Genomic DNA, 115,343 nt, shown 5'->3' with positions numbered 1-115,343 from the left:
CGGAAGTGTCGTATCCCAGTTCGTGAGCCGCTTTACAAACACCTTCAGCGCCCTGTTGAAAATCTGAGTTTGGTCGCCAGTAAAGTTGGTTAGCGGTAGCATAGGCGATGAACGCTTTTTTGATGTCCCAGTTTGAGCTGGTCGCGAGATGGTAAAACGCCTTGTTGAACACACCGGAGCTGTGGTGGACGTCGATACCATTGTAATACTGGTTGATATGGTCAATGGAAACGCCGTCTTTGCTTGGCTGAATGAAGTAACGCATGGCATCAGAGTACTTCATGACATGTTCGCCCATTTTCCAGTTGAAGCTACCGTGAACGTACTGGCTGAGTGCCGCCGCAGCGACATCAGAGAAGGACTCATTCATCCCACCTGACATACCACGGTATTCCAGACCAGAGTTCTGCTCTGTAAAGCCGTGGCTGACTTCATGCGCAATCACATCCCACGTGGCCAGTGGATACATTGACTGGTTACCATCACCAAAGGTCATCTGGCGACCATCCCAGAATGCATTGCCATAGTTAGAGCCATAATGAACCCGCATGGTCAGTTTTTGCTGAATAGGCCGGGTGTTTAACCAATCCATGTACATATCGAAAACGCGTTGACCAAAATAGTGTGCGTCATTCATTGGAGCATAGGCCCCATTCACGCTGCGGTAGTTATTTACGTTACAGTCAAACTGATGAACTTGCCCGCCGTATTGCTGGTTGTTCATATTGAGTGTGATGACATTTGGGCTGTCCATTTGGCAATACTGGTTAACTTCAAAGCCGCCGTATTGCGTTTTAGGACCGAAGTAGTAGCGACCACTTTTGCGGTTACCACCTGGTCCTTCAGCTTCAATGAAAGCAATCCCTTCCCACCGGTCAAGCACGTCACCGGACTTAGCATCGACTAGAGTAATCGGCCTTGAAGGTCCCATACCATTCATCTGAATAAAGTCGACTTTGTAGACCAAACGAGCGATCTGTTGCTCATCTTGCCAGATCATTAGTTCAGCATTAGGGTCGCGAATCGCTTGAGAAGCAAAGCCTTGGCTATTGCCTTTTGCCAGCTCTATCGCTTGCTTTGCGTTGAGCATAGGTAAGGTAGAGCCAATATCGGCATCAATGCCTGTTAAGACTTTTCCGTCGACAGGCGTCACTTTACCTTGAGTGGAAACTTGGGCGACTAATGATTGACCGTAAACCGGTACGCCATAGTGTAACTGTTGCTTGCGAAGCAGTGTCTGCGGGCCAGCTTTCACACGACTTGCATCCTGATAAGCCAGCGGCTGATTGGGTGCTGAAAACGCCCGTGTTGCCGGCGGATTAAGGACTTGGGAAAGGTCAACTTGAGAGTAGTCAACAACGTTGGCAGCTTGAGAAGCGAAAGCCATTGGAAACAGCATAAGTAAATTAACGTTACGCATACTTCACCTTTGTAGTTATTTTTCAATTGATTGGGGGAAAATTGCGTGTGTAGAGTAGAGATATGATGTGGAAACCATAAGTGCGAATGGTTTTATATGATGCTTGGGTGCAAAACATTTCAACACCTCTCTAATAAATGAGAGGCTGAGTCGAAAAGTGGCTTTTTCTATTTCATGTTTGGTGCTTTATGGTCGCGCCTGACCAGACATGATGGTGTGGATGCCTAAAGTTAGCCAACGCCTAAACCGGCAGCAAAGCGGCATTCATAACTTGTTAGAATAAATTTAGATTAATTTACTGTCCGGTGGGCCAGCTTAGGTGTATTAGTTAAGTCTTTTGCATTGTCTAAACAGGCCTACAAACTCATACAATCTGTGACTGTATTCATTACACAAGTGTGCTGTATGATTTTCGGAACTTAATAATCTTAGGGTAGTCAGATGGCTACATATCAATCTCATTGGAAGTAAAGCATGGCGAAACGTTGGCTCTTGTCTGCTGCGAGCATCGCATTGCTCGGTGGCAGCGCGTATTTTTATCTGCAATCCTCGTCTCAACCTGAAAGCTTGCCCACCTTGGTGGTGGAGAAAGGAACGATTGAGAAAGAAGCCGTAGCGGTAGGTAAAATTGTTCCAGCGCATTCAGTCTCCATTAAATCTCAAATCGACGGTATTGTTGGGGAGATTTATGCGCAAGTGGGAGAAAAGGTTAAACAAGGGCAGGCGCTGATAAAAGTTCGTCCCAACCCTACGCCACAAGCATTGACCGATGCCTCTACAGAGCTGATGAGCAGTGAAGCCACCCTTGAATCGGCTAAGCAAAAACTAGCGAACTTAGAGAGCTTAGTTAAGCAAGACATTATTCCAAGCAACTACGACGATTACGTTAGCGCGCGATCGGAAGTTAAATCAGCACAAGCTGCAGTGCTGCAAAAACGTCAAAACCTTGAGTTGATTCAAAGCGGTGAGGCATCCATTGGTGATGCGCGTCTGACTTCGACCATTTATGCGCCGATTGATGGCACAGTGTTGAACCGAAAAGTGGAAGTGGGCGAACCGATCATTTCGACTGAATCGAGTCAGGCTGCGACAGAAATGATGTCTCTCGCAGACATGAACAGCCTGATTTTCAAAGGCAGCGTGAGTGAGCACGACGCAGCGCAATTAACACCGGGTATGCCAGTTCTGCTGACGGTCGCGCCATACCCTGATGTACAGATAGAAGGGGTTTTAACCAAGGTAGCGATTCAATCGGAGAACCTCAATTCACCTGAAGATACATCGACAATAAAGAGCTTCGATAATGGCTTTGAGGTGGAAGTTGGTGAACTAAAAATTCCACAAGACGTTACATTACGTTCGGGGTTTTCTTCCACGGCACAAATCACGCTCAAGAAATCGGAAAACGTGCTGACTTTGCCAGAGCGTGCACTGCAATTTGAAGGGGATACGCCAAATGTGTTGATCCCTGATAGTTCAGAGCAGGGTTTCCATAAGCAAAAGGTCAAGCTTGGTCTGTCGGACGGAATCAATGTTGAAGTATTAGAAGGTGTTGAGCTCGGTGAAGACATTATCGATAACAGTATGATGGGAGCTGCTCATGGCTAAACATCATCTCACATATTTTGGATGCGTATTGCTGGCTGCAACCTTGAGTTTCCCCAGCTACGCCATTTCTATCGAACAAGCTTGGAAGCAAGCAAAACAAAGTGATCCCGATTACGAAAAAGCCAAGATTGGCGTCCAGATTGGTGAAACAGGTGTTGCCTCTAGTCGTAGCTCGTTGTTGCCATCTTTAAGTGCGACCGCATCAGCGAATTGGAATGAAGACAGTGACAATACTAATACTTACGGTGCAACATTATCCCAAACAATATGGGACAGCAGCCTTTGGTCAGATTTAGATGAAGCACAAGCAAACTATCTTAGAACGGAGCTGGAGCTATCTCAGGCTCACAATGAATTAGCCCAGAAGCTATTGGCGACTTATCTTGATGTCGCCAGTGCTCAAGGCGATCTTCAACTGGCGAGAAGCAAGCTGGAGGAAGGTAGTAAGCTGCTGAAGATTATCGAAAAACGTTACAAGGCCGGTAAGGTCAAATCGATTGACGTTGAAGAAATTCGAGCCACTCTGGTGACCGATAAAGCGGGGATCCTCAGCGCGCAGGCTCAGCTAGAAGAGAAACGAGCCGAGCTTGGGGCACTCATCAACCAGATGCCTGAGCGTGTTGACCAAATTCGCACCGACAACCTGATTCAGCCTCCGATGTTAGTTGAGTCCCAAGAACAATGGCTTAAGTTGGCCAAAGACAGTAGCCCAGAGCTGTTAGTAGCCGCGCAAAAGGTCAAAGCCAGCGAGTTTGCACGCCAATCAGCCAAAGGCGGCTATTACCCAACGGTAAAGGGTAATCTCGGCTACAGCGACGATGACAAATATTCTAACGGAGAGTTTAATGCCGGGCTCACCTTGAGTGTGCCGATTGATCTAAACGGTGCGACGCGCGCTAAGGTAGACGAAGCGTCTCTGAATATATTGAGTGCTAAGCAGGACTTGCGCAGGGTTGAAATTGATATTCAGAAACGCATTGTCCAGCAGTTTACTCAGGTCGACATCAATTGGAATCAGGTTCTAATGGCCAATGAGGTGGTCGAGTCTCGTGTTAAGGTTTTGAGCAGTAAGGAGAAGCTCTACGATGCTGGACTTCTCGAAGCATCGGAAGTGATTGATGCTCATAACAACCTGTTTGATGCGAAGAACAGTTTGCAAAACAACCTTTATAACTACTGGCGTCAACGAGTTGGTTTGCTGCAAACGGCTGGCAAGCTTGACGACAATACCATGACCTTAATTTCTCAGGCTTTCCATTCATGAGCAATCTGCTTCAGCAAACTTGGCAGACGCTAATAGCACACAGAATGAAGAGTATGCTGGCGATCATAGCCATCGCTTGGGGTGTTATCTCTGTGGTGGTGCTGATTGCACTTGGGGAAGGATTCTACCGTCATCAAAGTCAGTCATTCTCATTTATGGTGAATAACGTGCAGGTGGTTTTCCCATCTCGAACTAGCACACCTTGGCAAGGGTTACCATCACGTCGTGAAATCGAGATCCCACAAGACAAAGTCGAGATGATTAAGCAGTCGGGCTTTGTTAAGGAAGTTGCGTCCGTGTATGCCAAGTGGGATGTCAGTGTCACGAATATCAAAGGACAAAATTTAGCTCGCGCCGTGAGTGGGATTGACCCAGCTTACTTTGCTCTTGCAGAGCGGAAACTTCAGACGGGCTCCCGCAATATTTCACCGAGTGACATTGCGAGCCACACTCGCGTTGCTGTGCTGGGCGATCAGATTGCCAAAATGGGTGGTATCGGGATTGGTGAGGAGGTCAAAGTTAATGGCATTCCTTTCTTGGTTATTGGTGTACTCAGCGACGAAGACACCGGTATTTCTTTTGGTGATAGCCGCAGAGTTTTCATCCCGCAAACCACCTATCGCGATCTATGGAACGATAAACCTTGGATGCTGTTGATGAAACCGATAGATGGTATGGACTCTGCCTCGTTCCGAGAGAGTATTGTTCGCTTTTACGCTAAGCAGCTCCACTTTGACCCTAGCGATAAGGATGCGGTGCGTTTGCCTGACTTTAGTGAGGGAGCGGCTGTGATCAGCGGCATTCTTCGCGGGATTCAAATATTTCTGGGAGCCAGCGGTGCAATGACCATGGCGGTGGGGGCACTTGGTGTGGCGAACATTATGTTCCTTTCGGTCACCGAACGAACCCGAGAAATCGGTGTGCGATTGGCGATAGGGGCAACACAGGCGTCAATACTCGGCCAGTTTATTGTTGAAGGGTTGATACTGGTCGCGGTTGGAACGGCCATTGGGTTAATGATCTCGTTTGCGCTGGTGGCACTACTGAGCACTGTTGCGTTACCAGAGTGGATTGGTTCGCCAGTGATTACACCTGATTTGATTGCACTTTCATTACTGGTCACTGTGGTATTAGCGTTAATGGCGTCTTACTTCCCTGCAAGACGAGCTTCACGACTGACTCCAGTGTTAGCTTTGAGTGCGAGGGCCTAGAGCATGCTGCTTCCGATGAGACAAATTTTTCAGGAAATGGCGGCAGAGAAACTGAGGTTAGGGCTGACTATTCTGGCAGTTGCTTGGGCGACCTTATGTATTGCGGCCATGTTAGCTGTGGGAGAGGGCATTCGCCAGGGAGTGTTGAAAACCGCGCAAAATGGTAACGGTAATTTAATTTATCTGACAGGTGGGATGGCAACCGTAGACTATGGTGTGTTCCATCAGGGTAAACCACTGATGCTCAAAGTCGATGATACGGATGTCGTCAGCACGTTGCCGGACGTTAAAGCCGTCGCACCAACAGCAATGTGGGATGAAGACATCACGGTCGGTGATCGTGGTACATGGCGACAGCCCTTGGCTGTCACCACTGGTTTTCAAACCATGACCAATCTCGCTCCGCTTTCAGGTGGACGTTGGTTCAATCCGCTTGATCAAAAAGAGCAACGTAAAGTCGTTGTGCTCGGCTATCTATTGGCTGCTGACTTGTTTAACCCCGAAGATGATTTTAACTGGTTCGCGGCCGTTACTTTGAAAGTCAATCCGGTTGGGGAAAAAGTCAAAATTGGCAGTGAAGAATTTACAGTAGTGGGTGTACTGAAAAAGAACAGTGCCGATATAGAGCAAGGAGACCCTATTAATTATTCCAGCTTTGTTCCGCTTTCCACGTGGCAGCGTTTTCATCCCAACGGTGACATTGGTGGTATTAATGTTCAACCCAGAAGTGGTGTCGATAGAGTTAAGTTAGCGGATACGATTCGTCAAGTAATTGCACGCAAGCACGGTGCCAGCGTTGCCGATCAGCAGATTGTTCAAATAGAGGACATGTTCTTAAAGCAGAAAAGCATGCAGCAGTTTCTGGTTGGTTTGCAGGGCTTTCTTGGCATCATTGGTTTTGTCACACTCGCGGTAGCGGGAGTCGGTATTGCCAATGTCATGTACGCTACCGTGAAACGTTCAACGCGAGATATTGGTGTGCGAATGGCTGTTGGAGCGACACCGACGGCGATTCGGCTCCACTATTTAGTTCAGTCGCTCATGACGATGGTGATGGGAGGAGCTCTCGGGCTTACAGTCACTTATGCATTGGTATCGGCGATTGGCTCTGTCAGTCTAGAAGGCAATGTTTTTTATGAACGTTTGGGCAAACCTGTCCCAGAGCTTTCCTGGCTTGTGGTGGCAATTGTGATCGCTACTCTAGTTGTCATAGGCGTGGCATCAGCCTGGTTACCGGCAAATCGCGCTGCGAAAGTAACGCCTATGGAGGCGCTGCAAAGTGAATGATGAGTTCAAGAAATCAGGAGTCAGTATGTCAGATAATGCATTGGTTCAACTGACGAATCTTTGTAAGTATTACTCAAGTGGTGAAGTGGTAGTTCGGGCATTAGATGGCGTAGAACTGACGATTGAGCAGGGCGAGTTTCTCTCCATCTTGGGCCCTTCAGGTTCAGGTAAATCCACTCTGATGAATATGCTCGGTTGCCTAGATAAACCAACCGATGGTGACTATTTGCTTGATGGACAAAACGTGGCAGCACTGAGTGCCAATCAATTAGCGGGAATACGTAACCAGAAAATCGGGTTTGTTTTTCAAAGCTTTAACCTGCTTGAGTACGCAACGGCACTTGATAATGTAGCACTGCCTTTGGTGTATTCGGGTATTAAAGCCAAAGAGCGTCGTCAGCGCGCGGCCAAACTGCTGGAACAGGTTGGGTTGGGCGATCGTCTCGATCATAAGCCGAATCAGTTATCCGGTGGCCAAAAACAGCGTGTTGCGATTGCTCGAGCACTGGTTAACGATCCGCAGATTATTTTGGCAGATGAGCCGACCGGTGCTCTGGATTCCAAGTCAGGTGCTGAAATCGAAGCTTTGTTTAACCAGTTACATGCGGAAGGACGAACCTTGATTATTGTTACGCATGATAATGCGCTGGCCGAACGAACCAAGCGCATTATCACCATCAAGGACGGTAAGGTGATATCAGACAGGCTACCTTTTCATAAGGCAGTGTAGTTATGGTGAGGTGACACAAAGAGCAAGTGCTCTTTCGCTGGACCCATCAATGGCCGTTGCCCCTGCAACGTCTGCGGTCGCACCGCCTGACGAATCCAGTGTCACTTCGACCCAAGTACTGCCATTGAGTAATGTGAAATATACCGCAGAGACAGGCCAAGCATAGGAACCCGAGGTATCACCGAATTCCGCCACACTATTGGCATTGATGAATGAGGTATAGTCTGTTAACGGCGGAACGCCGCTGTATACCCCATTACAAAAGTTTAAAATTTCAGTGGCGTTCATTAAGGCGTAGGTAACGGTGCCTTCTGTGATTGATGAGCTGTATGTGTAACCAGCAGTTGTTACCTCATCCGTAGTGGGAGGGCAATAATATGTTTTAGTTACGGATGCACTTGTGCTATCTAAGTGTGTCCCTTGATAGGTGGCGACATTACAGCCCATATGTGTGATGGTACCAGTACCAGTACCAGTACCAGTACCAGTATCTGTGTCTGAATTAGAATTATCTAAGTTGAGTTCACCGTCATGATGACACGCCGATATGGCAAGCGCTGTGGCTAACATGAATAGTTTCCTTACCATATTTACACCTTATGTGAGCGATACCTATTAGGGAGTATAGATGAAAAATACAGCTTATTTAATTTTCATGTGGAGGAGATAAGTTGTGATTGATGGCATGAGCCTGATGAGCACTGTGCCACTCCTCAAGCTTTTTACGGGTTTCTTTTGAGGATGGCTGATTGAGGCAGTGTTTAGTGACGCACTGGTACTGCTGAATCAGCTTGTCACTGGCTTCAACTGATTGTTCAGAAATGTCAGTTGTCACTTGCTTCAGGCGTTTGGTCTTTGCTTTGTCGAATACTGATGTCATGACGTTCTCCTTAGCTGATTTTATATACGTTGACGCGATTCAAAGCGCAGTCAGGTAGGTAAAGGGTTTGATTGTGCGCATGGAGAAGGTAGGGCATCCATAGTTCGCCTTTGCTTGGATCTGCGCCAAATCCACTAAAGCTATCGATAAACTCGCCTTGTTGATCGAAGATTTTAATCGCGCGGTTGACTAAATCCGATACAAACAGCTTACCCTCATCAAAATCGATACTGGTCGGCAACAAGAAGTTGTCGTTGTCTGTGCCGTAACCTTGTTGGCCAAAGCTACCTATGTATTTGTCATGACGGTCATAAATGACAACTCGGTTGTTGTTCTGATCGGTAATGTATTTGTGCCCGTCTGGCGTGATGGTGATGTCTGTTGGAGTAAAGAAATCTTGGTCACCGTGACCTTTTTGGCCGAATGTACTAACTAAGCCAGCTATCCCTTGAGCATTCAGTCGCCAGCGACAGATACGGTTATTACCAGAATCGGCAACGTATATATCTCGGCTGATTGGATCCACCGCGATTCCTTGAGGTTTAAACAATTGCCAGTCAGCGTGGCCTAAACCGCCAAAATAGCTAAAAGGCACCAATTCACCGATGAACTCGTCATATTGATAAATAGTGACAATACCGCTGATGTAGTTACTCACAACCAATAACGGGAGTTCGGGGTTAAGCTGACCAATGAATGGCATGGCAGGCGTAAGAGAGCAGATACCCAAAGACCCAGGAAGCAGCGGTAAGCTGTTTGGCCTGGCTGTGTCTGGACGATTGTATTCAGTCGCTTGAAGCTGATAGTTACCTGCATCAACTAACCATAGCAGTTGACTAGAATCGTTAAACTGATCGCCAAGGAAGATGCGGACCCAAGTTTGCTGCCATCTTTGCGTCCATTCGAGCTGTGTGCTCAAAGCCATCGATACCCAAGACGGTGCATCAAGTTGGTGTATCGAGTTTAGCCACTTATCTTGTTGCTGGAAGTGCTGATCCCACCATGCATTGAGCAAAGGGTATTGGCAGGTGTATCCACTTTGAGCGGCGGGTGAAGTATTACCTGCCACTGAAGTGACGAAGTGAAGCTGGCCTTTTTGATTTCGCTCATCACTTAACTGGTCAACAACTATGGTTGTTGTCGGCAACTCAGGAGATAAATCAGCCCAATCAACTTTGTGAATTTGAACGGAAGCTAAGATAGGCTCAGTGATCAGTAATGTATCCTGATGCATTTTGGTGATCTGAATGGGGGAGAAGAATCCATTCAAGCTGCCTGAGAAATGCCCATCGATGTCATAGACCGATATGAAATATGGTTTCGCGCCGGGTATAAGAATACGGTTATCAATAATTGATACATCACGAGCGAGGTCAATGCCTTCTAGATAGGTTTTTCCGCTGGCAAAGGGGACTGGCTTGCCATCCCAGTCGCAGCGAACTATCGTGGCGAATCCGGTATTCGCAACATATAAGTGGCCATTATTATCGCAGCTTAGGCCTTGTGGCCAAAGAAAGTGCACCGGCTCCTGTGCATTAATAACATTAATGTCCTTTAGCCAGTTTCCATTTTCATCAAACACGACTAAACGACTCTCGTTGTCAGGCCCTTCGTAAAACTCATCAGCGACACATAGTTTCCCTTTATAAAACGCGAGCCCATTAGGCCCTTCGAGGTTAACGGGTTCACCCGCACCGAAGCGGTGAATGGATCGAATGTTTAGCGCTTGATTGTATTCAAGGATATGGATGCGTTTGTTGGCAATGTCGCTGACATAAATCCATGGTTTTTCTGGGTGAGGAAGAAGGCGAAAAGGCATATTAAACTGTTGGCTGCCACTTCCCACTGAACCAAAACTGGCGAGTAACTTTTTCATTTTTCTATCAAACACCAACAAACGATTGTGTGCGGTGTCTGCCAGCCAGATACGGCCGAAGTGATCGATGCAATTGCCTACTGGCGTATTAAGAGAAACATTCCCTGCCGCGCGACAGGGGAGGCTCGGCAATTGGGTGACCTGCTTGCCGATATAAGTATGATATGCAATTCCCATGGTTCTAGCCTTTTGACATAAGTTATATGTAACTCAATACATAACTTTAGCAGTCAAAAATGACAGTACCACGTCGCCACTAATATGAACGAACGCTGTTTATTTGGCCGCGTTTCAGTGTCACTTCTAGTTTTTCGTTTGAGATAGCGGGATATGCTGACTTTTATGAGCCTGATTTATCAAAATCCAAACCCCCAAGGAATCATGGGGGGTTGGATTAGCGTGAGCAGATGTTGAGTTTAGACTAGCGCCACACTCCCCAGTCTCCGGTAGTGCCCGGTTCTTCGCCCCGTGTCCACCATTGTGCTGTCCATAAACGGCCGTTATGAGTGACCACATCACCTTGCTCATAAGTGCTGTCGGCAGACCAAGCATTATCCGGTTGTGTTGGCGGTGGCGTGTCACCTTTCACCAAGGACAACTGATAGCTGAAGTTTGCGGCTGGAGCGTGAACTTGATTGGCATGGATATTCGAAGAGTCATACATATAGTGGTTCATTTCAGCATGCCAGATGCCAATAAACCAAGCGCCCGCTGTCAGGCTGTTAAATTGCCCAGCCAACTCTGCAGACCAAATTTCTTCGCTGGTATTGTTAGCGGCGATAGCCAATGAAATATCGTGCTGCTCGCTGCCGTTTTGGTCAAAGGTACGGAATCGAACGGTATCTCCAGATTCCACTGGCCCAAACCCTTGCGGGACATAGTAACCAAGTACAGAGAGGTTATTGCCCGGATCGGTTGGATCCGTCGGGTCGGTAGGTGTGCTGCCATCCCCATTGAAGGTAATGTCACTACAGTTATAAAAGCCTTCACCGGCTGGATCTTCACGTTGCCAGCGGGTATATAGGATGGCATCACCTGTTCTGTTAGCAGGCAGTGTAACTGCCATTCTGTATTTTTTGTCCGAACCGACGGCAAGGTTACCTGCAGTATCAACCAGATCCAGATCAGACCATGTTAGTGGTTGGCTAGCGTCGTATTCTGGCTTACTAAGGTAAAATTGCCAGTAAGATGGGTTGTGTGGAGCGGTGGCGTTAAACACCAATTCAAACTGATTGTTAGAATCCAGTGATAATGCTGTTTTTTGCCAATGTGGTGAAGCAACATCTAGCCCTGCTTTTGCACTGTCACCAGCACTACACAGTGTGCCATCCCCGACGATAGCCTGTACATGCGCCATGTCTCGATAGTTTGCTACATTGGCTGCCACTTCGTTACGCTGTACAAAAGGGTAGGCACCGGACTCATCAAACGCCGCCTGACAGGCGGCGTTGGGAATTTGGTCGTCCCAAAATCCACCATCGAGGTAGCAGGTATTCTGGCGTGCACTTGGGAATTCAACCCAACCGTGGGCGTTAACATTAATGGAAGCTAGAGCTGTCAGGCAGCCCATGGTCGCTAAACTGACATTCAAACAAGATTTCATAATCGTTCCTTGTAATGGTTATTGATCATCTGGAAGCACTAGCGATGTGCTATCAGAGATCTCAACCTAGCAAGGATTTTATAAATTGATGTGTTAGGTGACTAATAACTCGTCGCATTGATGTCAATTTGCCACATTGTTTCCATCGATAAGTAATGTATTGCTGGCTGTTAATTTTCCCTTCGAGTCACTTCAAAAATTTTATTTACTCTTATTGGTATAGATTCATAAGTCATCATTAAGTTGATATTTACCAATAAAAATAGTTCGTATGACTGTTTTATTTTAAAGTGTGAAATAAATCCGTGATAACCATACAAAGAATGACTCTTTAAATGGGAGGCTCAAAGCGGGTACGTTATCTTTGCAATTGTGTAGGTGAGCAACTAAAGCTTAGTACTGCATGATGATAAAAATAATCAAACAAGGTTGTCCTATGTTTAAAAACTTGTCTTTAAAGAACAAACTGGCATTGTCAGCCAGTATTGCCATTATTGTTGGTGGTTTATTGGTAGAGCTATTGTCTTTTCGGGCTTCTTTACAGCGTTTAGATATTGAAGTGACTCAGCGACTAGAAAGTTCTACAGCTTCCTATAACCAATATGTGTCAGATTGGATCGAATCTAAAGAGCGAGCGCTGACTTCAATCGTGCCTGATGCCAATATGGATTCGATAGTCAGTAACCTCAAGCAAGTTAAGAACTCTGCAGGTTTAGATAATGTATTCCTTGCTTATCCCGACGGCTCTCAGGATAACGCTAATGGTGTCGTTTTACCGCCGGGCAATGACGATCCGCGTAAATGGGGGTGGTACATCAATGCGATGAAGAACCCATCCAGGGTTTTCATGGACAACCCAACGGTAGCGGCGGCGACAGGTGCAAATGTGGTCTCTTTAGGTAGCGTGGTCAGTCTAGGTGGCGAAAACGTTGTGTTGGGGGCGGATGTTGAAATTACCGACATTATCTCAGGGCTAGATAAAGTAATCCTTCCCGGTGAAGGTTACATGTTTATCGCCAACCAACAAGGTAACGTTTTCACACACCGAGATACAAAACTGCTTAATCAGCCTGTACAACAACTTGGACTAGACTTCGGTGTGATTCAGCAGGCGATGAGTTCAGGCAGTGTTGTTTATACGGATGTTAATGGCGAGCTAAGTGTCGTGTATGCAGCACCGATTCAAGGGACTCCGCTAATCACTGTTACTGTGTTGAATCGTGAATCCTTAGTGGCTCCTCTCTACAGTGCAGTGTGGGGGCAAATCGCTGTAACTGTTCTTGTGGTGATTGTCTGTACCTTCTTGTTCAATATGTTGTGTGGCATTTTGTTCCGCCCATTGACCAATGTCTCCAATGCGCTAGAACAAATCGCACATGGTAGTGGTGATCTTACTCAGAGACTAGAAGTTGATAGTAATGATGAAGTGGGTCAGCTTGCTAATAACTTCAACACCTTTGTCGGTAGTATGCATCAGTTGATTGCTCATATACGAGAGCAGTCCCAGCAATTATCTCAGCAATCGGAAGTTAGTAACCAACGTGCAAACCGTAATGTGGATGAGATAAACCATCAGCAGCAGGAAATTACTATGGTGGCAACAGCGGTAACAGAGATGGCCTCTGCAACTGCTGAAATTGCTTCTCATGCTGAGCAAACCGCGCACTCTGCGCAAGGTTCGGCGAAAAACACCGAAAATGGCCGTGCTGTTGTTCTGGAAAACAAAAACTCCATTAACCGTCTCGCCAACGAGCTGCAAGAAGCAAGCAATGTAGTTGGAGAATTAAACCGCCACTCTCAGGATATTTCAACCGTTCTGGCGACGATTCAAGGTATTGCTGAGCAAACCAACTTGCTGGCACTGAATGCAGCGATTGAGGCTGCGCGTGCAGGTGAACAAGGACGAGGCTTCGCGGTTGTTGCTGATGAAGTTCGAGTGCTTTCTCAGCGTACTCATGATTCAACTGAAGAAATAAAAGCGACGATCGATACGCTGCAAGTTACTACCGGTAATGCCGTTAAGTTGATGGAAAACAGTTCCGCTCTGGCGACGCATTCTGTGGAAGATGCGGACAAGGCGAGTGTGGCATTGGAAGAGATTAATACTGCCGTTCAAACCATTAGTGACATGGCGACACAAATCGCGACAGCGGCTGAAGAGCAAACCCATGTAACTAATGAAATCACACAAAATATCACCTCGATCAAAGATGTCGCTGATCAGTTAGTTCATAGTGCTCAGGAAAGCTCGCAGGAAGCGGGCACAGTGAAGGGGCTTTCTGGCGAATTAATGGCCAAAGTTTCGACATTTAAACTCTGATATTTCAATAAATTATATCTTGATTAAGGCACTCAATGAGTGCCTTTTTATTCACCTTAATAAAGCGACCTGTTCAATTTTCTTTACTCAAAAGCAATTATGCAATTGATTGCTTATTTGTTTTTTCCGCATATGTTTGTTTTTGGGACAACACAAATAAACCAAAAAGGAAAAAACAATGAAGACAAGTTTATGCAACGTTGGGTTGGCTATTGCATGTTTTATCACTCCAGTCGCGATGGCAGATACAGTGTTGCCTGTCATTGCTGATGAAGTGAAATTCACACTATCAGATGCAGAACTGACCGGTATTTCGGGTCAACATCTGAGTCAGGTAGTGAAACATCAAGGGGCTGCGTTCATCAAGTTGCACTTCAAACAACTTTCACTGCCAAAAGGGGCTATTTTACGTGTTAAATCCGCCACGACGGATGAGGTGGTTGAGTACACCGACAGTCAGCTAGATTGGTTCGCACAATCTATCTCAGGCGATGCACTTGTTATCGAACTTATTGCGAATGCCAAAGGCCAGCAAGGACAGTTTGAGCTCGATTATTACATGGCAGGTAAAGATACGGCGGTTCAGGAGATGTCGACGCTTTCCACCTGTGGGGTAAATGAGCGAAAAGATGTGGCGTGTTGGGAAGATTCACATCCAGAGAAAGTCGCATGGACAACGCCAGTAGCGCGATTGCTGATCAATGGTCGCAGTCTATGTACCGCATGGCGCGTAGGCCCGGACAACCGCATGTTTACCAACAACCACTGTGTTGAGAGCGAAACCGAGCTGAAAAACACCGAAGTCTGGTTTAACTACCAACGCTCAACGTGTAACGGGTCAATGTCGACGACCGTCAAAGTGATGGGTGACCAAATGCTCAGCACAGATTATGAGCTGGACTACACGCTTTTTACTGTTGATGACTTCGCCAAAATCGCCTCGTTTGGTTATCTAGGTCTTGATGCGTCTGAGCCGACCTATGGCGATGGTATCTATATCCCACAACATGGATCGGGTAACCCGAAAGAGCTCGCGATTGAAAGCGATCAAAATGGCTCCGGACTGTGTCAAATTGATGTTGCCTCAGCCAATGGCCGTGGAGTGAACACCGATACAGGTTACTTCTGTGACACTATTGGCGGCTCTTCAGGTTCGCCAGTACTCAAAACCAGCAGCAACAAAGCCATTGCGCTGCATCATTTTGGTGGTTGTGAAAACCAAGGGGTGAAAATCAGTAAAATCTGGCCAAAAGTGGCGAGCCATTTTAACAACACTCTGCCGGACGGCATGGTGGAACAACCAGGAAGTGATATCACCGAGCTGAGTCTAGATACACCGTTGTCTGGTATTACGCTGACGAAAGGTGAACAGAAAATGTATGTCCTTCGCTCAGACAAACGCACCTCTGACGTCACGGTGTCTATTGCATCGGGATCGGGTGATGCTGATCTGTATGTTCGTTCAGGACTTCAACCAACCAGAAGTGCCTACGACTGCAGACCATATCGCTCTGGTAATACGGAGTCGTGTGATGCAGTGGATGCGAGTGAAGATCTTTACATCATGATCAATGCGTACAGCAATTTTTCAGGTGTTACCTTGTCTGTAACGGCAAAATAGTCTGAGTCAAGCTTAGGGCACTTCGGTGCCCTTATTAACCGTTCTCGGTATTGATATAAAGGTGACAACTTATTGTTACGGATTGATGTAAAACGAATAATTCTCAAAATGTAAATAAATATCCTAAGTTTTGGTGATTTTATAAAACTCCATGGAGGAGATAATGAACTACACTAAAATGCTTTTGGCTATGGCGCTTTCCACGGCTTTCATAAATGCACACGCAGAAGACAAAGTATGGATATCAATCGGTGCTGATGCATCCAAAACAGTAGCGAAATCAGGGGCACAAGCTGTGCTGCCGAATTCACTGGCTAGTAGTGGGAGTGTTTGGATCGGGCAGGTTGATGAAACGGAACTGGCAGAATTGTCTCACAATATGCATGAAGAGCATCATCGCTGTGGTGGCTATATGGTTCACTCTTCCGCTCAGAGTGCAATGGCGGCGAGCGCTATGCCATTGTCCCTTAATAGTTTCTCAATCCCTGACATTTCCCAGCAAACAACAGTCAATGCTTGGTTACCGCAAGTTGATCCTGCGCAGATTACTGGCACAATCACTTCGCTGACGAGCTTCAACAACCGTTTTTACACCACCACTTCTGGTGCTCAAGCGTCTGATTGGATAGCCAGCGAGTGGCGTTCCTTGGTTTCTGGCCTGTCTAATGCCAGTGTTGAGCAGTTTTCTCACTCAGGTTACAACCAGAAATCTGTGATCTTGACGATTCAGGGTTCAGAAAGCCCTGATGAATGGGTTGTGATTGGTGGTCATCTAGATTCCACTATTGGCTCACGAACGGATGAACACACAATTGCCCCCGGTGCTGACGATGATGCGTCGGGCATCGCAAGTGTGACTGAGATAATTCGTGTTCTGGCTGAGAACAACTTCAAGCCTAAACGCTCGATGGCCTTTATGGCTTATGCCGCCGAAGAAGTAGGGCTGCGTGGCTCTCAGGATATTGCCAACTCCTACAAATCTCAGGGCAAAAATGTGGTGTCAGCCCTCCAGTTGGATATGACCAACTATCAAGGCTCTACACAAGATATCGTCTTCATCACCGATTACACCGACAGCAGCCTGACTCAGTTTTTAGCTAACCTGCTTGACGAATACCTACCAGCGTTGAGTTATGGTTATGATCGTTGTGGTTATGCGTGTTCTGACCACGCTTCTTGGCACAATGCTGGATATTCTGCTGCGATGCCTTTTGAGTCAAAGTTTAATGACTATAACCCTAAGATTCACACCTCTCAGGATACCTTAGAGAATTCGGACCCCACTGGTGCTCATGCAACCAAATTTACTAAGCTTGGTCTTGCTTACGCAGTGGAGATGGGGAATGCCTCTGGGGATACACCACCTATTGATAATGTACTACAAGATAGTGTGCCAGTGACGGGAGTCTCTGGATCGGCAGGTAGTGAGCTTGCCTACCGTTTTGAACTAACCTCTTCAAAAACACTTGAGATTAAAACATCGGGTGGCTCAGGTGATGTGGATCTTTACGTTAAGTTCGGTTCGGAAGCCAGTAAGCAGAATTGGGACTGCCGACCATACCGTTATGGAAATAGCGAGACTTGTACATTCAGTAATGCCACACCGGGTACTTACCATGTTTTGCTAAACGGATACTCTTCGTTTAACGGTGTCACGCTTGAAGCTTCCACACGCTAAGAGCGAATTATTGATGGCTCTTTATAGGGCCATCTTACCTAGCTTTCATATTGTTTAAGCCGCTGAATTAAAGCATAAAGAATATAGACTTCCCCGATTTTCTCATCGCTTTTCCCTTTCTAAGGATAATAAATTTATATAATAATTGTTGCATATATTTGTGATATCAAGCTAAGGTAATTGTGTTGGCTGGGTGTATAGACGGTTTGATGTGGGCACAAGCTCACGATTTGCTGATAATTGTTCAGCAACCAATATACAAATTAAAATGCAGACCGGAATTCATCCTTACGTTCTTTTTATCGCTCGTTCATGAAGTGAGGAGGCGTAATGAATATAGGTTTTAAAACGCGTATCTATCTCGGTGTCGGTTTGCTGGTGACCATCTCTTTGATTGTTCTTGGCACGCTGAACATCCTATCTATGAAAGAAAAAATGGTCACGTCGTTGATAAATGAGACTCAAAACAAGCTGAGTTTTCATGTGACTGAACTTGAGCAGTTGATGCAGTTCCGTATCAATGCTGTTGCCACCGGTGCAGAGCAATTCGACCCTAGCTTATCTGATGCTGATAATCAGAAAATGGTTAATCTACTTGCCAAAAGCGCAGGGATTTCTAATGTCATCATGACCTATGAAGATGGACGTAACTATATGTCCGTCGAGAGTAGCAATCAATTCGATTTCAGAACTCGTGATTGGTACAAAGCGGCAAAAGTAGCTTCCTCAGTGGCACTGACAGATATTTACCAAGACAAAGTCACTGGTGAAAAGGTGGTGAGTGCGACCATGCCTGTTAAACAAGGTGGCAGAGTTGTGGGGGTGTTACTGGGTGATATTCAGCTCGGCGAGATCATCCGAACAGTTAGTGATATGCGTTTTGCTGGTGGTGCCGCGACACTCACTGATCAAAATGCCGTGTTTTTTGCTAGTGATGACCCTAATGATATTGGTCGTACACCATCGCAGGTGAGCCCGAACTTTATTGAAATGGAGCGGATGTTTAGCTCAAGACAAGCGGGGCACTTGACCTTTCCATACCTTGGTATTCAATTTGATGGCTATTTTCAGCGGGTGAATCTCACTGACAATATGTACTGGACATTAATGGTGTTTGTTGATCAAGCCACCGCCTTGGCCCATGTTGACCAAGCGGAACAAGAAGCGATCATTACAGGCTTTTTGCTTTTCCTTGTCAGCTTTGGCGCCATCTTTGTCATTCTTCATTACGCTTATAAGCCGTTGCTAGGTTTAAAATCTGCAGTTCTAGACTTGTCACAAGGCAACGGGGATTTAACTCAACGCCTTGAAGTCAGCAGTAATGATGACTTAGGAGAAATCAGTCAAGGCTTTAATCAGTTTGTCGAAAACCTGCAGCAGATGATGTTGCAAATTTCACAAGCGAGTCAAAGCATTTCTTCCAGCCTTGTCCAACTCGGTCAAACCGCAAAAGAGAATGAATCGAAACTTTTGAACCATTCGAGCGAAACTGAGCAAGTGGTCACCGCGATCACTGAAATGAGTGAGAGCGCACGGACAGTGGCTGAAAATGTTCATCAATCCAATAGAATTACTGAAGCGGCGAGTGGTGAGGCGCAATCGTCACTAGGTATTGTTAATACCGCAGTATCGACCGTCAGTGCGTTGGTTACTGAAGTTGATGATATGTCCGGCCGAATTGTCAGTATGAAGCAAGACGCTAATCGCATCAGTGAGGTTCTGACCGTCATTGGTGAAATATCCGAGCAAACGAATTTGCTGGCGCTGAATGCTGCTATTGAGGCGGCACGTGCAGGTGAGCAAGGCCGGGGCTTTGCTGTCGTTGCAGATGAAGTCAGAGCGCTTGCTGCCAGAACACAAAACAGCACGACCGAAATCTCTGACATGTTGAGCCAACTTCTTGATGGCACTGAAAGTGTGGTTCGTGCGATGGAAGCGACGAAAGAGCAGTGCCAATCTACGGCAGAGAAAACGTCAGAAGTGTCAGAAAGTCTTGGCATGATGAGTGTTTCGGTGAAAGAAATTGACGATGTCAGCACTCAGATATCGGCGGCGACGGAAGAGCAAAGTACGGTTGCTGAAGAGTTGAGTCGCAACATGTTATCCATCAGAGAGATTGTTGAATCGTTAGTGAGCAGTGGTCAGCAAACCGTTGCTGCGACAGAATCTCTCAGTGAGTCCAACCATGAGTTAGAAAGGTTAGTCGCCAACTTCAAATTAAAATGACTCTTTTAAGCCACTAGGAGATGAGGTATGAACCATACTGCAACACTCGAAAAAGATGGCTTAAAAGCGAATGCGTTATCCCCTCATTATGTGAAGAAATATAATGAGGTGATTCGCCGTTTTTTTAGTCGTGATAAGCGGTTATGGCCCCTATTTGCTTCCCCTGAGGTAAGTATGCTTGCCAGTAGAAAATCACCTTTTTCCACCCAAGATTATCGCCAATTGGAAAAGGCTCTGCGTGAGCGTGACGATATTCCAGAGCGGATGCATGCGCCTGCAGAGGCATTTGATCCATTAGCTTTGTTTGCTGCCCATCACAGCAAAGATTGGCAAGATCCAACGTCGGTTGAGAATGTTATCTCGACACCTTGTGACCCTGCAATTCATGGGGCGATGTTGGCGACATTGAAAAACCCCAACTTAGTCTACAGCGAGTATGCGGGTATGGCTGTAGAGCTAGAGAAAATGGTCGTACGTCAGATTGCCCGATTAGCTGGGTACGATCCGCAAATTGCTGGAGGCCTATTTACTCAGGGTGGCACCTTTTGCAATCTTTATGGGTACCTGTTTGGGTTACGTAAATCATTCCCAAAGTCGAAATCACAAGGAGTGGCGGGGCGGCGATTTTGTATGGTCAACTCTGAATCGGGGCACTACTCAAATATGACCAACTTGTCCCTTTTAGGACTTGACCTTGAAAGACAGGTTATTCGGGTACGTATTAATCGAAATAATCAGATTTGTCTTGATGATTTGGAGTATCAATTAGAGACTTGTTTCAAGCAAGGGGTCGTCGTTCCAACCATAATGCTGACTTGCGGCACTACTGATACATTCGCGATTGATGATGTAAAACGAGTACGTGACTTGTCTGAGCGCTTGTCTCGCAAATACGAAATGACTCGTAAACCTCACATTCACGTCGATGCCGCGGTAGGCTGGAGCTTATTGTTTTTTCTGGATTACGACACTCAAGACAATCCACTCTCCATTAATAACGCCACTTTAACCAGCGTACGATACCTAAAGAAGATGATGGCTGGTCTGAAAGAGGCCGATTCATTTACCGTTGATTTTCAAAAGTGGGGCTACGCGCCTTATACCTCGAGCTTGTTAATGGTACGAGACAAGAAGGATTTTGAAGACTTAAGACAAGAGCCAAGCTACTTTTCTTATTTCGAATCTCAGCTTAAACAAAAGACGCATTTGCAATCAACTATCGAGTGTTCGCGCGGTGCGGTCGGTGTGTTTTCTGCCTACTCTGCGTTGCAGTTCCTTGGTAAAGAAGGTTATCAGGTTGTGCTCGCACATGGGCTACAAAACGCTAATTATTTTCGCCTGAGACTGAGCAAAATACCCGGATGTAAGGCGGTGTGTGAAGGTAACCATGGTCCATCTGTCGCGTTTCGACTTTATCCTAAAGACACGGTTTCAGTGTTGCACCTTCATGAGAAAGAACTGTCCATCAAGCAAGGTGATGCTACGGTCGATGATCTGGTTAAGAACACGTTTTATCATCGAAATCACTTTCTTAAGCGGCAAAGGCAGGGGCTTAATACTAATTGGGTAGAGTCCATCACTCATACCGACTACGACTTACTAGGGAATTGTTTGCCACTGCCGGGAGAAAAAGCCGTGTTTTTGAACCCGTACACCAAGCGCTGTCATATTGATGAGTTTGCAGATTATTTGATTAGCTAGGGCGGTGCTGACTTTTAGTTCAGAAAAGCCAGCAGAGATGCTGGCTTTGATTGTTCACAACTCGCAATCTAGAACGAGTAGTTTAGTTGTGCGCCAAATAACCAAGCGCTGGCATTCACCGTTGCCTCGATGTTGTATTCGTCAACAATGGTTTGCGATTCATTGATTGCTGCTTGTTCGCCTGTCAGATAACCAATGGATAAGTCTAAGGTGAGTTGATCCGTTGCTGCGTATGAGCCACCAAAGGTAAACCAATGTCTGTCAGTATCAGGAATTGATAGCGAACTGATTTGGTCAACAGGTGAAAGGTCATACATATAACCTGCTCGTAGCTCAATATCTTTGTTGAGATAGTGTGTTACACCAACAGAAACGTGACCTGCATTCTTCCATTCATAATCTTTAATCGATGCACTGTAGTTTTCCGAAGTCAGCTTATCAAACTCAGACCAAGCAACATACTGTAGGCTGTAGTGTGCGGCCCACTTAGCATTGAGTTTGTGATAGCCGGAGAACTCAACGATATCTGGAAGAGGAATATCAACACTATCAGTCTTACCTTGTTCCCAAGCGTAGACATCGCCTTCGGCTGTTAGCTCAGGGCTGTATCGGTACGACAGTCCAAATCGGTTGTTTTCATCGACAACATAGGCAACACCTAGGTTAAAACCAAGTCCTACGCCGTCTGCATCAATCCGAAGTGGGTTAGCACTATTAGGTGTCCGAGATATCTCGCCCTCACCGTAAATAATATCGATGCCACCACCAAGAGACCAAGCTTCATTTAACTGGTAGGCCGCAGAAAAGCCAGCATTGATGCTGCTAAGGTAAGTTTTTCCACCAAAGATCGGAGCTTCAAAGCTATCTTCAAATTCAACGTCGGTACCAAAGTTTGAGTGAACCGTCGCGCCTAGCGTCCACTTTGTTCCCTCAAGTGGGTATACAAGGTGAGCGTTAGGCACCAAGGTGCTGTTATCGAGTCCTGTATCGTCAATAACTTGGGTTGTTGAGCTTGGTGGCGTGTAGCGAATATTGCTGAAATCTACTTGGCTGGCGATATTCACTGCACCGACTGAAAACATTGGCTTGTCGATCAAGCTCATGGCTGCTGCGTTTTTTGATACAACAGAAGCGTTGTCGGCAATAATGGCATCGCCGGCATAGGCACGCCCTAAGCCAGTCGCTGACTGGGCGTTAAGCTGAAAGCCTGCTGCGTGGCTTTGCAGAGCAACGAGAGGTAATGTGTAGATTACGATCTTTTTCATGGATTAATTTACCTCTTCACTGTGGGCTATATCATCAAAGTCATTAGTATCAATAATGTTCTCATTATCAGTTGCGTCTAGAGTGATATCTTCACCTTTTGTCTGGATCATTTCCAAAACCGCATCTTGTTGGGTTTGACGAGAGGCTTCCACTGCACCCAGTTCAGAGATTGAAGGCAGTCCAGTTTCATCCATTGGCCCCTCATAAGGGAAGAGGTATGTACCGTGCCCACCAACAGTTGCTCTGATTACTCCTCTAAGTCCATTTGGATCGTTTGCCGTCTCCAAAATAGGCTCCAATCCAAGAGCACGAATCAAAGGTTCTGTGCCGGTCATCGTATTATTGTCTGCTGAATTAGGTACCACAGTATCAGGCATGTAGTCCCCTATCTCACAAGTACCTCGACAGGTGCCTTTTGCTTCAATCAGCAATGTTGGTTGTTTAGCGATGCGTTGGCGAGTGACCTTACCCGCGGGATCCGAACTGTCAATGGTCTGTTGAACACCCTGTCGGAGGATTGGAATGACGGCAGCATAAATCTCGTCTTCTAACATAGTGATACTATCTGCTAGTGCATCAGAGTTTGCTTCAAGCGCTTCAATACATTCTTGGTTGCTGTTTTCAGGCTGACATAAATTAGGCAGCAAGGTTTCTGCAATGCCACGTTGAACATCCGGGGACTTCTTGACGGATTGTTCCATCTCTGGCCCTAGTGTTAATGAAGATAAAGTGACGTTAACTAAACCTTGACCAGGTACGGCGAAAGTGGACGTTTTTAATCCTAGGCCTTCGATGACCTCTGAAGGGGCAGTTGTCCCATCTGGACTAAAGGTGGCTTCAGTCGTCATCACTGACATAATACCGCCCAATGAGTGGCCGACGAGATGTACTTCTCGGTCTTGGTCTGGGTGACCAAAATTTAGGGCCCATCTCAGCCCAATAAAGTCACTGACGGCTTGATGTAAGTTCGCTCTTAACGCTAACGGTGAAGAAATATTAATAAAGTAAGACTTGTCTATTGCGGCGCTAATCGGGAGACCGTTTGAGTCATTTACAATTCGACTGCCATGGTAAGGCATATCGATAGCAGCAACGATATACCCGTTATCCGTGTACTTCTTCGCCATCAACTCTGCCGATGTTCTATCCGCGGTAATACCATGATTAAAGATAACTACAGGGTTAGTGAGATCTTCAATAAATGACGCAGCTTTGTCTGGGGTACTGGTATCGTCATTCTTCGGTAAGTAAAAGTCGACGTCAATTAAAGTTGAAGAGTCGTTGTAAACTTGGATTTTCGTACCGTTTTCTTCAACCCCTTTCTTGGTTAGTGCTTCCCCATTCTCACCGGTCATCCAGCGATACATAGAAGGGCAGCTTGCAATAGGGTCGAAGCGGTCTAAAGTACAGCCTTCACTATCTGCAATTTCTTGTGTGAAGGGTAAATAATTATTAGTGGTGAGTTTAGTGGAGACTATCACCCATCCCTTTTTTCTGTCGATCTTGTGATCTTCGGTACTCAAACTCATATCAACCCTTGGAGCTGGGACACTTGTACGAGTTTGTTCCACTATGGTGTCAATAATGGTGTAACTATTTTGGGTCGTAAACTTAGCGGCATAAACGAGGCTGTGTGGGTTACCTGTTGTGTGGTAAACATCGACAGCCTCTTGAGTGGTGCTTTGTAGCCATTGTTCGTGCTCATCTAATTCATTTGGAGATGTATTAAGTAGTTGAGTGAATCCGCTTGAAGGCTGTAATGGCGTGCCTTGAGTGGTTTTTACGCCATTTGTGACAGCAAGGTAGTAGGAAGTACCAGGTTGCAGGGCGGCACTACACTGGATAGTTAACTGGCGACCATCACTTGTCAGCTTGGTACCGTCAATTTCATTTCCTGAACTATCCAGTAGCAGTACGTTACCTACTAGCGACGATGGGTCTATAGCAGGTACTTGACCCGAATTTACGCTATCCAGTGGGATCTCGATAGGTTCCACACAGAGTCCCCAACCGTCAACTGCAGCAAAGCTGGTTTCAAAACTTTGGTAGTAGGCCTCGTACTCTTCGCGCGTTGAGTAATTTTGAATAGAGGAAGGTTCATTGGGTAGGGAGATAGTACCATCCTCATCGTAACCATAGCCATCGTTCGGCATTGGGATGTTGTTAGAGGAAAATGGAACTTCTACCGCAATGTTTTCTGTCGTGCTTTCTTCACCATCGCAGCCAGCGAGCATAAATGCGGCAGATAGTGAGATAGCTAGTATATTGAGCTTTCTCATAATAGAGGTGCCTATACAGTTGTGGGGGTAGCGGTATATGAATGCTCATACGGCTCTCTCACAAATGATTAAGCTTAAAAAAAGCTAATAAAAACCTAAAAATACTTATTTTTTATAAACTTAACCATTGTTATTGAGATGTTAAAAAAATGTATGGGTCGAGAAGAGTGTCTAAGTGTGGAGCGGAGCATATATCTTGTGCAACAGAGTGATTAACTTCACAGAATGCTATTTTGGTAAGACGAAAGTAGTTAAATGTTAGCTTGCTTACATAACTTTTGTTAAAACTTTTGCAGAATATTTAGAATAAGATGCTAAAAACAGGTGTCTTATTAGATTAATTGGCATTTCAATCTAAGTCTGAATAATTTCTTATTCTAATAAACTGGGAATCCTTTTTTCAGTAGTGTTTTTTACCAAAATGTTGCACTGGTCGGAGAATTAAACGATTTTTCGCTACATTTTTATGGCAAATTACACCGATGATTGATAATGTGTGCTGCAATCTTTATAGGGCTTTAGATTTTTGTGCTTAATTTTTGCACTAAACAGATCTAAATCACTGTCCGTTCTAGTGGCCTTATGAAGACGTCATGGATGCAAATGAAAAACTTGGAGTTTTACTCATGTATAAGAACAAAATCACTCAAGCCCTTCTTCTAGGTGCAGGTCTGGCTGTCGCCGCTACTTCTACCGCAACACTCGCTGCAGATGTTCCTGCAGGAACTCAGTTAGCTGAAAAACAAGAACTAGTTCGTGGTAACGGTACTGAGGTGGCGACGATCGATCCTCATAAATCTCAAGGTGTACCTGAATCTCACGTTATTCGTGATTTGTTAGAAGGCTTAGTGAATCAAGACGCAGATGGTAATACTGTTCCGGGTGTTGCAGAGTCTTGGGAAACTACGGACAACAAAACATTTACTTTCCACCTACGTAAAGATGCGAAATGGTCTAACGGTGACCCGGTAACGGCTGGTGACTTCGTATACAGTTTCCAGCGTGCGGTTGATCCTGCAACAGCTTCACCATACTCTTGGTACATGGAATACACCAAGATGGTAAATGCAAAAGATATCGTTGCTGGTAAGAAAGACAAGAGCGAACTTGGCGTCAAAGCAGTGGATGATCATACTCTGGTTGTTGAACTAGAAACTGCAGTGCCTTACTTTGTAATGATGATGGGCCATACAACGGTTAAACCTGTTCACCAAGCAACGGTTGAGAAGTATGGTGATCAGTGGACTAAGCCAGAGCACTTTGTTGGTAACGGTGCATTTGTTGTAGATAAGTGGGTTGTCAATGAGCGTTTGGTACTTAAACGCAACGAAAACTATTGGGACAATGAGAAAACAGTTCTTAATAAAGTGACATTCCTACCAATCGAAAACCAAGTAGCGGAAATGAACCGCTTCCTAGCTGGTGAAATCGATATCTCTTACGAGCTACCTATCGAGCACTTTAAACGTCTTAAAAAAGAGCATCCAGAAGAAGTATCAGTAACAGGCAACTTGTGTACATATTACTACCTCTTCAATACTAAGAAAAAACCGTTTGATGATGTCCGTGTTCGTAAAGCGATTTCTTATGCGATTGATCGCAGCATTGTGACAGATGCGATTCTTGCTCAAGGCCAGAAGCCTGCTTATTTCTTAACACCAGAGATCACTGCTGGCTTTAATCCAGAAATGCCTGCCTATGGTCAAATGTCTCAGAAAGAGCGTAACGCAGAAGCTGCTCGCCTTCTTGAAGAAGCGGGCTATGGAAAAGATAATCCGCTGAAATTCAACCTTCTGTACAACACATCGGAAAACCACAAGAAAATTGCTGTAGCGCTAGGTTCTATGTGGAAGAAAACATTAGGGCTTGATGTTACTCTTGAAAACCAAGAGTGGAAAACTTACTTATCTACTAAAGATTCTGGTGATTTCGAGGTAGCGCGAGCTGGATGGTGTGGTGACTATAACGAAGCGACGTCATTCCTAACGCTAATGAAGAGTAATAACACCACTGGTGGTGTTCATTACGACAGCAAAGCCTACGATGAAATCATCGATAAAGCGCTGAAGTCGACTTCAGAATCTGAGCGTGAAGCTCTTTACCTAGATGCAGAGAAACTTTTAGCTAAAGACATGCCTATCGCACCTATCTACCAGTACGTGAAACCACGTCTGCTTTCTCCAAAGGTTGGAGGCTTCCCAGCAAACAACCCTGAAGAGAAAATCTATTCTAAAGATCTATACATCATCAAGTAACCCTTACTTGATAGAACGATAAAATATTGGCCTGCATGTTATTGATGACATGCAGTGCCTTTATTCAATCTAAATTCGTAGAAATTTGATTGATTCCTTCATTAACTTTTAACCGTCACAGACTGAAAGAGTGAGTTTATGCTTAAATTCATCGCGAAAAGGATATTTGAGGCGATCCCAACCATGCTGGTTTTGATCACTGTATCTTTCTTTCTTATGCGTTTCGCTCCTGGTAACCCATTCTCTAGCGAACGTCCATTACCGCCAGAAGTTATGGCGAATATCGAAGCTAAATATGGGCTAGACAAGCCAGTATTTGAGCAATACACCACGTACTTAACTAACGTTATCCGAGGTGATTTTGGCCCTTCATTCAAATACTTAGACTATTCAGTAAATGAATTGATTTCAGTGGCATTGCCTGTATCAGCGAAAGTTGGTTTCATCGCATTTATATTTACAGTAATCATGGGTGTAAGTATAGGTACGATTGCAGCTTTGAAGCAGAATACTTGGGTTGACTACACCATAATGTCCACTGCCATGTTAGGTGTAGTAATGCCTTCATTTGTATTGGCTCCTGCACTTATCTATCTCTTCTCGCTACATTGGAACCTATTTCCCGCTGGTGGTTGGCAAGATGGAAGCTTGAAGTATTTAGTGCTACCGGTTATTGGTATGTCACTGCTTTATGTTGCTACGTTTGCACGTATCACTCGTGGTTCAATGATTGAAACCTTAAACAGTAACTTTATCCGTACCGCTCGCGCGAAAGGTCTAAGTTACCGTTACATCATCATCAAGCATGCACTTAAGCCAGCGCTTCTTCCTGTTGTTTCATACATGGGCCCTGCATTTGTAGGTATCATCACAGGTTCAGTTGTTATCGAAACCATCTTTGGTCTACCTGGTATAGGTAAGCTATTTGTTAACGCTGCATTTAACCGTGACTACTCGCTAGTAATGGGGGTAACCATTCTGATTGGTTTCTTATTCATTCTATTTAATGCGATTGTAGACATCCTACTTGCAATGATTGACCCGAAAATTCGCTACTAACAGGGACGTTTGGTTATGTTAACGAAAAAAGAAAACCTAGAAGCGATTGAAAAGTTCTCAGAAAATTTAGAGATCGAAGGTCGCAGCTTATGGCAAGACGCTCGCATCCGCTTTATGCGTAATAAGGCAGCGATGGTGAGTTTGTTCATCCTATTCTTAATGACGCTAGCGGTTATCGTTTTACCGACTATTGCGCCATACACTTATGATGATACTGACTGGTACGCTATGCATGTTGGACCAAATGCAGAGCACTGGTTTGGTACAGACAGTTTAGGTCGTGACCTTTATGTTCGTACCTTGGTGGGTGGCCGGATTTCACTGATGGTCGGTGTAATGGGGGCGTTTGTAGCGGTGTTGATCGGTACACTTTACGGTGCAGCTTCAGGCTTTATTGGCGGCAAAGTAGACCGTGTCATGATGCGTATTCTTGAAATATTATACGCAGTACCGTTTATGTTCCTAGTTATCGTACTAGTGACCTTCTTCGGTCGTAACATCATTCTGATCTTCGTCGCGATTGGTGCGATTGCGTGGCTAGATATGGCACGTATTGTACGTGGTCAGACACTTAGCTTACGCAGTAAAGAGTTCATCGAAGCAGCGCACGTTTGTGGTGTGAGCAAGTGGAAAATTATCACTCGTCACATTGTGCCAAATGTACTTGGTATTGTAGCGGTTTACTCAACGCTTCTAATCCCGAGCATGATTTTGACTGAATCATTCCTATCATTCCTTGGTCTTGGTGTTCAGGAGCCAATGACAAGTTGGGGCGCCCTTCTTCAAGAAGGTGCTCAGACAATGGAAGTAGCAATCTGGCAGCTTGCATTCCCTGCAGCATTCATGGTTGTGACTCTGTTCTGCTTCAACTACGTTGGTGACGGTCTGCGCGATGCGCTGGATCCTAAGGACAGATAAAACTGAATAGCAAATAAAAACAAAAGCTATAAAAGATTAAGGAAGCAATGATGAGCTTATTAGATGTCAAAGATCTGCGTGTCGAATTTACCACTCAAGATGGTATCGTCACCGCAGTAAACGATTTAAATTTTTCTCTGAATCAAGGCGAGACTCTAGGTATTGTAGGGGAGTCTGGTTCAGGTAAATCACAGACTGTATTCGCTATTATGGGTTTACTTGCTAAAAACGGCATTATCTCAGGTAGCGCGAAATTTGAAGGTAAAGAGATTCTTAACCTTCCAGAAAAAGCACTCAACAAAGTACGTGCCGAACAGATCGCGATGATCTTCCAAGACCCGATGACGTCTTTGAACCCATACATGAAAGTCAGCGATCAGTTGATGGAAGTACTGATGCTTCATAAAGGTATGGGCAAAGCTGAAGCATTCGAAGAATCAGTACGCATGCTTGAAGCCGTGAAGATTCCGGAAGCACGTAAGCGTATCACTATGTACCCGCATGAGTTTTCAGGCGGTATGCGTCAGCGTGTGATGATCGCGATGGCGCTATTGTGTCGTCCTAAACTGCTGATTGCCGACGAACCAACAACGGCACTGGATGTGACGGTTCAAGCGCAGATTATGGAGCTAGTTAATGAACTCAAGCATGAGTTCAATACCGCTATCATCATGATCACTCATGATCTGGGTGTTGTTGCGGGTTCTTGTGACAAAGTATTGGTTATGTATGCGGGCCGTACAATGGAGTACGGTACTGTCGATGAAATTTTCTATAATCCTAGCCACCCTTATGCTGAAGGTCTGCTAAAAGCGATTCCTCGTCTGGATACAGAAGGTGAAATTCTACCTACAATTCCGGGTAACCCGCCTAACTTACTTCGTTTACCACAAGGCTGCCCTTACCAAGAGCGTTGCCACCGTGTAATGGATCGTTGTAAGAAAGAAGCGCCAATCTTAACGCCATTTGGTGATGGCCGTCAGCGCGCATGTTTTTCAGAATGGGAGGCTTGGAGCAAATGAATATAGATAAGAACCTAATCCTAGATGTTAAAGATCTTAAAGTCCACTTTAGCATCGCGTCTAAGTCGGCATGGCCATGGTCTAAGCCTTCGAATCTGAAAGCCGTCGACGGTGTTAACGTACGCCTTTACGAAGGTGAGACACTAGGTGTCGTCGGTGAGTCAGGCTGCGGTAAGTCGACATTTGCTCGAGCAATCATTGGTCTTGTTGAAGCGACTGACGGTGACGTGATGTGGCTTGGTCAAGACCTGACGAAGATGCAAGAAATCCAGCGCCGTGAAACGCGCAAAGAAATTCAAATGATTTTCCAAGATCCTTTGGCATCGCTAAATCCGCGTATGACAGTGGGCGACATTATTGCTGAACCTCTTGAAACTTTTTACCCTGAGCTATCAAAGCAGGAAGTAAAAGATCGCGTTAAAGAGATGATGGCGAAAGTAGGCCTCCTGCCAAACGTGATCAACCGTTATCCGCATGAATTCTCTGGGGGGCAGTGTCAGCGTATTGGTATCGCTCGAGCGCTTATCTTGAGACCTAAGATGATTATTTGCGATGAACCGGTATCGGCACTTGATGTATCTATTCAAGCTCAGGTTGTAAACTTACTTAAAGAGTTACAGAAAGAACTTGGATTGTCATTGGTATTTATCGCGCATGATTTATCGGTAGTTAAACATATTTCGGACCGAGTGTTAGTGATGTACCTAGGTAATGCGGTTGAGCTTGGTGAAGCAGAAGCACTGTTTGCCGATCCAAAGCACCCGTACACTCGCGCGCTGATGTCTGCAGTACCAATTCCTGATCCAAAGCTTGAGCGCAACAAACATATTGAGATGTTAGAGGGCGATCTTCCATCACCAATCAGTCCTCCCTCGGGGTGTGTATTCCGTACTCGTTGCCCGCAAGCAACGGAAGCGTGCGCTAACACCAAACCGTCGATTCAGGGTAATGATGTACATGCCGTATCTTGCCTACATGTTAGTGTCTAATCGATTCAGCCTGTGACGGGCTTAAGCGCGGCATCCTTCGGGGGTCGCGCTTTTTTTACTTCAAATAATTCGAACAACAAAGCCAACTTATTCTGCTTTAGAGTACGTTGGCTTTTTCTATACTTAGCTCATAAATATGAACCAGTTGAGAGTGAGATATGGGTAAGTTAGTTGAAGGTAAATGGCATGATGTTTGGTACGATACGAAAACCAGCGGAGGTAAGTTTATTCGCGAAGATGCGGGTTTCCGAGATTGGGTAGAAAACAAAGCTAATGCGAAGTTTCAGCCTGAATCTGGCCGCTATCATTTGTATGTTTCTCTAGCTTGTCCATGGGCTCATCGCACCCTGATATTCAGAAAGTTGAAACAGCTAGAAGCACATATTGATGTGACTGTGGTATGTCCAGATATGATGGGAGAGGGGTGGCAGATGGGTTTGCCTGAACCTTTATTCGGTCATACGCGCATGCACCAAATTTACACACAAGCAAAACCAAACTACACAGGCAGAGTGACGGTGCCTGTGCTGTGGGATAAGAAACATAATACTATCGTGAGTAATGAATCCTCAGAAATCATTCGCATGTTTAACTCTGAGTTTAACGAGCTTACTGGTAATTATGATGACTATTATCCAAGTGATTTGAGCGCTTTAATCGATGAGTGGAATAACTATATTTATCCTAATGTGAATAATGGCGTATATCGCTGTGGTTTTGCGACGACTCAAGATGCATATGAAGAAGCTTACGATAGCTTATTTGATGCGCTTGACCGTATTGATGCTCATCTTGCAACGCACCGATATCTTGCGGGTAGCCAGATAACGGAAGCCGATTGGCGATTGTTTACGACACTGATTCGGTTTGATGCCGTATATGTTGGCCATTTTAAATGTAACAAACAGCGCATTTCGGACTACTCAAATCTGCATGGTTATATGAAAGAGCTGTATCAAGTTGAAGGCATCGCCGATACGACAGATTTCTATCATATTAAGCGCCATTATTACTTTAGCCACACAGGCATTAACCCAACACAGGTAGTCCCGAAAGGTCCTGAACTTGATCTAGAATCTGCTCATGGGCGTGAAAGCCTCTAGAGTCGGATTGAGGTATAAGTAAGCAGAGTGTGTTTAAGAGAAATAATGAATATAAAAAAGCCCTCTAAAAATTAGAGGGCTTGATTCGTTCAAAGGGATTATCAGTTAACCACTTTTTCTTCTGCTTGTGCGGCTTGATCGGCCTGAATCGCTGTGAGTGCGATGGTGTAAACAATATCGTCAACGAGTGCGCCACGAGACAAATCGTTTACAGGCTTACGCATGCCTTGCAGCATTGGACCGATAGAGACAAGGTCGGCTGAGCGCTGTACCGCTTTGTATGTCGTGTTACCCGTGTTTAGGTCTGGGAATACGAATACCGTTGCCTTACCGGCTACTGGAGAGTTAGGTGCTTTAGAAGCAGCAACGTTTTCCATGATAGCCGCGTCATACTGTAGAGGACCGTCGATAACTAAGTCAGGACGCTTCTCTTGAGCAATTTTAGTCGCTTCACGTACTTTATCTACGTCTGCACCTTTACCTGATTCGCCAGTCGAGTATGAGATCATTGCCACGCGTGGGTCGATACCGAATGCCGCCGCAGAGTCCGCAGATTGGATAGCGATTTCAGCTAGTTGTTCTGCTGTTGGATCTGGGTTGATCGCACAGTCACCGTAAACCAATACCTGATCAGGTAGTAGCATAAAGAATACAGAAGACACGATAGACGCATCTGGTGCTGTCTTAATGATTTGGAACGGAGGAACAATCGTGTTTGCTGTGGTGTGAACTGCACCAGAAACAAGACCGTCTACTTCGTCGTTCTCAAGCATCATGGTACCAAGGAATACGGAGTCTTGTAGCTTCTCACGGGCAACAACTTCCGTCATACCTTTGTGACCACGTAGCTCAACCAGACGTGCTACGTAGTTCTCACGTACTTCATCAGAGTTGATAATGGTAACGCCAGTACCGAGTTCAACGCCTTGCTGCGCAGCAACGCGCTTGATTTCTTCTGGGTTGCCAAGAAGTACACACTCTGCAATGCCACGTTCAGCACAGATGGCTGCCGCTTTAACTGTACGTGGTTCATCACCTTCGGGAAGAACAATACGCTTACCTGCACGGCGTGCAAATTCAGTAAGCTGGTAGCGGAATGCTGGTGGGCTCAGACGGCGAGACTTTTGAGTGCCCTCCGTCATAGACTCAATCCAGTTGCCATCGATGTGGCCCGCAACGTGTTCGTTAATAAACTCGATACGCTCTTTATCGTCTGCAGGAACCTCAATAGAGAAGCTCTGTAGGTTTAGAGATGTCTGCCATGTGTTTCCTTGGGCCTTAAAGATAGGCAAGCCTGAATCGAACGCTGGCTGACATAGGCCAACGATCTCTTTTGGAATGTCATAACCGCCAGTGAGAAGAACTGCACCGATTTCAACACCGTTCATTGCTGATAGCGCTGCAGCTACAATAACGTCTGGACGATCTGCGGAAGTGACAAGTAGTGAGCCCGGTCTAAAGTGCTCGATCATGTTTGGCAAAGAACGTGCACAGAAAGTGATGCTCTTGATACGGCGAGTATTGATGTCGCCTTCATTGATGATTTCCGCATTCAGGTGCTTCGCCATGTCGATTGCACGAGTTGCAATCAAGTCGATGCTCCACGGCACACAGCCAAGAACACGAATTGGAGATGTGTTAAAGATCTCCATTACTTTCATTTCGTTCTGCTTCGCGCTATCTGCATCGTCAAAAATTTCAGATAGGTCAGGGCGAGTACGGCCTGCTTCATCAACAGGCGCATTAAGCTTGTTGATGATAACACCGGAGATATTTTTATTCTTAGTACCGCCGAAGTTAGAACAAGCGACTTCGATACGCTCTTTCAGCTGTGCTGGGTTATCTGTACCAGGTGTTGCGACAAGAACGATTTCTGCCCCAAGTGTTGCAGCAATTTCTGCATTCACTTGGTTAGCAAATGGGTGCTTGCGAGTTGGAACTAGACCTTCGATCAGCGTAACGTCTGCGTCTTTGTTGATCTGGTGATAACGTTCTACAACCGTTTCTAGCAGCTCATCCATGTTGTCGTTACCGATAAGGCTCTCAGCAACAGACATCGCCATTGGCTCACCGATCTTCACATCGCTGTTATGGCCAACGATAGTGGAAGTGAGATCCGGTTGATCACCACCAGAGCGTGGTTGACAAATCGGCTTGTAGAAAGAAACTTTAACGCCTTTGCGCTCCATAGCGCGAAGAACACCCATGCTTACGCTAGTAAGACCAACACCAGCGCTGGCAGGGATAAGCATAATAGTACGAGACATTCGTAGAGTACCTTTAGCTATTTTAGATAAAGCCCAACTTCGTATTCCTAGAGTGGAATACGAAGTTACGCCCCTTAGTAAGAAAACCGGCTGACTTTACAGTCAGCCGGTGAAGTCAATTAAAGACCTGCTAGACGCGCAGTGTCTTCAGCGATAACGAGCTCTTCGTTAGTTGAGATAACCATCGCTGGGATGCGGCTGTCGGCTGTAGTGATAGTACCTTCGCCACCGAAACGTGCTTTCAGGTTAGCTTCACCATCTACTTCAATACCGAATACGCCTAGGCGATTTAGAACCATCTCGCGAATTGGGCCAGAGTTTTCACCGATACCACCAGTGAATACGATCGCATCTAAACGACCTTCTAGTGTTGCAGTGTAGCCAGCAACGTATTTCGCTAGGCGGTGGCAGAATACGTCCATCGCGCGAGTTGCTTCTTCTTTCTCACCGTAGTTGTCTTCAACGAAACGACAATCAGAAGTCACTTCGGTCAGACCTTGCAGGCCAGACTCTTTAGTTAGCATAGTGTTGATTTGCTCTACAGAGTAACCAAGTGCGTCGTGCAGGTGGAAGATGATCGCAGGGTCGATGTCACCACAACGAGTGCCCATTACTAGGCCTTCAAGCGGAGTTAGACCCATTGAAGTATCAACTGATTTACCGTTTTTGATTGCACAAACAGATGCACCGTTACCTAGGTGACAGTTGATGATGTTTAGTTCATCTGCAGGCTTACCTAGACGCTCAGCTGCTTCGCGAGCGATGAATAGGTGAGAAGTACCGTGCATACCGTAGCGACGGATACCGTGCTCTTTGTACAGGTTGTATGGAAGTGCGTATAGGTACGCTTCTTCTGGCATAGACTGGTGGAAAGCCGTATCGAATACCGCTGACATTGGCAGGCTAGGGAATGCTTTTTGAGCGGCTTTGATACCGATGATAGCCGCTGGGTTATGCAGAGGTGCTAGTGTTGCACAGTCTTCGATACCTTTAAGGACGTCATCTGTGATAAGAGCAGATTGAGTGAATTTCTCACCGCCGTGTACAACACGGTGGCCCACTGCTTTAAGTTGCTCGGCAAGTTCTGGCTTAGAAGCAAGAATAGTTTCAACGATGAAAGAAAGCGCTTCATCGTGTGCTGCGCCTTCACCTAATTGTGCTTCGTGCTTACCGTCCAGTTTCCATTTGATACGTGCTTCAGGAAGGTGAAGACATTCAGCCAGACCTGTTAGGTGCTCGTTGCCGTTTTCTGCATCGACAATCGCGAATTTAAGAGAAGAACTACCGCAGTTTAAAACTAAAACTAGCTTTGACATGAGTGACTACCTGTAATAATCAGTTAGGATAAAAATTAATCACAAGAATAGACGAAGCGAGAAAGGCTGCGTACTAATCTTGGTCAAAAAAACGTCGAATTCCGTATAAAAGACAGCAGTGATTCCCGAACACTGCTCTTGCATCCGCTGCAGAAAGGTCCCGAGAGTTGCTTAAATTGTAAATAACGGCAACAATGAGATTGTGGGCCTGCAAAGGATAACGATAATAGCCAATAATAACAAAAAAATTTGAAAGAATATTAACTTTCATCAATTTTTTACGCTGAAAGTTGAATCTTTCAACTGAATTTTAGTTTGGGCCCAATACTGAAGTGAGAGAGTCCTATGAGTAATAAAGCCGGTTTAGTTAATAACCTACGTGACGGGCAGAAGTACATGGATACTTGGCCTATGCGTAAGGAACTCAATTTACTGTTTCCAGAACAGCGCATCATCAAAGCCACCAAGTTTGGGGTGAAAGTGATGCCCGCAATCGCAGCGATCAGTGTTCTCACTCAAATGGCCTTCAATAATTACTCGGCAATGCCACAGGCTGTCATTATGGCATTGTTTGCTCTTAGTTTACCGGTTCAGGGGATGTGGTGGCTTGGTAGTCGTGCAAATACTCAGCTTCCTCCTGCGCTGGCAGGTTGGTATCGGGAAATTCATCAGAAGATAGTAGAGAGTGGTTTTGCGCTTGAACCAATGAAAAGCCGACCTCGTTATAAAGAGCTCGCTCACATCTTAAATCGCGCCTTTCGACAGCTAGATAAAAATGCTTTGGAGCGTTGGTTCTAAATCAAAGCAGTACCACTACGTGACTTAAGTGATACACGGCCTAGCTTAATTTCTTATTTCAAACAAAAAAACGCTCACCGAGGTGAGCGTTTTTTTAGTTATTGCTATCCCATATTAGTTGAACATAGCGATAGCGTTAGCTGGTTCAACGTATTCTAGATCGAAGCTTTCTGCTACTTCTTTACACGTTACTTTACCGTGAATAACGTTTAGACCTTCTAGGAAGCCTTTGTCTTCAAGAAGTGCTTCACGGTAGCCTTTGTTCGCTAGCTTAACAATGTAAGGCAGAGTTGCGTTGTTTAGAGCGAAAGTTGAAGTGCGAGCAACGGCACCTGGCATGTTCGCTACACAGTAGTGAACTACGTCATCAACAATGTAAGTCGGGTCTGCGTGTGTTGTTGCGTGTGAAGTTTCGAAACAACCGCCTTGGTCGATTGCAACGTCAACAACTGCTGCGCCTGGCTTCATCTTAGCGATGTGTTCTTTAGTCACTAGTTTAGGAGCCGCAGCGCCTGGAATTAGAACAGCGCCGATGACTAGGTCTGCTTCTAGAACATGCTTCTCAATAGCATCTTCTGTAGAGTAAACCACTTTTGCGCGACCTTGGAACTCTTCGTCAAGACGACGTAGGGTGTCTACGTTGCGGTCTAAGATTGTTACGTCTGCACGTAGGCCAACAGCCATACGAGCGGCGTTAGCACCAACGACACCGCCACCTACAACCACTACTTTCGCTGGCTCAACACCTGGAACACCACCTAGAAGAAGGCCGCGCCCACCGTGAGATTTCTCTAAAGTTTGTGCGCCTGCTTGAATAGACATGCGACCTGCTACCTCAGACATTGGAGCAAGTAGTGGCAAGCGACCCATATTATCTGTTACAGTCTCATAGGCTATACAGACAGCTTTGCTCTTGATTAGCTCTTCAGTTTGTGGAAAATCTGGTGCTAGGTGCAAATAAGTAAATAATATTTGCCCTTCACGAAGCATAGCTCGCTCAACAGCTTGAGGTTCTTTAACCTTTACAATCATTTCTGCTTTCGCGAAAACGTCAGCAGCGGTAGGAAGAATGGATGCGCCTACAGCGATGTAATCATCGTCTGAAAAACCGATGCCAGAACCGGCTTTGGTTTCTACAAAAACTTGGTGACCTTGAGAGACTAGCTCGCGAACGCTCGCTGGGATCATACCAACACGGTACTCGTGGTTTTTGATTTCCTTAGGTACGCCAATAATCATCCTGAATCCTCATTTTATTTTGGTTGTATAAACTATATTAGTTGCATTAACTGCATGTAGGGTAATTCTATCGAATTAACAACTAGTATAGTTGGGTTACAATAAAATTTGATACTGAATATTAAAAAGTTGTAGTATATTTTTTTGCAAGGAAGTAATAAGGTGGAATAAAAAATGGCAGACAACAATAAGAAGCCGTCTAAGGATCTAGACCGTATCGATCGCAACATTCTAAACGAACTGCAGAAAGACGGTCGTATTTCAAACGTTGAACTGTCTAAACGAGTTGGCCTTTCGCCAACGCCATGTTTAGAGCGTGTTCGTCGTCTGGAGCGTCAAGGGTACATTACGGGCTATACAGCTTTGTTAAACCCGCAGTTCCTTGATGCATCACTTTTGGTTTTCGTCGAAATCACGCTAAACCGTGGTGCACCAGATGTGTTTGAACAATTTAATGCAGCGGTGCAGAAGCTCGACGATATTCAGGAGTGTCACCTTGTATCCGGTGACTTTGACTACCTGTTGAAAACGCGAGTGTCGGACATGAGTGCATATCGCAAGCTCCTTGGCGATACGCTTTTACGTCTTCCTGGTGTTAACGACACACGTACGTATGTTGTGATGGAAGAAGTGAAGCAGACAAACCAGTTAGTTATCAAAACGCGCTAATCTTCATTAGAGCAGCGAATACCTTTCGATATTCTGACTTAAGGTAATTGGGTTTTAAGTCCCAATATGGTTAAATCGATAGTCCGAGTGGCATAGCTGCTCGGACTATTTTTTTCCTTACTGATTAGCCGGATGGATGTTCCATCGTATGAACGTCTTGCTTGGAGTCAGTATCACGCAGTTGATTAAGTTGGTTATGTTCAAAGAGAACAAAAATAAAGTTGAAACAATAATCAAAACTGGAGAAGAGCCTCAGTCCTCTCGTCTTGATGGGCCTCAACGCCTTAAAGAGTGCAGTCTTATTGTGATTGTACTGTCTTCTATATTATTGTCTGTCGCATTATTCACCTTCAGCCCTGCTGATCCTTCTTGGTCGCAAACGGCTTGGGGAGGAGACATTAACAATGCAGGCGGCCTTGTCGGTGCATGGATTGCCGATACTCTGTTTTTCACGTTTGGCTCTCTTGCCTATCCCATCCCTGTGGTTATTACCGTTACAGCTTGGGTGATGCTCAGAAAGCGTGATGAAAATGAATCTATTGATTTGATGCTATGGGGCACACGTCTTCTAGGTTTAACGATACTTATCCTGACGAGCTGTGGTCTTGCAGATATTAACTTCGATGATATTTGGTATTTCTCGTCTGGCGGTGTTGTTGGTGATGTTTTAACTAGCCTTGCGCTGCCAACTCTCAATATTTTAGGTACAACACTAGTGTTCCTATTTTTATGGGGCGCGGGTTTTACTTTGTTAACTGGGATCTCTTGGCTCACTATTGTGGATCGAATTGGGGAAGTGGCAATCCAAGCGCTCACGAGTCTGGTTAATAGAGTTCGGGGTGAAAAGGAAGAAATTCTTGAGCCCCAGCTTGTGATGCCTCGAGAAGAAGCTCCTCAGGTGAATGATGCTGTAGAGCAAGAAGACGTCTTGTTCACAAGGGAACCTGATAAAGCACCACGTCGATTCAATATCCACATGCCTGAAGTTCATAAAGAATCAGTAGTCAATGTTCCCATTGCCGATTGCGCAGTGGTTGAACCTCAAGCCTCAGAGCAAATTACTGAGCCGGAGCCTGAAGTTGCTCATCCAGAGCGAGCTGACTTTTATGATGAAGTGTCTCAAGAGGAACGTACTAAGCAATTGGGTTCTACAATCGAAGAGCTAGAAGCGGTTGCTCAAAGTGAGGATGACTTTGCCATTCAAGAGCAAGCCACTACCTCAGAAGCTACCCATGTCGTGGAAACTGAGGAAGTACCCGATATGGCTGAAAAGCCAAAAACTATTGATGGCTCCGTTAACGAGATGCCGTGGAATAGTGAAGAGGGTCATGAAGAGCATGAGATTGTTGAACCAGTTATTGATCCTACCGAGCTTGAGCGCATTTCAAGTCATGTTGAGCCCGGAAGCACCCAACAGGAACCAGTGATTTCGACATTTGATGTGGCAGATAATGATACTTCGGATCCTGCATTAGCTGAAGAAGGCGAAGATGAAGATGTAGAGGCGTTCCAAAATATTGTCGCTGATGCTCAAGCGAAAGTCACCGCACAGCAGAATCCATTCCTCGTCCAGAAAGAAGCGAACCTACCAAAACCGAAAGAACCAATGCCGACATTGGAATTGCTTTATCACCCTGAGAAGCGCGAAAACTTCATCGATCGCGAAGCATTGGAAGAAATTGCTCGCTTAGTTGAATCTAAGCTTGCTGATTATAAGATCAAAGCCGAAGTCGTTGATATTTTCCCTGGACCGGTGATTACTCGATTCGAGCTAGATTTAGCGCCAGGAGTGAAGGTGAGCCGTATTTCCGGCCTTTCGATGGACTTGGCTCGTTCATTGTCAGCGATGGCTGTCCGAGTAGTGGAAGTGATACCTGGTAAACCCTATGTCGGCCTTGAGTTACCGAATATGAGCCGTCAGACAGTCTATTTCTCAGATGTTGTTGGCAGTCAGCACTTTATTGAAGCTAAATCTCCGACAACCGTAGTACTAGGTCAGGATATTGCTGGCGAAGCAGTCGTCGCTGACTTGTCGAAGATGCCGCACGTTTTGGTCGCAGGTACTACGGGGTCAGGTAAATCGGTTGGTGTGAATGTCATGATTTTAAGTATGCTTTACAAAGCGACGCCTGAAGATGTTCGCTTTATCATGATTGATCCGAAAATGCTTGAGCTGTCGGTATACGAAGGTATTCCTCATTTACTTTCTGAAGTGGTGACGGATATGAAAGATGCATCGAACGCGCTGCGTTGGTGTGTCGGTGAAATGGAGCGTCGATACAAACTGATGTCCGCGTTGGGTGTTCGTAATATCAAAGGCTTTAATGACAAGCTTAAGATGGCAGCAGAAGCAGGGCATCCGATTCACGACCCACTGTGGCAACCGGGTGACAGTATGGATGAAACTCCGCCATTGCTGGAGAAATTGCCATACATAGTCGTCATTGTCGATGAGTTTGCCGATCTGATGATGGTGGTGGGTAAGAAAGTAGAGGAGCTGATTGCTCGACTTGCTCAAAAAGCACGAGCAGCAGGGATTCATTTGATACTGGCGACGCAACGACCTTCTGTCGATGTTATCACCGGTTTGATTAAAGCTAATATCCCAACTCGAGTGGCGTTTACGGTATCGACGAAAACTGACTCAAGAACCATTCTTGACCAAGGTGGCGCTGAATCACTATTAGGTATGGGTGACATGCTTTATCTACCTCCGGGTTCTAGTCATACGGTGCGTGTACACGGTGCGTTTGCATCGGATGATGACGTACATGCTGTGGTAAATAACTGGAAAGCGCGCGGTAAGCCAAACTATATTGATGAGATCACCAATGGTGATCAAGGGCCAGAGGCATTGTTGCCGGGAGAAAAACCTGAAGGTGAGGAAGAAATGGATCCGTTGTTCGATCAAGTCGTAGAGCATGTCGTTCAGTCTCGTCGAGGGTCTGTATCAGGAGTTCAGCGACGATTTAAGATCGGTTACAACCGTGCTGCACGGATTGTCGAACAACTGGAAGCTCAAGGCATTGTGAGCGCGCCGGGGCACAATGGTAACAGAGAAGTGTTAGCTCCAGCACCTGGTCGTGAGATGAACTAATGCCATCTGAATAATGGATGACAAATCAAAATGAAAGGGTTGACCATATGAGCCAACCCTTTTTTAATTTCTAGCTTCTAGCTTCTAGCTTCTAGCTTCTAGCTTCTAGCTTCTAGCTTCTAGCTTCTAGCTTCTAGCTTCTAGCTTCTAGCTTCTAGCTTCTAGCTTCTAGCTTCTAGCTTCTAGCTTCTAGCTTTTGTAAACTGCGCAATAACGATAACAGCCAGTGCCGCTAAATTTGCTGCAAAGATGACAACTAGCCATTGTGGCATGGATAGTGACAGGAATTGCCAAACGACTTTGCTACAGTCTCCAAAGGCTTCAAACATCCAAGGTGCCCATTGGTTAAGAGGTGCCCAATCTGGGAAAGTGACGAATAAATCGCAGGTGGCAAAGGGAGACGGATTGAACTGATAGTTAACGTGCTCTAATGCCAACATTAAACCTTTATAAGCGCTGGCACCCCATGCCGCTAAACCAAACCAACGTATCGCTGTATTGTTCGGAGCGGCTAAACCAATCAGAGCCGCTACACCAACGCCCAGCATGGCAACTCGCTCATAGATACACATCACACAAGGTGCGAGTAACATAACATGTTGAAAATATAAGGCAGCTGCTTCAAAGAAAACGACAAAAGCAAGTAATAGCAGCCAAGATAGGCGTATTTGGGAAAAATGCTTGATGTTAGAAAGAATGTTCACAGAGTGGTCCTGTTATAAAAAAAAGCTCTGACTAATCAGAGCTTTTTATCTTGGAAAAGTTTCGACTTCAACTAAAAGTTTTGATTTTTAGTGATTAATGTCCACCGGATACTGCTTGGATAACTTCACCTGTATGCTGTGCAATCCAACCTGCGTCATAGAACCATGCCGTCATTGGCTCTACAAGATAGATGATACCGGCTAAACCGACCAACGCTAAGACGACGGTATAAGGCAGAGCCATGATCACCATTCGCCCGTACGACAAGCGAATTAGAGGCGCTAATGCTGATGTTAGTAGGAATAGGAAAGCAGCTTGTCCGTTTGGTGTTGCCACTGAAGGTAGGTTAGTGCCTGTGTTGATAGCGACTGCAAGTAAGTCGAACTGGTCACGACTGATGATACCTTCGACTAAAGCCGTTTTGACTTCATTGATGTATACCGTACCAACGAAAACATTATCAGACACCATAGACAGTAAACCATTAGCAATGTAGAACAAAGCTAGCTGAGCACCTTTATCTTCGACATGAAGAACCGTATCGATAACAGGCTTGAACAGTTCTTGGTCGATAATAACAGCAACAACAGAGAAGAAAACAGCCAGTAGTGCGGTAAATGGCAGGGCTTCTTCAAATGCCTTACCCAAAGAGTGCTCTTCAATCACGCCCGTGAATGCGGTTGCTAAGATAATCACTGAAAGACCAATCAAACCAACGGCGGCCAGGTGAAGTGCCAGACCTACAATCAACCAGACTGCGATCGCACCTTGGATCCATAGCTTGGCGACATCTTGCTTGGTACGTGTCTTACGCTCTGCATTATCGAAGTCAACCAGAATCTGACGAACATTATCAGGAAGTTGAGCTCCGTAACCACAAATTTTCAGTTTTTCGACAAGAACACAGGTGATGAGGCCACAAACAAAAACCGGAGCTGTCACTGGCAACATGCGGATAATGAATTCGCCAAACTGCCAACCTGCTTGATCGGCAATAATTAGGTTTTGTGGTTCACCCACCATGGTCATTACACCACCGAGTGCAGTACCGACACCTGCATGCATCAATAATGAGCGTAGAAATGCACGATAGTTTTCCAAGTCATCACGCGTGAGCTCCGAAAGATGATCGTCTTGAGTGTGGTCGTGTGAGGCGGTTGAGCCTTTTCCTGATGCAACTTTGTGATAAATAGCGTAGAAGCCCACTGCCACGCTGATAACAACTGCGATGACTGTCAGCGCATCTAAGAAGGCAGACAGGAAAGCCGCTGCGAAACAAAATGCTACTGAAAGTAGGCTCTTAGAGCGAATGCCGAGAAGAATTTTGGTAAAGATAAACAGCAAGAGCTGCTTCATGAAGTAGATACCGGCAACCATGAAGACCAGCAGTAAAAGAACCTCAATATTGGCGACTAATTCGTGCTTTACTTGCTCGGGGCTAGTCATACCAATTGCTATCGCTTCAATAGCGAGAAGACCACCAGGCTGTAGAGGATAGCATTTTAGGGCCATCGCAAGCGTAAAAATAAACTCTGCAACCAGTAGCCAACCAGCAACAAATGGGTCAACTAAGAAAAAGACAATGGGGTTGATAATGAGAAATGAAATGATGGCAACTTTATACCAATCTGGAGCTTTGCCTAAGAAGTTCTTAATGAAAGCATTCCCGAGTGACATCGGCATGATACTAATACTCTTAAATGTTGTAATGAATAGACACTGCGTGTGCTTGTATCTATATCTGCACAAAATTTGGTTTGAGCCACCGCAATTAAGTGAACACGTAGCGGACAAAACAAATGTTGAAACAGACCTGATTCAACAGTGACTTAGAAAAACAACATAGAGAAATATGTCATGTGGCCTTGCCAAGTCACTCCCTGAGAAAGACAAGCACTCCTTACTTCGGTCGCAACTGTACTCCTCAAGTTAATTTAGTCAATAATAATGTTTATCTTGATAAAATACTCAGTGGACTTTTGTTTAAAAACGCGATCCGAGTGGCGTTAAAGTGGGATGAGAGTTGTGAAAAAAAACAATTCATGGCAGCTCAGGGATGAAAAGGCTGAATAAGACAGATTATGTCATTATATTGAATGGAAATGAGCCAGTTACTTTGCAAATATAAAAAATTATTTTTTGCATTAGAAGTCAATACCTATAAGGGCTAATAAGTATTAACTTTTTATTAAATCTAAAATAAATCAGCTTTGACTCAAAGACATAATAACGCAATCTATCAGCTTAAATTAGAGCTTTAACTCCATTGTTGGTTTGAGGCATGTTTACTGTAGGTTTGTTTCCGATACGTGAGAACTAGTGGTATGATGAGTTCTATTCGACCCTATAAATAAAAATATTGGATAGTTAAGTTAATGGTCATTAAGGCAAAGAGCCCTGCAGGTTTTGCAGAAAAATACATCATTGAGAGTATTTGGAAAGGGCGCTTCCCTCCAGGCTCTATTCTTCCCGCTGAACGCGAGCTCTCTGAATTAATTGGGGTAACCAGAACGACACTGCGTGAAGTGCTTCAGCGCTTAGCTCGTGACGGTTGGTTAACCATTCAACATGGTAAACCGACTAAGGTGAACCAGTTTATGGAAACATCGGGGTTGCATATCCTCGATACTCTGATGACTCTTGATGCAGATAACGCAACATCTATTGTTGAAGATTTGCTTGCAGCACGTACTAACATCAGCCCTATCTTTATGCGTTACGCGTTCAAAGCGAATAAAGAAAGTGCAGAGCGCACTATTAGCGGTGTCATTGAGTCTTGTGAAAGCCTGTTAGCTGCGGATTCTTGGGATACCTTTATGGCGTCTTCTCCGTACGCTGAAAAAATTCAGCAGCACATTAAAGATGATGGTGAGAAAGACGAAACGAAGCGTCAGGCTACTTTGATCGCTAAGACCTTTAACTATTACGACTATATGTTGTTCCAGCGTTTGGCTTTTCACTCAGGTAACCAAATCTACGGTCTGATCTTTAATGGTCTTAAGAAGCTCTATGATCGCGTAGGGAGTTACTATTTCTCTAACCCAGAAGCACGCAATTTGGCTCTACAGTTTTACCGCGACTTGCTAGAAGTTTGTGAGACAGGTAACCGAGACAAAATCATCGTGGTGGTTCGCCACTATGGTATGGAAAGTGCGCAGATTTGGAATGAGATGAAAACGTCTTTACCGACGAATTTCACTGAAGACGATTGCTAATCGTTTAGTTTAAATGAAGAAAACCCGCTATCATGGCGGGTTTTTTGTATTCTTAGAGTTATGGTTGAAGGCAACGTTAGCAGACATCACAGTCGTCGTAGCCACCGGCTTCTTTAAACCAGTTGGTAAGGTGTGTTTTGAGATCTTTGAGCTCATCAGGACCGATCAAAGCCAAGCCCAAATCTTCAGCCCGAGTGATATCGTTGTAGCGCAATGGTCGGAAGCTAACCAGCATAGCACGAGCCTGTAAACCGCCAAGCAAATCCCTTAGTGATTCCAGTTTGTACAAGGTGTCGTCACCATCGTCCCGCATTCCCTTCGTTTTACATTCAATGATATGAAGTTTGTTATTTGCCACAGAAGCCACGTCCAATTCATTGCGTACTTCGCGGTCTCCAAGCTGACGGTAGACTTGGACGTTGAGTGAATGATCTTGAATAGTAGGCATGTCTTTTTGGATTTGACGTACTGTGCTATGAACCAGAGTTTCTAACCATTCACCGTTAGAAAAACGTCGAGCATCTTCATCTGCGAAGGTCAAGATCCCATTCTCATAAGTGGCGATTTCAGCTTCTACTAGGTCACTGAGCAGCATGTTAAGCTCACGATAGCCTTGCTGCTTTTCAGACAGCGCCACATCGAGTTTTTGCTCTTTACGGCAGGTTGTGGCGAGGTAGTTAAGTGTAGCTAAACCAGGCCCTAGTTCAAGAGCGTTACTGGCCCAGCGTTCACCGAGTTCATAGAGTTTCTGATCAAGCTGCGGAGGGAGTTGTTGCTGATTGAATTCACCACGGGCACCAAATACAGTGAGGTAGTCGTCAATAGTAATACGATCTTCTACCTGAGTGTCTTCCTTTCCATCAGGGTATAGCCAACAAAGGCGATCACTGTTTGGCTCGACGACAAAAATAGGCCAATGGAAAGTACGAAATACTTCGTATACCGAGAGTAGGCGGTGACGTAGGCCACAACTTGCATTAAGTTTGACATCCTCCCCACGCACACTCAGGTCATCGGCAAGTATGCCGACGGCACGCTTTATTCGCGATGTATTGGCCACATTTGGAATCTCAAAAAACTCTGATGTGATGTTTCTTTTGGCCAGAACACTATGTAGACGATGGTACATATCTTTCTGGCTTTTAACGCCTATAAAAACAATGTGATCACTGACGGTTCGGTTATCCAATAATGGTGTGACTAAACGAATTGGGTCCTGATCAATGATGCCAACATGAACTGCCATAAACCTTCCTCATGATTGGCTTGCAAAAAATGTGAAGTGAGAAGTGGGCAAGCCTTAGTAACCATATAACGACAGCGCATATAAAAAACAAGGGCGATTAATAAAATTAACCGCCCGAGATGAATTATTTGCATTGTCTTTACAAAACTAGAGTTTAAAGCGATGTACTAATTCACCTTGCTGGTTAGCTAGCTGGGTTAAGTCGGTGCTGGTTTGCGCAATTTTCGCCATTGCTTGATAACTAGAATCAGCAATTTGATTTATCTCATCAATGTTGCGAGCAATTTCTCCAGTTGTTTCGCTTTGCTCTGCCGCAGCCTGAGAGATATGGCCACTCATTTGGCTAATTTCTATGATCAGTGCTTGAATTTCTTCCATGGCACTATTGGCATTGGAAGCCTGAGCCACCGATTGATCCATATCCTCCATACAACTTTGAATGACCTTGTTGGCAGAGGTGGAGCTATTTTGTAGGTTGCTGATCATGTTTTCGATTTCTGATGTGGACTCTGTCGTACGTTGCGCTAGTACTCGAACTTCGTCCGCGACGACCGCAAAGCCACGACCTTGCTCACCAGCTCGCGCAGCTTCGATGGCTGCATTTAATGCCAGCAAATTGGTTTGCTCGGCGATATTGCGAATCACATCTAAAATTGAGCCTATCTGACTGCTCATCGATTGGAGATCTTTGACGGCATCAACGGATTGAGTTAAGCGTGTTTCAAGTTGGTTAATCGTTGTAATGTTGTCGTTCATTATCTGGCGACCAGATTCTGAAGCGCTTTCAACTTGCTCGACCATCTGTTGAGAGCTTTGCGCACTTTGAGCAACCTCTTGAACAGAGTGAGCCATCTCAGTCATTGCCGTTGCAACATTCGCGGTTTGCTCGCGCTGTTGACTAAGTTGCGATTGTGCCTGAGAGGAGGTTTCTTGGTTAATACTGGCAGTATTGGTTAGGTTGTCTGACGCACTGTTTAATTTTTGCAAAATATCGTGGAGGTTATCCGCCAGAGAATTGATGTGTCCACTGACTCGGCTAAATTCGTTGTTGTAGCGTATCTCTATTCGTTGAGTCATATCACCTTGTGTCAAACTCTCTAGAGTTGAGAGGATACGAGTCAGAGGTGACCGTACGCTATGGGCAATGTGATAGCCAATACCTATAGCAAGGGCTATGACGAGAGCACCCAGTGCGACAGAATTGATAACACCTTGATCATATACCTCACTGGCTTCTGCAAGAGAAGCGTGAAGGCTGTCCTGAGCTGCTTGACCAAAGGAAGTTAAGACTGCCATTGTATTATCGACTTCTAAGGTCAGGTTAGCAATGTTAGCGTAAAGGGCTGCTTTCGCTTGAAGGTAGGACGCATGCTGGTCGAGTACGCCGCCTTTTTTTCCGATATCAGTGGTGAACTGCTGAACAGACGCATCGAAAACTTGCTTGATCTCTGGCATCTGAGCGGTCAAACCGCGGTAGGCATAATTAAGGTGGGTGACCGCCTTTTTGTTTTTGGCTACGGCCTTGTTGACGAATTCTAGATCATTGCTTGCCAGAGCATCAGAAGTAATGACCTCAGCATCTTTTAGTTTGATAAAGTAACTTTTAGCCATCACTTTAACCGAAATACTACTTTGGTCATCGACATATTCTTTCATACCCACACTGAGCTCAGAATGTAGGCGTTGGAAGCGGCGAGATGATTTCTGTACTTCGGCTTGAGCAACAAACATGTCGCGATAGTTACTCATAGCGTCGTCGGCTTCGGTGAAGTATCGCTGCTCCATCTCTTTAAGCTGTTCGATACTGGTCAGTAGTTCGGTATTTCCATCACTCGCTTTGGCTAAATCCAGAAGCGCTTGACCGTAGCGTTGTTTTGCTTGGTCAAATTGTCCGCGAATCTCCTCCATGCGACTTGAGCTCTGCGTTGTCAAAAAGTCCTTAAAAAGCTTGTCGGCAGAGAGTAGGTAAACGCTGGTCTGGTTAGATTGTGACACTAAAGGTAAAGCGGTGTTTGAAACACTGCCAAAGTTGGTGTGAATTTGTTGCATCCCTCGCATTGTCATAATAGTTGAAATAACAAACATTATGATGATCAATGCAAACCCAGCGTACATACGCTTGATCACTGAGCCTCTCATAGATCTCTCCCTAAAACTTACTTGTCTTAAAAAATTAACAAAAAGAGAGGTATTGTATTGAGGGTGAGACGCGCATTTTATGACGCATCATACAAATTTAGCCATCTACTACTATCAGTACGGTGTATATGTTAAGTGAACACTGTTTTTTATTGTGATCTGGACAAGCTTAGCGCATACTCCATGGAAACGATCAACGATAACAACGCTTAATGGAGTGCTTCATGGCTGAAGAAACCATTTTCAGTAAAATTATTCGCAAAGAAATCCCTGCCGACGTGGTTTACCAAGATGACCTCGTTACCGCATTTCGTGACATCAACCCTCGTGCGCCAAGTCACATTTTGATCATCCCTAATAAATTAATCCCAACAACGAATGATATTGAAGAGGCGGATGAAGCCGCGATGGGGCGCATGTTCACTGTCGCGCGTAAGCTTGCTAAAGAAGAGGGCATTGATGAGGACGGTTACCGTTTAATCGTGAACTGTAATTCTCATGGTGGGCAAGAGGTTTATCATATCCATATGCATTTGGTTGGCGGCCGTCCACTTGGGCCAATGTTAATGAGTTAAAGATATATTTCTTATAAGGATGGCGGTATTCATACAAACTTTTTATTAATGCCGTTGTCCAATCGCGACGATGATGAAAATCTAATAACTAATTTCGGAGTACGAAGTGCGTAAACACATTCGACTCGCATTCGTGATATTCAGCTCTGCTGCACTTTCTGCCTGTGCCAATTTTTCTGCTGGGAACTTATTTAGTCATTACAGCGCACAAAATGATGAGGTCTATCAGTCAGTCAAAGCAGGTCAATATCAAAAGGCTGAAGAAGCCTTACCTGAAAATGTTGCTGGCGATATTCTGGATAACTTTGAGAGAGGCAGAGTTTACTTGCTTAATCAGCAGTACGCTGACAGTAAGTCCGCGTTTGAAGCGAGTGACCAAGCGGTTCGAGTTCAGCAGGATAAAGCAACAATATCTGTCACAGGGACGGCGACAAGTATTGGTGCTTTGGCTGTCAATGATAATCTGGACATATATACACCGGCTGATTACGAGCTAGGCTTTTTACACCTTTATTTGGGCTTGAGTTACCTCAAGAACAACAGCCTTGAAGGTGCGTTGATTGAAATGCGCCGTGCAAATCAGGTTCAGGAGCAAGCTCGTAAGGACAGAGAAAGAGAGCTAGAGTCTGCCCAGCAGGACTTACAGGCTCAGGGATTAACATCGAACCTTGGTAGTATTTTATCGAGCTACCCAGATGCGGGTGAAACCCTACAGGCGGTACAAAATGGCTATCTGTTGTATTTATCGGCTTTGCTTTATGAAGCGGATAACTCCTTAAACGATGCCTATGTGGATTATCGGCGTGCATTAGCCGTGATGCCAGATAATGCTGAGATCATTGATGGCGCTAAGCGAGTTGCAAAGCGACTAGGCATGAATGAAGACCTCGTTCAGCTAGAGAAGTATTACGGCGAGGCCCGTTACTTAAGTGACGACGAAGCAAGAGTTATCGTCTTAGAAGAGCAAGGTATCGTCGAGGCGATGCGTGGCTGGAAGCAGTCTTTACCTCTTTACGATGGTCGTGGTAATGGGGCGTTGTACTCTATCGCATTACCTTATTACCCTCAGCCAGTTAGTCAGTCGTTTACTCCAGTACAGCTCAATAATAATAAGCTGCGTAGTGACTTGCTGACAGACGTTAACTTGATGGCGCAGAGAGACTTATCTGAGCGAATGCCAATGATCATTATCCGTCAGGCATTACGGGTTTGGGCCAAGGATGAGCTGCGTAAGAGTGCAGCCCAAGATGATGAACTTGGTAATGCCTTGCTCAATATTTGGAATACATTGACAGAGCAACCGGATACACGCAGTTGGATTACGTTACCTGGAGAAATTCGTAGTAGCAGTGCCGTCGTGAAGCCAGGGAAACAGGTGATTCATGTTGCGGGTCAGGAGTACCAGTTTGATGTTGAAGCAGGTCGTACTGCTTTAGTTTGGGTCTCTCGTCAGGGAGGCAGTGCTACAATTTGGCATAAACAGTTAGGAAAAATTCGATGAAAAAATGGCTTATTGCAGTAATGGCTGCTTTGGTGATGGTTGGCTGTTCTAGTAACACAGCAGGGCTGCGGATTGATGGTCAGTCGCAAACCGTTTTATTTGGTGACAACGTCCTCGCAGGGCGCCTGCAAATCGAAGATATCTCAACAACGCAAGTTGATGGCCGTGCTCGGGGGATTGTCCGCTTAGCGAGTCAATACCAGGGTGATCAACATATTCAGTATCGCTTTTACTGGTATGACGATGAGGGTCTAGAAGTGAATAGCAAGTTAGGTCCTTGGCGTCAGGCTATCGTCCGTGGCATGGAAACCATTGCTATTTCTGAAGTTTCAGTGAATCCGAATGGTACTCAGTTCCGTGTTCAGATTCGCGAAAATGAACACTAAACCGAACTAAAGTTCATTAACTTTAGTCATACACTCATAACATAAGATTCTATAAAAGTTTGAGGAACCAAGAATGAAAAAAAGTGTTATTGCATTACTTGGCTTAGCTGTCATTTTAGGCGGCTGTTCTAATAAAGTGAGCTACGGTGATGCACAAGCGGTGGAAACCACGACAATCGATTTTGGCTCAACCGATTTGCAAAAGATTGCAGGTGAAATGGTCGATAGCATGATGGTGTCTGGCTCTGTTTCTGCGATCACTCGTGATTCTCGTCCTATTGTTTTTGTCGAACGCATCAAGAATAAAACAAGTGAACACATTGATACTGAATCTATTACCGATACTATCAGTACTAAGTTGTTGAACTCAGGTAAATTCCGCTTTGTTGATATGGACCGAGTTGAGTCAGTTCGTGATCAGCTTAATTTCCAGAACAACGACGAATTAGTTAACCAGAGTACAGCTATCCAATTTGGTAAGATGGTAGGGGCTCAATACATGCTATACGGAAACCTGTCGAGCATTGCTAAAGCAGGTGGCAGCGATAAAGATGTCTATTACAAAATGACCATGCGTCTCATGGATCTTGAAACAGGTCTTATTGAGTGGGCCGATGAGACTGAAATTCGTAAGCAAGAGTCTAAGAGCTTCTTAGGGCTTTAATTGATAGAGGAGTGATTTATGGCCAGGATGTCATGGCATGAAGCATGTCAGTTAGACGATTCATTAAAGTCATTGGATCACTTCTTTTCTATTGCTCCGGATCATGCTCAAACGTTAACCGGAGGATTGACCAATCGCTGCTGGAAGGTGGTTACCCAAAGCGGCGATTGTTTTGTTTGGCGACCTAACACACCAATCACTAAAGCCTTCTCCATTTCCCGCTTTCAAGAATATCAAATTCTATCTGCTGTCGAAGAGTTTCTACTTGGGCCTAAAGCTATTCAGATTAATGAGCATGGGCTACTAGTCGAATGGATTGAAGGGGAGTCGTTGGCTGATGGCTTACCTTTTGATTCGTTACTCAAAACGATGATTAAGATCCACAGTTTGGACACCACAAGGATTCCGGTTGCTCCGTTTAATTTTACCGCTCGTGTTGACCACTACTGGATGCAACTACGAGAAGAGTTAAGATCTAACGACTATCTGGATATTTACCAGCAATGGCGCAGTTCACCAAGTCTGGCTGATGTTGGCTTAGCTCTTTGTCACTTAGATTTAGCGGGCTATAACATGGTTAAACACTCAGAGGGTATCATGGTGATTGATTGGGAATATGCAGCGATTGCAGATCCTCGCTTGGATTTGACTCTCAGTATTGGTGTGGTGGGGGAAAAGCCACTAGAGTCAGTATATCGGTATTGCCAGCTAAGAAACATTGATGGAGTCGATGATTGGGTCGAGGGTGTCCTTGCTTGGCAACCCAGAGCAACCATGATGGCAATGCTTTGGTATTTATTGGCCTATCAGCTTTGGGGAGATGAGCAGTATTTAACCCAAGCACAAGCTTTACGCGACACATTTTGTAGCTAAGATCACTGTTTGAACGTCTGACATACTTAATTGTTTACGCTGACTTTAAAACCTTTCTTTTCGTGGTAGATTTAATGGATAAGAATCGAGGGTGATAGAATGATTATTTACTTACATGGTTTTGATTCCACAAGTCCAGGAAACCACGAAAAAGTGCTTCAGTTGCAGTTCATTGATGAAGACGTCCGCTTTATTAACTACAGCACTTTGCATCCTAAGCATGATATGCAACACCTACTCAAAGAAGTTCATAAAGCGATTGAGCAGTCTGGGGATCGCGATGCAATTATTTGTGGTGTTGGATTAGGTGGCTACTGGTCTGAGCGAATAGGCTTTTTATGTGGTATCAAGCAGGTGATTTTCAATCCTAACCTGCACCCAGAAAAAACAATGCAGGGCCGCATTGACCGCCCTGAGGAGTACGAAGATATCGCCACCAAATGTGTTGAAGAATTTCGTACCAAGAATAAAGACCGTTGCCTCGTTATCCTATCCAAAGAGGATGAAGTACACGATAATCGAAAAACGGCTGATGAATTAGGTCTTTACTATCAAGTGATATGGGATGAAACGCAAAGCCACAAATTTAAGAAGATCTCCCAACACCTACAAACGATGAAAGCTTTTAAGTCTGCAAGTTAATCGTTTTCTTCAACTCAGATGACTAATAAGCGAAGTGTGTCTAGCACTTCGCTTTCTTACTTCCCATTCATTTCAACATCGCGACAAATTTAAGGGTAATTGATGTAATCTTTTGTTGCGTGGCATATTTTGCTCTATATAATGAATCTATTATAAATTTTTTGATAAATATCAAAAAAAATTGAGAGCGAGTGTAGAGCTTGCCCACAGAATGTTAATTATCTGAGCAGATTGGCTTTGATCTCAGAAACATATTTTCCAATTAACGTGTCCAACATTACAAACGAAACCTCTAATTGCCTTGACGTCGTAAGACTGAAACCTTTTTCAGCAGACCGGCATGAAATCACACAATTTTATCGAGACGAATCATCGGCTCGAAACCTATTTTTTATTTCTAGAGGATTGTTGCTGTGACTCGAATTATCGTAGTAGGTGGTGGTGCAGGCGGACTTGAGCTTGTTACTAAACTTGGCCGTACATTGGGTCGAAAAGGACGAGCGAAAGTGACCCTTGTCGACCGGAAAGCAAGCCATTTGTGGAAACCTCTTTTGCATGAGGTGGCTACAGGTTCATTAGACGAAGGGGTCGATGCTCTAAGCTATCGCGCACATGCAAAAAATCATCATTTTGATTTCCAAATGGGTAGCCTTGAGGATATCGATAGAGAGCGCAAAGTCATCAGGCTGGGCGAACTTAGAGATGAACATGATGAGCTTTTAATGCCAGAACGTGAACTTGAATATGACATTCTCGTCATGGCTCTTGGCTCTACTTCCAATGACTTTAATACTCCGGGTGTCCGTGAACATTGCATTTTCTTAGATAGCACTGAACAGGCACACAAGTTTAGAACTGAGATGAACAATGAGTTCCTCAAATTACACGCCAAGCATGGCCATGGCACTGTTGATATTGCAATTGTAGGTGCGGGTGCAACAGGCGTTGAATTGTCGGCAGAACTTCACAATGCCGTAAAAGAGCTTCGCACCTATGGCTTTGGTGATCTTGACTCCAGTAAGCTCAATGTCAACTTAATCGAAGCTGGTGAACGCATTCTTCCTGCTCTCCCACCACGAATTTCCAGTGCAGCGCATCATGAGCTGACCAAACTAGGTGTGAAGGTTCGTACTACGACCATGGTCACAGAAGTTGGTGATGATGGACTACTCACCAAAGATGGAGAAAAGATTCCTGCTCAAATTATGGTTTGGGCTGCTGGCATCAAAGCTCCGGACTTTGTCAAAGACATTGGTGGTCTTGAGACTAACCCTATTAATCAATTGGTGGTAAAAGATACGCTACAGACGACTCGTGATGACGATATTTTTGTTATCGGTGATTTGGCTCAGTGTACACAAGCAGATGGTTCTTTTGTTCCCCCACGAGCCCAAGCTGCGCATCAAATGGCAAGCTGCGCATTTTCTAACATCGTTGCGAAGTTGAATGGTCGAGATCTGAAAGCCTATGTCTATAAAGATAAAGGTTCTTTGGTGTCTTTGAGTCAGTTTTCGACCGTAGGGAGCTTGATGGGTAATCTAACCAAAGGTTCTATGATGGTGGAAGGTCGCATTGCACGAGTCGTTTATATATCGCTTTATCGCTTACATCAAATGGCGTTACATGGCGTGTTCAAGACGGCTCTAATTATTTTGATGGGGCGGATCAACCGAGTCCTTCGTCCAAACCTCAAGCTACATTAATGCTGGAAACGACAAACAAAGAGCACCAATGAGTGCTCTTTTCGTATCCATTATCACAATATCCCACCGCTAAGTGGTCTCGGGTTCAAGAGGAAGCTATCAGCGATTGTCTGGGAGGATGGAATAGACAAAACCTTGTCGAGGCTGACCGTCAAAGAGATAGCGGTTTGGAGCGCTGACTTCGTATTGAGCACCACACGATTCCGCTAACTTTTGACTCGGCTTATTCTCCGGATCGCACACCACCTCGATGCGAGTCACTTTTAGTTGAGAAAAGCAAAACTCAACTAATGAATCGAAGGCTTCTTTGGCATAGCCTTGTTTCTGATAAGCATCGCTTAGCCAGTAGCCGAGGCTTGCCATGTTGAAGGTATGGTAGAGTTCGTTAATGGCGACCATGCCAATCAGCGCATTGTCACATCGGCGATATACGCCAAATCCATAGGCTTCTGATTTCACCCAATTGAGGCGCGTAGCTAGAATGAATCTCTCTGCTTCTTTGGTTGAAAATTGGGCATGGCACCAGTCTATCCAGCGGTGTAGGCTCGGAGAGCTTGTGACGCAATCAGCCAACTTGGTAGCATCTTCTTGTGGAATGAGCTTTAAGACAAGCCGAGGGGTAATGATGTGGTAGTCTGGGCTCATATCACTCCTTGATAGTAAAACAGCCCTATCTAAGGGCTGCTTGTTATTTGGTTTTATTCTGCTTACTGAGCGACTCGACGTACTTGAATGATCATACCGAGTAGTGGGTGATCTAGGAAATGGGTTTCAGTACTTCGCATGCGTCGTTTTTGATCCATCCGGTAACTCTTTAAGAATTCCTCGGTATGAAGAGTTGGAGTAACGTCTTCCATTAAGCCAGCCTGAACTGGCTCATCAGTGAGTGTGTTTTCGGTCGTTGTTAAATCTATAGGCTTGGACTCGAAAGAGACTTCACGAACGCTTGGAGACTTCAAATCTAGTTTTAAGTCTGCATAAAGGTAGTGCTCGACGTAAACCTGAAGCTTACCATCTAACTCATAGAGTGGTTTAGCGATAGTTTCTTCTGTTACGCCATCAATAACTTCCGTACCTGCAGAGTATCTTTGTGAACCGTCAGCGTTAAACTGGCCGGAAAAATCGCGTCCAGCTTGAATGTGAAATGTAGGGGCAACGTGACGGTTACCGTCTCCTTGACGCCAAGCGGTATGTAGTAAGACTTTGAAACCCGCATGATTTTTCAACTTCTGAACCTGAGAGTTCAGCTTATAAGACGAAGCTGGTAGAAGCTCTACTCCTTTTCGCGTGCGATAGTTGGCATCATTTAAGTTACCCACCTTGTTCATGGAAATCTCAGGGAGCGAGTTCGGCCAAGATTCAGCGGTTTGCTCAGGGTTAACCGCACGCTTAAAAATGATCACTTCTATATCAAATTGGCGCTGTGCCCATGATGGCATAGCAACAACAAGAAGTAGTAGCGGGATCAGCTTTTTCATTACAACTCCATAATCAGGTGAATACACCTTGGAAAATTAGTCAACCTGATTAAATCAGGCTTGTGGCAGTAAGTTCAGCTTGAACTCAGACAACATGTCACCGACAAATTGAATTCTCTTACGTCTGTCGACCAATGGTACCGTAAACTTGAACTTAGTTGGGCCTTCCATTGCGAATTTTTGTGGCTGAGATTGCAATAGTTTAACTAAATACGCTGGATTTATGTCAGCGTCAGGATAGAACTCGATGAATCCGCCTTTGTCATGCGCTTCGATTTTCTTGACTTTAATAGACGCCGCTTCAAGTTTCATTTCTGATACTGAAAGTAAATTTTTAGTGGCATCCGGTAATAGCCCAAAGCGGTCTATTAACTCGATTTTGAGATCATCGAGTTCAGCTTTATCAGACACGCTGGCTATTTGCTTATACATCGAAAGGCGGGTGTTGATATCCGGTATGTAGTCATCGGGAAGCAGGGCAGGTAAACGCATTTCAACTTCCGTTTGCTCTCTGAGTAACTCATCCAGAGACGGTTCTTTGCCTTCTTTTAATGCTTCGACTGCTTGCTCAAGCATTTCCATGTACAAAGTAAAACCGACCGACTGTATCTGTCCGCTTTGCTCATCACCAAGGAGTTCTCCGGCACCACGAATTTCAAGGTCGTGAGTGGCAAGGGTAAAGCCCGCACCGAGATCCTCGAGCGAAGTGATGGCATCAAGGCGTTTGATGGCGTCTTTCGTCATTGCTTTAGGGTGAGGCGTAAGTAGGTAAGCGTAAGCTTGATGGTGTGAACGCCCTACACGACCGCGAAGCTGGTGCAGTTGCGCAAGGCCTAGGTTGTCAGCTCTGTCCATAATAATAGTGTTAGCGGTTGGGACATCGATGCCTGTTTCAATGATAGTTGTACACACCAGCAGATTAAATCGCTGGTGGTAGAAGTCATTCATAATTCGCTCAAGTTCGCGCTCTCGCATTTGGCCGTGGGCGACGGTGACTCGGGCTTCTGGGACCAGTTTCTCCAAGTCAGCGGCCACTTTTTCGATGGTTTCTACCTGATTATGTAGGAAATACACCTGACCACCGCGCATGATTTCACGTAGCACGGCTTCTCTGACTACGGCATCGTCATTTTGGCGAACAAAGGTTTTTATTGCTAAGCGTCGAGCTGGAGGCGTGGCTATGATGGATAGATCACGCATGCCGCTCATTGCCATGTTCAAAGTCCGTGGAATTGGTGTTGCAGTGAGAGTCAGAATATCTACATCCGCGCGCATAGCCTTCATTTTTTCTTTCTGGCGTACGCCAAACCGGTGTTCTTCGTCGACAATTAACAGGCCGAGGTCTTTGAATTTGATGTCATTAGACAGCAGTTTGTGAGTGCCGACCACTAAGTCGACTTTGCCGTCTTCAATATCTTGTAAAACTTGCTTCTGTTCTTTGGCAGTTTTAAAACGTGACAGGACTTCGACGCGGATGGGTAAGTTGGCAAAACGATCTCTGAAGTTTTCGAAGTGTTGCTGGGCGAGTAACGTCGTTGGGACTAATACCGCTACTTGTTTGCCGTTATCTGTTGCAACGAAAGCAGCGCGCATAGCAACTTCTGTTTTACCGAAGCCGACATCACCACATACCAATCGATCCATGGCTTTAGCTTGACACATGTCAGACATCACAGCGTTGATCGCCATGGATTGGTCGTCCGTTTCTTCAAATGGGAAGCCTGCTTTGAACGTGGCGTATTGATCTCTGTCTAGGGCAAACTTGTATCCTGGCTTGAGCTCGCGCTTAGCGTATACATCCAAAAGCTCAGCTGCTACATCGCGTACTTTTTCCGCTGCTTTACGTCGCGCTTTTGCCCATGCCTCACCGCCTAACTTGTGTAGAGGAGCGGATTCTTCCGCGCCCCCCGAATAGCGGCTGATTAAGTTCAGTGCAGATACAGGCACGTAAAGCTTGGCGTCATTTTGGTATTCAAGCGTAACGTATTCGGTTGTCATACCGCCGGCTTCAAGTGTTTGCAGGCCTATATAACGTCCAATACCGTGGTCAATATGAACTACGGGCTGACCTGGTTTGAGCTCGGCGAGGTTACGAATAACCGCATCACTATTGGTTGCCTTTCGGTCTTTACGACGACGTTGAATGACTCGGTCGCCAAGTAAGTCGCTTTCGCATATCAAGGCAAGCTGATGCTCGCCAAATAAAAAACCATGTTCCGAAGCGCCGAGCACTAAGGTGAACTTATCTTTGCTCTCCATGGCAGCTGAAAAGCTATGATGCTCAACGGGACGAAGTTTTATTCGTTGTAAAAGCTCAAGAAGGGCCTCTCGACGGCCTTCTGACTCGACAGAAAAAATGATCTTACCAGTGAAACTTTCGCTGAACTGACGAAGTGCCGACATGGGTTCTTTGTTTTGGTGTTGCACCGCTAAGTCCGGTAGAGCCTGAATCGCTGGGTTAGTTCGACCTTGCTTTTCTACAACGGCATCACTTGAAAGCTGCACTTGTGGCAGAGATTTGAACTGGCTAAATAGCTCGTCTTTTTTCAGCCACAGCTCTTCAGGTGGCAATAAAGGTCGCAGAGGATCGATTTTGCGTTGATCGTAGCGATAGTCTACATCCGCAAGAAAATGATCCACAGCATCTTCTAAGTTGCCGACCGTAATCAGTTGGCTATCATCTGCGATGTAATCAAACAGTGTTTCAGTTTGTTCAAAAAAGAGCGGCTGCCAGTATTCTATGCCTGCAGGCCAAGTCCCTTTCGAGACTTGTATATAGACGGATTCGGGTTCGCGCCTAGCTTCAAACCTTTGGCGCCAGCGAATACGGAAGTCCTCAATTGCGCTTTCAGTGGTTGGAAATTCATGGGCTGGCAATAGACGAATTTCCTGAACGTCTTCAATAGAGCGCTGATTTTCTGGATCGAAAGTGCGGATTGTATCGATCTCATCATCGAAAAAGTCGATTCTAAATGGGTCATTAGCTCCCATAGGGAAGAGGTCGAGAATAGAACCACGACTGGCATATTCTCCAGGCCCAAAGACCTGATCAACATGTCGGTAGCCAGATTTTTCTAACTGAATACGCAGCTTTTCAAGAGAGTAAAGGTCACCAACTTTGACCATCAGTGTGTGTTGCAACAAAAAGTCCCGAGGAGACTGCCTTTGCAACAAGGTACTCACCGGAACGATGGTAATACCACTGGTTTGAGTCGGTAATTGGTATAGACGCGCAATACGATCGGAAATGATTTCCTGATGTGGTGAAAAGTTATCGTATGGCAAGGTTTCCCAATCAGGGAACAGTGCGATCTCTTGGTCAGTAAACTGCTCAACTTCTTGCAACAGTTTCAATGCTGTTTGCGGATCGGCAACAGCCAATAATGTATGGCTGGAGTGTTGATTAGCAAGTTCAGCAATCGCAAGCGCCAGGCTGGCGCCCTGCAGGTTACCGACCTGTTTTTTATCTCCGGCGCCTGTCGGGCTAGCCAGATTGAAAAGCGATGTAATAGGCATAATAGAATTATTGTTTGTCGCGGTTTAGTGAACGTTGACGAAGTAATTTTTGTTGCTGATAGAGAGCGGCTTTGATCAGAAGGTCTTCATCCTGATCACGCAATAGGTCGTATTTTACCGTAATAATATACTGGTCGTCTTGTGCTTGACAGTTTTCAACGTGGCCGTAGCAATAGATGGCTGCGGATGGGTGTTCCATGAACATTTTGACGCGAGCTTTGGTATTTAATTCAAGCCTGTGATTTGTGGTGTAGCTGAATTTACTGGCGCCAAAAGACAAGGTCTGATGCCTGTATTGCTCATCATCTTGCTGAGAAAGCATAAAGGTTAACAGTAAATTTAGCTTTGCATTTTGAGTATCCAATAACTCAATCACATGCCTGAAATCATTATTCTTTAGTTCGGCACGAGCGTTGTCGTTTAGAAGGTCAAGGTGGCTGAACTCACTGGCGACTAAAAACGGTGCAGGAATTTCACTTTCAAACTGATCATAACTCGGAAATGCTCCGTCTTGAGCCAATGGCTCCACATTAACGGTCATTTTGTGGTGAACAGTGAAGTATTCTTGATCAGACATGTGAAAATTCCTTTAGGTTATCCTTTGATTATCGCTATAAGAAGCAACTAATCAAGGTATGTCATTGTTTATCACACATTTTGACGTCTAATTGGCATTTAGGGGCTACAACCTCTAGCTATAAATCGTTACAGTATCGCTTATCAAACGTTATTGGTTTTATATATGTTCCATCCGGTTTCCACCTTTATTGGCTTACGCTACTTACGCGGCCGCTCAGGTGATAGGTTCAGCCGTTTTGTTTCCTACATGTCTACCGCAGGTATCACGATTGGTGTGATGGCTCTCGTGACGGTGCTTTCAGTGATGAACGGCTTTGAAGCGCAGCTTAAAGGGCGCATTTTAGGTGTCTTGCCTCAGGCGATTGTGTCTGAAGTGGATGGCAAAACGCCTTATACTGAACAAGCTCCTGATTTCGCCAAGCAGTTATCAACAGCTGCGCATCCTGAGCCCATTGTACAAAGCGAAGCTGTGGTTCAAAGCTCTGACAATCTTTCCGCAGGCCTACTGATTGGCATTAAACCTAGTGATCATGACCCTATTGAGTCGCATTTGGTTGCTGGTCGGTTGTCATCTTTGCAAGCAGGCAAATATCAGGTGTTCATTGGGCATACTTTAGCGAGAGCAATAGATGTTTCGCTTGGTGACAAGGTTCGTTTAATGGTCACAAGTGCCAGCCAGTTTACGCCACTTGGTCGAATTCCAAGTCAACGCATATTTACCGTTGCGGGGATTTATAACACGGGGTCAGATGTCGATGGCCAGTTAATGTTGACCCATATTGATGATGCGGCACGATTGCTACGTTTCAAAAAAGACACGATTACGGGCTGGCGATTGTTTTTTGATGATCCTTTTGTGGTTGGCGAGCTCAGTAAGATGCCTCTTCCTGACAGTTGGCAATGGCAGGATTGGAGAGATCAACGAGGTGAACTGTTTCAGGCGGTCCGAATGGAAAAGAATATGATGGGCTTAATGCTAGGTTTAATCATTGGCGTCGCTGCCTTCAACATTATTTCAGCTCTGATTATGGTTGTAATGGAAAAGCAGTCAGAAGTGGCGATTTTGAAAACTCAAGGAATGACAGATAGACAAATTCTGGCGATTTTCATGGTCCAGGGTGCGAGCAGTGGTGTCATTGGCTCGCTCATGGGCGGGACTTTGGGTGTTCTACTCGCCAACAACCTTAATACGTTACTTGATGGTGCAGGGGTTGCTTTGTTCGCAGTAGGCGGCCAGTTGCCGATCGTTATCAACCCTATTCAAATAGCTATCGTGGTTGTTCTTGCTATTGCACTCAGTCTGCTGGCAACACTTTTTCCGTCTTTTCGTGCATCTTCCGTTAAACCAGCTGAGGCTTTGAGATATGAGTAACCTGCTTCAATGTCATAATATTTGTAAAACCTATCGCGAGGGTTCTCTAGATACTCAAGTACTTAAAGGGGTCAGTTTCGAACTGAAGAAAGGTGAGTTAGTCTCCATTATTGGCTCTTCAGGCTCAGGAAAAAGTACTTTGTTGCATATTTTAGGAGCGTTGGATGATACCACTCAGGGAGAAGTCACTTTTTTAGGGCAGAGCTTGTCTCAGTTGAGTTCGAATAAACAAGCTAAGCTTCGCAACCAACATCTTGGCTTTGTTTATCAGTTTCATCACCTGTTGGCGGACTTTAGTGCGCTGGAAAATGTTGCGATGCCACTGCTTATCGGTGGAACTAAAACAGCCAAGGCGAAAGAGGCGGCAAAAGCGCTGCTGGACAAAGTCGGTTTGAGTCATCGTATTGATCATCGTCCTTCAGAGCTTTCTGGTGGTGAACGGCAGCGTGTCGCTATTGCTCGAGCACTAGTCAATAATCCGGCCCTTGTTTTAGCAGATGAACCCACGGGTAACTTAGATCACAAAACAGCGCTCGCTATTTATGATCTGATGCGCGAATTGAATGAGCAATCCGGTACCGCTTTCTTGGTCGTGACTCATGATGGGGAGTTGGCTAGCAAGATGGATCGTCAATTACACATGCAAGATGGTTTGCTACTCAATGTGCAGGAGGCGTAATTTGTTCTCATCTCTTTCCCTGTTTATTGGTGGTCGCTTTAGCCGAGCAAAACAACGCAACAAAATGGTGTCGTTTATTTCCTTGTCTTCCACGATTGGTATTGCGGTTGGTGTGGCAGTGATCATCATTGGTTTGTCGGCAATGAATGGGTTTGAGCGCGAGTTAAAAAATCGCGTGTTATCGGTGATCGCTCATGGTGAGTTTGAAGGAGTTCGCGGGCCGATAGAGGGATGGCTGTCTGTGGTTGAGCAAGCGGAGAAACACCCTAAAGTGGAAGCAGCAGCGCCCTACGTAAAGATCACAGCTTTGGCGGAAAAAGGTCAACAGCTTAAAGCGCTTGAAGTCAGAGGTATCGATCCCGAACAAGAGTCAGCGGTTTCTAATATGAGCCAATACATTGATGCTCAAGTGTGGAAGCAGTTTAGAGCTGGAGATAAGCAAGTCATTTTGGGTCAAGGGGTAGCAAAGCTATTAGGTGTTTCTCAAGGCGATTATATTACGCTTATGATCCCGACATCGGGTTCGACTACCAAGGTTCAGGCTCCTAAACGCGTTCGTGTCAGAGTGGTGGGATTACTTAAACTTAATGGGCAGATTGATCATAATTTAGCATTGGTTCCTCTGAAAGATGCTCAGCAGTACGCTAAGTTGGGTGAGGCCGTTACGGGGGTCTCTTTAAGAGTCTCTGATGTCTTGAATGCAACGCAAATTGTCCGAGAGGCAGGGAATACACTGAACGTCTATGTTTATTTGCGTAGCTGGCAACAGACGTACGGTTTTCTGTATCGTGACATCCAGCTTGTACGAACAATTATGTATGTAGTTATGGTACTCGTCATTGGCGTCGCAAGTTTTAATATTGTCTCTACACTAATGATGGCGGTGAAAGATCGCGCTTCAGAGATTGCAATATTACGAACCATGGGGGGAAGTGATGGTCTCATCAAGCGTATTTTTGTCTGGCAAGGAGTCTTCTCTGGAGTGCTCGGTAGTCTAGTTGGAAGTGTCTGTGGCGTTTTAGTGGCAGCGAATTTAACTGAACTGATCAAAGGTCTCGAGGGGTTAGTTGGACACCAGTTCTTATCTGGTGATATCTATTTTGTTGATTTTCTTCCTTCTCAAATCAACTTATCAGATGTGGGGTTGGTTTCAGGAACGGCAATCGTTTTAAGTCTACTCGCGACTTGGTACCCAGCATCGCGTGCCAGCAAACTCAACCCCGCTGCTGTATTAAGCGCAAAATAGAAGTGCTAACGAAAAAAGGACCTAAGTGGTCCTTTTTCATTTTTAGTCGACATAACCGTTTCATGTTCTACTAAGTTTGGTCGAATTCTGATCAGATTAACTTCTACTTCTTAAGCAACCCGCCTAATCTAATCTTTCGTTGTTGCCAGCTACGCACAACAGAGTATCGCCACAGAGCTGTAATACCAAAGTAGCCAGCAATTGCAGAGGCGATACCGCAAATAATGCAGCCAAGTAGGAAAGGGGGGCCGATAGTGCTCATCTGATGCAAGATAAACTCCCAGGATAACTCAAAGTGAAAAGCCTGTGGAGGAGTGTGCATCACCCAAGCGCCCACTTTGTACGCAAAATAAAACAGCACTGGCATGGTAATGGGGTTACTTACCCAAACTAAAGCCACGGATAAAGGAAGATTAACGCCACAAAGAATGGCCAAGCCAGCGGACATGATCATCTGGCTAGGGAGAGGAACGAAAGCCATAAATAGGCCAACAGCAAATGCCCCAGACGCAGAGCGTCGGTTTAGACACCATAGGTTTGGGTTGTACAGCACGTTGCCAAAAATTTTGAGTGCTTTCTGACGCTTTATTACTTCGTGGTCAGGCATAAAGCGTTTGATGAATTTTCTTGGCATAGGGAAATATGACTCTCTACTTTAATTACTGGACGCTTATTTCGTTCTCTTTCCTTATATCAACCGCTCAATTTTGGTGGTACATGCCATCATGGGAGTGGTTGTTTCCCTGTCTCTTGACCCTGATGCTCAGCATAAGCTCAAAATCGCTGAGGTGGTGTGCTGGTTTTGTATTCGCATGCTTGATACTCGTGGTACACAGTAACCTTTTACGTCACCAGCAAGCAATCCTTTTCCAAGCTGGTCAGGATATTACCATAAATGCGAAGGTTGACAGCTTTTTTAAGCAAATAAGTCACGGTTTTCAAGGGGAAGCTGTGGTGAGATCAATTAACGGTAAAGACTTACACATTTTATTGAGGCCTAGAATATGGCTTGCCTCACCTGACATGCTTACCCCAGGAGATGAGATCACCGCGAGAGTTAAGCTTAAGCCGATTGTCGGTTTACTCAATGAGGTTGGTTTCGATCGCGAAACGTATGCGCTACAAAAGCGTATTGTGGGTAAAGCCACCGTCAAAGTGAAAGCGCATTATTGGGTTCGTCAGTTAAGTACTATTCGCTATAGCTTGTATCAGCAAGTTGCGGACTCTATAGATCTCCTGCCAAGCCGTGGGATAATTTTGGCCCTGACGTTTGGTGTTCGTGATGCTCTGACCGCTGAGTTAAAAGAACACTTAAAAGCCAGTGGGCTCAGTCATCTCATCGCGATTTCGGGGTTACATATTGGCATTGTTTTTTATGTCGGTTGGTTGTTAGGAAAGTGGGTTTTAAGAGCTTTGCCTAAAGCAGTACATGCTCCCTTTGTCATTGCGATTGTATTAGCAAGTACATACGCATGGTTAGCCGGATTTTCCATTCCCACTCAAAGAGCACTTTGGGCATCTTGCTTAATGGTACTCTTGCAAGTCTCCTTTAAGCGTCTTCCAGCTAGCTACAAGTGGCTGATGATTCTATCTTGGTTGCTGATGCTTGACCCATTTTCATCGACGTCTTCTAGCCTCTGGTTATCCATGTGGGCCGTCGCGATTATTCTTATTTTTGTTTCATTACATCCACGCGCAAGTTGGATAAATGCACTACGGCTACAACTGGTATTCGTGGTCGGAATGACTCCGCTTGTTGCGGCTTCTTTTTATGGTCTTAGTTTAAGTAGCTTTTTATACAATTTAGTCTTTGTTCCTTGGTTCAGTTTCATTGTGGTCCCACTGACATTATTGGCGTTGATGATGGAGTGCCTGTTGAACGCATCTTTTATGTGGGGATGGGTCGATGTTGTTTTAAAGCCAGTATTGTTTGTAATTCCCCTTGCTGAAAATGGTTGGGTGACTCTTAGCCAACACCAAATAGCTTTATTATTTCTGGGATTTTTCTTCTTGGTGTTGACTCACTGGCTAAGCCGTCTAGGCATGGCAGCTATAGCGATTTGCTTGTTTATCCATACTATCAACTGGAGAACTCCCCCAGTATGGCAAGTCTTTGTTTTAGATGTTGGTCACGGCTTAGCCATTGTAGTGCAGCAAGGTTCTCACGCCATTGTTTATGACACAGGCATGGCTTGGAGCGGAAGCAGTATCGCAGAGCAAGTGATCACTCCTTTTCTCCACTACCATGGAGTCGATGAGATTGATATGTTGATTGTATCTCATTCGGATATGGACCATTCAGGAGGAATGGAACATCTCATTCAATATTGGCAACCAAAAAAACTGATTGCAAGTCAGCAAATAACGGGTGCTCAAGCCTGCCTTAGAGGGAGTCATTTACAGTGGGGAAACCTAGAATTAGAGTTTTTGTGGCCATCCAATGTGGTCAAGCGAGCATACAACCCGCATTCATGCGTTGTACGACTTTTTCATCCTGAGTTCCAGCAATCCGTTTTGTTATCTGGCGATGTGGATGCCATTGTTGAGTGGCTGCTGGTAAGAGAGGCTGAGTTACTTGACAGTGACATTCTCATTGCTCCTCATCATGGCAGTCGGACATCATCAACTCCCCGTTTTATAGAATCAGTTAATCCAGAATTAGCCATAGGTTCAACGGCAAAAGCAGGGAAGTGGTTATTGCCTCATCCAAGTGTTGTAAAAAGATACCAAAACTTAGGAGCTAAATGGCTCGACACTGGCAGTGCTGGACAAATTAGCATCAGCTTTTATCCACTAGAGTGGAAAGTGGAGGCAATCAGAGCAAGGAAAGGTCGGGCTTGGTATAGGCAGACGCTACGTAAGGGGGTAGAATAGCGCGAATATTGTAAGAAAAATAAGCAGTTCTATGTCTCTTAATCAAGATGAAACGACCCTGCAGACTTTTAAGCGTCTCTGGACCTATATTCGCCTGTACAAAGCGGGTCTCGCTGTCGCGGTCGTTGCTCTCATTATCAATGCGGTTGCGGATACTTACATGGTATCGCTACTAAAACCTCTACTGGATGAAGGTTTTGGGGATACCGAATCTAATTTTCTTCGCACGCTGCCTTTCATTGTTTTTGGCATGATGGTTCTCCGAGGACTGAGTGGATTTGTTTCTGCCTACTGTTTGAGTTGGGTTTCAGGCAACGTCGTTATGTTAATGCGTCGGCGGATCTTTAGTCAGTTTATGCATATGCCGGTGTCTTATTTTGATAAAGAATCCACAGGTGGGTTGCTGTCTCGCATTACTTATGACTCAGAGCAGGTAGCAGGTGCCACCAGTCGAGCTCTAGTCAGTATTGTTCGTGAAGGTGCAAGTATTATCGGTTTACTGGTACTGATGTTTTGGAATAGCTGGCAACTGTCACTGGTACTTTTCATTGTCGCACCACTTGTTGCTTGGGCCATTGGTATTGTTTCAAAGCGGTTCCGTAAGATATCTAAGAGTATGCAAGACACTATGGGGCATGTGACTGCATCTGCGGAACAGATGTTAAAAGGGCATAAGGTCGTACTAAGTTATGGAGGCCAGGGGGTTGAACGAGAGCGCTTTGATACTGTGAGCAACCAAATGCGCCAGCAGTCGATGAAGCTGGTTGCTGCACAAGCCATTGCCAACCCTGTGATTCAGATCATTGCTTCTATCGCCTTGGTTGTGGTGCTTTTCTTAGCGAGTGTGGATTCGATTAAAGAACAGCTGACACCCGGTACCTTCACGGTCGTCTTTTCCGCTATGTTTGGACTATTACGTCCACTGAAAGCTCTCACCAATGTGACTTCAGAGTTTCAGCGAGGTATGGCGGCGAGCCAAACCTTGTTTGCCTTAATGGACTTGGAAACAGAGCAAGACAACGGTCAGTATGAGACTGACAAAGCTCGTGGCGAAGTGACTGTAAAAAATGTGACGTTTACTTATGAAGGGAAAGAAGCTCCAGCACTGCGAAATGTGAGCTTTAGTATACCTAAAGGCAAAACGGTCGCACTTGTTGGTCGTTCTGGTTCGGGTAAGAGTACCATTGCTAACCTCTTTACCCGTTTTTATGACGTTGATTCAGGCAGCATCGAATTAGACGGTCATGATATTCGTGATTACAAGCTGACCAACCTCCGTAGTCATTTTGCGCTGGTTTCGCAAAATGTGCATTTATTTAACGACACCATTGCCAATAACATCGCTTATGCTGCCACTGAGGATTACAGCCGTGAGCAGATTGAAGAAGCTGCTCGCTTAGCTTATGCGATGGACTTTATCGATAATATGGATGATGGGCTGGATACCATTATTGGTGAAAACGGGACAAGCCTTTCCGGCGGTCAGCGTCAGCGTATCGCCATTGCCCGTGCTTTATTGCGTGACGCACCAGTTTTGATTCTCGATGAAGCTACCTCTGCACTTGATACCGAGTCGGAAAAGGCTATTCAGTCAGCATTAGATGAGCTTCAGAAGAACAAAACGGTGCTTGTGATTGCGCATAGATTATCTACGATTGAAAAGGCCGATGAGATTCTGGTCGTTGACGAAGGTGAGATCGTTGAGCGTGGTGATCATGCCACCTTGATAGAGAAAGACGGCGCGTATGCGCAACTGCATCGAATTCAGTTTGGTGCTTAAACGGTGATTGAAAAAATCTGGTTTGAAAACCATCCTATTCGTTATGTTCTGTGGCCCTTGTTGTGGCCACTTAGCCGAGTTTTTGGGATGATCAGCCGATCTCGGCGTCAAGCATTTCAATCGGGTAAAAAAGACAGCTATAAGGCGCCGATACCTGTTGTAGTCGTGGGTAATATTACCGCTGGTGGTAATGGTAAAACACCTGTTGTGATTTGGCTGGTGGAGAAACTCCAAGCAATGGGATATTCACCAGGGGTCGTTTCTCGCGGTTATGGCGCGAAAGCGCCGTGCTATCCTCTGCTAGTGGAAGAGCAAACATCGACCAAGCATTGTGGTGATGAGCCTAAACTTATTTTCAAGCGCACCGGTGTGCCTGTTGCAGTATCTCCTGTGCGCAGTGATGCCGTGAAAGCTTTGCTTCCTCTTGACGTAGATATTGTCATTACTGATGATGGTTTACAGCACTACGCACTACAAAGAGATGTTGAGATTGTGGTGGTAGATGGCCATCGTCGATTTGGCTGTGAACAGCTCATACCTCTTGGCCCTCTACGTGAACCAACAGAGCGGTTAGCCTCGGTTGACTTCATTATCACCAATGGTGGTCAGGCAAGAGAGAATGAAGCTGCCATGACATTGACACCTAAGCTTGCTGTTAACCTGAAAACGGGAGAAACAGTGCCTGTAAGCCATTTAGACCAGCTCGTTGCGATAGCTGGCATTGGGCATCCTCCTAGGTTTTTTAACACGTTGGAGGCTCTTGGCGCGTCTCCTGTTGTAACCCAAGGTTTTGCCGACCACAAAGATTTTGAACCGTCAGAGTTGAGAGCCTTGGCAAGTCAAGGCCAACATTTGATTATGACAGAGAAAGATGCAGTAAAATGCGCGAGCTATGCAGAGCTAAACTGGTGGTATCTTCCGGTCACTGCTAGTTTTAGTGCTCTAGATGAGACGCGTATTTTGAGTAAGATTAAAGAGGTTAAGGAAAAGTATGGATCACCGTCTGCTTGAGATTGTTGCTTGCCCAGTGTGTAAAGGCAAACTAACGTTTGATAAAGATAAACAAGAACTGATCTGCAAGTTAGATCGCCTTGCTTACCCTATCAAAGAAGGTATTCCTGTTTTGTTGGAACCAGAAGCGCGCGAGATGAGCATGGAAGAGGGGCGATAATGTCGTTTACCGTTGTTATACCAGCGCGATACGAGTCCACTCGTTTGCCCGGTAAACCATTAGCTGATATCGGTGGGAAGCCAATGGTTCAGTGGGTTTATGAGCAGTCTTTACAAGCCGGTGCAGAAAAAGTCATTGTGGCAACTGATGATGTGCGGGTTGAGAATGCTGTTAAAGCATTTGGTGGTGAAGTTTGTATGACGTCTGCAGAACATGAATCAGGAACTGAGCGTTTAGCTGAAGTCGTTAAGGTAATGAAGATTCCAGATGATCATGTGATCGTGAATGTTCAGGGGGATGAACCGCTGATCCCGCCTACTATTATTACGCAGGTGGCTAATAACCTTGCTGCAAGCCAAGCTCCAATGGCGACCCTAGCGGTAGAAATCTCACATGAAGACGAAGTTTTTAACCCGAATGCTGTGAAAGTTCTAACGGATAAAGATGGTTATGCGATGTATTTTAGTCGCGCAACTATACCTTGGGATCGAGATAATTTTGCCAATGGTGGAAAAACGGTTGCTCAACCTCTGATGCGTCACATAGGAATATATGCCTATCGTGCTGGTTTTATTAATACCTATATCAACTGGGAACCAACCACTTTAGAGAAAATTGAAAGTTTAGAGCAACTTCGTGTACTTTGGTATGGTGAGAAAATTCATGTTGAAGTGGCGAAAGAAGCGCCTCCAGCAGGAGTGGACACACCAGAAGACTTAGAGGTAGTGAGAAAACTCATTGCTAACTAATAAAAAAGGCCCCAGCGGGGCCTTTTTTTGTGGCTAGATTTTACCATCGTAGTCATTGCGTTTAGGGCAAGTACCAAGAATCTCTCTCCTACCTGATTCTTTGACCTCTTCAAGAATGACATCAAACCCCCAAAGGCGATATAAATGCTTCAAGACTTCATCATAGCTATCGTCAAGTGGAATACGGTCATGTGGCACATACTGTAGTGTGAGTGAACGATCGCCTCTAACATCGACATTGAAGACCTGAATATTCGGCTCAAGGCTGCTTAAGTTGTATTGGCCTGCCAATTTTTCACGAATGTCCCGATAACCAAGGTCATTGTGGATAGCCGTGACTTCGACGTAGTTCTTCCTATCATCATCGGTAATGGCAAAAAGCTTAAAATCACGCATTAGTTTAGGAGAGAGGTATTGACTGATGAAGCTTTCGTCTTTGAAGTTTTTCATTGCAAAGTGGACGGCCTCGAGCCAATCCGTTCCCGCGAGCTCTGGGAACCATTCTTTATCTTCGTCAGTAGGTTCTTCACAGATTCTGCGAATATCACGGAACATAGCGAAGCCTAAAGCGTAAGGGTTAATGCCGCTGAAGTAAGGGCTGTTATAGGCAGGTTGAGCCACCACACTGGTATGACTGTGAAGGAACTCTAAAATGAAACGTTCGGTCACTAGCCCTTCGTCATACATGTGATTGAGTATGGTGTAATGCCAGAAGGTTGCCCACCCTTCGTTCATCACTTGAGTTTGTTTCTGAGGGTAGAAGTATTGGCTGATTTTTCGCACTATACGAACGATTTCTCGTTGCCAAGGTTCAAGTAGTGGTGCGTGTTTTTCAATAAAGTAGAGAATATTCTCTTGTGGCTCGGATGGGAATCGGACTTTCGATTCTTCTTGCTCTACTTTCCCTTTGGGCACGGTACGCCATAAGTCATTGACCTGAGATTGTAGGTAAGCTTCTCGCTCTTCCTGACGCATTTTTTCTTCTGCAATAGAGATTTTTTCGGGGCGTTTATAACGGTCAACACCAAAGTTCATCAGAGCGTGGCATGAATCCAATAAGTCTTCTACCTCTTGTACACCATATTTTTGTTCACATTCCGCAATGTAGTTTTTTGCAAACAGTAAGTAATCGATAATGGAGCTTGCATCTGTCCATGTTTGAAACAGGTAATTACCTTTAAAGAAGGAGTTGTGACCATAACACGCGTGTGCCATAACTAGTGCTTGCATAGTCACTGTGTTTTCTTCCATTAAGTAGGCGATACAAGGATCTGAATTAATAACAATTTCATACGCAAGTCCCATTTGACCATGTTTATAGCCTTGCTCCGTCTGGATGAATTTTTTGCCAAATGACCAGTGATTGTAGTTGATGGGCATACCGATACTTGAGTAAGCGTCCATCATCTGCTCTGACGTGATGACTTCGATCTGGTTAGGGTAGGTATCCAGACGATAGTGATCGGCGACACGTTTTATTTCTATGTGGTAGCGTTCAAGAAGGTCAAATGTCCAATCTGGGCCATCTGGCAGCGTCTTTTTCTTCGTTGCCCTTTTCGTTTTCGTTGTCATAGCGGCCTCCCTAAGCGGTTTCTTTTTTGAATAGCTCTCGGAATACTGGGAATATGTCTTCGACACTGCGAATGTTTTTCATTGCAAAATTATCAAAGGCACCTTCCAGTTTCTCGTACTCATGCCATAGGGTCTGATGAGAGCGGCGCGTGATTTCGATGTAAGAGTAATATTGACAGGTAGGTAGTAGATTCTTTGTTAATAGCTCACGGCAACGTGGTGAATCATCTGCCCAGTTATCGCCATCAGAAGCTTGTGCAGCGTAAATGTTCCAATCTCCCACTGGGTATCGTTCTGCGACAATTTCTTTCATTAACTTCAGAGCACTTGATACGATGGTGCCGCCTGTTTCCTGAGAATAAAAGAATTCATGTTCGTCCACTTCTTTTGCTTGCGTGTGATGGCGGATAAAAACGACATCCACGTTTTCGTAAGTCCGGGTTAAGAACAAGTACAATAAAACGTAAAAACGCTTGGCAATATCTTTGGTTGCTTGATCCATGGATCCTGAAACATCCATTAAGCAGAACATTACCGCTTGGCTTGATGGGATAGGGCGTCTTTCATAGTTTTTGAATCTAAGGTCAAAGGTATCGATGAAAGGAACTGTGTCGATTTTCCTTCTTAGGTCTTTAATTTCTTTTTTAAGTCTTTTTTCTTCAAGTAGCTGAGCAGGTTCACTCATTTTTACCTGATCAAGCTCCTGCTCAAGTTCTCTTAACATCCGCTTTTTACCTGCTGTCATTGCTGTTCGACGTGCAAGAGACTGCTGAAGAGATTTAACAATAGCAATGTTGGCAGGAACACCGGCAGTTTGGTAACCCGCTCGGTGTGTTTTCCATTCGGTGATTTTATGGATCTGATTTTTTTCCAGATTGGGAAGCTCTAGATCTTCAAACAGAATGTCTAGGTATTCATCTTTTGAAATTTGGAATACGAATTCGTCTTGCCCTTCACCGTCGGGGCTGGCATCACCCTCACCAGAACCTCCGCCTTGACCACCCCCTTTAGGGCGCTCAATTTTATCACCAGTAATAAACTGGTCATTACCCGGGTGGACCCGTTCTTTTACACCGCCTTTGCCTTGGTGAAAAATAGGCTCTTTTATATCTTTATGAGGTATCGCGACATCTTCGCCTGTTTCGGTATTCGTGATTGAACGGCGATTGACTGCGTCTGCGACAGATTCTTTGATTTGTTCTTTATGACGACGTAAAAAGCGTTGGCGGTTTACCGCGCTCTTATTTTTTCCGTTCAGTCGTCGGTCAATAAATTGCGCCATGAGTCACCCCTCTTTTGGTACATGCCTTTGTGACAGGGCATGCATCTTGTTCGCGTCCAATAACCTGCCAGAGCATGAATCTGGCAGGTACTTCATTGGCTTTCCTCTTCTAGCTTCTAGCTCCGAGGAAGGTTATCTCAGCTATTAAGATGATTTACGCACGCGTAAATACCATTCCGATAGCAAGCGAACTTGCTTCTCTGTATAGCCTTTCTCCATCATACGAGCGACGAAGTCGTCATGTTTCTTCTGATCTTCAGAAGAGGTTTTCGCATTGAAGGAGATAACGGGTAATAGTTCTTCCGTATTTGAGAACATTTTCTTCTCAATAACAGTGCGGAGTTTCTCGTAGCTTGTCCAAACAGGGTTTTGTCCGTTGTTATTTGCACGTGCACGAAGAACAAAATTCACTATTTCGTTACGGAAATCTTTAGGGTTACTAATACCTGCCGTTTTCTCTATTTTCTCTAGCTCATTGTTCAGTGCAGAACGGTCGAAGAGCTGGCCTGTTTCTGGGTCACGATACTCTTGGTCCTGAATCCAGAAGTCCGCGTAGGTGACATAGCGGTCAAAGATGTTTTGACCGTATTCAGAATAAGATTCTAGATAGGCGGTCTGAATTTCTTTACCAATAAACTCAACGTAGCGAGGCACAAGATACCCTTTGAGAAACTCAAGATATTTCTCTGCGGTTTCCTGAGGGAACTGTTCACGTTCAATTTGTTGCTCAATTACGTAGAAAAGGTGTACTGGGTTTGCAGCGACTTCAGTCTGGTCGAAATTAAACACTCTTGACAAGATCTTGAATGCGAAACGCGTTGATAAACCTGACATGCCTTCGTCAACGCCTGCAAAATCACGGTACTCCTGATAGCTCTTCGCTTTTGGATCGGTATCTTTTAATGTTTCACCGTCGTAGACGCGCATCTTAGAGAAAATTGATGAGTTCTCGGGATCTTTTAGTCGAGAGAGAATGCTAAATTGAGACAGCAACTCCAGTGTACTTGGTGAGCAGGGTGCTTTGGCAAGCTCTGAGTGATCAAGCAGTTTCTGATAGATTTTGACTTCTTCGGAAACACGTAAACAGTACGGAACCTTGACGATGTATACACGATCGAGGAACGCTTCGTTGTTTTTGTTGTTACGGAAAGTTTGCCACTCGGATTCGTTTGAGTGGGCAAGTATCATGCCATCAAATGGAAGGGCAGACAGACCTTCGGTACCGTTGTAGTTGCCTTCCTGGGTGGCTGTTAGTAAAGGGTGAAGCACTTTGATTGGTGCTTTGAACATCTCGACGAACTCCATCAAGCCTTGGTTAGCTCGGCACAAAGCGCCTGAGTAACTGTAAGCATCTGGGTCGTCCTGAGAGTAATGTTCTAACTGGCGAATATCCACCTTACCGACAAGTGAAGAAATGTCTTGGTTGTTTTCATCACCAGGCTCAGTTTTGGCAATTGCAACTTGATCCAAGATGGAAGGTCGTACTTTTACCACTTTGAACTTAGTAATATCACCACCAAATTCGTGTAGGCGTTTTGCTGCCCATGGGGACATGATCGATCGCAGATAGCGTTTTTCGATGCCATATTCGCGTTTTAGTAGCTCCCCATCTTCGCCTACATCGAATAAACAGAATGGATGGTCGTTGACTGGGCTGCGCTCTCCATCAGCGGATAATACGTAAATTGGTACTTGCTGCATGAGCGCTTTCAGTTTCTCTGCCAAGGAGGATTTACCGCCGCCAACAGGGCCGAGCAAGTAAAGAATCTGCTTACGTTCTTCCAAGCCTTGAGCTGCATGTTTCAAGTAAGAAACGATTTGTTCAATCGCTTCCTCCATCCCATAAAAATCTTTGAAGGTTTCGTAACGGGAAATGACCCGATTCGAAAAAATTCGGCTTAAGCATGGATCTTGCGCTGTATCGATTAGCTCTGGTTCGCCGATTGCCATTAGTAGACGCTCTGCGGCATTGGCGTAAGCACTTTTGTCATCTTTACATAGCGTCAAGAATTCCTGTAAAGATAATTCTTCATCCTTGGCAGCTTCGTAGCGCGCTTGGTAATGGTCGAAAATACTCATAATGAATTCCCCTCTGAACCTGTCTTTGTAGACAATCAACCCGCATAGAAAAAACAAATCCTTTCCTATTAAAGACTAGTCGGTTTTTAGAATTTTGCTTAAAAAATATGTGTTTATTTGCAAATTGTGACATTTGACCACTTGTTAAATATCAACAAAAAATTAGAGGAATCGAATGCAAAGTGGTTGATATTTACTGTGTGAATAAATATGGCCAATGGATATCATTTTTGCCAACTAAAACAGAGGATTGCTTATTGATAATGAGTTCTTTTATGAAGTCTTGTTCTGTATTGAGTGCTTAGATGGCCATTTCTATTAGGAAGTCGGCACCTTATTGTGGAAAATAGCAGCATTAAATTGGCTGTTTGACTTGCTTTTCGTAACACCTCAAATTCAAGACAGCTGGTTGTCACCAGTTTTTGGTTTGGCGTACGTTTTTTAGAGATTGTTTCTGAAAACAAAAAGGGCTGCCAATTGACAGCCCTTTTCATTGAAACGATAGGTCAAGCATTAAAAATTTGTTTAAGTTCATTGCTGCACAGATGATATTGGCGAGGGCAGTTGCGCCAAGTTATCAGCATTCGTCGGTATTTTTCCAGCATTGGCATTTGTGCATTGAAATGATGATCGCCTTTATCAAACTGAGAATATAAGCCTTCAGAATCGACAAGAAATCTCACGTAGTGAACTTGCTGTGCCTCAGTCGCAATGTCGAAACCGAGGAAAGCCAAACGGCGTTGATCGATATCTCGCTGCTCTGTTTCAGACAGCATTTTGGCAGACTCTTGCATAGCATGAAACATTTCCATGATATCAATGATTTCTCGGCATTCCGCTTCTTTCAAGCAACCGAATTCTTTGTCCAGTTCTCGCATCTGAAGTTCGTAACCGCGTTCAACGATCGTTTGTAAACGGCTGTATTTCGCGGCGTTCTCTGGATTCAACTGAGACATGAGGTAATACTGGTTAGATAGGATCAATCGTTGAGCGTTAGTCATTTCCATGGTGGCCTCACTAAATAATCTAATACATCTTTAATGTGCTTAGGTTATCGTTTCATTCCACCATGAAACATGATCTCAAACCATGTTTATTATGAAAAATGTAAAGAAATTTCAGTTTTGATGGTTACTTTTTATGGTAGTGGTTATAGATGTAATCGCGGTCGGAGAAAACCCGTAGCCATTCAGGCTTGAACACTGCAAACATCGCCATCGTCATGCCGTTCAACAGCCCTTCAGGAAAAGCAAGTAATGGGACAAATACCATGTAGTTGTCGACTACGGTTTCCCAGTCGTATGATCCCTGTATCACATGGTAAGCAGAGTTGATGAGCAGATGTGCGCTTCCTGTTAACGCGCCATTGAAAAAACCGGCTACGAATATAAAGACAAATATGTTTCTAGGTAAGTACCGGTAGCTTGTGAGAAAGATAAAATAGCTAATGGCGATTGGGAGTAGGCAGGAAAGAAGAAGATACTCTGGCAGTTCAGTGAAACTGCGTTGGCCAAATAAGGCTAATAACAAAGAAATGATGATGGATAAGCCATAGGCACTGCGCCAACCATACATTAGAGTCAAAGAGGTCAGCGCTAGAAAATGAATCGACAGCCCTTCTTTGACACCTGCTTGTGCAGACCAAAGAGCAAATAAGGCCAAGATGACAGCGAAAGTTAGGTGTTGAAAGCCTCGCTCTTCGCTGAGCTTAGGCCAGAAAGTGTAGTAGACATCTTTCCAGATAAAATTAATTGAAAGCAGGACGATAACGAGCGCGAATAGTTCGGATAGCAACAAAGTGACCTCAAAAAAATACCAGCCTGATAGGGCTGGTATTTTTTACGAAATAGTCACTAGATGGTATCAATATTTTACGTTTGAGTGATACTGCTCAAGGATTGAAACAATATTATCCATGGTTTCTTTTGAAGGTGGATTGGTCCCTTCTAATGGGTATTCAATGCCTAGCGCTTCCCATTTATGTGCGCCCAATTTGTGATATGGAAGCAACTCCACTTTTTCAATGTTATCCATGTCTTTAATGAAGTCTCCCAGCATGTGTGCGGATTCCTCATCATCAGTATAGCCAGGGACCACGACATAACGGATCCACGTTTTTTGACCAATGTTATGCAGATAACGTGCAAAGTCTAGGGTTCGCTTATTAGATACCCCGATAAAGTCATGATGAATTTCGTCTTTCATATGTTTAAGATCGAGCATGACAAGGTCTGTCGCTTCCAATACTTGATCAATCACTTCAGTATGTTTGCGAATATACCCATTCGTGTCCAAGCAAGTATGAATACCCTCTGCTTTTGCTGCTTGGAAGAAATCTCGTACGAACTCAGGCTGAAGCATAGCTTCGCCACCTGAACAAGTTACGCCACCACCTGAAGCATTCATGAAGTGACGATAACTTTTCGCTTCACTGATGATCTCATCAACCGTGACTTCCTTGCCTCCATGTGTGTCCCACGTGTCTCGATTATGGCAGTACATACATCGCATTAAACACCCTTGCATAAAGACAATAAAGCGAATACCTGGTCCATCAACTGTTCCACAGGACTCGAAAGAATGGATACGGCCGGTTGTTGACATGTGTACATCTCTAATTAGTGATTTGTTCGTTATTTTATTACAAAAAGTAGGGTTTAAATAGCACTTCAGGATTTTATCGCTAAGTTTTTGCTGACTAATAAAAAAAGCGCACATAGACTAAAATGTATGTTATAAAAATGTTGCCATTAATGATTTTTATAATAATTGGTATACATATAGGCTAGGCAAGTTATTGGCTGCATCCGTCTGATGTTAAAGGATTTTCTATGAATATGCTTGCGCTTTCACAGAAACAAAAAGTGACTCTGTTTTTAGTTGTACTGACAATAGGGTTTGTCACTCTCGCTGTTTTTACTTCTTCAAGGCTGACTCATATGAGTGAGCAGTATCACCACAGCGGTGATATTTCATCTGGTTCGATTTCAATCTATCAAACTCAAAGTAAGATACTAACGCTGAGTAGCGAATTAGATAATTTGGCAGGCTCACAAGTCGCACAAGCGAAGCAGGATATAGCTGATATAGTTGCGGCTGTTAATAACGATGTTTCCTTTTTAAATACGCTTAATCTTAAGCGTTATGGAGGCGAACTAGAGCAGAGTATTAACAATTTTCAAACCACAGCAATACCATGGTTAGAGCTAAAACAGGAACTCGGTTTTAATATTGATGAAGGAAAGTTGGGCGAGCTGAAGAAGCTAGCCAGTATTATTGAACAGAAAATTGCTGAAACGGGCATGGTGACGCTTAACTCTGACTTCCAAGCTATGGTTAAGTCCCAACAAAACTACTTACTCCAGCCGAATGAACAAAACCTCAAGCTATTCAACAGGGCGATGGGGGCGTTTGAAAGTATGTCTAACGTCTACGCTATGTTGGAATTGTATGAGAAAGAGATAGAGCAATACAAAGCGACATTTGTTCGTGTCAGTGAACTTTCTCAGCAACTTGGCAGCGTTGAGCAGCAACTTATTTCAAATAAAATTCAACTGACGCAATTGATTGCTTCTATTACCAGTGAATTAAGCGGCATCAGTTCTGAGTATCAAATGTCAGCTGAGAAATCATCAGAGCAGACTCTTTGGTCTATTCTCGTTGCCTGTATTATTTTGGCTGTTTTCACTATCGCTATTTTCATCATGCAAAGCACTTCATTGTCGCGCTCTTTAACTAAGACCAGAGAAATACTTCATAACGTTTCAGCAGGCGATCTTTCTAAGCGTATGGCGTTAACAAAGAACCCTAATGATGAGTTTAATCAGCTGGCAATTAGCATTAATGAAAGTTGTGAGAACCTTGGCGAGTTGGTTTCTGGGGTACAAGAGAGTGGTCAAGCGCTATCGGGCAACGCGGCTGAGCTTAATCAGGGGTTGGATAAGCTGGCGCATCACCAATCAGAAGTGCTTGGGCAGACCCAATTGCTAGCCTCAGCAACCGAAGAAGTCAGTGTGACAACACAAGAAGTGTCGAATTCATTGGAATTTGTCTCTGAAATCAGTCGTTCTTCAACTGAGTCGGCGGAAAAAGGTGCGCAAATCATCGGAGCTGCAATTGGCTCTCTGGAAGAAGTGGGCTCGATTTTGACATCTGCCGCAGGACACATTCAGCAGTTGGAAGAAGCGTCTTCCAAAGTTGACTCAGTGATGGAAATCATTAACGGTATTGCCGAACAAACTAACCTTCTTGCTCTAAATGCGGCCATTGAAGCTGCGAGAGCTGGCGAGCAAGGCCGAGGCTTCGCTGTCGTTGCTGATGAAGTTCGTAGCCTTGCTGTAAGAACGGTTGATGCAGTGGCGGAAATTTCGGAAACGATCGATACCATGAAGAAAGAGAGCGCTGAAGTGATTCAATACATTGGTCAATCCGAAACATCGATGCGAACAGGTCAGGAAAAAGGCCATGAGGCAATGCAGGCACTGCGAACCATTACGGAAAAGGCGGATGAAGCCTCTCATCAAACGGATGTGATTTTTGCATCAATTAAAGAGCTAGCAACAACCAGCCAGTCAATGGCCGATAATATGACTCAGATTTCCAGCGCAATGAAAGAGCTAGAAGAGAATAATGAACAGTTGCGTTCCGTCAGCCAAGTTGTTGAGCAAAGAGCTGGCAGCCTCAATAGTGACTGCCAGAGGTTCACGATTTAAAAGAAGGCGTACAACGCGAGGCCACCTGTTCCGTACATTGAGTCTTTCGCTTCTTTGTAGTCAGGTGTTTTGGCTGTCGCTGTCACCGCAGCGCCAAAGTGTTCATTATACCAAGCAAAGCCAGCCACTGCGCTGGCTTGTTTTTCTTCTAGTGTTACATCATAGATACTTGGGTTTTCACCGTTGCGATTAGCGTAGTCGACCACACCTGAGCGGTCACCTTCGATGGTAATATCGTTAAAGCGGTAGCGAGCTTCAATGCCACCGAATACAAACCAACCGCCTTTAGAAGCACCTAGCATGCCTGCACGGAATGGGTTTTCGTTATCAATGTTGGCAGCGCCCATGCTACCGGCTAAATCTGTTCCCCAGCGGAACATAAAGCCTGTTGATACATCACTGCGGAAATTACCAGCGTTCACTTCTGAAACGTTCGAAATTTCCCAGTCTGTATTTGCCATTGCACGATCACGCCAAAGGTTAAAATGACTGAGGTACCCAAGGCCACCTACAAATTCATCATCGACTTGATAGGCCCAGCCACGAGGTTCATCAGAGCCGGTAATACCGTGGACGATATCTTGTGCCTGGTCAGCCAATGAGCTTTCACCTGTTGTACCCAAAGTTAAATTGAAACGCTGGGCTTGCTGAGGATGAAGACTGATGTAATTAAATTCAGCATGAAGGTAGCCTGCGTAAGGGCGTTCATTGGGCATAGGAGTTGTCGCTTCAATATCTGAAGGGGTATACATTTTATGGCCAAGTGTGAATTCATATTTATCTAAAGACGTACCACCCCAAAATGATAAGCTCATTGGGTTGGTTAACCAATTGGGAGTGACAGCGTCAGAGGTATAGGTGAGAAACAGTCCGTTGGTATAATCCTGATCGACACCGAATACGCCATCATTATCAATAGAAAACGATACAGTTGAACGTTCTGAAGCGACGGCGCTTGAAGCCAACAATATCAAGGGAAGAGTGCGTAATAGGTTCATTTCAATACATCATTTCTGAATGGAGCCTAGATATTACTCCATATCGTATTCATCAGAGAGGAAAGAAAGAAAATTGAAATATAAATGTGGCTTGAGTCTAACTTTTGATTTGCTTCGCAATAAAAAAGCCCCGCTTAATTATGAAGCGGGGCTTTAAAGTCAATCAACCAAACTTATAGTGATTCGGTGAAAGTACGTGCGATAACATCTTGCTGCTGTTCTGCAGTCAGAGAGTTAAAACGTACTGCGTAACCAGAAACACGAATAGTTAGCTGTGGGTATTTTTCAGGGTGCTTAACAGCGTCTTCTAGAGTATCGCGGTTAAGTACGTTCACGTTTAGGTGCTGACCACCTTCGATACCTGCTTCGTGGTGGAAGTAACCATCCATCAGACCAGCAAGGTTAGCACGCTGTGAAGTCTCTTCTTTACCCAGTGCGTTTGGCACGATAGAGAAGGTGTAAGAGATACCATCTTTCGCGTGAGCAAACGGCAGTTTACCAACAGACGTTAGAGAGGCTACCGCGCCTTTTTCATCACGGCCGTGCATTGGGTTTGCACCTGGAGCAAACGGAGCACCTGCACGACGACCGTCTGGCGTGTTACCAGTTTTCTTACCGTATACAACGTTAGATGTAATAGTAAGGATAGACTGAGTAGGAACAGCATCGCGGTAAGTCTTAAGCTTACGGATCTTGTTCATGAACACTTCTACTAGTTCACAAGCGATGTCATCTACGCGAGCATCGTTGTTACCAAATTTAGGGTAATCGCCCTCGATTTCGAAGTCGATTGCAATACCATCTTCGTCACGGATTGGTTTCACTTTCGCATGTTTAATTGCAGATAGTGAGTCAGCTGCGATAGATAGACCTGCAATGCCACAAGCCATAGTACGGTAAACGTCACGATCATGTAGCGCCATCAGTGCAGACTCGTAAGAGTACTTGTCGTGCATGAAGTGGATGCTGTTTAGTGCAGCAACGTACTGCTTAGCTAACCAATCCATGAAGTGGTCTAGGTTATTCCACACTTCGTCGAAGTCTAGTACTTCGGAAGTGATCTTAGGCATTTCTGGACCAACTTGCATCTTCAGCTTCTCATCAACACCACCGTTGATTGCGTAAAGCATAGTTTTCGCAAGGTTAGCACGAGCACCGAAGAACTGCATTTGCTTACCAACAACCATTGGAGATACACAACAAGCGATTGCGTAGTCGTCTGACTCCATGTCTGGGCGCATTAGGTCATCATTTTCGTACTGGATAGAAGACGTATCGATAGATACTTTCGCACAGAACTTCTTGAAGCCGTCAGGTAGCTGCTCAGACCAAAGTACAGTAATGTTTGGCTCTGGAGAAGGCCCCATTGTGTATAGAGAGTTTAGGAAGCGGAAGTTAGTACGTGTAACTAGTGTACGGCCGTCAAGACCCATACCACCCATAGATTCTGTTGCCCAGATTGGGTCGCCAGAGAATAGATCATCGTACTCAGGAGTACGTAGGAAACGAACCATACGTAGTTTCATCACGAAGTGGTCAATCATTTCCTGAGCTTGTACTTCAGTGATCTTACCAGCAGCGATATCGCGCTCGATGTAGATATCTAGGAACGTCGAAGTACGGCCTAGAGACATAGCCGCGCCGTTTTGAGATTTAACCGCTGCTAGGTAACCGAAGTAAGTCCACTGGATTGCTTCTTGTGCAGTTTCAGCAGGACGAGAGATGTCACAACCGTATTTCTCAGCCATAACTTTCATTTGGCCAAGTGCACGGTGCTGCTCAGCGATCTCTTCGCGCAGTTGCATAGTCATTTGAAGATCTTCGCCATTCTCAAATTTCTCTTGTAGAGAAGCGAATTGAGCTAGCTTGTCTTTAATTAGGAAGTCGATACCGTAGAGCGCAACGCGACGGTAGTCACCGATGATACGACCACGGCCGTATGCGTCTGGAAGACCAGTTAGAACACCAGATTTACGACATTTTAGGATATCAGGAGTGTAGATATCGAAAACACCCGCGTTGTGTGTTTTACGGTAATCTGTGTAGATTTCTTTGATTTTAGGATCCAGTTCACGACCGTAAACTTTACAAGAACCTTCAACCATGCGGATACCACCGTTAGGGATGATAGCGCGCTTAAGAGGAGCATCAGTTTGAAGACCAACGATAGTCTCTAGATCTTTTTCGATGTAGCCTGCATCGTGAGCAGTGATGGTAGAGATAACGTCAGTATCGAAGTCAACAGGTGCGTGAGTTGAGTTCTCAATTTTGATACCTTCCATTACCTTAGCCCAAAGCTTGTTAGTAGCTTCAGTACCTTCAGAAACTAGGAAAGATTCGTCGCCTTCATACGGTGCGTAGTTCTTCTGAATGAAATCACGAACGTTTACTTCGTTTTGCCAATCACCTTCAGCAAAACCTTCCCAAGCTTTAGCAAATTGCTCTGCCATGACATACCTACCTTTTTAGTAGAAAAAACACGTACCTGTCTGATCCGTTGAGCGAGTCAGGTTCCCATCGCTGGGGCGGTACACTCTTTATGAATAACAATATGTATAGTTTCTAATTGTGATTACTGAAAGCACTACAAACTATAAATATTGTTACTTTCTGATACGGTTTCTTATTAACTTGGTTTCAAGGTTAAACTAAAAAAAAGTTGCAAACCTTAAACTAAATCAATAAACCCTCAAAAAACTCGATAAAAATAGGGTGGCAAAGCTTGCCACCCACAAAATAATTGAATTGTTATAACCAAGCTTGGATGCCGTACTGGCCTTCAAGCATGCCAACCGCCAGCATAGCTACGAGACAGATAACGAGTACGCCAACTGGGATCACTATCTTGTCGACAAATGACAGGCGAGCAGCACGTTCTTTATCACCAATCAGGCCATTATTATCGAGTAGCATAGTCAGAGCCCAAGCAAGTACAGGGTTGACGACAGCAGAACCAAAGATACAGATACCTGCTGCTTGCGAATCTTTCGAGTCTTTCACCATCTGCATACCCGCTTCGAGTAGAGGAAGTGAGACACCAACAAGAAGAGCTACACGCATGACTGGAGGCCATACTGCGATATCCATTGGGAAACCAAGGATTGCAATAATCATTACTAGAAGACCTAGAAGGATAGCTCCGCCAGGGATAGGGCGTTTTGCGATCGCTGCTGGGATCATGTAAGTACCCCAAGATGAAGTGATGTTACCACCACCCACAGCTGTACCCACCATCTGACGAACAGAACACATTGTCATGGTGTCATCAACGTCCATCAGTACTTTTTCAGTCTTTTTAGGGTAGTTCAGTTCTTGGAAGATACGGTGACCTAGGAAGTCAGGAGACCACATAGCGACTGCTAGGATTGCAAACGGTAGTGATGCAATGAAGTGTTCCATATTAGGAAGACCTAGCATCCAACCTTCTTCGGTGCTGCCCCACCAGTACACTGGGTTTAGGTTAGGAAGACCTGTTTCCGTGACGAATTTAATGTCGAAACCTGCGCCAAGTACGAGTGCAATCGCTAAGCCTGTAAATGCACAGACGGGAATCGCAAGCCAACGTTTGTTTACTTTTGCCAAGAACGCATATAGAGCAATGGTTACGGCTAGGACAATCAGGCCAACGTAGCCCATGCTGCCAGCGGCTACTGTGTCCGATTGAAGACCTACAGCCCAAGCTTGGATTGAGTTTATTTGGCTCATGGTTCCAGTTAGGCCGAGGAAGATCAACAAGCCGCCAGCAGTACCTTGTGAGGTCAAATTAACGAGCTTAGACCCGCCTTTGAGGAAACTCAGTAGCAGGCCGAAGATACCGATAAGAATCGCCAATGCAAGAGGGTGCGCGCCAGCTAAAGCGATGGTACCGATTAGAGGGATCATTGGACCGTGGTTACCAGCTAGGTTTGCTTTCGGGTTAATAAAGCCGGAAGCCAGTACACAGAAGAGCAATGCAGGAATTAACATTTCTACACGAGCAACTTCGATAGCAAAGTCTTTACCTAGGTTGATGTGATCCCATGCTGCGGTCAGACCTTCAGCCCATGACATCATTACGGCGGAATACATTGCAATAATGCCTATGGTCCCTGCTAATGCGGGGACTAAATCTTCGAGCTCAAAGCGGAAGTCACGACCAGGTAAGTTTAAACCGAAGCGACGAGGCTTCATGATTTGTAGTTCATGATCTAGATAATCTGAACGGCTTTCAAACTCGGAAGCTGGGCGGTGCAGCTCACGATAGCTCTTCTCTTCGATATCCGAATCAGAGTGCGGTTTATTGACTGCGTCTGACATAGATTCCTCATATTCTAAAAAGTTAATAATTCTTCAAAGAGTCGCCCGTAATTATTGTAGGTAGACGATCTTATTAAAAACCTGACTCAGCTTCCTGCATTTGGGTCCTTGAACTATTGTCTGTGCGGTGTGTTTAGCGTGCTTAAGCATAGACGATAGAAAAGACAAAAATTGGCTTATTGAGGCTTTTATCTTTGTGGCGAGTGTAACGTGCTAACCCTAAAGAGTGATTGATTTAGATCACTTTATGAAAGAATGTGAAAGAAAACTACAGGGTGATTGAGATGATAATGAGTTATTGAAATTCAAAGTGAAAATAATTTTCACAATGTGATTTTTTCGACTTTTGAAACAACATCAATATTACACTCTTTATCACTATTGAGAGAATTGTTGAGATAGATCTGGTTTTTATAAAAATGTTAATTCATCGGTTCGGTAGATAATGTGTTTATAAAAATGATTTATGCGCATTATGGAGATAATTGCACTATAAATTGAATGTTTAATCGTATAAAGTGGTTATATATCTCAAAAATGAAGGTTAATAATTTGTTGCATGTTGCTCAGGGGAGTGCTAGTTTGTAGCGAAATATGGGTGGAACCCAGCAGTTAACCAACCACAAGAGCCGTATAAAGGGTTGGTAAAATAATAAAAGACAGGGAGTATTAGCGCATGAATGATGTACCAGCGCTGGACATAAAGGAACTGCACAAAACATTCGGGCAAAATGAAGTCCTTAAAGGTATCTCGCTTGAGGCACACAAAGGGGATGTTATCTCCATTATTGGTTCATCAGGTTCAGGTAAAAGTACCTTTCTAAGATGTATCAACCTTCTTGAAACGCCTACCGAAGGTGAAATTTGGGTAAACGGTGAGTTGATCCAAATGAAAAATAATCGCCAAGGTGAGGCTATTCCAGCCAACGAAAAGCAAGTACAGCGCATCCGTTCTAGGCTTGCCATGGTATTTCAAGGGTTCAATCTTTGGTCGCACATGACCGTTCTTGAAAATGTTATTGAAGCGCCAGTACACGTGTTAGGCGTACCTAAAGCTCAGGCGTTGGAGAATGCCGAGCTGCTACTCAAAAAAGTTGGCCTGTACGAGCGTAAAGATTATTACCCTGGTCACCTCTCTGGTGGACAACAGCAACGTGCGGCTATTGCACGAGCATTGGCTGTTGATCCTGAAGTGATGCTATTTGACGAGCCTACCTCTGCACTTGACCCAGAGTTGGTAGGTGAAGTTTTGGGTGTAATGCGAGATTTGGCTGAAGAAGGCCGAACCATGTTGGTTGTAACGCATGAAATGGCATTTGCACGCGATGTTTCTAACCATGTCATGTTCTTACACCAAGGTTTAGTGGAAGAGCAGGGAGACCCTGCTAAGCTCTTCACTAACCCAGACTCAGAACGTCTACAGCAGTTCATCTCATCAATTTACTAAGCTTGCATTTACAGCAGGCTAATGACAGACACAATATAAGATAAAAATCACAATCACAGGAGTATGGAAATGAAAAAGTGGTTAGTAGTTGCAGCTTTGGCTGCTACGGCAGCAACAGGTGTGGCTCAAGCGAAAGATTGGAAGACAGTTCGCTTTGGTATTGAAGGTGCGTATCCTCCATTTAGCTGGACAGAAGCGGATGGCTCTCTTAAAGGCTTCGACGTAGACATGGCAAATGCTCTATGTAAGGAAATGCAGGTCCAATGTAAGATCGTTGCGCAAGACTGGGATGGTATTATTCCTTCTCTACTAGCGCGTAAATACGATGCAATCATTGCTGCGATGTCCATCACTGAAGAGCGTAAGAAGAAAGTCGATTTCACAGGTAAATATGCTCAGATTCCTAACAAGTTCATTGCGAAGAAGGGCGCAGGTCTTGATTTTGACAACCTAGATGGTCAAAAAATCGCGGTTCAACGTGCTACAACTCACGATAAGTATCTAACTGATAACTACGGTGACAAAGTAGAGATCGTACGTTACGGCTCTTTTGACGAAGCGTATCTTGATCTAGCGAACGGTCGTGTGGCTGCGGTTCTTGGTGATGCATCAGCTCTAGAAGAAGGTGTTCTAAACAAAGAAGGTGGTGAAAACTACGAGTTTGTTGGCCCAGCACTGACTGATGCTAAATGGTTTGGTGAAGGTATGGGTATTGCTGTTCGCAAACAAGACAAAGACCTTACTAAGAAGCTAGATGCTGCAATCTTATCTCTACGTGAGAAAGGTGTTTACCAAGAAATTGCTGCTAAGTACTTCAAATACGACGTTTACGGTCAGTAATCATCGAAAAGCGACCGCTGGTTCTAGTTCCTAGAAGTAGCCAGCGGTCGAATTATATCTATAGCTTGTTGATGGTTATATAAGTCAATAAGCTTTGAGTCTAGGGATCAGGAACTCACCTATGCTGGATTTACAAGGATATGAAGCCTCTATATTTAAAGGGGCCATTGTGACCATAGAAGTAGCACTGCTTTCGCTGCTGCTTGCGATGGTTTTAGGCATGCTGGGCGCATTGGCAAAAATGGCGCCATACCGCTGGGCACGCGCAATTGCAACACTTTACACCACAGTTATCCGTGGTATTCCCGATTTAGTTTTAATGATGCTGATTTTCTTCGGCGGACAGATTCTGCTTAACAATAGCTTGTATGCCATTAATGAATCATTGAATGAGTGGTTTGCTTCTAGTGACCCAAATCATGAATGGACGTCATACCTGCCGGATTACATTGATGTCAGTCCATTTATCGCCGGTGTGCTTACGATTGGCTTTATTTTTGGTGCTTACATGGCGGAAACTTTCCGTGGTGCAATCATGGCTGTGGATAAGGGCGAATTAGAAGCGGCAAAAGCTTACGGGATGAGTCCAGTCTTGGCCTTTCGACGCATCCTTTTACCTCAAATGATCCGTCACGCGTTGCCTGGATTTGGCAATAACTGGTTAGTATTACTAAAGACAACAGCGTTGGTTTCCATTATCGGTTTGGAAGATATGGTCCGTATGAGCTCACTCGCTGCGGGTTCTACTAAAATGCCGTTTACCTTTTACATGGCTGTTGCGATCATTTTCCTTTTCTTCACCAGTGTATCGACGGGCTTGCTCAAGCTTGTAGAGCGCAAATTCAGTATTCATGCGAGGTAAGAAATGGATTTCTCACTGATTATCGAAAGTTTACCTATCTATCTCGAAGGCTTGTGGACGACTGTGTGGCTGGTGGGCTTAGCTCTGATTATTGGCCTTTGCGTCGCGATTCCTCTTGGTGTGGCGCGTAATAGCACAAATTATTTAATTAATGGACCGAGCTGGGCATTTATCTACTTTTTCCGTGGTACACCATTGCTGGTTCAGCTCTACCTGATCTACTACGGTATGGATCAGTTCTTCCCAGTCAAAGATACCTTGTGGGAGAACGCATGGTTTTGTGCTCTTGTTGCTTTTGTGCTCAACACATCAGCATACACGGCTGAAATTATCCGCGGTGCTATTAATGGTTTACCTAAAGGTGAAGTTGAAGCGGCTAAAGCTTACGGAATGGGGACGTTTATGACATACCGTAGGATCATTTTGCCAAGCGCTTTGCGTCGAGCATTACCTGCTTATAGCAACGAAGTGATCTTTATGCTTCACGGCAGTGCGGTGGCAGGTATCGTCACGATTGTGGACCTCACAGGTGCGGCACGATTGGTTAACTCTCGCTACTATGCGCCATTCGAATCTTTCTTAACGGCTGGTCTATTCTATATGATGTTGACGTTTATTATTCTTTGGTGTTTCAAATACGCAGAGAAACGTTTCTTGGCATATTTGAGACCGTTAAGCTGATTGGTTTAGAATTAGAAAAGGCTTCCATCTGGAAGCCTTTTTTAGGTTTATGTAATCAGCTAAGAATGATCAAAATTGTACCGGCTAAGGTCATTAAAATGTTGGCAATGGCATAGGTGCCAGCGTATCCAAGTGCTGGAATGGTCGATTTAGCATAATCGTTAACGATATCCATTGCCGGAGCGCAGGTTCTAGCACCAATAATGGCACCAAAAAGCAGTGCTCGGTTCATTTTGAGGATATAAGCTCCAACCAAATAGGCAAGAGCGACTGGAACGACACTAACTAAGAAGGATAAACCAATCACCTGTGGGCCAACTTGCGCTAAATGCTCAAACATTTTACCACCGGCACTTAAGCCAATGCCAACCATGAAGAACATTAAACCTAGATCCTTAACCATGTTTAGTGCGCCTTGCGGTACATAGCCAAACGTGGGGTGATTGGCTCGTAAGAACCCCAAGGTAATACCTGATAGCAACAGGCCGACGGCATTACCTAAGCCAAACGAAACTTGACCAAAAGTCATGGTAATGAGGCCGAACAAAATGCCGAGTATGAAAAAACTACAAAAAGCGAGCAAATCTGCCATTTGGCTGTGAATTGAGATGAAACCGATTTTTTCCGCTAAGCCACGAACACGGCTCTTTTCGCCACTGACCTGCAGCACATCCCCTTTCGCCAGAACAATGTCCAAATCCATAGGCATTTCGATTTGTGCTCTTACTACGCGGTTCAAAAAACAGCCGTATTCGGATAGATTCAAGTCTGACAGACGCTTACCGGCGATAGAGTCACTTTTTACGACGATTTCTTCTTCAACGATGCGTAGATCTAAAAGATTTCGATCGAAGACTTCTTTCCCGTTTCTAAAGCTAGGATCCAATCGAGCATGGCTGTCTGGAAAACCAACCAGTGCGATTTCGTCGCCTTGTTGCAAAATAGCGTCACCATCAGGATGGGCGAGTATGCCATTTCGACGAATACGCTCAATATAGCAGCCAGTTTGTCGATAGATACCGAGTTCCCTCAGGTTTCTACCATCAATCCAGTCGATCAGCTCCTGACCGACACGATAAGCACGAATAATGGGCAAGTAGACCTTACGTTGTCCTGTGTTTCCTAACCCACGCTCTTGAGCGATTTGCTGAGCAGAATCTGATAGGTTCTGCTTTTGCAACTTGGGTAGCAATTTAGCGAACATAATCATGCTGATCAAACCAATCAGATAGGCCATGGCATAACCAACAGACAGGTTTTCAATCACTTGTGAAAAGTCCATCCCGCGAGGGGTTGTGGCTAGTCCAGAGTTCAGTGCATCTTGAGCCCCTACAAGTACTGGTGTCGCGGTTAAAGCTCCCGCCATCATGCCAGCAGAAAGACCGAAATCAAGCCCTAAGCCGTGGCTGGAAAAATAGGTAATACATACAGCGGTTGAAAGCACGACCATACTGAGAATGAAGTAGTGTTTGCCATCCCTAAAGAAAATACCAAAGAAGTTTGGACCTGCCTCAATACCTACGCAGTAAATAAAGAGCATAAAGCCAATCGTCAGCGCATCAGCATTAAACGTAAAGCCTAAATGCCCCATAATCAGCGAAGTCAGGAGTACTCCTATGGAGTTACCAAGTTGAAGATTTCCAAAGCGAATTTTTCCGATTGCCAGTCCGATGGCAAGGACCACAAAAATGAGAAGGATAGGATTTTGCTCAAGCAAATTTACAACATCAATGTTCACTGGGCAGCTCTTGTTTCAGTGCCATAGGGTAAGTGTGCGAATTGTATCTGAATATTGCAAAATGATAAGTGAAAAATTTGATAATTTACTATTAGCTGACTTGAGTAACGAATTCACAATATTGATTTAATTCAAAATGAAAAGAAGCCGCTTAATAAGCGGCTTCTTTAATTCGTGATAATTACTCGTCAAAAAGACCTAGATGCTCTTTTGCATACGCTTCAAAGTCATCACAACCACCAATGTGCTCTTGATCGACAAAGATTTGTGGAACCGTTTCAACTGGTTTACCTACTGTTTTTTCTAGATCAGCTTTTGAGATACCTTCTGCATGGATATCAACGTAACGGTAGTTGAAGTCGTCGCGCTTAGCTTTAAGCGTTTCAGCATGTTCTTTTGCACGAACACAGTAAGGGCATGCTGGGCGACCAAAGATAACTACGAACATAATGTCTTTCTCCTTTATTTTATTACGTGCAACTATGCCCGAATAAAAGTAGGAAATAAAGATGCAATTACCTGTTGATTTGATAGGTAAAAGCTATTGACGTCTTTTTGTACGTTATCCGTACAAGTTTACCAAATGCATGTGATAGTTAACTTGAGGGCTTGCTCGTGAAAGTCTTATTTTTTATAGGGTTAATGGATACAAGTTGAACTGAATCAATTTAATTTCTATCGCTTCAAGGCACTCTATTCGTTGTATGTATCAAGCAGGGAGTGTTCGGGTATGTTCCAATTCATGACTTCCACCCGAATTATTTTTGGTGAAGGTTCGCTGCAGTCATCGCTTTCTATTCTCAACCAATACGGTTATAGCGTGTTACTTGTTTCGGGTCAGAGCCTAGATAGGGCAAAAGTTGTAGTCGATTATCTAGAATCTCAATCAATGCGTTATCAACATGTGTCGGTGTCTGGTGAGCCAAATATTACAATGGTGGAAGAAACAGCGTTAATTGGGAGAAGGTTTAAACCTAATATGGTCGTTGCGATTGGTGGGGGCAGTGCTCTGGATATGGGCAAAGCGTTGGCAGCGATCATTCCCAATCAGGGCGATGTGTATGATTATGTTGAAGTGGTTGGGCGTAGTGTTCCCTTAAAAGCCAAGCCTATTCCTTTCATTGCCATTCCTACAACGGCAAGTACGGGTTCTGAAGTCACACGTAATGCAGTTTTACGCTCCGGACAAGATCAAGTCAAAGTCAGCCTACGTAGCCCTGATATGTTAGCGGATGTAGCCATCGTTGACCCAACGTTGACCTATGGTACAGACCTTTATACATCGGGCAGAGGAGCGATGGACGCTTTCACACATTTGATGGAAGCTTATGTTTGCGGAAATCCGAACCCATTGACCGATATGATTTGTGAAGAAGGGCTTCGGCGATTGAGTACTTCAATTCTCTCTGGATGCCTTGACGATAACCCAAAAGCACGTTCTGACCTATCCTTCGCCGCTATGCTGGGAGGGATGGCGAGCACTAATGCTAAGTTGGGTGCTGCTCATGGTTTGGCGTCTGCTTTAGGCGGTAAGTTAGAAGCTCCGCACAGTGTAATTAGTGCTCGTTTAGCACCATATGTGATGTCGGAAAACATTAAAGCGGCTAAAATAGTGGGTCGGCATGACGTCCTTAAGCGTTATAAAAATATTGCAAGGATTTTGACAAAACGAACAAATGCTAGACGAGAGGATGCAATACTTTGGGTAAACATGATGCTAGATAAATTATATCTCCCAAAGCTGGATCAATTCGGTATCTGTAGCACTTCGTTTGATTTGGTTGCTGCTGACGCACTCAAATCTGTCGCTATTAAAGGTAATCCTCTTCCACTCACCCAAGAGCGGTTAGTTTATATTCTTAGACAAGTATGCAATTGCCATGGCGAAAATGGTAGGCAAAAAAATATGGCCGAGTCACAAGCAACTGCTCGTGTCTTAGGTGGTGAGCTTAAAAGTAGAGAAGTTAAGACACAAAACTCTTAGCCAAGATTTAGATGGTGGGTAGAGAAAAGGAGCGACAAGCGCTCCTTTTTTAAAACTGTGACAGTTTATCGTATCGAGAATCTTTAAGTGCATCTTTTACACGTTTTAAGTTCTCTCTGAAACCGGAACCACGACGCAGCGTAAAGCCTGTTGCCAGCACATCGATGACCGTCATTTGTACGACACGACTTGCCATTGGCATGTAGACATCGGTGTCTTCAGGAACATCCAATGAAATAGATAGAGAGCTTGCTTTATCCAGCGGAGAGTCTTTAGCGGTAATAGCGATAACCGTTGCGCCATTTTCGCGTGCTAGGTTGGCAATTTCTACCTGGCTTTTAGTACGGCCTGTATGGGAAATTAAAACAATGACATCGTTATCAGTACAATTGATGCAGCTCATACGTTGCATCACAATGTCTTCAAAGCAGGTAATTGGGATGTTAAAGCGAATAAACTTATTCTGAGCGTCTCGAGCCACAGCCGAAGAAGCACCAAGGCCAAAAAATGATATGCGCTTTGCCTGAGTAAGCAAATCCACAGCCCGGTTAATTTGCATTGAGTCTAGGCTGTTCTTCGCAACATCTAAACAAGCCATTGTAGATTCAAAAATCTTATGGGTGTAAGCATCCGGTCCATCGTCTTCCTCTACGTTACGGTTCACATAAGGTGTTCCGTTTGCGAGGCTTTGCGCTAGATGAAGTTTAAAGTCGGGGAAGCCTTTGGTGTCCAAGCGGCGGCAAAAGCGGTTAACAGTTGGCTCACTTACGTCTGCCATTTTGGCCAGTGTCGCAATACTAGAGTGAATTGCTGTCTGCGGAGAAGCCATAATAACTTCAGCCACTTTACGTTCAGACTTGCTAAAATTCTCTAGATTTTTCTGAATTTTTTCTAATGTATTCATAGTGTTCACGAGGGTATAGAGAACAACTCACTGGATATACCTGTTCATTAAAAGGTTACAAGTCGTCACCTAAAGGCAATAACTATCCAGCGCCATGGGTCCAGTATAAACCTAAGCAACAGATTTACAGTAATTTTTATACAGTTCAATTAGTGAGAATATGACAAGCCTCAAACTAAACTTTGCCAAAACTACACAAATTATCGTTATATGCAAAAGTTTTCGCGATTTGAGGCCATCGATGTTTGGCAAGTTACAGCTTTTTAGAAAGAAATTTTCAGTTTTCTTTGATTTTTTGAGCAGCTGATTGGATTCTTGCCATTAGTTTTGGCGCTTGTTGAGCAATTTCTCTTTGCTCATCCAACACCATACCCAAAATATCTCTTCCTGTCAGTGGGTTAGCTAACACAACTCGAAAAACTATCGTATTTAGCCTATCCCACTGCTCAGGATTTAAGCGAGTACGCGAAACAAACGATTTGCCCGTTTCTCGCTGTCGTTTCTGGATAAATTGAGTTAGTTCATTCAGTAGCTCATTGAGCTCAGACTTTTGCTGGTTGTTTGCTTTCTCAAGAGCGCGACGAATGTCGGAAGGAAGATAGCGATAGGTGAGTAGGCAAAGTTCTGGTTCCGATACCAATTCGAAGTCGTCTTGTTGTTTGATCAATTCGGCAAAGTACTTGGCTTTCTCAATACTTTGGTCGATCAAGAGCTCATAGCCAGGCCGACTAATAATATGCATCGCAGCATAGACTAACATGGCCATCCCAGAGCGAGAGCCTTCAAGTGTATGGCTGCCAAGATCTTTAGAACCTTTCCGCAAGATATATTGTGCGTGGTGCTCGATGGACTTCATCGCTTCCGGATCTTTGAATAGCACCATACCGGCGCCCATTGGAATATATAGTTGTTTATGGGCATCAATGGTAATTGAGTCTGCAAGCTCTACACCATTGAGAAGATGACGATAATTGTTCGACATCAAGGTTGCGCCACCCCAAGCTGCATCAATGTGGAAATGGCAGTTTTCATTGCGACAAATTTCTGCAATATCAGCAATGGGATCGATTGAACCTGTTTCCGTTGTTCCCGCGACACCGACCACAGCAAAGGGCTTGATGTTTTGTTGCTTAAGCTGAGAGATGCTGTCTCGTAGTGCTTCAGGGCAGATACGATTGTTAGCATCGGTTTTTACCGCGACTAGGCCTTCCTGGCCAATCCCAAGTACATCTGCAGCCTTCTTTAGTGAGTAATGCCCACGCTCTGATACGAGTACCGCTAATCCTTCGTAGCCGTAATGTTTCATCGCTTTGAAAAGGCCTTCTTTTTCTACGCCTTTAAAGTGACCTTGAGCTTTTAAAGCGTTGTTGCGCGCAACCCAAAGGGCGGTAATGTTGGCAATGGTACCACCAGAGCAGAACGCACCTAGTGAGTGATTCGCACTGTGCATCCATTGGGCGTAAAACTCATCGTTTTGATTGTAAATAAGGCGGTGCAGCATGCCGAGCACTTGGCGCTCTAAGGGAGTAAATGCTTTAGAAGTCTCGATTTTTACTAAATTTTGGTTTAGCGCAATCATGATCTTTGACAGTGGCATCAAGAAATAGGGTAGTGCCGAGGTCATATGACCAATAAAACTTGGTGCAGAGGTGTGCACAGAGTGGGAAACCAAGGTATCAAGCAAGTGCTGGGTATGTTCGGAAACAAACTCGGGCTGTTCTGGAAGCGTAGCGTTAGAGAAATCTTTCTCAATTTCCTTAAGTGGCTTTTCTTCCGCGACAATATGTTCACGCAAAAACTGGTTTAGATTTTGCGATAGCTTCTCTTCAATTTTAGTTAGTGTTGAGTCTGGCCCTTCAGGGACTGTGAAGATTCGGAGTAAACTCTCGAAACTCACGTCAGCCGTTTTGTGTTCCGATACCATACAGCTCATTGCTCTTATCTTTTTTGTTGCAGCGCGACAATCTAAACGAAAACGGGCGCAAAGTCCCGTCTTAATTATTTGAAATTCTTTTCTGCAATAAGAAGTTTGCCACCAGCAAACTGGCTTGGTGGCAAAGCGTATTACGTGTCACAGGCAATGGTTTCTAACTCTTTAATTGCCTGATTGTAGCGCTTAAGTGCGTCGTCTATTTTAGTGGGGTGACTTAAGAGATCGGCAAACGCAGAGCGAAGGTCGTAGTTCTTCTCATGTGGCTTAGACTGACGGTCGCTAAAGGTTACCTGAGCTAACCTGCCCAATTCGTCGCTGCGTGAAGACAAGGTTTTGATGTCTTTTTGCTCTAGTTGAAGCCATGCTTCGACCGGTTGACTGGTTGCTATTTTGGATGGGTCGTTTTCAAGGTAGTAGTGAACCGCTGCACGGTTTAACTCAAAATGGTTTTTTCGACCTTCCAGAAACCACTCACTGACCTCTTTAAGATCAGGATATTGCTCAGAAGTTAGCTTTGCTAGATCTTCGTACCAATGTAGAGAAGCATCAACATAAGCGTCGTATTTCTTGGACAAACATGCATTGTCAGCAGCGGCAACCATAGTAGAGGTCGCGCCTAACAGCAATGCAATCAGTAGACGTGTCATAATGTTTCCTTTTGAAGAATAGTTATTATAAAACCACTAAATTAGCAATCGCTAAATTATTGTGTGTGGTCGAGCCTTAATATAGTGAATCTAAAGATAAAATCATGCGATCTAGCCTGCAAGAGAGACAAAGAAAAGCATCAATACGGGCACTAAAAGGCTTAATATAAATCCACTCACTATCGCAATGGGTACACATCGGACACCTCCTGTAGTTTGGATGACAGGCAATGTGAAGTCCATCGCCGTTGCACCTGCATAGCCAATTGCAGTGCAAGGCCGAGAGCGTATCGCGAGGGGAATCAATACTAAGGCAATCAGTTCTCGAAGGAGTTCAATCATAAATGATGCACCTCCATAAACGGGGCCAAAAGCGTCACCCATCAAAATACCCGCTAGAGAATACCAGCCAAAGCCAGAGGCCATTGCCAAGCCACGGTAAAGATCGATATCTAATAGGACGGCAGCCACGATACCACCAATCATAGAGGTTGCGATGATCACTAATGCGATGATCATACCGTGTTTGTTGAGTAATATTTGGCGAAGCGTCAGGCCACTATTGCGCAGTTGGATGCCGATGAAAAATAGTAAGACAAACAGAATCCATTCGCTGGCTGTGTCTACCCAACTCAAATCGATCGGCAATATTAATCCTGCGAACAAACCACCTCCAACAACAGCAATGAGTTTGACGGACTCCATGGCCATGCTTGAGAGAGGGATCTTAGTTTGTTTGGCATCGGTTTCTATAGGCAAAAGCTTATCGAGGATGGGCAGAGCAGCCAAATTACTCAGGCTAAGACAAGTAAAGAATACGGCAACGTATTTGAGGATGAGCTGTAGATTTTGCCCGAGGTTATCCAGCGAAGCAAGACTTAAGCCCATTAGTGCTAAGATGACATAAATCAGGTTTGCAGTGGTTGCGTTGATTTTATCAAGAATGGACGACGTGGAAATCGATATTAAATACCCCACAACAAGTGGGGCAAAGATGAATATCATCCCTGAGAACATGTGGCTTCCTGTGTACTGGTACGTTAAGCGCTAAAGTCCACTAGCGCTGATTAACTCATTGATCTGTGTATTGAACTCAATATCACTTAAATTACTGAGCTTGTACAGTATATCTGCACCAGTTAGGTCAAATTCAACCGTATGCTCGTCGATTTCTTCATCTTGTCGACGGAACATCAGAATGTGATTGGCAATGCGTGCTATATCTAGGTAACTTACATCAACACTTTGTCTTTGATGCAGTTGATTGGTTGCGACTTCCAAGAAATCACTGTCAAAGCCCCAATGCTTTAACACCAGCCGGCTCGCATTGGAACATTGGTTATTGAAAATCTGAAAAGCGATATCTTCATCAAGATAATTACCTTGTTCAAGATACATGTGGTATTCATTTACGATACAAAATAAGCCGATATCAGCGAGTAAACCAGTGAGGAGGGCTTTATCTGTTTCGAGATTACTATACTTAGGGGCGTTAGCTTCTTTAAAACCTTTCACAACCATCACCATGGTGGCTGCCAACTCGCGTGAGTTATGAGCGCTATTCACTAATACTTCATTACAGCCGCGACTCAAATTAACGGAGTGTTTCAACTGCTCTATAGCCTGCGCTGTTACGATATCGCGTACGCGTAGAATACCCAAGCGAGATACCGCAGTGACTAAATCGGTGCAGGTTATGTTACGGCGATTAAATATGACAGAATTAGCCACGCGAATGACAATAGCGGCAAGGCCAGGATCTTCAAGCAGGCGGTCTGCAATATCCAACACTGTGGTTGAATCTTGGGTACATAATTTTTGAATGTTTAAAACAACATCGGAAATCGGCGGCAGTGTAATTTTGCCCGAGTTAATGGCGTGTTCAACTAACGTTGAGAATTCAGACTCGATGCCTTTGACTAAAAGCTCATTGTTTTCCGGAAGCCAATAAAAAGATAGGTGGTTCATGCATGATCAGCTAAAGATTGTACTTGTTACAGTTTAACTTCCATATCTAATGTTATGCAAATTATTGATAAGTTAAATGAGAGTTTTTGTCCGGTGTATTTTAGCCAGTGAAGTCTGTAAACCCTACTTGTGTGATATTAGTCTCGATTTTATATGAATTTAGTTTTATTGGTGTGAGCTGTGCACAGACTTATTTTTCATCGTTAACTATCATTTATTGTACTTGCAGTCAGTATGCTAATAACAACATAAACCGTAGCTTGGCTGGCTGATTTATCTTTTTCGCTTAAAGCTGCTGCTATCTGGTGATCGAAAATAATCGGGGTTTTCTAGATTAGAAGGATCAATGGATATGACAGAGCAACAATTTATTAATTATGTTAACAAGTTTGGTAGTTTCCAAAAGCGTTCAATGTTTGGTGGAACGGGGCTCTTCAAGCAAGACGCTATGTTCGCATTAATCAGCGCTGATAAGGTGTTTATTCGAGGTGGAGAATATCTAGACGACAAATTGGCTACACTGGGCTGCATTAAGTACCGTCACGTGAAGAAGCAAACAACGGCAACGGTCAATTACTACGACATTACTCAGCTATTTAATAATCAAAGTGAGGTGTTGGATGAGATTGTTGAGAACTCAATTAAGTTTTCAGTATCTCAGCGTCACTATAAGAAATCATCCGCGAGTCGACGTTTACGTGATTTACCCAACATGCAGTTGACTCTTGAACGCATGGTAAAAAAAGCAGGCGTTGGTGATGTTGATACGTTCTTGCAGCTAGGTGCGCCAGAAGTATTTTCCAAGGTCAAAGCGACTTACGGTAATGATGTTGATGTCAAATTACTGTGGAAATTTGCAGGTGCGATTGATGGCGTGCATTGGAAATTAATTCAAGAGCCACGTAAACGCCAGTTATTGGCGAGCTGCGCATAGTCAGTGTGAGGAAATACCATACTGGAAAAGAAAAGCCGAGGTCTGAGTACCTCGGCTTTTTTGCATCTTGTTCTTGATTAGAACTTGAAGCGTGTGGTGAACATGAGCTGATCACCATAGAAATCATTGATGCGAGCTTCAGCACCAAGAGAGAACAGCTCTGTTGAGTGAAAACGAACATACGCTGCACCAATCCAGTCGTCATTGTCTTCGATGGAGACATAACCGGCTTTACCACCAACTTCAAGCTGTGGCCCTAACCACTGGCGTACGCCAAGATTGAGCTCCATGCCTGTGTCTGTGCCTTTCCCTGCTTTGCCACCGAAATCCACTAAACGAAATAGCATTTCACCAGTGAAATCGGCCCAGTTGTTGATTGGGGCGTGAAAGCCAAAACCAGCGGCTGCGTCGTAGTCGCCTTCGAATTCTGAATCAACTCGACCAATAACGTGAGCATTCGGGTGGATAGATTTGCTTGCAGCCGCACCAAAGGTTACAGGGCTTGCACCAATGCGAGCTTCCAGATAATCGTAGCTGAAGTTACTCATTACGGTTGGGCTGTTTGGGTCGGTCTCTGCAAAAGCTTGACCAGATGCTAGCACTAAGGCTGCAGCTAAGATTGTTTTACGCATACAAAAGAAAACCTATTCTTGTTAATTTCCTTGGTCAGGTGCAACGGAGTGCTGCCATATCGCGACATGATAATGCATTGTCACAGTCCGACACTACAAAAAATGTCATTGTTCTGTCGTCATTTACATGTTTAAGCAATCAATATGCCAAAAAGTATAAGAAATAGTGACTTATTCACCAAAACTCATTCTGTTTTTTGCGACGGCATTTAAAATTTGTTCGGTATCGAGCACTGCAGACCAGGACATTAAATCGTGACTGTTCTCGATCATATATTGGGTTAGTTGATTTTTAATGACATCACGTAACTCTTCGCCGCGCCAAGGCTTAGCAATGTAAAAGTGCAGACTCGAATGATTGACCGCTTCCACAGTGTCTTCTAGGCCTGCTTGACCAGTTAGCATGACTTTCCGCGCGTTTTTTGTGGAAGAGTTATCGCTTAGCTCAATCAAAAAACTGATCCCAGTTTGCTCTGGCATAATGTGATCACACAGGATCAGTGCCAGGTGTCCGTCTTCTTTTTCTACATCTTCAATAATAGATTTAGCTTCCGATACTGACTCGGCTGCTTCGAGAACGAAATACTCTTCGAAGCATTCTAAGTCTTGAATGACACTATCTAAGACTTCACGCTCATCATCGACACATAAGATTAAGTATTTTGGCATATTAATTCCTTACTATGACTTGTGCGTTTTGAAAGGTAACCAAACGGACATACGGGTAAAGCTTCCCGCTTCGGATTGCACTTCAATCTTACCGCCATGCTGATTCACAATTTGTTGGCAGACCGATAGCCCAATACCTAACCCGAAATTCCCTTCTTTCTTGGTCGTAAAATTAAGGGCAAAAATTTGACGCTGTAAATATTGAGGTATTCCTGAACCATTATCTTCAAAAGATATCACCACCCATTTCTGATTTTGGGCGTGATGAATTTCAGAGCGGATAGAAAGCTTTCCTTTTTTAGGTAAAGCATCAATGGCATTCGAAACTAGGTTGGTCCAAACTTGCTGAAGAGCAATGGGCATACATTGTATTGGGGGTAAGTCGCAATATTCTTTCTCAACAGTATGCATCTTGAGCTTGTTTTCAAAGATAACTAAAGTATCCTCGATGCCCTCATGGATATCGGCTAGGCGAAAGGTCTCATCGTCAGGGCGAGCATAGCCTTTCAGACTCTTAACCATATCGGCAATACGCTGAGCACAAACATTGATTGATCTTAAAGTTGAACCAACCAAATGATAACGTTCTAGTGTATTTAGCTCATCAAATATTGTAGTACTGGCTTGCTCAGTATTGTTTAGCCAGGTTTGGTTTTCCTCTAGTCCAAGCTTTACTAATTTTTTTGCAATACGTCGATCACCAACTTGAGACTCAATCTTTTTCGCTAACAGGCGCTCTTCAGAGGTAGATCTTGGTTTGGACACAAGCGAATTAGATAAAATATCAGCCCCTAGTACCGCCAATGGCTCATCCCTATGATCACTCACCAGTTTACCAATGTTGGTTGTAATGGTCTCTGTACCACGCAAAATAGCAGCGATAGGGTTGTTGAGTTCGTGGGCAACTCCCGCGACTAACTGGCCGAGCATGGCCATCTTTTCTCGTTCTATCAATTGTTGGTGTGCTGACTCTAAGGATTCTAGAGTCTTTTGCAGTTCAAGTTTGGTATTGATGCTACGCTGCAATCGACGATTAAAATGCCGTAAGAGAAGGTTGGTAAAGAGGGGGAGCAATGCTGTGTTTGAGTGCATGACTTTGGCGAACACGTCTCTATCCAGCTTTATCACCTCGGTCTTTTTTAATGTGAGTGCCGTAGAGAAAGAAGGCTCGCCAGTAACAAACGACATTCCTCCAACAATGTTCCCTTTTGTGTGGCGGACGACCTCTCTTTGTACTCCTTGGTCATCTTTTTTATAGAGAGCGACTTCCCCGTCGGTAATAAACCAAAGAAATCGATTCTCTTCACCTTCTTTCGTCAGTAAGTGTTGTGAGGAGTAGGTACGGCATGCACGTGTGTCGTCAGTATCTGAGAAAAAATCATGAAGAGCGGAGATAACCTGTTCTGCCAGTTCTTGATCTGAGAGTTTGTGATGGTCGGTGATGAACCCTTCTCGGTAGCTGCGCATCTTCAACTCAATATGTGAGCGAAGCAACCGCTGCTGATCAAGTATCTGACTATAAGAGAGAAGGTTATCCTTATCGTTTTCTAGTACGAAGGTGGTCAACTCTTTCTTAACCGTTTTGTATACGAGGTTATCTTGGAGAGGCTTGGTTAGGCAGTGGTCTAGTCGCCCTTCGTTGACAGCAGACAAGATGGCTTGGATATCTTGTCCGCAGCTGATTAAAATTTTACGCGCACTTTGAGTGTGAGCGCTTTTGTCGAGTTGGATTAAAAAATCAGCCCCATTAAAGTTTTCATGATGACTGGCAAGGACGAGGGCGACGGATTGTTGGTTTTCCTGACAAAAGGAGAGTGCGGCATGAGCGTCATCGAGCGTATCTGCAGTGTGGATATCGAACCTTGCAGCGAATTGACTCAGCTCTCGTCGCAGTTGCTCTACACTAATGGGATTGTTGTCTAAACAAAGTAAGGCATACTGATTCACGATTCTCGTTCGTCTCTTTCTGAACTCACCAATCTGGTTTTACTCTAACAAGGATTGAACAAAGGGACTGAGACACAGGTTTTAGATTCCTTGACGATTTGTGAAGAATGCCAATACTCTGATTTAACTCAATGTTTTTTGGTGTAAACTGCAATAAATACTTAAGTGAAGATAAATACATGCATCAGTTGAAAAAATACGGCGCTATTGGTGGCGCTATCTCTTTGGCTTTGTGTTGGCCGTTAGCGGTTGGGCAGATAGGGCAGAATGTTATTCATGACGGGATTGCCCATTTGAGCAATGACTCCCTGAAAGCGGAAATTGTTTCTTACGATCGCGGTTATCTGTCTTCTGAAGTTCAAACTCGCTATACCATCGTCGACCAAGAGCTTGCCAGCCAACTTGGCATGGATGGTCTACCAAGTGAATTTGTCGTAAACAGCCATGTGTCTCACGGTTTGCTGAGTTTGAAAGCAACGTCAACGCTGAACGATGTCGAACAGTTTCCTCTGACATTGACCACGGTCACACAGCTAAATGGCAATACGGATTACGTTTTGGATCTTGATAACTGGCATCAATCGACGGAGGGTGAAGGTGGAGCTATGGTGTCTGTGACGCCCTCTTCGCTCAAAGGGCACGTTACCGTCCTAGGTGAGATGAGCTACGATCTCGATATTCCGTCAGTGGAGATAGATTTCAATAGCGGCGAGAAAATGTTGCTTACAAATATCAAAGGTTCAGGTCAGGGCAGAAAGCAAAATAGCTTTTGGTTAGGTGACCAAGAAATCAATATCGCCGATATCTCCGTACTTGATTCGAGCCAAGCACGACTTTTCTCAATGAAAAGTGGCCAGTATCAATTCTCTTCTTCCCTTGATGATGTTTCTCAACGTGTGAATAGTCAACATATTGTCAGTGCAAGTAAACTCCTGATGTCTGAGGGTGAAGCGGATAACTTAGTTTTGGATCTAGAGTTTGGTGATTTAGACAGTGACTCGTTTGAACACTTAGTCAGTATGTATCAGAACAATCCTGTACTGACTACTGATGACATTCAAAACGCGATTCCTTATGTTGAGACGTTATTCTCAAAAGGTTTCTATCTCTCGATGAACAAGATGGCGCTGACTTTGGGTGATGATGGTGAGTTTGAGAGTACATGGAAAATTACAGTGCCTGAAGGAACCAGTAACGTTACACAAAATCCCGCTATGATTCTTCCTTCCTTGACCGGTAACCTTGACACCTTTTTCTCAAAGGGGTTAGTCGATCAGTATCCCTTTATCAAGCAAGGTATCGATGAAGCGATTGTGATGGAGTTTGTCAGCCAAAATGAGCAAGGCTATCAAATTCAAGCAGAGCTTAAAGATGGTAATCTTGTATTTGAAAATGGTAAGCAAATTCCACTTATCGGTATCTTATTACCTGCAATGATGCAGCAATAAATAATAGTGTTTGTTGCTTACAGGGTAAGATTCCTTCATCCATTGATGGGCCTGCTTTGATTGCTGAGGTTCATCTTTTTTATGCAGGTAGGTCGCCAATACGACCTACCTTTGAGCAGAGGTTGCTCCATGGGTTGTAGTTGTCTCAAGGATGGTTTGGAGTAAGGCGGTATATATTACCTCGGTCAGTGCTAAAGAAGAGTTCATCTTTGGGGCTGACAGTAATATGTCGGATACGCTCATTGAGCTTCTCTAGAATACGAGTTTCACCAACGGCTCGATTATTGTCATCAAGAGTGACCACATTTATATGAGTAAGCTTCAGCGATGGAGCAAGCAGTTTTCCATCCAAGTCTGGGTAGTTCTTGCCTCGATACAATAGTAGGCTTGATGGCGCAATAGAGGGTACGTAAACCTTAACCGGAGGCTCTATACCTTCTTTTTCCTCAGACTCTCCGACATTGATAGGGCCCCAGTACTCTTTTCCGTGAGAAGTAATAGGCCAACCGTAGTTTCTTCCTTTCTTGATCCGATTAATCTCATCCCCACCTCTTGGCCCATGTTCGATAGACCAAAGTGTTTTGGACTGGGGATCGTAATACAGGCCTTGCGGGTTTCGATGACCATAACTCCATATCTCCTTTGCCGCCCCTTTTTGTTTGGCGAAAGGGTTGCCGTTAGCAGCTGAACCGTCTGGCAATAAACGAAGGATAGAACCTGCGTGGGTATTGCGGTCTTGACCGTTATCTCTTTCCCCCCGGTCACCCACACTCATGTATAAGAACTGCTCATCAAACGTAATGCGGCTGCCATAGTGGCGGTTGGTAGATGAGTAGGAAGTGGAGGTGAAAATATTCTTCCAGTGAGATAATTTGCCTTCAGAGAACTGAAACGTGGCAAGTGCGGTGTCCGAACCATTAGTAGTACGTTTGCTGTAGGTCACATAAACTTGGTTGGCATCAAATGGTGACATTGCAATGTCAAGTAATCCACCTTGACCGTTTGCGTATAACCCTGCTGGGTTGCCCATCAATCTTGTGCTTTCCCCTGTCGTGATATCCACTGACAATATGTGTCCATTACGCTCTGTGACAAGCAAAGTATTGTCATCTGCGAATGTCATTCCCCAGGGAACCAATAAGCCAGATGCCACTTTTTCTACCGCATAGTCCATTGCCAATGCCTGATTTAACCAGCATATGAGAGTCATTAAGGGTAGGGCTAAGTATTTGATCACGTTAGGTTGTCTCCCTAGCTCAGATAGTTCATAGAGTGTAGCACGATAATAAATCATCGTTTTTATGTATATATTTCACATTACCCCTTTTGTTTGGCTAATGTTTGGTCTATTATGACGAAGTGTCAAAAATGACGATTCGTCATGAATGGTGTTTATCACGTATTTAGTATTCGTGTTACAATTGGAGAGTTGAGGAGCAACGAACGGGTACGGATCGAAATAATCATGTTTGGGTTTAACTGCAAAAAAAGTGATAAGAAAGACAATGCAGGTTGTGGCTTTGGGTTAACCAAAAAACAACAAGCGATTGCCGATAGAGAAGTGGAACTGATATTGCTCGCGAAAAAGCTAGTTCAAAAGGAAGGGTGGAGCAACCTGACCATGGACAAGCTAACGGCGGCCAGCCCTTACTCGAAAGGTACAATTTACAATCACTTTAGCAGTAAAGAAGACGCGATTGTTGCGCTATGTATTCATTCTTTGAAAAGCGAAGCGGTGTTATTTGCCCGTGCCGAAGAATTTGAAGGCAAGACTCGGGAAAAGATCATGGCTATGCATGTAGGCTATCGTATCTATGCTCGCATGGAGCCGATTTTGTCGATGTGCGCATTGATGGCAAAAAACCCGTGGGTGCTTGAAAAAGCGTCGTCTGAACGGGTTCGAGAGCTAAATGAATTGGAAGAGCAAGTCATTGAAAGTGCAGATCAGCTAGTCAACTATGCAGTGGAAACTGGAGACTTGAAGTTTTCTCCGGGAATAAGCTCAGATGCAATTGTGTTTGCTAACTGGTCAATTGCCTTCGGCTCAAATGCTCTGACGCAAAACGCGTCTAATAGCCGCTGTATCAATCGCTTACAGGACCCATTCTCCGTGTTACATAATGCCAATATGTTGTTGGATGGACTGAATTGGAAACCGCTTTCAAGTGAGTGGGATTACAAAAAAACTTGGCGCCGGGTCGAACAAGAACTTTTTAGTGAAGAGCTAGAATACCTAGAATCGGTCGGACGCTAATACCATTTAGTTCAAATAAAGCCCGTTATGGGTTTTATTTATCACTCTAAGTGACGAATCGTCAAAAAAAGGCACTCAGTAGCGCTTGAATTTTTCAAGCGTGAGCTTTGTTACTTAAGCACCAGCATCTGCTGGTTTTTAAATAACAACTTTTGACGAAACGTCACAAACGGAGAGTGTGATGACATCTGCCAACTCTAATACTCATCAGCCGCATTCGTGGCTCACGTTACCCACACGATTCAGTGTATGGGTGTTCCTATTGACCTTAGCACTGGTCATTGCTGCGACTTTAGGGGGAAAGAATCTCTATTTTCGCGGAGACTACAACATTTTCTTTGATGGAAAAAACAAGCAATTATTAGCGTACGAGGAGATACAAACTACCTTTGCAAAGTCCGATAATCTTGCGATTATCATTTCCCCACAAAGTGGTAACGTCTTTGAGCCGAAAACGCTTGAATTGATACAAAAACTCACCCGTGATGCTTGGCAAGTTCCTTATTCAAGCCGAGTTGACTCCATTGCTAATTATCAGCACACCGAAGCCATTGAAGATGATCTGATAGTCGAGGACCTTCTGTTGGAAGATTATCCTTTGACCGCTGAACGCATCGAGAAAGTGAGAGCAATAGCTTTATCCGAACCTGTGATAAAACATGCGCTTATCTCTGAAAAAGGAGATGTGACCGTGGTGAATGTGACTGTCCAATTACCGGAAGTCGATGAGACTACTGAAGCACTTGAAGTGGTTGCAGGGGTCGACCAGCTGTTGAGCAAATACGGTGAGTTATATCCGCACGTTGAATTTCACAAAGCAGGGATCATCGCGATGAACCATGCCTTTATGGTGGCTGCTCAAGATGATACTTCGACCTTAGTGCCAGCCATGTTGTTAGTGATACTGGTGTTCCTGACGGTTATGCTGCGCTCTTTTCTCAGTGTGATTGCTACGTTAGTGGTGATCATTGGTTCAGTGGCAGCAACCATGGGGCTATCAGGTTGGGCCGGTATGTTCCTGAGCACGGCGACCGTCAATATTCCCACGTTAGTGATGACTTTGGCCGTCGCAGACTGTGTTCATGTCATTGCGACAATGCGTCAAAGCATGCAGAAAGGTCATTCAAAACAATATGCTATTGATCAAAGTGTCTCGATAAACTTCATGCCTATTGTCATCACTTCGGTGACGACTGCACTGGGCTTTCTGATGATGAATATGTCCGATTCTCCAGTATTGAGGGATTTTGGCAATCTAGCGGCACTCGGTGTCATGTTAGCGTGCTTCCTTTCAGTCACTTTGTTGCCAGCGCTTCTCAAACTGTTACCCATCAAAGTGAAGGAGAAAGCGTTAGATTCTGGTGAGACTTACGATTCCATGGACAAACTGGGGGATTGGGTTGTCAGCAATCGAAAAGTGTTGTTGCCGCTGTCTGTCATTGTGATTACTGTCTCTGCTGCTCTGATACCTTTGAATAAAGTTAACGACGAGTCAGTGAAATATTTTGACTCGCGCAATGAATTTCGACGCGCGGCTGACTTTATGGAAGAGCGTATCAGCGGCATGACAACCATCAGCATTGCAGTGAAAACACACGAATCTCAGGGGATAGCCGATCCTGAATTCCTCACAACCATCAGTGAGTTTACTGATTGGCTGCGTACCCAGCCGGAAACCGATCACGTGGCAACGCTCTCCGATGTGTATAAGCGCCTTAATAAGAACATGCACGGTGATGATGACAGTTATTACAAATTGCCATTACAAAGGGAGCTAGCTGCACAATATCTTCTGTTGTATGAGATGTCTCTACCGTATGGATTGGACCTCAATAATCAGATTAATGTAGATAAATCATCCATTAAGCTTGTCTTGACAGTTGATAATTTAGGCAGCGTTGAACTGGTTGCCTTGGAAAACAGGATTTATGACTGGTTCAAGGAAAATGGTCAACAGTACGAAGTTGTTGCCTCAAGCCCATCTTTGATGTTCGCACATATTGGTGAAACCAACATGACGAGCATGTTGTCGACGTTGCCTATCACTCTGATACTGATCTCTGGACTGATGATATTTGCACTACGCTCTGTGCGCCTTGGGATGATCAGCATCGTGCCTAACATGGCACCTGCAATTATTGGTTTTGGTTTGTGGGCTTTGTTATCGGGGGAGATCAACCTTGGCTTATCTGTCGTTGTCACACTCACCTTGGGTATTGTGGTTGATGATGCTGTTCACTTCCTCTCTAAATACCAGCGCGCGCGTAAACAAGGACAAAGTGCTGAAGAGGCTGTGCGTTATGCATTCCATACAGTCGGTCGAGCTCTATGGATTACTACTATTGTTTTGGTCGCAGGTTTCACCGTTCTAGCTATGTCCACTTTCAGACTTAATGCGGATATGGGCCAATTGAGTGCCATGGTTATCTTTATCGCTTTGGTGGTGGACTTTGTTTTCTTACCTGCACTGTTAATGCGATTTGATACCGCAAGTTATGCGCAGGAAAACCAATCGCAGCCATCAGCGGCCACGCCAACTCAGCCATCAGCGGCTCCTCAGACACAAAGTTAAAGGAATACACTATGAAACGTTCAAATTACTCATTGTTCACATCGATTGCATTGTCTTCACTTCTTATGCTTGGTGGGCAGCCCGTGGCGCTTGCCAACGTAGAAAAAGGGCTTGAAATTGCCACTGAACGTAAAGCACGTGATGAAGGTTGGGGAGACTCAGTCGCAACTATGCAGATGATCCTCAAGAATGCTCAGGGGGAAAGTAGTACTCGTGAAATGCGCCTTAAGTCATTAGAAGTAGCGGATGATGGCGATAAAGGTTTGACGATTTTCGATCAGCCGAGAGACGTCAAAGGTACAGCATTCCTTAATCACTCGCATACCATAGATGCTGATGACCAGTGGTTGTATCTCCCCGCTCTAAAACGGGTTAAGCGCATTTCCTCACGGAATAAGTCTGGCCCGTTTATGGGTAGTGAATTTGCCTACGAAGACCTAAGTTCGTTTGAGTTAGAGAAGTATACTTTCCACTATTTGCGTGATGAGCGAGTGAATGGCAGTGACACGTTCGTATTAAAGCAGATACCGACTGATAAGAATTCGGGTTACACCAAGCAGCAGGTCTGGCTGGATAAAGAACATTATCGACCAATCCAAATTGAGTTCTATGACCGAAAAGGCTCATTGCTGAAAACGCTCAAGTTTGATGATTATCAACTTTACCTAGATAAATATTGGCGTGCTCACAAAATGGCAATGACGAACCACCAAACGGGGAAAAGTACGTTACTCACCACCAGTAATCTTCAATTCCAGACGGGTTTGAGTGAGCGAGATTTTGAGAAGAATATTCTTAAAAGGGTGAAATAAGGGGCGTTATGAACAAAGTATGGAGTAGAGCAGGTCGCGTGGCGGCCTGTATTTCACTGACAATGCTTGCGATGCATTGTTATGGCTTTGAGCTCTCAGGTCAGATGAACCTCGAACATCGGCAGTTCTTTTCGGATGGATTGCAAGGGCAAGATAAAGGTCAAAGCTCTATCATCCTGCAGCCTGAATTCTATTGGGAGATCAACGATAGCTCTGATTTTACCTTCACGCCATTTTATCGCCTAGATAGCGAAGATGATGAGCGAAGTCACGGTGATATACGAGAAGCGCTGTATTTAACCTACTGGGATGACTATGAATTACGTGCTGGAGTGGGAAAAGTTTTCTGGGGTGTCACTGAGTCTGCACATTTGGTCGATGTTGTAAATCAAACGGACTCGATTGAGGCGGTAGACGGTGAAGACAAATTAGGACAACCCATGCTACATCTGACCTCGGTCAAAGATTGGGGAGTGCTTGATACCATGGTTTTGCCTTACTTCCGCGAACGTACTTTTGCTGGGCAGGATGGCCGTTTAAGACCGGCATTGCCAGTATCTGAGGATGTGATTTATGAGTCGTCGCGAGAAGAGCAACATGTCGATTTTGCGGCGAGATATTCTCAAATGCTGGGTGACTGGGATCTAGGGCTGAGCTATTTTCAAGGCACCAACCGAGAGCCGTATTTCCGGCTTCAGGGGACAGACTTGAAGCCTTATTATGCACAGGCGAAGCAAATCGGTGTTGATGTTCAGGGGATTGCTGGCGATTGGTTATGGAAACTCGAGAGTATCTATCGTGACAGCTTTGATCATCACATTGGATTGGTTTCAGGATTTGAATATACCATTGTCGGCGCATTAGGCAGTGTTTGGGATGTTGGTCTTATTACTGAGTACCTTTATGACAGTCGTGGCAATAATGCTCAAAATGCAGGTCAAAATGATGTGTTCGTTGGCTCACGATTTGCACTTAATGATGAAGATGGTAGCGAAATATTACTGGGATTCACTCAGGATCTGGATAACAGTGATGTGTTCAGCGCTAAGTTGGAAGCCTCAAGCCGGCTAACCAATCACCTAAAATGGCGTCTTGATGGGTGGTGGTTTGAGAATGATACACCGGATGACTTATTGTACTTCGCTCGTAAGGACGATTTCATTGAAGTGTCGTTAGAATATTACTTCTAAGTCGTTAGCCCATAACGCTTATTAGTTGTGTATTTTTTCTAAAACAGGGAGCTCAATTTGCTCCCTTTTTTTGCTTTTAAACATTTAGCGTATTCTGTAATGGCTGAGCCACACAATATTCTGCAACGTATGTGCTATACCTAAAGGGCTTACTTTCCTCTACCCAGTTCCCTCAACGATTAAGCTCCAAATTGCCGAGCTTATTGAACTCGAACAATCATTAAGCTGATTTTTTACTCAAAGAGCAGTCGAATCCCGATTTCAGATTGGATTTAGACCTCGCTTTCGTTACTATGTAAAACTATTTAAAAATACCAAAAATCCCTTGCGGGAACCCTTATGGACACTACCAAAAGGTAGATGAGGAAACGATGCAACATCTAGAAGAGATCATTGCTAATGCGAGCGCAGCAATTGAAGCTGCTGATTCGCTAGTCGCACTTGATGAAGTGCGTGTTCAGTATCTAGGTAAGAAAGGTGAGCTAACGGCTCAGCTTCAAAGCCTAGGTAAACTACCACCAGAAGAGCGCCGTACTGCTGGTCAAGAGATCAACAAAGCAAAAGGCGCGGTTCAACAAGCGATTGCTGCACGCAAAGACGCACTGCAACGTGCAGAGCTAGAAGCGAAGCTGGCTGAAGAAACTATCGACGTGACTCTACCGGGTCGTCGTATCGAGAACGGTGGTCTTCACCCTGTGACTCGTACAGTTGAACGTATTGAACAATTCTTTGGTGAGCTAGGCTTTAACACTGAGTCTGGTCCTGAGATTGAAGATGCATTCCACAACTTTGATGCATTAAACATCGCAGAAGATCACCCAGCGCGTACTGACCACGATACTTTCTTCTTTAACCCAGATCTTATGCTGCGTACGCACACGTCTGGTGTTCAGATCCGCACGATGGAAAATGGTAAACCGCCATTCCGTTTCATCGCTCCGGGCCGTGTTTATCGTAACGACTACGACCAAACGCACACGCCAATGTTCCACCAAGTGGAAGGTATGCTAGTTGATGAGAATGTAAACTTCGCTCAGCTTAAAGGCATCTTGCACGACTTCTTATGTAACTTCTTTGAAGAAGAGGTTGAGGTACGTTTCCGTCCTTCTTATTTCCCGTTTACTGAACCTTCCGCAGAAGTCGATGTGAAAGGTAAGAACGGTAAATGGCTTGAAGTTCTAGGTTGTGGCATGGTTCATCCTAACGTACTGCGCAGCGTTGGCATCGACCCTGAGAAATACTCTGGCTTTGCATTTGGTATGGGCGTCGAGCGTCTGACTATGCTTCGTTATGGCGTAAACGACCTACGTGCGTTCTTTGAGAACGACCTTCGTTTCCTAAAACAGTTCAAGTAATCCAGAGGGTTCATCACAATGAAATTCAGCGAATCATGGCTTCGTGAGTGGGTAAACCCTGCGGTATCGACTGACGAGCTTACACACCAAATTACTATGGCAGGCCTTGAGGTTGACGATGTTCTTCCTGTTGCAGGCTCTTTCACTGGCGTGAAAGTAGGTCAAGTGGTTGAGTGTGGTCAGCACCCAGATGCTGACAAATTGCGCGTGACTAAAGTTGATGTAGGTGGCGAAGAGCTACTAGACATCGTTTGTGGCGCATCTAACTGTCGCCTTGGTATCAAAGTTGCGGTTGCAACGGTGGGTGCTGTTCTACCGGGCGATTTCAAAATCAAAAAAGCAAAACTACGTGGCCAACCGTCACACGGCATGTTGTGTTCATTCACTGAACTTGGTATCGACGTAGAATCTGATGGCATCATGGAGCTAGCAGAAGACGCAGCCATTGGTACGGATTTCCGTGAATTCCTTGGCCTGGACGACGTAACCATCGATGTTGATCTAACGGCTAACCGTGCTGACTGTTTCAGCATCCGTGGTCTAGCTCGTGAAGTCGGTGTTCTAAACCGTGCTGATGTGACCCAGCCGACAGTTGCTCCAGTTGCTCCAGCGATTGACGACACGGTTTCTATCGAAGTGAAAGCGACAGCAGCATGTCCACGTTACCTTGGCCGTGTGGTTAGGAACGTAAACGTTCAAGCTGAAACTCCACTATGGATGCAAGAGAAACTGCGTCGCTGTGGTATCCGTTCTATCGATCCAGTCGTCGATATCACTAACTATGTTCTTCTAGAACAAGGTCAACCAATGCACGCGTTTGACCTAGCAAAAATTGAAGGTGGTATTGTCGTTCGCATGGCGGAGCAGGGCGAAAAGCTGACTCTTCTCGATGGCAACGAAGCAGAGCTAAACGCAGATACTCTAGTGGTAGCAGACCATAGTAAAGCCCTGGCTATAGCTGGTATTTTCGGTGGTGAAGAGTCGGGTGTAACGGCTGAGACCAAAGACGTACTGCTTGAGTGTGCATTCTTTGCCCCTGATCATATCCGTGGTCGAGCTCGCAGTTACGGTCTTCATACGGATTCTTCAATGCGTTTCGAGCGTGGTGTGGATTATGCACTACAAACGAGTGCTATGGAGCGCGCCACAGAGCTGCTTGTTGACATCTGTGGTGGTGAAGTTGCGCCTGTTGTAGCTGTTGAATCAGAAGTTGACCTTCCGGTTCCTAACACTGTGGCACTACGTCGTACTAAGCTAGACAACCTTCTTGGCCATCATATTGCAGACAGCGATGTGGTTGAAATCTTAGAGCGTCTTGGTTTAACTGTTGAAGCTACAGAAACGGGTTGGACTGCGACCGCACCGACTTGGCGTTTTGACATAGCTATCGAGCAAGACCTAATTGAAGAAGTAGGTCGTATCTACGGTTACGATAATATCCCTAACCAAAACCCAGCGGCAGCACTTAAGATGCACGACCACGTTGAAGCGAATATTCCGCTAAAACGCGTCCGTAACCTACTTGTTGACCGTGGTTACCAAGAAGCGATCACTTACAGCTTCGTTGAGCCAGAGCAGCAAAAGCTTGTTGTTCCAGGTGTTGAGCCGCTAATCCTGCCATTCCCAATCTCTGCGGATATGTCAGCAATGCGTCTAGGCCTAATCCAAGGTCTACTAAACACTGTGGTTCACAACCAGAAACGTCAACAGCCACGCGTTCGTCTATTCGAATACGGTCTACGTTTCATCCCATGTGAGTCTGCTGAAAACGGTATGCGCCAAGAGCCTATGCTTGCTGGTGTTATCGCAGGTACTCGCAGCGAAGAGCACTGGGACATCGAAACCAACACGGTTGATTTCTTTGACCTGAAAGGCGATTTAGAAGCTGTTCTTGAGCTAACAGCAAACGAAGTAGCTTACTCTTTCGCAGCGCTTTCAGCTGAAGATAAAGCAGCGAATCCAGCGCTTCACCCAGGCCAATCTGCAGCTATCATCGTTGATGACAAGCAAGTAGGTGTAATCGGTACAGTTCACCCAGAACTAGAGCGTAAGTTTGGTCTAAACGGCCGTACTATCGTATTCGAAGTGGAATGGTCTGCAATCAACACTAAAGTGATTCCAGAAGCGGTACAGCTTTCTAAGTTCCCATCAAACCGTCGTGACATCGCAGTCGTTGTTGACGAAGCAGTCGCTTCTGGCGACATCGTTGCAGCATGTCTAGAACAAGGTGGTGAGTTCCTAAAAGATGCGAAACTGTTCGACGTTTACGTTGGTAAAGGCGTTGAAGAAGGTAAGAAGAGCCTAGCAATCGCACTAACGCTACAATCTGTAGAGCGTACGCTTGAAGATGCAGACATCGCTGGTGCGGTTGACGCTATCGTCGCTCACGTATCTGAGAAGTTTGGTGCGTCACTGCGTGACTAATCGCTTCTGATTAGATAGAAAACCAAAGGCCTCGCAATTGCGAGCAACGTAGTTCACTTAAGAGGAGCYGCGTAGCGATTAACAGGGTATCGGGTCTTTGATATTTTTRCCGCCCTAGGCCGATTTGGCTTAGGGCGTTTGTCTATAAAGAGGATAGATAAATCTCCTCGAAGGCTCTTTAAGCGTTTCGGCGTGTTACCTAAAGACACCGCTTTACTCATCATTTTGAGCTGGCTGGCTATAAATTGGCAAGCGTACTTAAAGCTGATTTCATTAGGTAAGCGTCCGTGTTCAACGGCAGCTTGACTAGCCTCTCGTCTCACCAAGTTATAACCAAGTAATAACCCCCACAGCTCTTGATAGACGAG

The 115,343-nt window shown here is 44.7% G+C and carries 87 protein-coding genes and 2 pseudogenes (1 of these 89 running past the window's edge); 49 read left to right on the top strand and 40 right to left on the bottom strand.

The window, feature by feature from the left end; all coding sequences use genetic code 11:
* Positions 1 to 1,420 carry the 5' portion of a M4 family metallopeptidase gene (locus L1D15_RS14800; protein WP_239876273.1) on the bottom strand. The gene continues 584 nt to the left of window position 1, outside the view, so the window shows 1,420 of its 2,004 coding nt (coding positions 1-1,420); its start codon is at positions 1,418 to 1,420; the stop codon falls past the left edge of the window.
* A gap of 474 nt (positions 1,421 to 1,894) precedes the next feature.
* On the opposite strand from L1D15_RS14800, the gene L1D15_RS14795 reads away from it, so the two are divergent.
* From L1D15_RS14795 to L1D15_RS14775, 5 genes are read left to right on the top strand one after another with little or no spacing between them, the layout of a single operon-like run.
* Positions 1,895 to 3,028 (top strand): efflux RND transporter periplasmic adaptor subunit, encoded by a 1,134-nt coding sequence (locus L1D15_RS14795; protein WP_239876272.1) that lies wholly within the window; start codon positions 1,895 to 1,897, stop codon positions 3,026 to 3,028.
* Complete coding sequence (locus L1D15_RS14790) at positions 3,021 to 4,292, top strand: TolC family protein (RefSeq protein WP_239876271.1); 1,272 nt, start codon at positions 3,021 to 3,023, stop codon at positions 4,290 to 4,292. The genes L1D15_RS14795 and L1D15_RS14790 overlap by 8 nt, the downstream gene beginning before the upstream one ends.
* The gene (locus L1D15_RS14785) at positions 4,289 to 5,503 is read left to right on the top strand and encodes an ABC transporter permease (RefSeq protein ID WP_239876270.1); all 1,215 of its coding nucleotides are present in this window, start codon (positions 4,289 to 4,291) and stop codon (positions 5,501 to 5,503) included. The genes L1D15_RS14790 and L1D15_RS14785 overlap by 4 nt, the downstream gene beginning before the upstream one ends.
* Positions 5,504 to 5,506: 3 nt before the next feature.
* On the top strand, positions 5,507 to 6,790 hold the full coding sequence (locus L1D15_RS14780; RefSeq protein WP_239876269.1) for an ABC transporter permease: 1,284 nt from the start codon (positions 5,507 to 5,509) through the stop codon (positions 6,788 to 6,790).
* A gap of 25 nt (positions 6,791 to 6,815) precedes the next feature.
* Positions 6,816 to 7,520: an ABC transporter ATP-binding protein gene (locus L1D15_RS14775; RefSeq protein WP_239876268.1), complete on the top strand. Its 705-nt coding sequence runs from the start codon at positions 6,816 to 6,818 to the stop codon at positions 7,518 to 7,520.
* Here the strand turns inward: L1D15_RS14775 and L1D15_RS14770 are convergent, their stop codons facing one another.
* The 4 genes from L1D15_RS14770 to L1D15_RS14755 all read right to left on the bottom strand — a co-directional run bounded on the left by L1D15_RS14770 (position 7,521) and on the right by L1D15_RS14755 (position 11,879).
* A complete protein-coding gene (locus L1D15_RS14770) occupies positions 7,521 to 8,090 on the bottom strand; it encodes a hypothetical protein (protein ID WP_239876267.1) in 570 nt (189 codons plus the stop codon).
* A 76-nt stretch (positions 8,091 to 8,166) separates the two neighbouring features.
* Positions 8,167 to 8,400 (bottom strand): hypothetical protein, encoded by a 234-nt coding sequence (locus tag L1D15_RS14765; RefSeq protein WP_239876266.1) that lies wholly within the window; start codon positions 8,398 to 8,400, stop codon positions 8,167 to 8,169.
* A 10-nt stretch (positions 8,401 to 8,410) separates the two neighbouring features.
* Entirely contained in the window at positions 8,411 to 10,453 is a 2,043-nt protein-coding gene (locus L1D15_RS14760) for an NHL repeat-containing protein (protein ID WP_239876265.1), read from the bottom strand.
* 244 nt (positions 10,454 to 10,697) lie between these two features.
* Positions 10,698 to 11,879, bottom strand: a complete 1,182-nt coding sequence (locus tag L1D15_RS14755; protein ID WP_239876264.1) for a lytic polysaccharide monooxygenase — start codon at positions 11,877 to 11,879, stop codon at positions 10,698 to 10,700.
* A gap of 436 nt (positions 11,880 to 12,315) precedes the next feature.
* Between L1D15_RS14755 and L1D15_RS14750 the strand changes: the two genes are divergently transcribed.
* From L1D15_RS14750 to L1D15_RS14730, 5 genes are all read left to right on the top strand, one after another.
* Entirely contained in the window at positions 12,316 to 14,199 is a 1,884-nt protein-coding gene (locus tag L1D15_RS14750) for a methyl-accepting chemotaxis protein (RefSeq protein WP_239876263.1), read from the top strand.
* A 178-nt stretch (positions 14,200 to 14,377) separates the two neighbouring features.
* Positions 14,378 to 15,820 carry a serine protease gene (locus L1D15_RS14745; RefSeq protein ID WP_239876262.1) on the top strand — a complete coding sequence of 481 codons (1,443 nt, stop codon included), beginning with the start codon at positions 14,378 to 14,380 and terminating at the stop codon, positions 15,818 to 15,820.
* A gap of 190 nt (positions 15,821 to 16,010) precedes the next feature.
* A complete protein-coding gene (locus tag L1D15_RS14740) occupies positions 16,011 to 17,498 on the top strand; it encodes a M28 family metallopeptidase (RefSeq protein WP_239876324.1) in 1,488 nt (495 codons plus the stop codon).
* Positions 17,499 to 17,828: 330 nt separating this feature from the next.
* A complete protein-coding gene (locus L1D15_RS14735; protein WP_239876261.1) occupies positions 17,829 to 19,724 on the top strand; it encodes a methyl-accepting chemotaxis protein in 1,896 nt (631 codons plus the stop codon).
* Between the two features lie 27 nt (positions 19,725 to 19,751).
* Positions 19,752 to 21,425 (top strand): pyridoxal-dependent decarboxylase, encoded by a 1,674-nt coding sequence (locus L1D15_RS14730; RefSeq protein ID WP_239876260.1) that lies wholly within the window; start codon positions 19,752 to 19,754, stop codon positions 21,423 to 21,425.
* Positions 21,426 to 21,493: 68 nt separating this feature from the next.
* On the opposite strand, the gene L1D15_RS14725 is transcribed toward L1D15_RS14730, so the two are convergent.
* Together L1D15_RS14725 and L1D15_RS14720 are read right to left on the bottom strand one after the other, a co-directional pair.
* Positions 21,494 to 22,690 (bottom strand): outer membrane protein transport protein, encoded by a 1,197-nt coding sequence (locus L1D15_RS14725; RefSeq protein WP_239876259.1) that lies wholly within the window; start codon positions 22,688 to 22,690, stop codon positions 21,494 to 21,496.
* A 3-nt stretch (positions 22,691 to 22,693) separates the two neighbouring features.
* Complete coding sequence (locus L1D15_RS14720; RefSeq protein ID WP_239876258.1) at positions 22,694 to 24,970, bottom strand: Ig-like domain-containing protein; 2,277 nt, start codon at positions 24,968 to 24,970, stop codon at positions 22,694 to 22,696.
* A gap of 626 nt (positions 24,971 to 25,596) precedes the next feature.
* Here L1D15_RS14720 and L1D15_RS14715 point away from each other — a divergent pair.
* The 6 genes from L1D15_RS14715 (at position 25,597) to L1D15_RS14690 (ending at position 32,316) form a co-directional block, all read left to right on the top strand.
* On the top strand, positions 25,597 to 27,225 hold the full coding sequence (locus tag L1D15_RS14715) for an ABC transporter substrate-binding protein (protein ID WP_239865848.1): 1,629 nt from the start codon (positions 25,597 to 25,599) through the stop codon (positions 27,223 to 27,225).
* 138 nt (positions 27,226 to 27,363) lie between these two features.
* The gene (gene oppB / locus L1D15_RS14710; protein WP_239876257.1) at positions 27,364 to 28,284 is read left to right on the top strand and encodes an oligopeptide ABC transporter permease OppB; all 921 of its coding nucleotides are present in this window, start codon (positions 27,364 to 27,366) and stop codon (positions 28,282 to 28,284) included.
* Between the two features lie 15 nt (positions 28,285 to 28,299).
* Positions 28,300 to 29,202, top strand: a complete 903-nt coding sequence (gene oppC / locus L1D15_RS14705; RefSeq protein ID WP_239865852.1) for an oligopeptide ABC transporter permease OppC — start codon at positions 28,300 to 28,302, stop codon at positions 29,200 to 29,202.
* Between the two features lie 50 nt (positions 29,203 to 29,252).
* Positions 29,253 to 30,224 (top strand): ABC transporter ATP-binding protein, encoded by a 972-nt coding sequence (locus tag L1D15_RS14700; RefSeq protein WP_239876323.1) that lies wholly within the window; start codon positions 29,253 to 29,255, stop codon positions 30,222 to 30,224.
* On the top strand, positions 30,221 to 31,213 hold the full coding sequence (gene oppF, locus L1D15_RS14695; RefSeq protein ID WP_239876256.1) for a murein tripeptide/oligopeptide ABC transporter ATP binding protein OppF: 993 nt from the start codon (positions 30,221 to 30,223) through the stop codon (positions 31,211 to 31,213). Before L1D15_RS14700 ends, oppF begins: the two co-directional genes overlap by 4 nt.
* 158 nt (positions 31,214 to 31,371) lie before the next feature.
* Entirely contained in the window at positions 31,372 to 32,316 is a 945-nt protein-coding gene (locus tag L1D15_RS14690; RefSeq protein ID WP_239876255.1) for a glutathione S-transferase family protein, read from the top strand.
* 101 nt (positions 32,317 to 32,417) lie between these two features.
* On the opposite strand, the gene pta is transcribed toward L1D15_RS14690, so the two are convergent.
* Both pta and L1D15_RS14680 read right to left on the bottom strand, forming a co-directional pair.
* The gene (gene pta / locus L1D15_RS14685) at positions 32,418 to 34,583 is read right to left on the bottom strand and encodes a phosphate acetyltransferase (RefSeq protein WP_239876254.1); all 2,166 of its coding nucleotides are present in this window, start codon (positions 34,581 to 34,583) and stop codon (positions 32,418 to 32,420) included.
* A gap of 119 nt (positions 34,584 to 34,702) precedes the next feature.
* Entirely contained in the window at positions 34,703 to 35,899 is a 1,197-nt protein-coding gene (locus tag L1D15_RS14680; RefSeq protein ID WP_239865857.1) for an acetate kinase, read from the bottom strand.
* A gap of 345 nt (positions 35,900 to 36,244) precedes the next feature.
* Between L1D15_RS14680 and yfbV the strand changes: the two genes are divergently transcribed.
* Positions 36,245 to 36,697, top strand: coding sequence for a terminus macrodomain insulation protein YfbV (gene yfbV / locus L1D15_RS14675; protein WP_239837284.1), 453 nt, complete (start codon positions 36,245 to 36,247; stop codon positions 36,695 to 36,697).
* A gap of 114 nt (positions 36,698 to 36,811) precedes the next feature.
* On the opposite strand, the gene ald is transcribed toward yfbV, so the two are convergent.
* On the bottom strand, positions 36,812 to 37,936 hold the full coding sequence (gene ald, locus L1D15_RS14670; protein ID WP_239837283.1) for an alanine dehydrogenase: 1,125 nt from the start codon (positions 37,934 to 37,936) through the stop codon (positions 36,812 to 36,814).
* Positions 37,937 to 38,110: 174 nt separating this feature from the next.
* On the opposite strand from ald, the gene lrp reads away from it, so the two are divergent.
* The gene (gene lrp / locus L1D15_RS14665; protein ID WP_006959094.1) at positions 38,111 to 38,605 is read left to right on the top strand and encodes a leucine-responsive transcriptional regulator Lrp; all 495 of its coding nucleotides are present in this window, start codon (positions 38,111 to 38,113) and stop codon (positions 38,603 to 38,605) included.
* A 196-nt stretch (positions 38,606 to 38,801) separates the two neighbouring features.
* Positions 38,802 to 41,702, top strand: a complete 2,901-nt coding sequence (locus L1D15_RS14660) for a DNA translocase FtsK 4TM domain-containing protein (protein ID WP_239866764.1) — start codon at positions 38,802 to 38,804, stop codon at positions 41,700 to 41,702.
* A gap of 182 nt (positions 41,703 to 41,884) precedes the next feature.
* Here the strand turns inward: L1D15_RS14660 and dsbB are convergent, their stop codons facing one another.
* Both dsbB and nhaB read right to left on the bottom strand, forming a co-directional pair.
* Entirely contained in the window at positions 41,885 to 42,406 is a 522-nt protein-coding gene (dsbB, locus tag L1D15_RS14655) for a disulfide bond formation protein DsbB (protein WP_239865859.1), read from the bottom strand.
* Positions 42,407 to 42,500: 94 nt separating this feature from the next.
* The gene (nhaB, locus tag L1D15_RS14650) at positions 42,501 to 44,090 is read right to left on the bottom strand and encodes a Na(+)/H(+) antiporter NhaB (protein WP_239837281.1); all 1,590 of its coding nucleotides are present in this window, start codon (positions 44,088 to 44,090) and stop codon (positions 42,501 to 42,503) included.
* Positions 44,091 to 44,782: 692 nt separating this feature from the next.
* Between nhaB and fadR the strand changes: the two genes are divergently transcribed.
* A complete protein-coding gene (fadR, locus tag L1D15_RS14645) occupies positions 44,783 to 45,622 on the top strand; it encodes a fatty acid metabolism transcriptional regulator FadR (RefSeq protein WP_239876253.1) in 840 nt (279 codons plus the stop codon).
* 76 nt (positions 45,623 to 45,698) lie between these two features.
* Here the strand turns inward: fadR and L1D15_RS14640 are convergent, their stop codons facing one another.
* Both L1D15_RS14640 and L1D15_RS14635 read right to left on the bottom strand, forming a co-directional pair.
* Entirely contained in the window at positions 45,699 to 46,868 is a 1,170-nt protein-coding gene (locus L1D15_RS14640; RefSeq protein ID WP_239865863.1) for a DUF1887 family protein, read from the bottom strand.
* A 147-nt stretch (positions 46,869 to 47,015) separates the two neighbouring features.
* Complete coding sequence (locus L1D15_RS14635) at positions 47,016 to 49,007, bottom strand: methyl-accepting chemotaxis protein (protein WP_239876252.1); 1,992 nt, start codon at positions 49,005 to 49,007, stop codon at positions 47,016 to 47,018.
* Between the two features lie 224 nt (positions 49,008 to 49,231).
* Between L1D15_RS14635 and hinT the strand changes: the two genes are divergently transcribed.
* The 7 genes from hinT (at position 49,232) to L1D15_RS14600 (ending at position 55,351) form a co-directional block, all read left to right on the top strand.
* Positions 49,232 to 49,582, top strand: coding sequence for a purine nucleoside phosphoramidase (hinT, locus tag L1D15_RS14630; protein WP_239837277.1), 351 nt, complete (start codon positions 49,232 to 49,234; stop codon positions 49,580 to 49,582).
* A gap of 106 nt (positions 49,583 to 49,688) precedes the next feature.
* Complete coding sequence (locus tag L1D15_RS14625) at positions 49,689 to 51,083, top strand: hypothetical protein (RefSeq protein WP_239876251.1); 1,395 nt, start codon at positions 49,689 to 49,691, stop codon at positions 51,081 to 51,083.
* Positions 51,080 to 51,469 (top strand): YcfL family protein, encoded by a 390-nt coding sequence (locus tag L1D15_RS14620; RefSeq protein WP_239837275.1) that lies wholly within the window; start codon positions 51,080 to 51,082, stop codon positions 51,467 to 51,469. Before L1D15_RS14625 ends, L1D15_RS14620 begins: the two co-directional genes overlap by 4 nt.
* 73 nt (positions 51,470 to 51,542) lie before the next feature.
* The gene (lpoB, locus tag L1D15_RS14615) at positions 51,543 to 52,133 is read left to right on the top strand and encodes a penicillin-binding protein activator LpoB (protein ID WP_239865869.1); all 591 of its coding nucleotides are present in this window, start codon (positions 51,543 to 51,545) and stop codon (positions 52,131 to 52,133) included.
* An 18-nt stretch (positions 52,134 to 52,151) separates the two neighbouring features.
* The gene (locus tag L1D15_RS14610) at positions 52,152 to 53,006 is read left to right on the top strand and encodes a phosphotransferase (protein WP_239876250.1); all 855 of its coding nucleotides are present in this window, start codon (positions 52,152 to 52,154) and stop codon (positions 53,004 to 53,006) included.
* A gap of 99 nt (positions 53,007 to 53,105) precedes the next feature.
* The gene (gene ycfP, locus L1D15_RS14605) at positions 53,106 to 53,648 is read left to right on the top strand and encodes an alpha/beta hydrolase YcfP (RefSeq protein WP_239876249.1); all 543 of its coding nucleotides are present in this window, start codon (positions 53,106 to 53,108) and stop codon (positions 53,646 to 53,648) included.
* A gap of 413 nt (positions 53,649 to 54,061) precedes the next feature.
* A complete protein-coding gene (locus tag L1D15_RS14600; protein ID WP_239876248.1) occupies positions 54,062 to 55,351 on the top strand; it encodes an NAD(P)/FAD-dependent oxidoreductase in 1,290 nt (429 codons plus the stop codon).
* A gap of 99 nt (positions 55,352 to 55,450) precedes the next feature.
* Here L1D15_RS14600 and L1D15_RS14595 read toward each other — a convergent pair whose 3' ends face one another.
* From L1D15_RS14595 to L1D15_RS14580, 4 genes are all read right to left on the bottom strand, one after another.
* The gene (locus L1D15_RS14595; RefSeq protein WP_239876247.1) at positions 55,451 to 55,996 is read right to left on the bottom strand and encodes a GNAT family protein; all 546 of its coding nucleotides are present in this window, start codon (positions 55,994 to 55,996) and stop codon (positions 55,451 to 55,453) included.
* Positions 55,997 to 56,058: 62 nt separating this feature from the next.
* Positions 56,059 to 56,829 carry a peptidoglycan binding protein CsiV gene (locus L1D15_RS14590; RefSeq protein ID WP_239876246.1) on the bottom strand — a complete coding sequence of 257 codons (771 nt, stop codon included), beginning with the start codon at positions 56,827 to 56,829 and terminating at the stop codon, positions 56,059 to 56,061.
* A gap of 54 nt (positions 56,830 to 56,883) precedes the next feature.
* Positions 56,884 to 60,345, bottom strand: a complete 3,462-nt coding sequence (mfd, locus tag L1D15_RS14585; protein ID WP_239876245.1) for a transcription-repair coupling factor — start codon at positions 60,343 to 60,345, stop codon at positions 56,884 to 56,886.
* Positions 60,346 to 60,352: 7 nt separating this feature from the next.
* On the bottom strand, positions 60,353 to 60,922 hold the full coding sequence (locus tag L1D15_RS14580) for a PilZ domain-containing protein (protein WP_239876244.1): 570 nt from the start codon (positions 60,920 to 60,922) through the stop codon (positions 60,353 to 60,355).
* Between the two features lie 165 nt (positions 60,923 to 61,087).
* On the opposite strand from L1D15_RS14580, the gene lolC reads away from it, so the two are divergent.
* From lolC to lolE, 3 genes are read left to right on the top strand one after another with little or no spacing between them, the layout of a single operon-like run.
* A complete protein-coding gene (gene lolC / locus L1D15_RS14575) occupies positions 61,088 to 62,296 on the top strand; it encodes a lipoprotein-releasing ABC transporter permease subunit LolC (RefSeq protein WP_239865883.1) in 1,209 nt (402 codons plus the stop codon).
* Positions 62,289 to 62,975: a lipoprotein-releasing ABC transporter ATP-binding protein LolD gene (gene lolD, locus L1D15_RS14570; RefSeq protein WP_239865885.1), complete on the top strand. Its 687-nt coding sequence runs from the start codon at positions 62,289 to 62,291 to the stop codon at positions 62,973 to 62,975. The genes lolC and lolD overlap by 8 nt, the downstream gene beginning before the upstream one ends.
* Position 62,976: 1 nt before the next feature.
* Positions 62,977 to 64,221 (top strand): lipoprotein-releasing ABC transporter permease subunit LolE, encoded by a 1,245-nt coding sequence (gene lolE / locus L1D15_RS14565; protein WP_239865887.1) that lies wholly within the window; start codon positions 62,977 to 62,979, stop codon positions 64,219 to 64,221.
* 103 nt (positions 64,222 to 64,324) lie between these two features.
* Here lolE and L1D15_RS14560 read toward each other — a convergent pair whose 3' ends face one another.
* Positions 64,325 to 64,855 (bottom strand): DUF2062 domain-containing protein, encoded by a 531-nt coding sequence (locus L1D15_RS14560; protein ID WP_239837263.1) that lies wholly within the window; start codon positions 64,853 to 64,855, stop codon positions 64,325 to 64,327.
* Positions 64,856 to 64,863: 8 nt separating this feature from the next.
* Here L1D15_RS14560 and L1D15_RS14555 point away from each other — a divergent pair, with 8 nt between their 5' ends.
* Genes L1D15_RS14555 through kdsB form a run of 5 tightly spaced genes read left to right on the top strand, consistent with a single transcriptional unit; the run spans position 64,864 to position 70,795 of the window.
* Entirely contained in the window at positions 64,864 to 67,095 is a 2,232-nt protein-coding gene (locus tag L1D15_RS14555; protein WP_239876243.1) for a DNA internalization-related competence protein ComEC/Rec2, read from the top strand.
* A gap of 31 nt (positions 67,096 to 67,126) precedes the next feature.
* Complete coding sequence (gene msbA / locus L1D15_RS14550; RefSeq protein ID WP_239837261.1) at positions 67,127 to 68,875, top strand: lipid A ABC transporter ATP-binding protein/permease MsbA; 1,749 nt, start codon at positions 67,127 to 67,129, stop codon at positions 68,873 to 68,875.
* 3 nt (positions 68,876 to 68,878) lie between these two features.
* Positions 68,879 to 69,886, top strand: coding sequence for a tetraacyldisaccharide 4'-kinase (lpxK, locus tag L1D15_RS14545; protein WP_239876242.1), 1,008 nt, complete (start codon positions 68,879 to 68,881; stop codon positions 69,884 to 69,886).
* Positions 69,867 to 70,046: a Trm112 family protein gene (locus tag L1D15_RS14540; RefSeq protein ID WP_239837259.1), complete on the top strand. Its 180-nt coding sequence runs from the start codon at positions 69,867 to 69,869 to the stop codon at positions 70,044 to 70,046. Before lpxK ends, L1D15_RS14540 begins: the two co-directional genes overlap by 20 nt.
* Positions 70,046 to 70,795 (top strand): 3-deoxy-manno-octulosonate cytidylyltransferase, encoded by a 750-nt coding sequence (gene kdsB / locus L1D15_RS14535; RefSeq protein ID WP_239876241.1) that lies wholly within the window; start codon positions 70,046 to 70,048, stop codon positions 70,793 to 70,795. The genes L1D15_RS14540 and kdsB overlap by 1 nt, the downstream gene beginning before the upstream one ends.
* Positions 70,796 to 70,828: 33 nt before the next feature.
* Here kdsB and L1D15_RS14530 read toward each other — a convergent pair whose 3' ends face one another.
* From L1D15_RS14530 to pflA, 6 genes are all read right to left on the bottom strand, one after another.
* Complete coding sequence (locus L1D15_RS14530; RefSeq protein ID WP_239876240.1) at positions 70,829 to 72,367, bottom strand: SpoVR family protein; 1,539 nt, start codon at positions 72,365 to 72,367, stop codon at positions 70,829 to 70,831.
* Between the two features lie 10 nt (positions 72,368 to 72,377).
* Positions 72,378 to 73,649 (bottom strand): YeaH/YhbH family protein, encoded by a 1,272-nt coding sequence (locus L1D15_RS14525; RefSeq protein ID WP_239837256.1) that lies wholly within the window; start codon positions 73,647 to 73,649, stop codon positions 72,378 to 72,380.
* A 144-nt stretch (positions 73,650 to 73,793) separates the two neighbouring features.
* The gene (locus tag L1D15_RS14520; RefSeq protein WP_239837255.1) at positions 73,794 to 75,728 is read right to left on the bottom strand and encodes a PrkA family serine protein kinase; all 1,935 of its coding nucleotides are present in this window, start codon (positions 75,726 to 75,728) and stop codon (positions 73,794 to 73,796) included.
* A 506-nt stretch (positions 75,729 to 76,234) separates the two neighbouring features.
* Positions 76,235 to 76,735 carry a YfbU family protein gene (locus L1D15_RS14515; RefSeq protein WP_239876239.1) on the bottom strand — a complete coding sequence of 167 codons (501 nt, stop codon included), beginning with the start codon at positions 76,733 to 76,735 and terminating at the stop codon, positions 76,235 to 76,237.
* 124 nt (positions 76,736 to 76,859) lie between these two features.
* On the bottom strand, positions 76,860 to 77,525 hold the full coding sequence (locus L1D15_RS14510; protein WP_239876238.1) for an energy-coupling factor ABC transporter permease: 666 nt from the start codon (positions 77,523 to 77,525) through the stop codon (positions 76,860 to 76,862).
* Between the two features lie 66 nt (positions 77,526 to 77,591).
* Positions 77,592 to 78,332, bottom strand: a complete 741-nt coding sequence (gene pflA / locus L1D15_RS14505) for a pyruvate formate lyase 1-activating protein (RefSeq protein WP_239865896.1) — start codon at positions 78,330 to 78,332, stop codon at positions 77,592 to 77,594.
* A 227-nt stretch (positions 78,333 to 78,559) separates the two neighbouring features.
* Here pflA and L1D15_RS14500 point away from each other — a divergent pair, with 227 nt between their 5' ends.
* A complete protein-coding gene (locus tag L1D15_RS14500; RefSeq protein ID WP_239876237.1) occupies positions 78,560 to 80,440 on the top strand; it encodes a methyl-accepting chemotaxis protein in 1,881 nt (626 codons plus the stop codon).
* On the opposite strand, the gene L1D15_RS14495 is transcribed toward L1D15_RS14500, so the two are convergent.
* From L1D15_RS14495 to L1D15_RS14485, 3 genes are all read right to left on the bottom strand, one after another.
* Positions 80,437 to 81,438: a lipid A deacylase LpxR family protein gene (locus L1D15_RS14495; protein ID WP_239876236.1), complete on the bottom strand. Its 1,002-nt coding sequence runs from the start codon at positions 81,436 to 81,438 to the stop codon at positions 80,437 to 80,439. The genes L1D15_RS14500 and L1D15_RS14495 overlap by 4 nt on opposite strands.
* Before the next feature lie 173 nt (positions 81,439 to 81,611).
* Positions 81,612 to 83,888, bottom strand: coding sequence for a formate C-acetyltransferase (gene pflB / locus L1D15_RS14490; RefSeq protein WP_239865899.1), 2,277 nt, complete (start codon positions 83,886 to 83,888; stop codon positions 81,612 to 81,614).
* Between the two features lie 298 nt (positions 83,889 to 84,186).
* A complete protein-coding gene (locus L1D15_RS14485) occupies positions 84,187 to 85,734 on the bottom strand; it encodes a DUF3360 family protein (protein WP_239876235.1) in 1,548 nt (515 codons plus the stop codon).
* A gap of 676 nt (positions 85,735 to 86,410) precedes the next feature.
* Here L1D15_RS14485 and L1D15_RS14480 point away from each other — a divergent pair.
* The 4 genes from L1D15_RS14480 (at position 86,411) to L1D15_RS14465 (ending at position 89,564) form a co-directional block, all read left to right on the top strand.
* On the top strand, positions 86,411 to 87,181 hold the full coding sequence (locus L1D15_RS14480; RefSeq protein WP_239865901.1) for an ABC transporter ATP-binding protein: 771 nt from the start codon (positions 86,411 to 86,413) through the stop codon (positions 87,179 to 87,181).
* Between the two features lie 69 nt (positions 87,182 to 87,250).
* Positions 87,251 to 88,021: an ABC transporter substrate-binding protein gene (locus L1D15_RS14475; RefSeq protein WP_239865902.1), complete on the top strand. Its 771-nt coding sequence runs from the start codon at positions 87,251 to 87,253 to the stop codon at positions 88,019 to 88,021.
* A gap of 121 nt (positions 88,022 to 88,142) precedes the next feature.
* A complete protein-coding gene (locus tag L1D15_RS14470; protein WP_045974540.1) occupies positions 88,143 to 88,883 on the top strand; it encodes an ABC transporter permease in 741 nt (246 codons plus the stop codon).
* 3 nt (positions 88,884 to 88,886) lie between these two features.
* The gene (locus tag L1D15_RS14465) at positions 88,887 to 89,564 is read left to right on the top strand and encodes an ABC transporter permease (RefSeq protein WP_239837245.1); all 678 of its coding nucleotides are present in this window, start codon (positions 88,887 to 88,889) and stop codon (positions 89,562 to 89,564) included.
* Between the two features lie 55 nt (positions 89,565 to 89,619).
* Here the strand turns inward: L1D15_RS14465 and L1D15_RS14460 are convergent, their stop codons facing one another.
* Positions 89,620 to 91,302 (bottom strand): aspartate:alanine antiporter, encoded by a 1,683-nt coding sequence (locus L1D15_RS14460; RefSeq protein ID WP_239865904.1) that lies wholly within the window; start codon positions 91,300 to 91,302, stop codon positions 89,620 to 89,622.
* 181 nt (positions 91,303 to 91,483) lie between these two features.
* Entirely contained in the window at positions 91,484 to 91,750 is a 267-nt protein-coding gene (locus L1D15_RS14455; protein ID WP_006959039.1) for a GrxA family glutaredoxin, read from the bottom strand.
* A 282-nt stretch (positions 91,751 to 92,032) separates the two neighbouring features.
* On the opposite strand from L1D15_RS14455, the pseudogene L1D15_RS14450 reads away from it, so the two are divergent.
* Positions 92,033 to 93,181 (top strand): annotated as a pseudogene (locus tag L1D15_RS14450) (iron-containing alcohol dehydrogenase); the annotation flags it as partial.
* A 154-nt stretch (positions 93,182 to 93,335) separates the two neighbouring features.
* Here the strand turns inward: L1D15_RS14450 and L1D15_RS14445 are convergent.
* From L1D15_RS14445 to L1D15_RS14425, 5 genes are all read right to left on the bottom strand, one after another.
* On the bottom strand, positions 93,336 to 94,190 hold the full coding sequence (locus L1D15_RS14445; protein ID WP_019276064.1) for a MurR/RpiR family transcriptional regulator: 855 nt from the start codon (positions 94,188 to 94,190) through the stop codon (positions 93,336 to 93,338).
* Positions 94,191 to 94,467: 277 nt separating this feature from the next.
* Positions 94,468 to 96,114: a pyridoxal-dependent aspartate 1-decarboxylase PanP gene (gene panP / locus L1D15_RS14440; RefSeq protein WP_239876322.1), complete on the bottom strand. Its 1,647-nt coding sequence runs from the start codon at positions 96,112 to 96,114 to the stop codon at positions 94,468 to 94,470.
* A 140-nt stretch (positions 96,115 to 96,254) separates the two neighbouring features.
* Complete coding sequence (locus tag L1D15_RS14435) at positions 96,255 to 96,770, bottom strand: hypothetical protein (protein ID WP_239865909.1); 516 nt, start codon at positions 96,768 to 96,770, stop codon at positions 96,255 to 96,257.
* A 111-nt stretch (positions 96,771 to 96,881) separates the two neighbouring features.
* On the bottom strand, positions 96,882 to 97,787 hold the full coding sequence (locus tag L1D15_RS14430) for a lysine exporter LysO family protein (protein ID WP_239876233.1): 906 nt from the start codon (positions 97,785 to 97,787) through the stop codon (positions 96,882 to 96,884).
* Positions 97,788 to 97,817: 30 nt separating this feature from the next.
* Positions 97,818 to 98,738, bottom strand: a complete 921-nt coding sequence (locus L1D15_RS14425; protein ID WP_239865913.1) for an HDOD domain-containing protein — start codon at positions 98,736 to 98,738, stop codon at positions 97,818 to 97,820.
* A 346-nt stretch (positions 98,739 to 99,084) separates the two neighbouring features.
* Between L1D15_RS14425 and L1D15_RS14420 the strand changes: the two genes are divergently transcribed.
* Positions 99,085 to 99,672, top strand: a complete 588-nt coding sequence (locus L1D15_RS14420; protein ID WP_239876232.1) for a TfoX/Sxy family DNA transformation protein — start codon at positions 99,085 to 99,087, stop codon at positions 99,670 to 99,672.
* Between the two features lie 77 nt (positions 99,673 to 99,749).
* Here the strand turns inward: L1D15_RS14420 and L1D15_RS14415 are convergent, their stop codons facing one another.
* The 3 genes from L1D15_RS14415 to L1D15_RS14405 all read right to left on the bottom strand — a co-directional run bounded on the left by L1D15_RS14415 (position 99,750) and on the right by L1D15_RS14405 (position 102,920).
* Positions 99,750 to 100,304, bottom strand: a complete 555-nt coding sequence (locus L1D15_RS14415) for a hypothetical protein (protein WP_239837237.1) — start codon at positions 100,302 to 100,304, stop codon at positions 99,750 to 99,752.
* A 171-nt stretch (positions 100,305 to 100,475) separates the two neighbouring features.
* Positions 100,476 to 100,973, bottom strand: a complete 498-nt coding sequence (locus L1D15_RS14410; RefSeq protein WP_239876231.1) for a response regulator — start codon at positions 100,971 to 100,973, stop codon at positions 100,476 to 100,478.
* A gap of 12 nt (positions 100,974 to 100,985) precedes the next feature.
* Positions 100,986 to 102,920, bottom strand: coding sequence for an ATP-binding protein (locus tag L1D15_RS14405; RefSeq protein WP_239876230.1), 1,935 nt, complete (start codon positions 102,918 to 102,920; stop codon positions 100,986 to 100,988).
* A gap of 179 nt (positions 102,921 to 103,099) precedes the next feature.
* Between L1D15_RS14405 and L1D15_RS14400 the strand changes: the two genes are divergently transcribed.
* Positions 103,100 to 104,368 (top strand): DUF945 family protein, encoded by a 1,269-nt coding sequence (locus L1D15_RS14400; protein ID WP_239876229.1) that lies wholly within the window; start codon positions 103,100 to 103,102, stop codon positions 104,366 to 104,368.
* A gap of 145 nt (positions 104,369 to 104,513) precedes the next feature.
* Here L1D15_RS14400 and L1D15_RS14395 read toward each other — a convergent pair whose 3' ends face one another.
* A complete protein-coding gene (locus L1D15_RS14395) occupies positions 104,514 to 105,578 on the bottom strand; it encodes a PQQ-dependent sugar dehydrogenase (RefSeq protein WP_239876321.1) in 1,065 nt (354 codons plus the stop codon).
* Positions 105,579 to 105,833: 255 nt separating this feature from the next.
* On the opposite strand from L1D15_RS14395, the gene L1D15_RS14390 reads away from it, so the two are divergent.
* From L1D15_RS14390 to pheT, 6 genes are all read left to right on the top strand, one after another.
* Positions 105,834 to 106,622 (top strand): TetR/AcrR family transcriptional regulator, encoded by a 789-nt coding sequence (locus L1D15_RS14390; RefSeq protein WP_239837233.1) that lies wholly within the window; start codon positions 105,834 to 105,836, stop codon positions 106,620 to 106,622.
* A gap of 181 nt (positions 106,623 to 106,803) precedes the next feature.
* A complete protein-coding gene (locus L1D15_RS14385) occupies positions 106,804 to 109,194 on the top strand; it encodes an MMPL family transporter (protein ID WP_239876228.1) in 2,391 nt (796 codons plus the stop codon).
* 11 nt (positions 109,195 to 109,205) lie between these two features.
* A complete protein-coding gene (locus tag L1D15_RS14380; protein ID WP_239837231.1) occupies positions 109,206 to 110,006 on the top strand; it encodes an outer membrane lipoprotein-sorting protein in 801 nt (266 codons plus the stop codon).
* A gap of 62 nt (positions 110,007 to 110,068) precedes the next feature.
* A complete protein-coding gene (locus L1D15_RS14375; protein ID WP_239876320.1) occupies positions 110,069 to 111,196 on the top strand; it encodes a hypothetical protein in 1,128 nt (375 codons plus the stop codon).
* Positions 111,197 to 111,567: 371 nt separating this feature from the next.
* The gene (gene pheS, locus L1D15_RS14370; protein WP_239865930.1) at positions 111,568 to 112,551 is read left to right on the top strand and encodes a phenylalanine--tRNA ligase subunit alpha; all 984 of its coding nucleotides are present in this window, start codon (positions 111,568 to 111,570) and stop codon (positions 112,549 to 112,551) included.
* Positions 112,552 to 112,569: 18 nt separating this feature from the next.
* A complete protein-coding gene (gene pheT / locus L1D15_RS14365) occupies positions 112,570 to 114,975 on the top strand; it encodes a phenylalanine--tRNA ligase subunit beta (RefSeq protein WP_239876227.1) in 2,406 nt (801 codons plus the stop codon).
* Positions 114,976 to 115,028: 53 nt separating this feature from the next.
* On the opposite strand, the pseudogene L1D15_RS14360 reads toward pheT, so the two are convergent.
* Positions 115,029 to 115,343 (bottom strand): annotated as a pseudogene (locus tag L1D15_RS14360) (IS4 family transposase); the annotation flags it as partial.

Origin of the sequence: Vibrio sp. Isolate25 (assembly GCF_022398025.1) — a bacterium.
GTDB lineage: Bacteria > Pseudomonadota > Gammaproteobacteria > Enterobacterales > Vibrionaceae > Vibrio > Vibrio coralliilyticus_A.
The sequence above is the reverse complement of the archived record's forward strand: the minus strand, read 5'-3'. Positions and strand labels throughout refer to the sequence as shown.

Coding starts and splice junctions, on each gene's coding strand:
- L1D15_RS14380 (WP_239837231.1), top strand. CDS start 109,206: ATGAAACGTTCAAATTACTCATTGTTCACATCGATTGCATTGTCTTCA.
- oppB (WP_239876257.1), top strand. CDS start 27,364: ATGCTTAAATTCATCGCGAAAAGGATATTTGAGGCGATCCCAACCATG.
- pheS (WP_239865930.1), top strand. CDS start 111,568: ATGCAACATCTAGAAGAGATCATTGCTAATGCGAGCGCAGCAATTGAA.
- pflA (WP_239865896.1), bottom strand. CDS start 78,332: ATGTCAACAACCGGCCGTATCCATTCTTTCGAGTCCTGTGGAACAGTT.
- L1D15_RS14470 (WP_045974540.1), top strand. CDS start 88,143: ATGCTGGATTTACAAGGATATGAAGCCTCTATATTTAAAGGGGCCATT.
- L1D15_RS14745 (WP_239876262.1), top strand. CDS start 14,378: ATGAAGACAAGTTTATGCAACGTTGGGTTGGCTATTGCATGTTTTATC.
- L1D15_RS14515 (WP_239876239.1), bottom strand. CDS start 76,735: ATGGAAATGACTAACGCTCAACGATTGATCCTATCTAACCAGTATTAC.
- L1D15_RS14635 (WP_239876252.1), bottom strand. CDS start 49,007: ATGAGAGGCTCAGTGATCAAGCGTATGTACGCTGGGTTTGCATTGATC.
- L1D15_RS14730 (WP_239876260.1), top strand. CDS start 19,752: ATGAACCATACTGCAACACTCGAAAAAGATGGCTTAAAAGCGAATGCG.
- L1D15_RS14520 (WP_239837255.1), bottom strand. CDS start 75,728: ATGAGTATTTTCGACCATTACCAAGCGCGCTACGAAGCTGCCAAGGAT.
- yfbV (WP_239837284.1), top strand. CDS start 36,245: ATGAGTAATAAAGCCGGTTTAGTTAATAACCTACGTGACGGGCAGAAG.
- L1D15_RS14415 (WP_239837237.1), bottom strand. CDS start 100,304: ATGCGTAAAACAATCTTAGCTGCAGCCTTAGTGCTAGCATCTGGTCAA.
- L1D15_RS14475 (WP_239865902.1), top strand. CDS start 87,251: ATGAAAAAGTGGTTAGTAGTTGCAGCTTTGGCTGCTACGGCAGCAACA.
- L1D15_RS14790 (WP_239876271.1), top strand. CDS start 3,021: ATGGCTAAACATCATCTCACATATTTTGGATGCGTATTGCTGGCTGCA.
- L1D15_RS14740 (WP_239876324.1), top strand. CDS start 16,011: ATGGCGCTTTCCACGGCTTTCATAAATGCACACGCAGAAGACAAAGTA.
- L1D15_RS14480 (WP_239865901.1), top strand. CDS start 86,411: ATGAATGATGTACCAGCGCTGGACATAAAGGAACTGCACAAAACATTC.
- L1D15_RS14525 (WP_239837256.1), bottom strand. CDS start 73,649: ATGGCGCAATTTATTGACCGACGACTGAACGGAAAAAATAAGAGCGCG.
- lolC (WP_239865883.1), top strand. CDS start 61,088: ATGTTCCATCCGGTTTCCACCTTTATTGGCTTACGCTACTTACGCGGC.
- L1D15_RS14660 (WP_239866764.1), top strand. CDS start 38,802: ATGTTCAAAGAGAACAAAAATAAAGTTGAAACAATAATCAAAACTGGA.
- L1D15_RS14750 (WP_239876263.1), top strand. CDS start 12,316: ATGTTTAAAAACTTGTCTTTAAAGAACAAACTGGCATTGTCAGCCAGT.
- kdsB (WP_239876241.1), top strand. CDS start 70,046: ATGTCGTTTACCGTTGTTATACCAGCGCGATACGAGTCCACTCGTTTG.
- oppC (WP_239865852.1), top strand. CDS start 28,300: ATGTTAACGAAAAAAGAAAACCTAGAAGCGATTGAAAAGTTCTCAGAA.
- L1D15_RS14780 (WP_239876269.1), top strand. CDS start 5,507: ATGCTGCTTCCGATGAGACAAATTTTTCAGGAAATGGCGGCAGAGAAA.
- lolD (WP_239865885.1), top strand. CDS start 62,289: ATGAGTAACCTGCTTCAATGTCATAATATTTGTAAAACCTATCGCGAG.
- nhaB (WP_239837281.1), bottom strand. CDS start 44,090: ATGCCGATGTCACTCGGGAATGCTTTCATTAAGAACTTCTTAGGCAAA.
- L1D15_RS14500 (WP_239876237.1), top strand. CDS start 78,560: ATGAATATGCTTGCGCTTTCACAGAAACAAAAAGTGACTCTGTTTTTA.
- L1D15_RS14580 (WP_239876244.1), bottom strand. CDS start 60,922: ATGTCTGATCAAGAATACTTCACTGTTCACCACAAAATGACCGTTAAT.
- L1D15_RS14680 (WP_239865857.1), bottom strand. CDS start 35,899: ATGTCAAAGCTAGTTTTAGTTTTAAACTGCGGTAGTTCTTCTCTTAAA.
- mfd (WP_239876245.1), bottom strand. CDS start 60,345: ATGCCTATTACATCGCTTTTCAATCTGGCTAGCCCGACAGGCGCCGGA.
- L1D15_RS14395 (WP_239876321.1), bottom strand. CDS start 105,578: ATGACTCTCATATGCTGGTTAAATCAGGCATTGGCAATGGACTATGCG.
- L1D15_RS14595 (WP_239876247.1), bottom strand. CDS start 55,996: ATGAGCCCAGACTACCACATCATTACCCCTCGGCTTGTCTTAAAGCTC.
- L1D15_RS14640 (WP_239865863.1), bottom strand. CDS start 46,868: ATGGCAGTTCATGTTGGCATCATTGATCAGGACCCAATTCGTTTAGTC.
- L1D15_RS14445 (WP_019276064.1), bottom strand. CDS start 94,190: ATGAATACATTAGAAAAAATTCAGAAAAATCTAGAGAATTTTAGCAAG.
- pheT (WP_239876227.1), top strand. CDS start 112,570: ATGAAATTCAGCGAATCATGGCTTCGTGAGTGGGTAAACCCTGCGGTA.
- L1D15_RS14455 (WP_006959039.1), bottom strand. CDS start 91,750: ATGTTCGTAGTTATCTTTGGTCGCCCAGCATGCCCTTACTGTGTTCGT.
- pta (WP_239876254.1), bottom strand. CDS start 34,583: ATGTCTCGTACTATTATGCTTATCCCTGCCAGCGCTGGTGTTGGTCTT.
- L1D15_RS14755 (WP_239876264.1), bottom strand. CDS start 11,879: ATGAAATCTTGTTTGAATGTCAGTTTAGCGACCATGGGCTGCCTGACA.
- L1D15_RS14765 (WP_239876266.1), bottom strand. CDS start 8,400: ATGACATCAGTATTCGACAAAGCAAAGACCAAACGCCTGAAGCAAGTG.
- L1D15_RS14795 (WP_239876272.1), top strand. CDS start 1,895: ATGGCGAAACGTTGGCTCTTGTCTGCTGCGAGCATCGCATTGCTCGGT.
- L1D15_RS14770 (WP_239876267.1), bottom strand. CDS start 8,090: ATGTTAGCCACAGCGCTTGCCATATCGGCGTGTCATCATGACGGTGAA.
- L1D15_RS14400 (WP_239876229.1), top strand. CDS start 103,100: ATGCATCAGTTGAAAAAATACGGCGCTATTGGTGGCGCTATCTCTTTG.
- lrp (WP_006959094.1), top strand. CDS start 38,111: ATGGCAGACAACAATAAGAAGCCGTCTAAGGATCTAGACCGTATCGAT.
- panP (WP_239876322.1), bottom strand. CDS start 96,114: ATGGTATCGGAACACAAAACGGCTGACGTGAGTTTCGAGAGTTTACTC.
- L1D15_RS14785 (WP_239876270.1), top strand. CDS start 4,289: ATGAGCAATCTGCTTCAGCAAACTTGGCAGACGCTAATAGCACACAGA.
- ald (WP_239837283.1), bottom strand. CDS start 37,936: ATGATTATTGGCGTACCTAAGGAAATCAAAAACCACGAGTACCGTGTT.
- L1D15_RS14555 (WP_239876243.1), top strand. CDS start 64,864: ATGACTCTCTACTTTAATTACTGGACGCTTATTTCGTTCTCTTTCCTT.
- L1D15_RS14430 (WP_239876233.1), bottom strand. CDS start 97,787: ATGTTCTCAGGGATGATATTCATCTTTGCCCCACTTGTTGTGGGGTAT.
- lpoB (WP_239865869.1), top strand. CDS start 51,543: ATGAAAAAAAGTGTTATTGCATTACTTGGCTTAGCTGTCATTTTAGGC.
- pflB (WP_239865899.1), bottom strand. CDS start 83,888: ATGGCAGAGCAATTTGCTAAAGCTTGGGAAGGTTTTGCTGAAGGTGAT.
- L1D15_RS14700 (WP_239876323.1), top strand. CDS start 29,253: ATGAGCTTATTAGATGTCAAAGATCTGCGTGTCGAATTTACCACTCAA.
- L1D15_RS14410 (WP_239876231.1), bottom strand. CDS start 100,973: ATGCCAAAATACTTAATCTTATGTGTCGATGATGAGCGTGAAGTCTTA.
- L1D15_RS14610 (WP_239876250.1), top strand. CDS start 52,152: ATGGCCAGGATGTCATGGCATGAAGCATGTCAGTTAGACGATTCATTA.
- L1D15_RS14620 (WP_239837275.1), top strand. CDS start 51,080: ATGAAAAAATGGCTTATTGCAGTAATGGCTGCTTTGGTGATGGTTGGC.
- L1D15_RS14690 (WP_239876255.1), top strand. CDS start 31,372: ATGGGTAAGTTAGTTGAAGGTAAATGGCATGATGTTTGGTACGATACG.
- L1D15_RS14590 (WP_239876246.1), bottom strand. CDS start 56,829: ATGAAAAAGCTGATCCCGCTACTACTTCTTGTTGTTGCTATGCCATCA.
- oppF (WP_239876256.1), top strand. CDS start 30,221: ATGAATATAGATAAGAACCTAATCCTAGATGTTAAAGATCTTAAAGTC.
- L1D15_RS14715 (WP_239865848.1), top strand. CDS start 25,597: ATGTATAAGAACAAAATCACTCAAGCCCTTCTTCTAGGTGCAGGTCTG.
- msbA (WP_239837261.1), top strand. CDS start 67,127: ATGTCTCTTAATCAAGATGAAACGACCCTGCAGACTTTTAAGCGTCTC.
- L1D15_RS14425 (WP_239865913.1), bottom strand. CDS start 98,738: ATGAACCACCTATCTTTTTATTGGCTTCCGGAAAACAATGAGCTTTTA.
- L1D15_RS14560 (WP_239837263.1), bottom strand. CDS start 64,855: ATGCCAAGAAAATTCATCAAACGCTTTATGCCTGACCACGAAGTAATA.
- L1D15_RS14725 (WP_239876259.1), bottom strand. CDS start 22,690: ATGAAAAAGATCGTAATCTACACATTACCTCTCGTTGCTCTGCAAAGC.
- L1D15_RS14760 (WP_239876265.1), bottom strand. CDS start 10,453: ATGGGAATTGCATATCATACTTATATCGGCAAGCAGGTCACCCAATTG.
- L1D15_RS14775 (WP_239876268.1), top strand. CDS start 6,816: ATGTCAGATAATGCATTGGTTCAACTGACGAATCTTTGTAAGTATTAC.
- L1D15_RS14420 (WP_239876232.1), top strand. CDS start 99,085: ATGGATATGACAGAGCAACAATTTATTAATTATGTTAACAAGTTTGGT.
- L1D15_RS14720 (WP_239876258.1), bottom strand. CDS start 24,970: ATGAGAAAGCTCAATATACTAGCTATCTCACTATCTGCCGCATTTATG.
- L1D15_RS14485 (WP_239876235.1), bottom strand. CDS start 85,734: ATGTCAGACGCAGTCAATAAACCGCACTCTGATTCGGATATCGAAGAG.
- hinT (WP_239837277.1), top strand. CDS start 49,232: ATGGCTGAAGAAACCATTTTCAGTAAAATTATTCGCAAAGAAATCCCT.
- L1D15_RS14495 (WP_239876236.1), bottom strand. CDS start 81,438: ATGAACCTATTACGCACTCTTCCCTTGATATTGTTGGCTTCAAGCGCC.
- L1D15_RS14390 (WP_239837233.1), top strand. CDS start 105,834: ATGTTTGGGTTTAACTGCAAAAAAAGTGATAAGAAAGACAATGCAGGT.
- ycfP (WP_239876249.1), top strand. CDS start 53,106: ATGATTATTTACTTACATGGTTTTGATTCCACAAGTCCAGGAAACCAC.
- L1D15_RS14465 (WP_239837245.1), top strand. CDS start 88,887: ATGGATTTCTCACTGATTATCGAAAGTTTACCTATCTATCTCGAAGGC.
- L1D15_RS14375 (WP_239876320.1), top strand. CDS start 110,069: ATGCTTGCGATGCATTGTTATGGCTTTGAGCTCTCAGGTCAGATGAAC.
- L1D15_RS14435 (WP_239865909.1), bottom strand. CDS start 96,770: ATGACACGTCTACTGATTGCATTGCTGTTAGGCGCGACCTCTACTATG.
- L1D15_RS14540 (WP_239837259.1), top strand. CDS start 69,867: ATGGATCACCGTCTGCTTGAGATTGTTGCTTGCCCAGTGTGTAAAGGC.
- L1D15_RS14385 (WP_239876228.1), top strand. CDS start 106,804: ATGACATCTGCCAACTCTAATACTCATCAGCCGCATTCGTGGCTCACG.
- L1D15_RS14530 (WP_239876240.1), bottom strand. CDS start 72,367: ATGACAACGAAAACGAAAAGGGCAACGAAGAAAAAGACGCTGCCAGAT.
- fadR (WP_239876253.1), top strand. CDS start 44,783: ATGGTCATTAAGGCAAAGAGCCCTGCAGGTTTTGCAGAAAAATACATC.
- L1D15_RS14735 (WP_239876261.1), top strand. CDS start 17,829: ATGAATATAGGTTTTAAAACGCGTATCTATCTCGGTGTCGGTTTGCTG.